The following is a 115,343-nucleotide window of genomic DNA, read 5'->3' on the forward strand; positions in this document are numbered from 1 at the left end:
GCTCACCAGGACGGTGGAGCGGTCGGGGCCGGGGCCGTTCAGCTCGTCCTGGCGGAACGGCTTGAGAAAGCCCGTTTTCAGACCGATGGTATCCAGCGCCTGCATCAGGCCCAGGCAGGCGGAGGTCAGCCCGACTCCCACCGAGGTGGGTACCATCAGCAGCACCTTGGTGTGTGGACGTACGTCGTGTGGCGTCATGCGGAAATCTCTTCCAGTCGCTGGCGGGTCTCGGTGGCGATCTGCCCTTCTTCGTCGGTGGGAATGACCCACAGCTGTCGGCCGCCGGCGTCGATGCGGCCCTCCTGGCCGCGGATCGTCTCACTATTGACGGTACGGTTGAGCTGCAGCCCGAAGTGGGGCAGCAGGGCGACGACCCGCTCGCGTACCAGCGACGAGTTCTCGCCGATCCCGCCGGTAAAGACGAGACCGTCCAGGCGGGGTAGGGCGCAGGAAAGTGCGGCCAGCGACTTGGCGATGCGGTAGCAGAACACCTCGAGGGCAAGGGTTGCGCCGGGATGGCCTTCTGCCTCGGCGGCCTCCAGCTCGCGCATGTCGTTGGTCAGGCCCGAGAGTCCCAGTAAGCCGCTGCCGCGGTTGAGGACCTCATAGATGCGCTCGATGGTCCAGCCGAGCTGGCGCGACAGGTGAGCGTGCAGGCCCGGATCGATGTCGCCGCTACGAGTACCCATTACCAGCCCTTCCAGAGGCGTTAGCCCCATACTGGTGTCCAGACTCTTGCCCTTCCATACGGCGCAGGTCGAGCAGCCGTTACCCAGATGGGCGGTGAGCCAACCGCCACCCTCGAGCCCGCTCAGGGCATCGGCACGCCGACTGACATAGGCATGACTGGTGCCATGGAAGCCGTAACGGCGTATGCCGTGGTCGCGGTAGAGCGCCTCGGGCAAGGCATAGCGATAGGCCCGCTCTGGCAGCGTCTGGTGAAAGGCGGTATCGAACACCGCTACCTGGGGCAGGCCGGGAAACAGACGGCGAGTCGCGGCAAGCCCTGCCAAATTGGCGGGGTTGTGCAGCGGGGCTAGGGCGGCAGTCTGCTCAATGGCAGAGACCACCTCGTCATCGATCAACGCGGCGCGCGTGAAGCGCTCGCCACCGTGCACGATGCGATGGCCGACTGCCACCGGCAGACGCCCCTCCAGCCGCCCGAGGATGGCTTCCAGTGCCTCGGTAGGGTCGGCGGCACCCAGCGACTGTTCGAACGTCTCGCCTTGGCTGTCGGTTCCCTTCAGGCGTGCATCGCTGCTACCCAGACGTTCCGCCAGCCCGGTTAGGCGTGGCTGGTCCGGCGCGGATGGCACCAGGGCATATTTGATCGACGACGAACCACAGTTAATGACCAGTACCGAGGCGTTCATCGGAGCTCCGCATGATGAGAGTATAGTGGCAGGATAGGCGCAAGACTTTAGTCTATCATCCCGATGCCGCCATCGGTCCTGCCCCAAGTCAAGTGCATACTTTAATTAGCCGTCTATCGAAAATGCTGGCATGCTGATGAGCTTCTATTCCGCTGGAAAACGCCATGACGACTGATACCGCAGTGCTTGGTAGTGCATCGCTGCTGCCGCGCCACTTCGCCGTATTGCTGTTGGCCTCCGTTGCCACCCTGTTCGCCGGCAACCATGTTGCGGCCCGCCTGGCGTTCGACGAGGGCACCGGGCTGCTGCTCGCCGTGCTGGTGCGCTCCGCCGTGGCTCTCAGCGTGCTGGTAGCGCTGTTTTTCCTGCAGCGCAAACGTTTCTCCTTTCCGGCCGGCGCCGGGCGCTGGCAACTGCTGGCCGGTCTGATGGTGGCCATCCAGAGCCTGTGCCTTTATGCGGCGGTGGCGCGTATCCCCGTGGTCGTGGCACTGCTGTTGATGAATACTTTCCCCATCCAGTTGGCACTGCTGACCTGGGCGCTGGGTGGGCCGCGACCGACGCTGCGCGCGGCGCTGATCATGGCGGCGATTCTGGTCGGTCTGATGGTCGTGCTCGACATTCCCGCCTGGCTGGCTACGCCCGAAGCGCTTGGCCCGGGGTGGCTGCCGGGCATCGGTTTCGGCCTGGGGGCCGCCGCCGCCTTTTCCGTGGCGCTGTGGACCACCGAGCACCATCTGGGGGAGGTGGGGAGTACCCTGCGTAGCCTCCTGACCATGCTGACGGTGCTGGTACTGATGATCGTAGCCGGCGTGCTGCAACTGGTGCCGGGCGGTATGGCCCTGCCGGCTAGCGGTACGGGTTGGGGCGCGCTCGCTGCCCTGGCGCTGCTCTATAGCGTGGCTTTCTCGGTACTGTTCATCAGCGTGCCGCGGCTGGAAATGGCGCGCAATGCGCCGGTGATGAACGTGGAGCCGGTGGCTTCGCTGCTGCTGGGCTATCTGGTGCTGGGGCAGATTCTGTCTGGCACTCAATTGGTCGGCGGGGCGATCGTGTTGGGCGGCATCGTGGCGCTGAGCCTATCTCCACGCTGAGGGCTGACTTCTCGTTACGAATCGAAACTATCTTCTGTCTATTCGGCTTGCATGGTCGAAAACCCTGTACCACACTGGAATCGGTGTATGGAAACACCGTTTCTTAATGGAGGTGAAGACATGAAACTGCTAGCCGTTCCCGCTGCAGCATTGATGGCAGGTACGTTCATTTCCTCGGCCCAGGCTCAGCAGACTCAGACTCAGCCTCAGGCCCAACCCCAAGCTCCGACCCAGCAGCATACACAGACTCAGGGTCAGGCTCAGCCGCGCACACAGCAGCAGGTCCATATGCCAATGTACCCGCAAGGCTATATTGGCGCAGATGCCATGTTCTGGGATCTCAGCAACGACGTCGGGCCTTCGGGCGATTCCGCTGGCTTGCGCCTGCGCGGTGGTGCCCAGTTCAACGAATTTTTCGGTCTCGAAGCGCACCTGGGCACCGGTGGCTCGGATGGTCCGGTCGAGCTGGATCACCTCGTCGGGGCCTACGGCAAGGGCATTCTGCCGCTCTCCGATGAATTCCGCCTCTACGGTTTGGCCGGTATCACCGAGGTCGACTTCGATGTGGGGCGTGAAGATGGATTCTCCTACGGTGCCGGTGCCGAATTCGACATCGCGCCTAACTTCTCCGTCGGTGCCGACTACATGCGCTACCTGGATCGCTCCGACCATACCTTCGATGCGGCAAGCGTCGGTTTGCGTTTCCGCTTCTAAGCCGACACCTGAGTCATGTCGCGATAGTGAAACGCCTCCGGTCTCGCGACCGGAGGCGTTTTCCGTTGCTTGTCATGACTGGCCGCAGGGTTCAGCCGCCGGGCCACCTGCCATGTTCCTTCCACTTGGACAGCAATGCGGGCAGGTGCCTCAGCTCTGCGCTTTCCACGACCTCGACTCGTAAGCTCTGTCGGCGCTGCAGTTCGGTAAGGCGCGGCTTGGCCTTGTCGAACTCACCGCAGGCGAGCAGGACGCGGGTCGCCGAAAGCCCGGCGGAGTGATCGAGGGTTTCGTGCAACCGCTGCAGGCCCTGCTCGAGGCAAACTTCGGTGCCGGGGCGGGCGATCAGGCATTCGATGAACAGCAGTTGGTTGCGCTCGACCGCCAGGCAACTGGGCACCACCGGCCTGTCGTTGCGATCGACGTTCAGATCGAGGAGATGGGCACCACTACACACTTGAGAGAGCCGGGCTGCCTGAGCGCTGAGCCAGGCATATTCCGTCAGCCAGCCGCCGCCCAGGTAATGAGCGCCTTCCAGCGAGGTAATGGAAAGGCTGCAGGGCGCCTGATTGTCCCATTCGAGCAGGCCGGCCTCGCTCAGAGCCGTCAAGGCATCGGTGGCGGGAAAACGGGGGGCGACATGGAGTCGCTGATGTTCGGCGCCGGTCCGTAACCGGGGAGACGCATGCGGGTCGGGAGTTTCCAGCACGCCGCCATCACCATGCACCATATCGTGCAGCTCGCCGAGGAGGGAGGCAAGCCGGTCGGCGCGCTGGGCCAAGTGGCGCGTCAGGGATTGGCGCTGCATGCAAGCCGAACGCCACTCCATGCTGTCGGACAAGGCCCTGACACGTTTGCGGCCGTTGGCCTGCAGGTAACGATCGATGTCGAGTACCGGTTCGATGGCCATGATCTCGGGAGCGGAGCCGGGATCGTCATGTGACAGACGGTAGATAGCCCCGGCCTTGACGTCGGCATACAGTAGATCGGCGGCGCAGCGTTGCAGTGCCTGCTGGAACAGCAGGGCAATGAGCGTACGGCAATCGCCTACGTCCAGGGTGACCGAGAGGGAAGGAGTGTCGAACTGCTGGCGATAGAGGGTATCGGCCAACGCATCGGCGTATTCGGCGCAACGTCGCGGTTCGTCCGAGGGAAGGCTGGGATATGTCTCGATCCTGGTATCCCTGGGCAGTTCATGGCGCAACAGGATCGCCAGCCGTTCGGCCGCCTGTGGCGATGAGTGGCACGGAATCAGCACGATTCGCTGCGGACGCAATTGCAGTATCGGGATCAGGCTTGCCTCGGGGCGCTCTGTTACCAGCGCGACGTGCAGGTGTGACATGGGCTCGCTCCCTCCGCACTTCTCCTTACAGATTCCTACAGGCTACATCCGAGCGCTCCGTGCTGTCGCCTGCGGTGGCAAAAAACACGCCGGCCACTTGGGCCGGCGTGTGTCAAGCGAAGAACAATCACACCTCCTTGTAGAGTTCCGCGCCTTGCTGGCGGAACTTCTCCGCCTGCTCCTCCATACCCTTCATCACCGCGTCCGCGTCGCCTTCGAGACCGTTCTCCTTCGCGTAGTCCCGTACCTCCTGGGTGATCTTCATGGAGCAGAACTTGGGTCCGCACATGGAACAGAAGTGGGCCACCTTGGCGGAGTCCTTGGGCAGGGTCTCGTCGTGGTACTCGCGGGCGGTATCCGGGTCCAGGCCGAGATTGAACTGATCCTCCCAGCGAAACTCGAAGCGCGCTTTGGAGAGGGCATTGTCGCGACGCTGGGCGGCGGGATGGCCCTTGGCCAGGTCGGCGGCGTGGGCGGCGATCTTGTAGGTGATGATGCCGGTCTTGACGTCGTCCTTGTTGGGCAGGCCGAGGTGCTCCTTGGGCGTGACGTAGCAGAGCATGGCGCAGCCGTACCAGCCGATCATCGCCGCGCCGATGCCCGAGGTGATGTGGTCGTAGCCCGGCGCGATGTCGGTGACTAGCGGACCGAGGGTATAGAAGGGCGCTTCGTCGCAGTACTCGAGCTGCTTGTCCATGTTCTCCTTGACCAGGTGCATGGGCACGTGGCCGGGACCTTCGATCATCACCTGCACGTCGTGCTTCCAGGCGATCTTGGTCAGCTCGCCGAGGGTCTTGAGCTCGGCCATCTGCGCTTCGTCGTTGGCGTCGGCGATGGAGCCGGGGCGCAGGCCGTCGCCCAGGGAGAAGGCCACGTCATAGGCCTTCATGATCTCGCAGATCTCCTCGAAGTGGGTGTAGAGGAAGCTCTCCTGGTGATGGTAGAGGCACCACTTGGCCATGATCGAGCCGCCGCGGGAGACGATGCCGGTGACACGCTTGGCGGTGAGCGGCACGTAGCGCAGCAGCACGCCGGCGTGGATGGTGAAGTAGTCCACGCCCTGCTCGGCCTGTTCGATGAGGGTGTCGCGGAACACCTCCCAGGTAAGGTCCTCGGCCACGCCGTTGACCTTCTCCAGCGCCTGGTAGATGGGCACGGTGCCGATGGGCACTGGCGAGTTGCGGATGATCCACTCGCGGGTCTCGTGGATGTTCTGCCCGGTGGACAGGTCCATGATGGTATCCGCCCCCCAACGGATGCCCCAGGTCATCTTGTCGACCTCCTCCTCGATGGAGGAGGTGACCGCCGAATTGCCCAGGTTGCCGTTGATCTTCACCAGGAAGTTGCGGCCGATGATCATCGGCTCCGATTCCGGGTGGTTGATGTTGGCGGGAATGATGGCGCGGCCCGCAGCCACCTCCTGGCGCACGAACTCCGGGGTGATCTCCTCCGGCAGCCGGGCGCCGAAGCCCTGGCCGGCGTGCTGGTGGCCGAGGATGCGCTCGACCTCTGCCGTTCCCAGAGCCTGGCGGCGCTGGTTCTCGCGAATGGCGATGAATTCCATTTCCGGGGTGACGATGCCCTGGCGAGCGTAGTGGAGCTGGGTGACGTTCTTTCCGGGTTTGGCGCGGCGTGGCGTGCGGGTCAGGTCGAAGCGTAACTGGGCCAGGGTCGGGTCGTTGGCGCGGCGCTTGCCGTACTCGCTGGTGGGGCCGTCGAGGAACTCGGTGTCACCGCGCTCCTCGATCCAGGCGCGGCGCAGCTCGGGCAGGCCGCGGCGCAGGTCGATCTCGGCCTGGGGGTCGGTGTAGGGGCCGGAGGTATCGTAGACCAGCAGCGGCGGATTCTCTTCGTTCGCGCCGGAGGTTCTGGTGGGCGAAAGCGAGATTTCACGAAAGGGCACGCGGATGTCGGGGCGCGAGCCCTCGACGTAGAGCTTGCGCGAGCCGGGCAGCGGCTGGATGGCGGCGTCGTCGACCTTGGCGGTCTCGGCGAGGAAGTGGGCGGTCTTGCTCATGGTCGGGAATCCTTGGTGCGTTGTTGTCGGTGAGTCAGAGGCTGTGGTCGAGCCCCATCTGCCAGAAATCGATCTCGAGCCGGGTGGCATCGCGGAACACCTCGACGAGCTCGTCGAAGCGTGCCGGGGTGATGTCGGCGAGGCGGGCGTCGAGCCATCCCAGTTCCGCCTGCATGGCGGCCTGGAACTCCTCGCCTTCGTACATGGCGATCCAAGCGTCATAGGGGTTGGCGTTGCCGCGTACCGTGGAGTCTTGAGCGTTGAGCCAATTGGCGATCTCGCCGTAGCCCACTAGGCAGGGAGCCAGCGCCACGTGGAGGTCGAGCAGGTCGCCGCGGTTGCCGGTATCGAGCACGTAGCGGGTGTAAGCCATGGTGGCCCGGGCCTCGGGCAGCGCGGCCAGCTCCGCCTCAGTGATGCCCCACTCGCGGCAGTAGCCCACGTGCAGGCCGAGCTCCACGTCGACGATGGCCTTGAGCCCCTCGTGGGCCTGGCGCAGGTCGGCCAGGGTGCGGCTCTTGTAGGCGGCCAGCGCATAGGCGCGGGCGAAATGGATCAGGAACAGGTAGTCCTGCTGCAAGTAGTGGCGAAAGGCACCTTCGTCCAGGGTGCCGGTGCCCAGGCCGCAGACGAAATCATGCTCGATATAGGCGCGCCAGTCGTCGTGGCAGGCGCGGGTCAGGTCGGTGAAGCGATAGCCCATCTTGCCTCCGGGTGCGAACGGATCCGGAGCGCGGGCGAAGGGGAAGAGTGGGTCAGGGCTGAGGAGGGGTGTACTGGCGCCCTGGCCACCGCTTGATTCCTACGCCGGTACGAGCCGGATCAGGTTCAACGGGCCCCGCCGTGACGACGTGTCTGCAGCAGACATGTCGTATGGCGATCTCAGCCGGTTCCACCGGCACCCCGTCAAGCGTTGTGGCCAGTCTAGCAGGTCGGCGGCCGCTTTCCAGCCATCCGGGCCATTTGGTTCATTCCACCTGATTCATTCCACCTGGACGTCCAGCCGTTCGAACCAGGCCTCGCTCACGGGCAGCACCAGCTCGCTGGCAGGCAGCCCGCTGGCGTACCACGAGCGGGCGTTGCGCAGCTGCCAGCGACGCCTGCCCTCGTCGATCTCGATGCCCAGCCGCAGCGGCCCATAGCGGGCGAAGGCGCGTCCGGCAAGTTGGGAGTCACGCAGGGCGAGGTTGGCCAGCAGTTCCAGGCGCTCGCCGCCCTGCACGGCGAGATTCTCCAGCCGTACGGTGTCGTCGCTCAGCATCACCCGCGCCTCGCCGTGCACCTCACCGAGCGTGAGGCGCTCACGCAGCCAGCGTCGTTCGCGGGTGGCATCGATGAGCAGATTTACCAGCAGGCCGCTGTCGCGCATGGCCAGCTCCAGTTGGGCGTCGAGTTCCAGCGGTCGTTCCCAGCGCATGCGCCCCTTGGGCAACTCGAGCCGCGCCCACCAGCCGTGGCTGAGGCTGCCGCCGGCATCCGCCAGGCGCACGCCGTCGAGGCTGAGCCGTGAGCCGGAGACGTCGAAGTCAAGATTCTCCAGGTCACCGTCCGTGAGCCGGGCCTCCAGGTGCAGAGCACCCTCTAGCGTCTGCTCGTGCAGGGCGAGCCGGGCGTCCGGTGCATGCAGTTCCAGCCGGCCGCTGGCGTGCATGCCTTCGAGCTGCAGTTGGGTGGCGATGCGGGCTTGGCCGGCGAGCAGCTCGATGGCGCCACCCTGGGGCAGGTAGTCGTTGAGCGCGGCCAGATCCGCCACCACCAGGTAGGGAAGATCGATGCGCGTGCTTAGCTCGCGCAGTCCCTCGGGCAGATCGAAATGGCGTGCGCGGCTATGAATGCTCAGCAGCCGACCCTCGATCAGCGCACCTTCGTCCGCCTGACGGCGTAGGCCGAAGCGGGGCAGCGACAGGCTGAACTCGGCACCGGGATCGTCGACCGTCACGCTCAGCGAGCCGTCGCCGAAGGCCTCGTAGTGCATGAAGCGGGCGCCGAGCCGCTCGGAATGAACGCGCAACTGGCTGCCGGGGGTGGCTTGGCCGTTGCTGAAGCGCAGGTCGGCGCTCAGGCGTCCGCCACCCTGAATGGCTAGACCGTGCTCGTCGGGCAGAAAGGCGTTGAGAAAGCCGAGCCGGTCGAGTAGTCCGTCCAACTGCAGCGTGCCGGAAAGCGGTCGGCGCGACGCCTTGCTGCCGGGCCAGTCGAAGCCGCCCTGGAGTCTTGCCTGCCGGGCCACCAACTGGGTACGCAGGGGCTCGGCGCCGTTCGTCGAAGCATCAAGGGTCAGGCGGCTGCCGGAGAGGTCCAGACGTTGGCCGGCGGGGTTGAGATCGTGCAGCTCGAGGATCAGCTCCAGTTTCCCTTCGAACGCTTCCTGCAGCAGGCGGCCACGAATGGCATCGCCCGACAGGGTGGCCTGCCCCCGGGCGCGTTCCTCGTCGATGAACAGTTGCCCACTGCTCCCAGCCTGGCCGCCGTGCAGCTGTAACGGGGCCGTTGGCGGCAGGTAGGCATCGAGCACGCTGACGTCGGGGATGCGTGCGCCATGCCACTCGATCTCTGCGGTGGCGGAGCGTGTGGCCTGTGGATCCGCCTGAGCGGCGGCGGCAAGCACGAGATGCTCGGCCTGGAATAGCCGGCGGCCATCGCTGAGACGGGTGAGGTCCACCTCACCGAAGACGAGCTCCACGCTTGCCTGGGAGTGAAGCTCGCCAGCCGTCAGCGTCAGATGGACGCGGCCGTCGCCGCGAGCGTGAAAGTCGAGAAAGCGGGCGCCCAGTGCTTCGGACCGAACGTCGAGTCGGCTGCCGGGCAGCGGCTGGCCGTCGCGAACCTGAAGCGAGCCATCGAGCCGGCCGCCGCCTTGCAGGGCAAGGCCGCGTCCATCGAACAGTCCGCTGAGAAAAGGGTCGAGCACGGCGAGATTGGCAACATGGCCACGCAGGTCCAGCCCCGCTTGCCATGGAGTTTCGCTATCGCGCAGGGTGGTGTCGTCCAGTTCGCGCCATGCCAGCGGCGAGTGAAAGCGGGCGATGGGCAGCGCAAGCGATGTGGTGAGCGGTTGTGCCTCGCCAGGGGCGGCGGCTTCCAGGTCGAAGCGGGTACCGGAAACGTCCACCGTGCCACCTTCGACGTCGAGTTCGGCGATGGGCAGGTGCAGGCCCAGCCGGCCGATCAGCGGCTGCTCCCCGAGGCGCACCGAGATGGCTTCTCCGGCGAGATCGAAGCCGCCAGTGAGGTGCTCTGCGTCGTAGCTGAGTCCGCCTTGCAATCTGGCTGTACCCCCTTCCAGCATCAGCGGTACGAGGGGCGGTAGATAGCGCTGGAAGGCGGCGATGTCGTATGCCTCGGCGTTGCGCCAGTTCAGTTCGGCGCGCAGCAGTTCGTCCGGCGGGGCGTGCAGGCGCAGCTTAGGGGTCTCCAGCGCTAGCCGGAACCCCTCCCCGCCGAGCAGCGGCTGGGCCGAGGTGTCGGGTGTCGCCTGGACCATCTCGATGTCATCGAGTTCGAGGGCCAGGCGTGCGCTTTGCGCCACCTCGACCTCGATGGCGCCGGAGCCGTCGATGCGATAGAGCGCCCCCGCTTCCAGCCAGTGGCGCTCGTCGAGTTGCACGCTCAGGCGAGGGGAGTCGAGGCGAAGGCGGCTGCCCGGCTGGACTTCGCCGCGCTCAATGGCGATGTCGCCGGTAAGGTCGCCACGCCCATCGACCTCGAGCCAGCCCAGCGCAGCGAGGTAGGGGTTGAAAACCTCGTAGGCGTCGCTGCGTCCGGCCAGGACGATGCTGCCGGAAACGAAGCGGGCCGCTTCAGCGCTGGGATGCTCGGCCAGCGTCAGTGGGGCGAGGCGCAGGTCGGCGTCCAGCGTCACGTCTTCCACCAGTGCGGTGTCGCCATGCAGGACGGCGCCGCTGGAGAGGGCCAGCGCCGCACGCTTGGCGGCCAGTTCTCCCGCGCGCCAATGGATACCGGCCAAGTGCAGCGTGCCGTCGCCCCGCAGGCGGTAGTCGTCCAGGCTTGCGTGGCGGATGCCCTCGGCATCGAGGGCGCGAATCTCCACATCGCGAGCGAGCAGCGGAGCGAGAGCGATGCGCAGGGTGGCGTGCCGCGCCTCCAGGGCATAGCGGCGCTCGGCGGCGCTGCCGCCAAGACGGAGCCCCGTGACCTGCAGGTGGCCGGGGTAGGTTGTCCAGGCCCGCTCCCACTCCAGCGTTAGCTGCGGCACGCGTTCGAGCTGGCCGCGAGCCCAGTCGCTGTTGATCAGCAAGTTGGCGACCGCGAGATACAAAAAATAGAGTGCCGCCGGGAGCGCTATGAGCCATGCCAGCGTCCTGCGTGGCGTGGGTAGGATCATGTCATGCTCCTTCGTCCTTGAGACATTTGGCCTCCTTGGGAGCGGCGAGGCCGATCAATAGAGCCGAAACTCCTGGTGGTTCGGCACGCCTTGCTGCTCCTCGATGACCTTGCGGTAGCGCTTGTATTCCCATTGGTACTGGGCGGGATCCAGCGTGATCGCAGCCTCCACGCAGGCGTTGACGCCGGTGGCCGATTCGGTCTCGTCGACAGAGTAGACGCGCTCGTCGGCGGCGAGGAAGTGGATGGCGAAGCCGCGGCCGGGAAGACGTCGCGCCACGCCGGTGACAACCCGGGCATCGGTGCGCGCGACTAGCTTGGGCAGCAGGGTCGCGGTGTAGGCCAGGCGACGATAGAAGGGGGCAAATACGCCGCTGCCCCAGTCGGGTTCCTGGTCCGGTAGGATGCCGACGGCCTCGCTGCGCTTGAGTGCCTTGAGCAGGGCCGCGACGCCGCGTGGGTTGGTCGGTACCAGGCTCGCGCCCATGCGCTCGCGCCCCTGCCGGATCACCGGGTCGAGTTCGGCGATCTTGGGGGGCTCGTACATGGCGGTGAAGGGGAAGTGGCTCGAGAGCCAGAAGTTGAGTATCTCCCAATTGCCGAAGTGCGGGGCCAGTACGATCACGCCGCGCCCTTCGGCCCTGGCTTCGTCGAGCAGCTCGCGACCATGGATCTCGATGATCGAATCCTCGACCCGCTGCGGTGCAGCCATCCAGGCGAAGCCCAGCTCGAGCATGGTGGCGGTGGAGTGGGTCAGGCTTTCACGGGCCAACTGGCGACGCCCCGAGGCAGCTTGCTCGGGGTAGACCTCGGCCAGATTGATCTCGGTGACCTCGCGCTCGCGACGGCTCAAGCGATGCACCATGGGGCCGGCGATGCGGGCCAGACGCCAGAGCGTGGCGGGGCGACGGCCGGCCAGGGTGCGCCACAGTGTGGCAATGGCGCGTCCCCGCAGGGTGGTGGTGGAGGTGGGCTGCGACTCGCTCATGGACTCAGACTCAGATCAGCCAGGCGTCCACATTCTCGGGCTCGCGGTGCTCCTGCAAGCGCTTGATGCCCTTGACGCAACGCACCACCAGCCAGACGATCACCACCAGCCAGGTCACGAAGCCGATCAGTACCAGCATCAGCAGGCCGGAAATGGCGAAGTAGAGCACCGCAAGCCAGAAGGTGCGGATCTGATAACGGTAGTGCTCATCGAACCAGTGTGGATTCTGGCCGCGATAGACATAGGCGATCACCACACCGACCAGCATGGTCAGGCCGCCAGTGACGATGCCTGCCAGGAACAGGGCGTAGACGACGATGGGCAGGGTGGTGTCGGGCGTGCCGCCCGAATCGATGACGTTACGGCTCTCGGGACTATCGTTCATGAGTCATCCAGTCGGTCATGGTTTGCGTCAATGATACCGGCCGCGGGCGACATTGCCAGGGAGGCGGCTATTCGAGTACCTCCTTGATCGGGCGGCTGATCTCCAGCAGGTTGCCATCCGGGTCGCGCAGGTAGATCGATTCGATAGGACCGTTGGCTCCCTGCCGCGGGACCGGGCCAAGTTCGACTTCGATATCCAGCGCTTCCAGATGGCGCTGCACCTCGTCCAATGGCAGTAGGCTGCGCAGGCACAGGTCGAGACTGCCCGGCGTGGGGGTGGCGGCGCGCGGTTCGATGTCGGTCGCCGTCCAGTGCAGGCACAGGGCGATATCGCCGAGTATCAGGTCGACGTGCTCACGATCCCGATAGCGCACCTCGAGGCCAAGCACTCGTGAATAGAAGTCCACGGCGCGGGAAATGTCGGTCACGGTGATGACCAGATGGTCTAGACCTGACAGCATTGCGGCCTCCTCGTAATGTTGTGTTTCACCACTTTGTTTCGTCAGGCCCAAAAGGATACGCCGATGCCGACCTGCCCGCTATGCACTGGCACTCGTTCGCGCCATTTTCATCGCGATGCGAGACGCGACTACTACCGTTGCGAGAACTGCCGGCTGGCGTTCGTACCACCGGAGCAGCGCCTGTCGCCCGAGCAAGAGAAAGCGGTCTACGACCAGCACGAGAACCTCCCCGACGACCCTGGCTATCGCCGTTTCCTGTCGCGCCTGTTCGATCCGCTCGAACGTCGGCTGGCACCGGGTGCTCGCGGGCTCGACTTCGGTGCCGGTCCTGGGCCGACGCTGTCGCTGATGTTCGAGGAGGCGGGCTATCCGATGGCCATCTACGATCCTTTCTACGCGCCGGATCCCGCCGTCCTCAAGCGCCGCTACGATTTCATTACCGCCACCGAAGTAGTGGAGCATTTGTTCGCACCGGGACGTGAGCTCGAGCGCCTTGCGACTCTGCTGCCCGAAGGGGGCTGGCTGGGCCTGATGACCAAACGTGTTACCAGCGAGGAGGCCTTCGCCCGCTGGCACTACATACTCGATCCGACCCATGTGTGTTTCTTCAGCGAAGCGAGCTTCGAGTGGCTGGCGGAGCGGCTCGGCATGAACGTCGAGTTTCCCGCCGCAGATATTGCGCTGTTCCAGAAACGTTCTGTTCGCTGACGTTCTTGATGTCCATCAATTTTCCCTTGCCGCGACTGACCTAGAGTCATAGGGCAGACAAGCGCGTCGATGCCTTCCTGCGATTGGCGGGTGTGTCCCGCGCAGCATGGCGATGCCAGGGGAGGGAATATGGGTAACGCGGAGGTGGTAGCCAGCAAGAGCGAGAAGCGATTTCGTTTTCCGACTGCCTTTACCATTCTGTTTGGCTTGACGATCCTGGCGGCGGTACTGACCTGGGTCGTGCCGGCAGGTCAGTACGAGAGGGCATACGACGAGTCGCTGGGGCGCGAGGTCACCGTAGTGGGCAGCTACCAGCAGGTCGAGGCCAACCCACAGAATGCTTGGGACGTGCTGATGGCGCCCGTGGCCGGCTTGTACGACCCCGGCAGCTACGAGGCCAATGCGATCGACGTTGCCCTGTTCGTTCTGATCATTGGGGGCTTCATTGGCGTAGTCACGGCCACCGGTGCCATCGATGCCGGTGTCGGGCGTGCCATGAAACGCATGGCAGGACACGAAAAGTGGATGATTCCGCTGCTAATGGGGCTCTTCGCCCTGGGCGGCACGACGTATGGAATGGCCGAGGAGACGCTGGCCTTCTACATGCTGTTGATCCCCATCATCATTGCTGCGGGATACGACTCGGTGACGGCAGTGGCGATCATTCTGTTGGGTGCGGGGGTCGGGGTGCTGGGCTCGACGGTCAACGCCTTCGCCACGGTCATCGCTTCCGATGCTGCCGGCATACCCTTCACCGACGGCCTGACCCTCAGGCTTGTGATCCTGGTGCTGTGCTTCGTCGCCACCGTACTCTATGTGATGCGCTACGCGGCCAAGGTCAAACGAAACCCCGAGGTTTCCATCGTCGGCGACCGGCGCGAAGCGGACCGAGAATATTTCCTGAGCCAGCGGAGCGCGGAAGAACTTCCTTTCACTCGTACTCGCAAGCTGGTGCTCGCCCTGTTTGCCGCCACTTTCCTGATCATGGTGTGGGGAGTGCTGATGGCCGGCTGGTGGATGGGCGAGATGACGGCGCTCTTCCTGGCGGCCAGTCTGGTCATCGGCGTGACGGCCCGCCTGGGAGAGGTGCGTTTCGTGGAATCCTTCGTCGGCGGTGCCAAGGAACTGCTGGGCGTGGCGCTGATCATCGGTCTGGCGCGGGGCATCGTGGTCATCATGGATGCTGGTCTCATCACCGATACCATTCTGCATTGGTCCGAGGAGCGGGTGAGCGGCCTCTCCAACGTTGCCTTCATCAACGTCATGTACTGGCTTCAAATCATGATGTCGTTCTTCGTCCCCTCCTCCTCGGGGCTGGCCGTAATGAGCATGCCGGTGCTGGCACCGATGGCCGACTTTGCGGGAGTAGGGCGAGACCTGGTGGTAACGGCCTACCAATCCGCGAATGGCCTGGTCAATCTGATCAATCCGACCTTTGCCGTGGTCATGGGGGCGTTGGCGATAGGGCGTGTGCCTTATGAACGCTGGCTGCGCTTCATGTGGCCGCTGCTGGTGATTCTTACTCTGGTCATCCTCGGCTGTCTGAGTCTGGCGGCAATGCTGGGGTGAGTCACTGCAAGGTATCGAATAATGCGTGCACGGCCACCTGCCGGTTCGAGGCGTAACTAGGCAGTTAGCCACTAACGCAACCGTTGGCGAGACATGCAAAAGGAGGCGTCCCATGTCGATGCTGCTAGGCGTACATTCCGAAGTCGGCACATTGCACAAGGTGCTGGTTTGCTCGCCGGGGCTTGCCCACCAGCGTCTGACGCCGGGCAATTGCCACGAGCTATTGTTCGACGACGTGCTGTGGGTCAGCCAGGCCAAGCGCGACCACTTCGATTTCGTGACCAAGATGCGTGAGCGTGGGGTGGAAGTGCTGGAGATGCACAACCTGCTGGCCGATATTTTGAAAAGCGCTGACGCAAGAAAGTGGGTGTTGGATCGCAAGATTACTCCCGATCTCGTCGGGGTCGGGCTGGCAGACGAAGTTCGCGCGTGGCTGGACGAAATGGAAGCAAGGCAACTGGCGACCTATCTCATCGGCGGCATCTCGGGTGCCGACCTTCCCGAGACGCAAGGGGCGGAAGTGCTGAAGATGTTTCGTGATTACCTGGGGCATTCGAGCTTCCTCCTACCGCCTCTACCAAATACCGTCTTTACCCGGGATACGACCTGCTGGATCTATGGCGGGGTCACGCTGAACCCGATGTACTGGGAGGCCAGACGGCAGGAAACGCTGCTGACCACGGCCATCTATCGCTTCCATCCCTCCTTTACCGACGCGGAGTTCCGAACTTGGTATGGCGACCCTGAGCGCTATCATGGGCTGGCCACGCTGGAGGGGGGCGACGTGATGCCGCTTGGCAAGGGCATCGTCCTGATCGGTATGGGGGAGCGCACGTCGCGACAAGCCATCGGTCAACTGGCCCAGTCTCTCTTCGATGCCGAGGCCGCGGAGCGAATCATCGTCGCCGGGCTGCCAAGATCCCGTGCCGCCATGCATCTGGATACCGTATTCAGCTTCTGCGATCGTGACCTGGTTACGGTATTTCCTGAGGTGGTGCAGGGAATCGTGACATTCAGCTTGCGTCCCGACGAGAGTAAGCCCGGCGGCATCGACCTGCGTCGCGAAACCTTGCCGTTCCTGGACGTCGTTGCCGAAGCGCTTGGCCTGAAGGCACTGCGTGTCGTCGAGACTGGAGGCGACTGGTTCGAATCGGAGCGTGAGCAGTGGGACGACGGCAACAACGTCGTGGCGATCGAGCCCGGCGTAGTGATCGGCTATGACCGCAATACCTACACCAATACCCTGCTGCGCAAGGCCGGGGTGGAGGTGATCACCATCGACGCGAGCGAACTGGGCCGTGGGCGCGGCGGCGGTCATTGCATGACCTGCCCCATTGTGCGTGATCCGATCGACTACTGACCGAAGGTCAAGGAGAACAATGGCATGCGTATCGTGATTGCCCTCGGGGGCAATGCGCTGCTGCGCCGAGGCGAACCCATGACGGCTGAAGCCCAGCGTGCCAATATCGGTGTCGCCTGCGAGCAGATCGCCAAGGTGGCTGCGGGCAATGAGCTGGTCATCGCCCATGGGAACGGGCCACAGGTAGGACTGCTGGCATTGCAAGGAGCGGCCTATACCGCTGTCACCCCCTATCCACTGGATGTGTTGGGTGCGGAAACGGAGGGCATGATCGGCTACCTGATCGAGCAGGAGCTCGGGAACCGCCTGCCCGCCGAGGTACCTTTCGCCACTCTGTTGACGCAAGTGGAGGTCGAGCCCGACGATCCTGCCTTTCAGCATCCCAGCAAACCGATTGGCCCGGTCTACTCGGCGGACGAAGCCGAACGCTTGGCTAGGGAAAAAGGGTGGAGCATCGCGCCGGATGGCGATAGGTTCCGTCGGGTCGTGCCGAGCCCACGCCCCAAGCGGATCTTTGAACTCAGGCCGATAAGGTGGCTGCTGGAGAAGGGCTCTATCGTCATCTGCGCTGGCGGGGGAGGTATTCCTGTCGTCTACGATGAGAACCACAAGCTGCACGGAGTCGAGGCGGTGATCGATAAGGACCTTTGTTCTGCGCTGCTGGCTGAGCAATTGCAAGCCGACCTGCTGGTCATTGCCACCGATGTCGACGCGGCATACGTCAATTGGAGCGATCCGAGCCGCAAGGCCATCGCCAATGCACATCCGGATGCCTTGGAGGCGATTGAGTTCGCTGCCGGTTCGATGGGGCCCAAAGTCGAAGCGGCTTGTGGCTTTGCCAGGCGTACCGGCAACGAGGCGGTGATCGGCACATTAGCCGACATCGAGGCAATCGTACGTGGTCATGGGGGCACCCGGATCAGCGATGCGGCTGCCGGGCTCACCTATCGCTAGCCGGGCTGGGTATTCGAAAGAAAAAATTTGTCGAATTGTAGTCGATCGTCGAGATAATACTCGGGTTGTCTTTGCTGGCTCCAACAAAGCAATTGACTTGGTGCGTGATAGTCGTATGATTCGCGCCGCCCCGATCGAGAGTTGGCTATTTTTCGATGCCGTGCAGGGGCTATGGGCAGCGTTCCACGACGCTTTCTGTCATCTTTCCATACTTCCACATGCTGTCGAGAGGCACGCTCATGTCGCGGCAACTGCTGGCCATGGCTCTGGCTCCCCTGCTGGGGCTCTTCATCCTGGGGATCGGCAACGGCTTCCTGGCCACGCTGATTACCCTGCGGCTGGATGCGGCCGGCGAATCGCCGGTGGTCATTGGCTGGGTCTCCTCGGCGTACTTCATCGGCCTGGCACTGGGGGCGATGTTCAACGACCGATTGTTGCTGCGTATCGGCCACATCCGTGCCTATGGCAGCTTCGCTTCACTGGTGGCGGTCACGGTGTTGCTGCAGGCCCTGATCTTCGATCCCTGGGCCTGGTTCGGCTTACGCCTGATCGGCGGCTGGGCCACCGTGGGGGTCTATCTGGTCATCGAAAGCTGGCTGCTCACCTCCGGTGACCAGAAAGTACGCGGTAGGCTGCTCGCGCTCTACATGATCTCGTTGTATGCGGCTGGGGTGATCGGTCAATTGTTGCTCGGTGTCACCGATGCCATGGGCGAGGCCGCGCCGTTCATGGTGATCGGCATGTTGGCGTCGCTGTCGGTGTTGCCGATGGCGATGATCCCCCGAGTGTCGCCGCTCATCGATCATGCCGAGCCGCTGTCGCCGATGCGCCTGATCACGCTCACGCCCACCGGGGTGATGGGCAGTTTCGGCTCCGGTCTGGCAGTCGCCGCCGTCTATACGCTGCTGCCGCTCTATCTCCAGCGCATCGGTCTTACGGTGGCGCAGGTCGGTCAGATGATGGCGGTGGTCGTGCTCGGCGCCATGCTGCTGCAGTATCCCATCGGGCGCTGGTCCGACCGCCACGATCGCCAGATCGTGCTGATCATGATCGGGGCCTTCTGCACCCTGATCTCTGCCGGCATGCTGCTGCTGCCGCTCAACCCCTGGGTGCTGGCCGCGCTGCTGTTCCTGCTGGGTGGCGGTGTCTTTGCCCTTTATCCGGTGGCGGTCAGCCATGCCGCCGACCGCGCGCCGGCGGGGGCGCTGGTGCGCATGAGCCAGGGCCTGCTGCTGATCAATGCTATCGGCTCGACGGTCAGCCCTCCGTTGATTTCGCCGGCCATGGCCTGGATTGGCGACGCCGGGTTGTTCTGGGCCTTCGGTGGGCTGGGGCTGTTCCTGGTTGGCTTCTTCGCCTGGCGGCGTAACGTGCGTCCCGCACCGGTGCCGGTGGCGCCCTTTGCTCCTACGACGCCAATGTCTTCGGTGGGTGCCGAGCTGGCCGTGACCGAGGAACTGGTGCAGGGTGCCATCGAGCACGAGCACGTGGAGGATCTCTCCAACCTCGTGCCTGAAGTAGAGGTGGCCGAGCCCGTGGTTGGCCCGCCGCCGCCGGACGAGCCGCGTATCGCTTTCTATCACGACGAAGACGCTCTCCCTCAGGTGGACGAAGACGAGCGAACGGAGGTGCCGCTGGACGGCGATAGCCGTCGCTGATTCCACGAGCGAACTCGGAAGCGCCCGGTGCCACGATGGCCCCGGGCGTTTCGCTATGGGGGAACGACGACAGGGCATAGCCGCAGGGGGGCGACCTAGGGATAATGGTTAACGAAAAGTAGTGAATCTACTATCACTGTTATCATTTTCCTGAGGTGGTGCCATGTCTCCCTTTGCCGCTCCCGTTCGTGATCTTCGCTTCGTGCTCGAGGAACTGCTCGAGTATCGCTCACTCGAGCTACCTGGCTTCGACGAGACCAGCCCCGACCTGGTCGAGGCGGTGCTGGAGGAAGCCGCCAAGCTGGCCGGCGAGGTGTGGGCTCCGCTCAATGCCAGCGGTGACCGCCAGGGCTGCGTGCGTCGTGAAGATGGCGGCGTGACCCTGCCGGATGGTTTCGCCGAGGCCTACCAAGCTTATGTGGAAGGCGGCTGGAACGGCATCGGCGTGTCCCAGGCGCTGGGTGGCCAGGGGCTTCCCGAGGTGGTGGCGAGTAGCGTGCAGGAGATGCTGCATGGCGCCAACATGGCGCTGGGGCTGTGCCCGATGCTCACCGCCGGGGCTATCGAGGCGCTGGCCCACCACGGCAGCGATGCGCTCAAGGAGACCTACCTGCCCAGGCTGGTCGAGGGCAGTTGGACCGGCACCATGAACCTCACCGAGCCCCAGGCCGGCTCCGACCTTTCCAGGGTGCGTACTCGAGCCGTGCCTGAAGACAATCATTACCGCTTGTTCGGGCAGAAGATTTTCATCACTTGGGGCGAGCACGACGCCAGCGAGAACATCATCCACCTGGTGCTGGCGCGCAAGCCCGATGCTCCCGAGGGCAACAAGGGCATCTCGCTGTTCCTGGTGCCGAAATTCCTGGTCAACGAGGACGGCAGCCTGGGCGAGCGCAACGACGTCACCTGTGCTTCCATCGAGCACAAGCTGGGCATTCACGGCTCGCCCACCTGTACCCTGAGCTTCGGTGAAAACGATGGCGCCATCGGCTACCTGATAGGCGAGGAGGGGCGCGGCCTCAATCATATGTTCACCATGATGAACGAGGCGCGCCACAAGGTCGGCGTGCAGGGCATCGGCGTAGCCGAGCGTGCCTGTCAGCACGCCTTCGCCTACGCCCTGGACCGCGTGCAGGGCAAGGCGCGCGGTTCCGAGGCCACCATCAGCGAGCACCTCGATGTACGCCGCATGCTGCTCTCCATGCGTGCCCGCACCGATGCCCTGCGGGCACTGGCGCTCTACTGCGCCGCTCAACTGGACGTGGCGCGCCATGCGGCCGACGCCGTCGAGCGCGAGGCCGCCCAGGCACGGGTCGACGTGCTGATCCCGGTGGTCAAGGCATTCTCCACCGACCAGGCCGTGGAAATCGCTTCGCTGGGCGTGCAGGTGCATGGCGGCATGGGTTATATCGAAGAGACCGGCGCCGCCCAACTGCTGCGCGACGCTCGTATTGCTCCGATCTATGAGGGCACCAACGGCATCCAGGCCCTCGACCTGACCGGGCGCAAGCTCTCCCGCGACGGCGGTGCGGCGCTGAGCGGGCTGATCGAGGAGGTTGAGGTTACCGCCGGTGAGCTGCGCTACAACGACGAGCTTGCCGCATTGGGCGAGAGCCTGGCTGCCGGTGCCGCCGACCTGCGTGCCGCCATGGCCTTGATACTCGAGGCGAGCCGCGATCCGCAGAGTGGAGCCGACGCCATTCAGGCCTACGCCACGCCGTTCCTGGCGCTGGCCGGCCACGTATTATGCGCCTGGCAGATGGGGCGCGCGGCGCTCAAGGCCAGTCATGCCCTGGCAGGAGGAAGCAGCGACCCGTTCTATCGGACCAAGCTGGCCACCGCTGACTTTGCCCTGCGCCAGTGGCTGCCGGCCGGCCGCGCCAACCGCAGCGTGATCGAAGCCGGCATGCAGAGCCTGATCGACTTCCCGGTCACCGCCTCCTGAGGCAGCGGGCACCGATCGGTCGACTCGCCGATCGGTGCCCTTGCGTCCAGCGCTGCACAATAACGAGACCACACTCGGAGCCCACCATGAACGACAGCATCTTCGAACAGGACCTGCCCAAGACGCAGGCCAACTTCGTCCCGCTATCCCCGCTGACCTTCATCGAGCGGAGCGCGTCCATCTATCCCGATTATCCGGCGGTGGTGCATGGCGATATCCGCCGCAACTGGAGCGAGACCTGGGCGCGTTGTCGCCGGCTTGCCTCGGCGCTCGAGAAGCGCGGCATCAAGCCCGGCGAGACGGTGGCCGTGATGCTGCCCAACGTACCGGCCATGTTCGAGGCACATTTCGGCGTGCCGCTGGCTGGTTGCGTGCTCAACACGCTCAACATTCGCCTCGACGCTGAGGCCATTGCCTACATGCTCGAGCATGGCGAGGCCCAGGCCGTGCTGGTCGACCCGGAATTCGCCGGGGTGATCGAGGATGCCGTCTCGCGGCTGGCCATCAAGCCGCTGGTGATCGACGTGGACGATGTCCTGTACGAGGGTGAGTCGCGCCATATTGGTGAGCTGGAATACGAGGCGCTGCTGGCCGAGGGCGATCCGGACTACGCTTACCAGCTCCCCGAGGACGAATGGCAGGCGATCTCGCTCAACTACACCTCCGGCACCACCGGCAAGCCCAAGGGCGTGGTCTACCACCACCGCGGCGCCTACCTCAACGCGGTGAGCAACATCCTCGAGTGGGCCATGCCGCACCATCCGGTCTACCTCTGGACCCTGCCGATGTTTCACTGCAACGGCTGGTGCTTCCCCTGGACCATCGCCGCCAACGCCGGTACCAGCGTGTGCCTGCGCAAGGTCGATCCGAAGCGGATCATGGACCTGATCGCCGATGAAAAGGTGACCCACTTCAGCGGTGCGCCCATCGTGCTCAACGGCCTGGTCAACCTACCGGCGGAGCAGAAACGCGAGTTCGATCACCCGGTGAAGGTCACCACCGCCGGGGCCGCGCCTCCCGCCTCGGTGATCGCCGGGGTCGAGACGCTCGGCATCGAGGTGACCCATGTCTACGGTCTCACCGAAGTCTACGGTCCGGTGACCGTGTGCGCCTGGCGCGAGGCATGGGACGAGCTCTCGCTGGAGCAGCGGGCCAGGATCAAGGCGCGCCAGGGCGTGCGCTACCACATGCTGGAAGCACTCTGTGTGGCCGATCCCAACACCCTGGAGCCGGTACCCAAGGATGGCGAGACCATAGGCGAGATCCTGATGCGCGGCAACAACGTGATGAAGGGCTACCTGAAGAACGAGGCGGCTACCGAGCAGGCGTTGGAGGGCGGCTGGTATCACACCGGCGATCTCGCCGTATGGCATCCGGACGGCTACATGGAAATCAAGGATCGTTCCAAGGACATCATCATCTCCGGCGGCGAGAACATCTCCACCATCGAGGTGGAGGATGTCATCTACTCGTATCCCGCAGTGGAGGAGGTTGCAGTAGTGGCCAAGCCCGACGAGAAGTGGGGCGAAACGCCCTGTGCCTTCGTCAAGCTCAAGGTGGACTGCGCGGAGGTGACCGAAGCCGATATCATCGAGCACTGCCGCCAACATCTGGCGCGCTTCAAGGTACCCAAGACAGTGATCTTCACCGAGCTGCCCAAGACCTCCACCGGCAAGATCCAGAAATTCGTCCTGCGCGAAGAAGCGCGCAAGCACTGAAGGGAGAGACACGATGAGCCAACGAACCATCGGCGTGGTCGGTGCCGGCACCATGGGGCAGGGCATCGCCCAGGTCCTGATCACCAACGGTTTCCCCGTGCAGCTCTACGACGTGGCCGACGAGCAGCTCGGCCGGGCGCAGGCCGCCATCGACAAGGGGCTGGGCAAGCTCGTCGCCAAGGAGAAGCTCGGCGACGCGGAGAAGGGCGAGGCCATGGCGCGTCTCGAGCTGACCACCTCGCTCGAGGCCCTGCGCGGCTGTGAAGTGATCGTCGAGGCCGCTCCCGAGCAGCCGGCGCTGAAGGAGAAACTGTTCCGCGATCTGAGCCGCCTGACCCATGATGCGATCCTCGCCTCCAATACCTCTTCGCTGTCGCTGACCCGGCTCGCCGCGGTGTGCGAACGCCCGGAGCGCGTCGTGGGCATGCACTTCTTCAACCCGGTGCCGGTGCTCAAGCTGGTCGAGGTGATCCGCGCCGAGCAGACCTCTGATGCCACCGTGGCCCGCATCGAGGAACTGACCCGGCAGCTCGGCAAGACGCCGGTGGCCATTGCCGACTCGCCCGGATTCGCCGTCAACCGCCTGCTGATCCCGATGATCAACGAGGCAGCCTTCTTGCTGCAGGAGGGCGCCGCCAGTGCCGAGGACATCGACCAATCGATGAAACTCGGTGCCGCCCACCCCATGGGCCCGCTACAGCTTGCCGACCTGATCGGCCTGGACGTCTGTCTGGCGATCATGGAAGTGCTGCAGGAGGGCTTCGGCGATCCCAAGTATCGCCCCTGCCCGCTGCTCAGGCGCATGGTCGCGGCCGGTTATCTGGGGCGGAAAACGGGTCGCGGCTTTCACGTCTACCAGTAAGCGACGATTCACTACTGCGCTCGACCAAGAAAGGATTGCCGACCAACCAAGCGTTCGCTAGGGTTGGTCGGTATCGTTCTGACAACAAGCAAGGAGCCCCACATGAGCGAGAAGCTGATCGAGGTGGTCGACAACGCTGGCGTCGTGCGCCTGACCATCAACCGCCCCAAGGCATTGAATGCCCTCAACAGTGCCGTACTCACCGAGCTGGAAGCGGTACTCACCGAACTCGAACAGCGCAATGACCTGCGCGCGGTGCTGATCACCGGGGCGGGCGAAAAATCCTTCGTGGCCGGCGCCGACATCACCGAGATGCGTGAGAAGACCCCGGAAGAAGCGCGTACCTTCGCCAGCCAGGCCCTGCGTGCCATCAAGCGACTGGAAGCCCTTCCGGTGCCGGTGGTCGCCCTGGTGAACGGGTTTTGTCTTGGCGGCGGCTGCGAACTGGCGCTGGCCTGCGACTGGGCCGTAGCCAGTGACAACGCCATCTTTGGCCAGCCCGAGGTGCTGCTTGGGGTGATCCCCGGCTTCGGCGGCACCCAGCGCCTGCCTCGTCGAGTAGGACCGGCCATGGCGATCGACCTGGTCACCACCGGGCGCAAGATCGATGCTCAGGAAGCCCTGCGCATCGGCCTGGTCAACCGTGTGATGCCTCAGGCCGAACTCGAGGCCTACGCCGAAGAACTGACCCAGCAACTGGCCGGCAACGGCCCCCTGGCGGTGCGTGCCGCCAAGCAGGCCGTGCATGACGGCATGGACCAGGACCTCGACAGCGCCCTGGCGCTGGAGACCGCGTTGTTCGCCTTCTGCTTCGCCGGCGAGGAGCAGAAGGAGGGCATGAGCGCCTTCGTCGAGAAGCGCAAGCCGAACTTCTGATTCGTTAGCGGTGCGGTATAAGGCAGGGCGGCAGCGTGAATACGCTGCCGCCCTTGTGTGCCGACACTCTTGCCTGGCTCAGGCGATCTCACGCCGCCGCCAGCGAATCATCCCGGTGGCGATGGCGGTGCCCGCCAGGGTGATGGCCATGCCGACCAGCACCTGCAGGCTGAGCCGTTCGCCCAGCAACAGATAACCCCACAGTAGGGCGCTGACCGGCACCAGGAAGGTGACCGTCGAGGTAGCAGTGGCGCCGGCACTCGAGATCAGGCCGAAGTAGAGCAGGAAGGCCAGCGCGGTGCTGAAGATGGCCAACCCCAGGCCGTTGGCCCAGGCCAGGCCGCTGATCGGCTCGCTGGGCCACAGCCATAGGCCGGGGATCAGCAGGATCAGTGCCGACATGGCGGTGCTGCCTGCCGCTAGCACCCGCACCGGCAGGTGCGACAGGTAGGTCTTGGAGTAGTTGGTCGCCACGCCGTAGCAGAAGGTGGCGCCAACGGCGGCCAGAATGAACCAGCCGTCGCCGCCCAGGGCGAAGTCCAGTCGGTTTGCCGAGAGCACGTAGACTCCGAAGAAAGCCAGCGCCAGCCCCAGATACTGTTGGCGCTGAACCGGGGTGGTGAAGAATAGTGCCCCGAGCAGGGCGGTGAAGATTGGCGTGGTGGCGTTGATCAGCGAGGTGAAGCCCGCCTCGAGCCGCACCGTGGCCAGCGCCAGGAGGCTGAAGGGCAGCACGTGGTTGACCAGCCCCAGCAGCAGCAGGCCACCCTTGTTCTCCCATACCAGCGTGAGATAGCGCAGGCTGAACAGCAGCGGCAACAACAGCAATGAGCCGATACCCATGCGCACCAGAATCAGCGGTACCGGGCCGAACTCGGGAACCGCCACGCGCATGAAGATGAACGACATGCCCCATAGGGTCGAAAGCAGGATCAGGCGTAGGGAATCGGCCGGCGACATGCGACGTCCTTGGCAGGCAGGTGGAGAAAAAAGCCTAAACCATGCCGCCGGGCCATGGATAGCCTGTTGTTTATCAATATTGCTGATGTGAAATATCAGTGATCGTGCTGGTCAGGAAGACATGCCAACGACGATCCAGCCTTCGTGATCGATGCTTACCGGCACCGGATCGAGCGTGCAGCCGAGGCCCAGGCCGCCGGTACCCTCACCGCTGCGGGCCGAGAAAGTGGCGTCGTGGTTGGTACAACGGAGTTGTTCGCCATCCTGGCTGAGTACTCGCTTGCCGCGTTGGTCGAGAGGCAGGTACTGATGGGGGCAGGCGTTGACATAACCGTGCAGGGCATCGTCCAGACGCACCAGCAGCAGGGGAAAACTGCCTTGCTCTTTCTGCAGTGTCAGGCTGAGGGTTGCGCCGGGAGCAATGTCATCGAAACGGACAAGGCGCGTGCCAAGCGCCGGTGCGCTACGATATTGCTGCCATGCCTGGGTCATGCCGTCTGTCCTGTCACCGATTGCGGGCCGCCATTGTCGCTAATGTCGGCCCGCTTGTCAGCGCTGGTAAACCAAGGTACGAGCTGGTCAGTCGTCCAGCTCGATCTCGGTGGCCAGGTGGCGTTCGCCGTCGTAGTCGAAGTCGATCTCGACTCGCTGACCGACCTCCAGGTCGGCGAAGCTTCTCAGACCGTCGTCGTAATCTGTATTGTTATCGGTATGAAAGGTGATGCCCTGTACGGTCAGAGTCTGGTTGTCTCCATCAACCGCTTCGATCTCACCTTCGATGTCGTCGGCATGGGCAGCCGCGGCAAAGGTCAGCGTGAGAGCGGAAGCGACGCAGGCGATACGTTTCAGCATGGTGCCATCTCCTTGGTGAGCTGAATGAGCAAGATTCATCTTAGGAAGCCTGGCTCGCAAAAGCGAGTCCGAAACTGTGACGAAATGCAGAGGAAGCATTGGTGAGAATAGCCGAACTCAATATCTACCCGGTCAAGTCGCTGAGTGGAATTACGCTAGAGCGCGCGACCCTGGGGGTACGTGGCCTGGCGTATGACCGCCACTGGATGGTGGTCGATCAGGTCGGACGCTTCATCACCCAGCGGCAGATGCCGGGCATGGCCAGGGTCACGGTTCGGCTCGAGCGTGACGCCCTGATACTCGAGCACCCCGAGGCGCAGCCTCTCGTCATCGCGCTGGAACGTCGCGACCAACCCCGGCTGACCGCCTATGTGTGGGACGATACCTGCCAGGCGCTGGATGAAGGGGAGGAGGCGAGCCGTTGGCTGACCACCGTGCTCGGCGACCTGCGCGGCAGCACGCTACGCCTGGTGCGCTTCGATGACGAACATCGGCGTCTCGTGGATTCGCGTTATCTCAAGGGAGAAAAGGCGCATACCGCCTTTGCCGACGGCTTTCCCTTCCTGGTTGCGTCCATCGCCTCGCTGGAAGCCCTCAACCGTGAACTGCAGCAGAAGGGGCTCGTACCGCTGCCCATGAACCGCTTTCGGCCCAATATCGTCATCGAGGGAAGCTCGGCCTTCGCCGAGGATGGCTGGAGCGAGGTAGGGGCGCGGGAGGGGCACTACCGCTTCGGTCTGCGCAAACCGTGCCAGCGTTGCAAGATCACCACTATCGATCAGTCCAGCGGTGCCATTGACGTGCCCGGCGAACCGCTACAGACACTGATCCAGATGAAGACACAGCCGCTGCGTCCAGGCGCCTATTTTGGGCAGAACGCCACGCTGCTGGAGGGGGCGGCTCAGACCATTGGAGTGGGGGATGAACTCCTGGTGGGTTGACGGGCTGGCGAAAAAAGAAGCCCGCCTGGCGACGGGCATAAGCAAGGGACTCACGACTGCTGTGCAAGAACCGGCGTGAGTAAGTTCAAGGTAGTCCCTTTCCTGCATGAAGATTGTCATCATTTTCCCTTCTTTCTTGTAGGAAATTGACCATAGCGTATGTAAGCCAGTGCGTGGAGCTGCCGTGGCAGACCGGGATGCACTAGATGTACGTGCTTGATGATGAACGATACGGCCGGAGGTAGCCTCAAGGGGGCTGGGATGTTGGGGGGAGCAGTGCTTGCGGCTTCTCGATGGGCATGGAAGACTAGTCACGACCCTGACATGGATTCGGTTGATTCATTTCGATGCGTTCTCGCCCTTTCGCCTGGTGGCTCTGTCTACTCTTCGGCATCGTGCTTACGCTGCCGCAGATGGCCATGGGCGCCTGGCACTATGCTGACGTTGATTGCCAGGCGAACACCTCTTCGGTTTTAGCTGCTTCTGGGGGACCCGAGGCCGACAACGGCCAAACGCAAGGGGGCGAACAACCTGCCTGTACGAGTGCGATGCCTGTCTGCTCCAGTGCCGGCCTCGCGCTTACCTCAGTGGCCCCTCGCTCGATCGAGCCTCGTCAGCCTGTCGACATGGCACTTCTCCACGCCCCTCGTGACCGGCCGGAGCGCCCGCCGCGGGTATAGCGCCTACACCTTTCTGAATGATGCTTGCCAGCACAGTAGTGTCGCTGCGCAAGGCATTGGATTCAAAATGTCGATATTCAGCGGCATTGTGATTTGCCGCAGGTGAGGTGGCTCCAGCCATGCACCTGCAAGGAGCCAAATTCGAGATGAACTACCCCGACATTGACCCGGTGGCCATCGCCATCGGACCTCTGCAAGTCCACTGGTATGGCCTGATGCACGTGGTGGGTTTCGCCGCCGCCTGGTGGCTGGGGCGCCTGGGCTATGTGATGATCGCCGCCGGGGCTGCTCTGATTCTGTGGTCGCGCCGCCAGGCCCGGGATGTGCCTGCCGCAGCGGCTCCTGCACAGGGAGTCGGCTAATGTTAGCGTGGTTTGCGCGCAAACCCGCCAAGGGCCGTCGGCGTGCTTGGGGCAAGCTGGCTATCTTCGTGACCCTGGCACATGTCGTGGGGCTGGTGTCATCGGTAGAGGCATTGATGTCGAGTCGGACGTCTCAGGCGGCGGTTGCCTGGATCGTCTCGCTCAACACGATTCCCTACGTAGCGGTCCCGGCTTACTGGGTCTTCGGACGCAACAAGTTCGAAGGCTATGTACTCTCGCGGCGCGATGAAGATACCGAGCTGACCCGAGCCTTGTCGTCGAAGCTCGACGAGTTGCGTGCCCATCGGGTGGAATGGACCAACGACGATCGCCAACTGGCAGGTGTGGAGCAGCTTGCCAAGCTGCCCTATCTGGGTGGGAACGCGGCCACACTGCTGGTGGATGGCGAGGAGACCTTCGCCAGCCTGTTCGCAGGAATCGATGCCGCCGAGCGCTACCTGCTCGTGCAGTTCTATATCGTGCGCGACGACGATCTCGGCCAAGCGTTCCAGCAACGGCTCATCGCGAAGGCCAACGAGGGCGTCGACGTCTACTTCCTGTATGACGAGATTGGCAGCTACAAGCTGCCGAGTGCCTACCTGCAGGAACTGCGTGACGCCGGGGTGAACGTTCACCGGTTCCACTCCACGCGCGGGCCGGGCAACCGCTTCCAGCTCAACTTCCGCAATCACCGCAAAATCATGGTGGTCGATGGCGCGCAGGCGTGGATCGGGGGCTTCAACATTGGCGACGAATACCTGGAGGGCCACGAGAGCCTCGGCCCCTGGCGGGATACGCATCTCAAGCTCGAAGGGCCTGCCGCGCTGGCCCTGCAGCTGGTCTTCCTCGAGGATTGGCACTGGGCCACCGAGGAAGTTCCCGAACTCCCCTGGGAGCCGTCGGTGCCTTCCGCCAATGGCGTACCTGCGCTCATCCTGCCTTCGGGGCCTGCCGATCGTTTCGAAACGGCAAGCCTGATGGTCCAGCAGGCAATTCATGCGGCGCGCGAGCGTATCTGGATCTCGAGCCCCTACTTCGTTCCCGATGAGGGCGTGCAGTCGATGCTCAAGCTGGCGGCCTTGAATGGTGTGGATGTCAGGATTCTGATCCCCGAGCGACCGGACAATCTCCTGACCTTCTACGCCGCCTACGCGTTCCTCGGCCCGTTGCTCGATGCGGGCGTCGAGATTCACCGCTATCAGGAGGGTTTTCTGCATGGCAAGGCATTTCTGGTCGACGACGTGGGGGCCGCGGTGGGCACGGTGAACCTCGATAACCGCTCCTTCCGGCTCAACTTCGAGGTAACGGCGCTGGTGATGGATCCGGACTTCGCTGGCGATGTCGAAGTGATGTTCGAGCAGGACTTTGCCCGGTCGCGTCGGATGACACGAGAAGAGATTTACGATAACCCGCTGTGGCATCGGGTCGCTGCACGAGGCGCCTACCTGTTTGCCCCGGTGCTGTAATGTCGCCAAGGAGTGAAACCAGGGTTCTGCTGCTGTCGAATCTCTGGAGGATCGTTAGTATGGTGGCTTCGTTCATTAGCTCCCTAAAGATGGGAAGAGTAGAGGCAATCGCTATGAAGCATCACGGCACGGTACATGAATACTGTTGGCCGTTGCAGCGCCTGACATGGCTATCGCTGATCGTCGGCATGCTGGTCACCGTTCTGTCGGCTGGTACGGCCTGGGCCGAAGAAGAGACGCAAGCCGGGGAGAACGATGAGGCCGCCAGTGAGTGGCCCAAGGGGCACTATCCGCTACCCGAACATGGCGATGTCATTGGCGAGGACTATATCGTCAAGGCTCGCGACGAGGAGACCCTGCTCGACATTGCCCGCGAACACAACGTGGGCTACGAGGAGATCCGCCGGGCCAATCCCGATGTCAGCGTCTGGCTGCCGGGTGAGGGCACCGAGGTCGTCATTCCCGGGCGTTTCATCCTGCCGCCGGTGGAACGTGAGGGCATCGTCATCAATGTGGCCGAGCTAAGGCTCTATTACTACCCGCCTGCGGGAGAAGGTGAGACGCCACGCGTGGAGACCTATCCGATCGGCATTGGGCGGGAAGGCTTCGATACGCCGCTGGGCAAGACCAAGACCACCATGCGGCTCAAGGACCCGGCCTGGTATCCACCACGCTCGGTGCGCGAGGAGGCCGCCGCGCGTGGCGAGACGGCGCCAGCCGTAGTGCCGCCGGGGCCGGACAACCCGCTTGGGCGGCATGCCATCTTGCTCGACATACCCGGCTACCTCATCCATGGCACCAATCTACCCGACGGTATCGGCATGCGCGCCAGTCGGGGCTGCATTCGCATGTATCCGGAGGATATCGAGTCGATCTTCGATCGCGTAACGGTCGGCATGCAGGTTCACCTCATCAACCAGCCGATCAAGGCCGGCTGGGATGGCGATATGCCCTATGTGCAAGTCTACGAGGCGTTGGAGGAGCAGGAGGCCGGCATGGCCGCGCTGATGGAAACCTTGGCCATGCTCGAACGCAGTGGGGACGAGTCCGCCACGCCGCTCAACTACGAGCTGCTGCGTGAACTGCTCGAAAACCCCAACGGGGAGGTCATTGCGCTGACACCCGCTCCGGCGCCCGAGCCGGCACCCGAGGAGGACGCTGGCGAAGAGGAAAGTCTGCTCTGGGAGGAGCTGGCGGTCTAGTTCCTGCAGCCGAGCCAGAAGCGAGTCGGGCGTCCATCTGGGCGCCCGGTTGCGTTAATGGTCAGGCAGCGGTTCGACCAGGCCCAGTGCCACGCAAATGCGTACCAGCGCGGCCAGGTTACCGGCGCCCAGCGCCTTCATGCCTCTCAAGCGGTAGACCTCCACCGTCTTGGCGCTGACATTGAGATGCTCGGCGATCTCGCGGCTGGTCATGCCCTCGGCCACATGCACGAGAATCTGTCGCTCCTTGGGGCGCAGGGCGTCGAAGCGTTGCTGCAGGGCGTCGAGACGCTGGCGCAGCGAGTGCAGCCGCTGGTACTCGGCAAGAGCCTGCTGTACGGCATCGATCAGTTGCTGGTGGTTGAACGGCTTCTCGATGAAGTCGAAAGCACCAGACTTGAGCGCGGCGACGGCCATGGGCACGTCGCCGTGACCGGTCATGAAGATCACCGGTACGGTATCGCCGCGCTCGTTGAGCCGCTGCTGTACCTGCAGGCCGGAGAGCCCCGGCATGCGTACGTCCAGCAGTACGGCATCGAAACTCTCGGGCGCAGCGGCAAGAAATGCCTCGCCGTCGGCGAAGGCGAGGGTAGCCAGCCCCACGGAGTCGAGCAGCCAGGCCAGCGAATCGCGCAGCGCTTCGTCGTCGTCGACCACGGCGATACGGGGGGCGCGGGTAGGCTCGGTCACGGCTGGCTCCGGGGTGATACGCTGCGATGGATGGTGTTCGCTTCGCTCAGCAGTGTACCGGTAAAGGTGGCGCCCTCGGAACTGTTGGCCAGTTCCAGGCTGCCGCCCATGGCCTCCATCAGCGAGCGACTGATGGCGAGCCCCATGCCGAGCCCCTCCGGGCGGCTGGAATGGAAAGGAGCGAAAATCACCTGTGCCTCGCCGTGCGTGATGCCGGGACCCTGGTCGCTGACGCTGAAGGTGACTTCGCGGGGGCCGCTCTGGTGTGCGTGGATCTCCACCCGTGTCGCTCCGGGTTGCTCGCGGCTCGCCTCCAGTGCGTTGAGCAGCAAATTGACCAGTACCTGCTCCAGGGCGATAGGGTCGGCCTGAACGCGCGGTAGCGCTTCCTCCAGCTCATGCTCGAGGACTACGCCGGCCTGCTGATACTGCCATTCGCACAGGCGACAGGCGGCGTCGACCACGTCGAGCAGCACGACCGGGCGTGGCCGGGTCTGGCCCTTGCGCACGAAAGCGCGAATATGGCGCAGGCGCCGCGCCAGACGTTGCACCTGTTCGTCGATGCGCGTGAGCGGCAGGGTTAGGTCGCTGGCCGGGCGTCCAGGGTCGGCACGCAGCTGGATCAATGCTCCGCTGGCATAGTTGGCGATGGCGCCCAGCGGCTGGTTGAGTTCATGGGCGATGTTGGAGGCCAGCTCGCCGGTGGTGGCCAGGCGGTTGGCGTGGGCGATCTGCTCCTGGTGACGCCGCGCCTGGGCCTCGGCGGCCTTGCGTAGGCCGATGTCGCGGTTGAGCAGGGAGAGGTGGTCGGGTTCGGCGCCCGGGCCGCGGTGGGCCAGCACCACGCTGAGTACCGGTACCGCTCCCTGGGGCCCAGGCATCTCCAGCTCGCCGCTCCAGGAGCCGTAGCGGGCCACGGCGGGCAACACGATCTCACGCAGAATGGAAAGCGAACTCGCCGTATAGGCCTGCTCGAGCCGGGCGTCGAGCCCTTCGCGCGGCAGGCCCAGCAGCCTCCTGGCCGCCTCGTTGGAATAGAACAGCCGCTCGTCGCCGTCGCAGAACAGCACGTAGTCGGTGGTCGATTCCACCACTCGTGCCAGGCGCTCGCGGTTGGCCTCGGCGTGAATGCGCCGCCCCACGTCGCGGGAAACGCAGAGCACGTCGATCAGCTCGCCGGTGACCGGATCGCGACGGGTGCGGCTGGTGGTCTCGAACCACACGTAGTGCCCGTCCTTGGCGCGAAAACGATAGGTCTGCTGATAGAAGCCGTCGTGGTAGTAAACCCGCGGCGACTTGTTGAGCAGGTCGGCCAGGTCCGACGGGTGGAACAGATCGTAGGCCGACACGCCGATCAACGCTTCGGGCTCGTAGCCGAGCAGGTCGCGGGCGGCCTGAGAGGCGTAGAGAAAGGTGCCGTCGCGGGCGTGGCGCGAGATCAGGTCGGTGGTGCTCTCCGCCAGCCATTGGTAGTGGCGTTTCTCCTCGTCGAGTTCGAGGACCTTGGCTTCGAGCTCGGCCTTGCGGGCTTCGAGTTCGGCCAGCCGTGCGCGCAGCGTCTCGCTATCGCTTGCCATCAGCGTGCCGGGTCCACCAGGCCACCCAGCGAGGCATTGCGCCGGAACCAACCGGCGATGCTGGCCCGCGGCAGGCGGGTCGGCAGCACCTCATGGGGCACGTTTTCGGAGAGAAAGCAGGCGAAGTTGCCGGCCTCGGGACGTACCCGGGCCACTTCCCGCTCGGGGTCGTCGGCGGCGAAGATCGCCATCTCGCCGCCGCCGTCCGCCGGCCAGTCGGGGTTGAGGTAGCCCACCGTGGAAATCACCCGGTTGGCGCGACCGCGGAAGCTGTCCAGGTGTTTCTTGTAGAAAGCGCCGGTCGGGTAGTGGGCGAAGTGGGCCTCGTATTCGAACAGCCCCAGGTATAGCGCCTGGTTCAGTTCGCGCTGCAGCTCGCTCATGGCCTCGAGATAGCGGCGCTGGGCCAGGCTCTCGCGGTCGAGCCAGCGGATGGCGTCGCCGCGAATGTCGCGGCGCAGCTGATGTTCGTCGCCGCGGCCGATGCCGGCTGCGGCCAGTGCCTCGCGCTCGGCCATCTCCATCAGCTCCCGGTGCAGGTCATGGCACAGCTCCGCATCGAGAAAGCCTTCGCCGATGAACCAGCCCTGCTCCACCAGGGCGTCGACCAACTGAGGCAGGGCACTGGCCGCGAAGGCCGGTCGGGTGAGCAGCGACATGGACGAGGCAGGAGCTCCGGAGCAGGCATTCAGGAAAGGCGCGTCTCGGTTTTCGAGCTGCGCAGCAGGCGTTCGGGAAAATAGCATAGCCGACCGCTGGGTGGCTCATCGAACAGACTGATGGGGCGCTCGAACCCTTCCGCCAGCAGTTCCACCAGCATCATCGCCGAGAGGCCCCAGATCACCTGGCCCTGGGTATGGTAGCTGGGCACGTAATGAGGGCGGCCGTTCACCGGAATCACGTCGGTGTGGTGACGCTGGTCCTCGAGGAACAGCTCGAGCGGCACCTCGAAGATGGCGTCGAGTTCACCGGGGTCGGGCACGAGCGGCAGGTCGGGAGGGATCAGGCCCACGTAGGGCGTGACCAGAATGCCGTGCAGCGAGATCACGTCCGACAGTTGGCCGAGCAGCTCGACCTGATCCGGCGGCAGGGCGATCTCCTCGTGGGATTCGCGCAGGGCGGTGAACAGCAGGTCGTGGTCGGTCTCTTCGCGCTTGCCGCCGGGGAACGCCACTTGTCCGCTGTGGGTATTGAGGTGGCCCGCCCGCCGGGTGAATAGCAGCGTCGGTGCGGGGCGGTCGACGATCGGCATCAAGACCGCGGCCTGGGGCATGTCGAGGCGCATGCGGCGCGGAGCGTGCGCTTGCAGGCGCTGGCGAAGTTTCTCTAACATGGAGTTTCCATCGGCTTTGGTTCCTTCTACCCGGGGGGCTTCGCCGACGTCAAGCCTGCCAGGGAGACCCATGAACTTCTGCAGCCACTGTGGCCAACTCGTGCGCTTCGCGATCCCGGCAGGGGACGACCGGCCCAGGTACCTATGCGATGCCTGCGGCTCGATCCATTACCAGAACCCACGCATCGTGGCAGGTACGCTGCCGGCGAGCGGGTCGCGTATCCTGCTGTGCCGCCGGGCGATCTCCCCGCGCAAGGGGTTTTGGACCCTGCCGGCGGGATTCATGGAGAACGCCGAGACCACCGTCGAGGCCGCCGCCCGCGAAACCCGCGAGGAAGCCTGTGCCGAGGTAGACATTCACGGACTCTATACCCTGATCAACCTACCGCACATCAACCAGGTCTACATGATCTTCCGGGCCGAACTCATGAGCAGTTTCTCGGCCGGACCGGAAAGCCTGGAGGTAGCGCTGTTCGAGGAGCACGAGATCCCCTGGGACGAGCTGGCCTTTCCCACCATCGAGCGCACCCTGCGCCATTTTTACGCCGATCGTGACAACGATCACTACCCGCTGCACATCAGCGACATCACCGCCGAGGATCGCGAGCGTTACTTCGGTTCTGCGTGATGGAAGGGTTCGGCCTGATGAGCAAGCGAGAAGGAGCGGGTAACGTGGACAAGTTCGAGCTGAAGCTGGACCAGGCGGCGCGCGCGGCCTGGCTCTCCTACGTAGGAGGGCGGACCCAGGACGAGATTGCCAGTCAGCTCGGGGTGTCTCGCCCCGGCGTGCAGCGGCTGCTGGCCCTGGCGCGCCAGGAGGGGCTGGTCAAGGTTCATATCGACCATCCGCTGACCAACTGCATGGTGATGTCGGATGCCATTCTCAAGCGCTTCGGACTTGAATTCTGCGATGTGGTACCGGCCGACCCGGAAGCCGCCGAGAGCAGCGCCCACTACCTGGCCGTGGCGGGAGCGGAGCGCCTGGCCCGGCTGATCGAACGCTCCGAACCCTTGACCCTATCATTGGGCACCGGGCGCTCGATACGCGCTACGGTGGAGGCGCTCAGCCGTATCGAGCGTCCCCAGCACCGCTTCGTCTCGCTGGTGGGCAACGTCGCCCGCGACGGTTCCGCCAACCGCTACGATGGGGTGATGGTGCTGGCCGACAAGACCGGCGGCGAGCGCTTCCTGCTGCCGGCGCCAGTGGTGGCCGGCTCGGTGGAGGAGAAGGAGGCGATGCTCGGCCAGCGCCTGTTCCAGGCCATCGTCGAGGTTGCCAAGGACGCCGAGGCGGCTTATATCGGCGTGGGGCGCATCGACCGTCAGGCGACCCTGTTCCAGGACCACTTCATCAGTGAGGCCGAACTCGATGAGTTACTCTGGCGTCAGGCCGTAGGTGAGCTGCTCGGTTGGCCGCTCGACCGCAACGGCACTGTCATCGAGTGCTCTATCACCCGGCGTGTGACCAGCCTGCCGCTGACGATGTTCCGCGATCAAACCCTGGTGGCATTGGCGGGCGGACGCGACAAAGGCCCGGCCATTCTTGCCGCGCTGCGTGGCGGCTGGCTCAAGGGGCTCATCACCGACGAGAGTGCTGCCGGCTATATCCTCGAGAACGAAATCTAGATCAAAGCTTGATCCTCGAGAGCGAAAGCTGGCCAGGCATTTACCCTATGTAGCCTAAAGTCTAAGAGCATCATCTTTGCCTTTTCGCGCCTCGTGTTCGATCATTTGATCGATGAATGATTAATTGTTCAAAACAATAACCCAGCTTCCAACAACAACGCCCCCAGCGGGCAAGCCCAAGCACACAGGAGCACGACATGAAGCTCGCTCACGCCTTTCCCCTAGCCGGCCTGGCCGTTGCCAGCGCGGCCCAGGCCGAGACCATTACCGTGGCCACGGTCAACAATAACGACATGGTCATCATGCAGAGCCTGAGCGGAGCCTTCGAGGAGGCCCACCCGGGTATCGAGGTCAACTGGGTGGTGCTCGAGGAGAACGTGCTGCGCCAACGCCTGACCACCGACATCGCCACTGGTGGCGGTCAGTTCGACGTCCTGACCATCGGTACCTATGAGGCGCCGATCTGGGCCGAACGTGGCTGGCTGGTCGCTCTCGACGATTTGCCCGAGGCCTATCGGGAGGATGACTTGCTCAGGCCGGTACGCGACGGCCTGAGTCACGATGGCTCGCTCTACGCGCTGCCGTTCTACGCCGAGAGTTCAATGCTCTACTACCGCACCGATCTGTTCGAGGAGGCCGGCATCGAGGTGCCCGAGCAGCCGAGCTGGGAGCAGGTGCGCGAATGGGCCGCTGAGCTGCACGATCCCAGCAACCAGCTGGCCGGTATCTGCCTGCGCGGCAAGCCGGGGTGGGGCGAGAACATGGCCTTCGTTTCCACCTTGGTGAATACCTTCGGCGGGCGCTGGTTCGACGAGGAGTGGAACCCCGAGCTCGATTCGCCGGCCTGGCAGGAGGCGATCGGTTTCTACGTCGACCTGCTCGGCAACTACGGTCCGCCGGGCGCCAGCTCCAACGGCTTCAACGAGAACCTGGCGCTGTTCTCGCGCGGCAACTGTGCCATGTGGGTCGATGCCACCTCGGCGGCGGGCAAGCTCTACAACCCGGACGAGTCGCAGGTAGCCGATCGACTCGGCTTCGCTCAGGCGCCGGTAGCCGAGACACCCAAGGGGGCGCACTGGCTGTGGTCGTGGGCACTGGCCATCCCCGCCTCCTCGGAGAAGCAGGAAGCCGCCCAGACCTTCCTGACCTGGGCCACCTCGCAGGAGTACATCGAGCTGGTCGGCGAGACCCAGGGCTGGACCAGCGTGCCGCCCGGCACCCGTGAGTCCACCTACGAGAACGAGAACTACCAGCAGGAGGCGCCCTTCGCCGGCTTCGTGCTCGACGCCATCAACAGCGCCGATCCCACCGACTCGACGCTGGAACCGAGCCCCTATGTCGGCGTGCAGTTCGTCGGTATTCCTGAGTTCCAGTCCATCGGTACCCAGGTGGGCCAGACCATCGCCTCGGCGCTGACCGGCGATACCAGCGTCGAGCAGGCGCTGCAGAATGCCCAACGCGCCACCGCGCGTACCATGCAGCGCGCCGGCTACTGAGCCGACGTCCGACTCGCCGCCGGGGAGGACCCCGGCGGTCAATCCAACGTACGTGGTGATGCTATGAGCAAGACACGCGCCTCCGGGCGTACCGTCGGTGGCCTGCGTTCGCTGTCGCTGCAGGCCCCTGCGGTCACGCTGCTGCTGCTGTGGATGCTGATTCCGCTGGGCATGACCGTATGGTTCTCGCTGCAGCGCTACAACCTGCTGATGCCCGGCATGGAAGGTTTCGCCGGCCTGGAAAACTATGAGTTCCTGTTCACCGACCCGGCGCTGTGGCGGGCGATGGGCAATACCCTGCTGCTGGTGGGCTCGGTGTTGGCGATCACCGTGGTCGGCGGCGTGCTGCTCGCGGTGCTGTTCCAGCAGGAATTTCCCGGCCGCGGTATCGCCCGGGTGCTGGCCATCTCGCCGTTCTTCGTCATGCCGACGGTCAGCGCGCTGGTGTGGAAGAATATGATGATGCACCCCTCCAATGGAGTGCTGGCGTGGCTTGCCGGAGTGTTCGGCCTGCCGGCGGTGGACTGGTTCTCGTCGCTGCCGCTGACCTCGATCATCATCATCGTGGCCTGGCAGTGGCTGCCGTTCGCACTGCTGATCCTGCTCACGGCCATGCAGTCGCTCGACGAGGACCAGGTCGAGGCGGCGCGCATGGATGGGGCGGGGCCGCTGGCCATCTTCTTCTACATCACGCTGCCGCACCTCAAGCGGGCCATCAGCGTGGTGATCATGATCGAGATGATCTTCTTGCTGACGATCTTCGCCGAAATCTATGTCACCACCTCCGGTGGGCCGGGGCTCGCCACCACCAACCTGGCCTTCCTGATCTACATCCAGGCACTGCTCGACTTCGACGTCGGCCTGGCCTCCGCCGGTGGGGTGGTCGCCATCATCCTGGCCAACATCGTCGCCATCTTCCTGGTCCGGCTGGTGGCCAGGAACCTGGAAAGCTGAGGCGAGGAGCCGCTCATGACCACACTCAAGACCAAGCAGGCGATACCGGCCGAGGGACACCTGGCCACTACGCCAGCCAGCGAAGCGCGGGCCCGGCACACGCCGCTGGTGCCCAGCGCTGGAGCACGGCGGGTCTGGCTCACGCTGCTGGGCTGGGGGATCGCACTGCTCATCTTCTTCCCCATCCTGTGGATGGTGCTGACCGGCTTCAAGAGCGAGGCCGAGGCGATCGCCGACCCCAGCCTGATCTTCACGCCGACGCTGGAGAGCTACGTCGCCGTGCAGGCCCGGGCCGACTACTTCAAGTTCGCCCTCAACAGCGTGGTGGTGGCCTTCGGCTCGACCCTGCTGGCGCTGGCCATCGCCATTCCCTCGGCCTATGCCATGGCCTTCCTGCCTACTCGGCGCACCAAGGGCACGCTGCTGTGGATGCTCTCCACCAAGATGCTGCCGCCAGTGGGCGTGCTGGTACCGATCTACCTGATCTTTCGCGACTTCGGACTGCTCGATACGCGCACCGGGCTGATCATCGTCTACACCCTGATGAACCTGCCGATCGTGGTGTGGATGCTCTACACCTTCTTCAAGGACCTGCCACGGGACATCCTCGAGGCGGGGCGTATGGACGGGGCCAGCACCTTCCAGGAGGTGGTCTACCTGCTGCTGCCGCTGACCCTGCCGGGCATCGCCTCCACCGGGTTGCTGTCGGTGATCCTGAGCTGGAACGAGGCGTTCTGGAGTCTCAACCTGACCTCCTCTAACGCCGCGCCGCTCACCGCCTACATTGCGTCGTTCTCAAGCCCTGAGGGGTTGTTCTGGGCCAAGCTTTCCGCCGCCTCCACCATGGCCATCGCCCCGATCCTGGTGTTCGGCTGGCTCACCCAGAAACAGATGGTACGCGGCCTCACCTTCGGCGCCGTCAAGTAACGAGGTATTTCCATGGCAACGCTACAACTTCACAACATCGTCAAGCGCTTCGAAGGCACCGAGGTGATCAAGGGCGTCGACCTGGAGGTCAATGATCGCGAGTTCGTGGTCTTCGTCGGCCCTTCGGGCTGCGGCAAGTCGACCCTGCTGCGCATGATCGCCGGCCTCGAGAACGCCACCAGCGGCGACATCATGATCGACGGCAAGCGCATCAACGAGGTCGGTCCCGCCGAGCGCGGCCTGGCGATGGTGTTCCAGAGCTACGCGCTCTACCCGCACATGACCGTCGAGGACAACATGGGCTTCAGCCTGAAGCTCGGCGGGGTGTCCAAGGAGGAGCGCCAGCGCAAGGTGCGCGAGGCGGCCGCGATCCTGCAGCTCGAGCCGCTGCTCGAACGCAAGCCCAAGGCGCTCTCCGGCGGGCAGCGCCAGCGCGTGGCCATCGGTCGCGCCATCGTGCGCAACCCTAGCATCTTTCTGTTCGACGAGCCGCTCTCCAACCTCGACGCGGCGCTGCGGGTGCAGATGCGCATCGAGCTGGCGCGCCTGCACGAGGAGCTCGACGCCACCATGATCTACGTCACTCACGACCAGATCGAGGCCATGACCATGGCCGACAAGATCGTCGTGCTGCAAGGCGGTGTGGTCGAGCAGGTAGGATCGCCGATGGAGCTCTACCACCATCCGCGTAACCGCTTCGTGGCCGGTTTCATCGGTTCGCCGAAGATGAACTTCCTGGCGGTGGAGCGGGTGAGCGCCAGCCCCACGGGCGTCGAGGTGCGCCTGCCCGGCGGGGAGACCTGCACGGTGCCGGTCGACGGCAGCAGCCTTCGTGACGACGCCTTGACCCTGGGCATTCGCCCCGAACACCTGCAGCTCGAGCCCGAAGGACCACTCTCGGGACGCATCGAGGTGATCGAGCGCCTCGGCGGGGTGACCTCGCTCTACGTGCGCATGCAGGACACCCTGGTCACCGTGAGCGCCGACGGCAACGTCGAGAACCGGGTCGGCGACACCCTGCGCTTTGGCTTCGACCGCGCCTGCGCCCATCTCTTCGATGCCGAGGACCTGGCCCTGCCCAGCCTGGCGCGCCATCCTCTGGCCGGACTCAACCGCCAGGACAATCGCGCCCCGTCAGTGGCGGGCGGCCAATGAGCGGGGCGGGCATGGAAACACTGATCTTCGACTGCGACGGCGTGCTGGTGGACAGCGAGATCGTCGCCGAGGCCACGCTGGTACAGCAGCTTGGCCAGCTGCTGCCGGACATCCCCGAGGACGTCGCCCTGCGCCAGGCGCTGGGCATGACCACCGCGGCGATCCTCGCGCAGCTGGAGCGGCAGAGCATGCATCGGCTGCCGGCGGATGCGCTGGAGCGCATCGACGGCGCCATCGAGGCGCGCCTGGCCGAGGAGCTGCGTGCCGTCGAAGGGGTGGCGGAAACGCTGGCGCGGATCGAGCTGCCGCTGGCCATCGTCTCCAACAGCCGCCGTCGGCGTGTACTGGCCTCGCTGGCCGTCACCGGGCTCGACGCCCGGCTGGGCGAGGTGCCGTTGTTCACCGCCGATGAGGTCGAGCGGCCCAAGCCGGCCCCCGACCTCTACCTGCTGGCGGCGCGCCGGATGGGCCGGGCGCCGGGCGACTGCCTGGTGGTCGAGGACAGCGTTTCCGGCGTGACGGCGGCCCATGCCGCCGGCATGACGGTGATCGGCTTCACCGGCGCCAGCCATATCGAGGCGGGGCACGCCGAGCGGTTGCATCAGGCCGGCGCGTGGCGGGTCCTGCCGGCCATGCACGGTCTGGAGGCATTGATCCAACAGTGGCGCGAGCAACGGCGCACCGGCGCGAAGGTGGTCACCAGCGAAACCAACGAGGAAAACCCGAGATGAAACTGCAGGACAAGGTGGCGGTAATCACCGGCGGCGCGCGCGGCATTGGCCTGGCCATCGCCGAGCGCTATCTCGCCGAAGGCGCTCGGGTCGCCGTGGCCGATATCGACGTGGCAGCGGTGGAGGAAGCGGTGGCCGGCCTGCGTCCGCTGGGTGCCGAACGCGTGATGGGCGTACGCCTGGATGTCTGCGACGTCGATTCCATCCAGGCGATGGTTCAGGCGGTCACCCAGCACCTCGGTGCTATCGATATCCTGGTCAACAACGCTGCAGTATTCGACATGGCTCCGGTGCTCGAGGTCAGTGAAGCCAGCTTCGACCGCCAGTTCGCCGTCAACACCAAGGGCCTGTTCTTCACCCTTCAGGCGGTGGCCCGGCACATGGTGGCCCGCGGCGAGGGCGGGGCGATCATCAACATGGCCTCCCAGGCGGGGCGTCGCGGCGAGGCACTGGTGAGCACTTACTGCGCCACCAAGGCCGCGGTGATCAGCCTGACCCAGTCGTGCGCGCTGGACCTGATTCGCTATGGCATTCGGGTCAACGGCATCGCCCCGGGCGTGGTCGACACGCCGATGTGGGACGAAGTCGATGCACTGTTCGCCCGCTACGAGAACCGTCCGCTGGGCGAGAAGAAGCGCCTGGTCGGCGAGGCGGTGCCCTACGGGCGCATGGGAAAGCCGGAGGATCACGCTGGAGCGGCGGTGTTCTTGGCCAGCGACGATAGTCACTATGTCGTTGCCCAGACATTAAACGTAGACGGTGGCAACTGGATGAGCTGAAACAATGAACCCCAATATCCATGACATGGCGGTGCGTTTATTGGAGGCCACCGAGAACCGGCAGCGCTTCATTGTCGCCCTGGCCGGGCCGCCGGGGGCGGGCAAGTCGTTCCTCTCCGAGTGGCTGTGCCGCGAGCTCAACGAGCGGGTGCCCGGCATTGCCGCGGTGGTGCCGATGGACGGCTACCACCTCGACAATGCCATTCTCGAGCCGCTGGGCCAACTGCCGATCAAGGGCGCGCCGGAGACCTTCGACCCCGACGGCCTCAAGCACGACCTGGAGCGTATTCGCCGTGCCGACAGGTGCGTGGCGGTGCCGGTGTTCGACCGTCCGCTGGACCTGGCCCGGGCCGGCGGACGCCTGATCACCCTTGAGCATCGCATCGTCATCGTCGAAGGCAACTATCTGCTGCTCGACTGCGACCCCTGGCGCGACCTGCGTCCGTTGTTCGACATGACCCTGTTCCTCGAGGTGGCCGACGAAGTTCTCGAAGCGCGCCTGATCCAGCGCTGGCTGGGGATGGGCCAGGACCAGCAGGGCGCCATCGACAAGGCGCGCCACAAGGACATGCTCAATGCCCGACTGATCAAGCGCGAATCCATCGCGCCGGATCTCTACTGGCGCTGACCCACGACTCACTCGGGCCGCCATCCATTTTTCGTTCATTGCCGCCTGCGGCAAGGAGTGCCCCTATGCCTGCTCTCAGCAACACCACGCTCGCTCGCCTCGATCCACGTGTGGCCGTGCCGCACTACGACCGCCGTGAGGTGACGCCGGGCATCGTCCATATCGGCGTCGGCGGTTTTCATCGCGCCCACCAGGCCATGTATCTCGACGAACTGATGAACCGCGGCGAGGCGCTTGACTGGGGTATCGTCGGCGTTGGCTTGCTGCCGGGCGACCGGCGCATGCAACAGGCACTTTCCGCCCAGGACCACCTTTATACGTTGGTGGTGAAACACCCCAGCGGTGAACGTGAGCCACGGGTGATCGGTGCCATGCTCGACTACCTGTTCGCCCCGGACGATCCCGAGGCGGCCATCGAGTGCATGGCCGATCCCGCCATTCGCATCGTCTCGCTGACCGTCACCGAAGGGGGCTACAATTTCCATCCCGTCAGTGGCGAGTTCGACATCGACAACCGCGACGTCCATCACGACCTGGATAACCCCGCGGCCTCGCGTACCGTATTCGGCCTGGTGGTCGAGGCCCTGGTGCGGCGGCGCGAGCGTGGCCTGGCGCCGTTCACGATCATGTCCTGCGACAACATCCAGGGCAATGGTGAGGTGGCCAGGGGCATGTTTGCCGCCTTCGCCCGAGCCCGCGACCCGGCGCTGGGCGAGTGGATGGAGACGGAGGTGGCTTTCCCCAATGCCATGGTCGATCGCATCACGCCGGTTACCCAGGCGGACGACATCGCCGAGCTGGCCAGCGAGTTCGGGGTCGAGGATGCCTGGCCTGTAGTGTGCGAGCCCTTTACTCAATGGGTACTGGAGGATCATTTCGCCTGCGGCCGGCCCGCCCTCGAGCAGGTCGGCGTGCAACTGGTCGAGGACGTGGTGCCCTATGAGCTGATGAAGCTGCGCTTGCTCAACGCCAGCCACCAGGCGCTGTGTTATTTCGGCACCCTGGTGGGTTATCGCTATGCTCACGAGGTGTGCCGCGATCCGCTGTTCGTCGACTTCCTGCTCGGCTACATGCGCCACGAGGGCAGCCCGACGCTGGCACCGGTGCCGGGGGTGGATCTCGAGCATTATCGCCTCACCCTGATCGAGCGCTTCGCCAACCCCGAGATCAAGGACACCCTGGCGCGGTTGTGCGCCGAGAGCTCCGATCGGATTCCCAAATGGCTGGTGCCGGTGATTCGCGAGCAGCTCGAGGCAGGCGGCGAGATCCGCCGCAGCGCCGCGGTGTTGGCGAGCTGGGCGCGCTACGTCGAGGGCATCGACGAGCAGGGCGAACCGATTGCGGTGGTCGACCGCCTCAAGGACGAACTGATGGCCCTGGCTGCCGAGAATCGCACGCGGCCCACTGCTTTCATCGACAACCGCGAATTGTTCGGCGACCTGATCGAGCACGAACGCTTCCGCGACGCTTACCTGACGACGCTTGGGAGCCTGCAAGAACGCGGCGCCCGCGCTACCCTTGAAACCCTAATCGGGGAGTGAGGAGCGGCGGCATGTACATCGGGGTGGATTGCGGTACCCAGAGCACCAAGGTGGTGGTGGTTGACGTCGAGGGCAAGACGATCCTCGCCGAGGCGAGTCGTCCCCATCGCCTGGTGGAGGGGGCGAACGGGCGTCGCGAGCAGGCGCCGGAGGAGTGGCTCGAGGCCTTCCGCGGCGCCTTCGAGGAGGCCATGGGCCGGGCCGGCATTGCGCGAGAGGCGATCCGTGCCATCGGCGTCTCCGGTCAGCAGCACGGCATGGTAGCGCTGGATGCCGAGGGCTTGCCGGTGCATCCGGCCAAGCTGTGGTGCGACACCGAGACGGCAGCGCACAACGCGGCACTGGTCCAACGCCTGGGCGGGGCGGCAGGCTGTCTCGAAAAGCTCGGTCTGGTGCTGCAGACCGGCTACACGGCTTCCAAGCTCGCCTGGCTGCGCGATACGAACCCTGCCGCCTACCAACGTATCGACACCATTCTGCTGCCCCACGATTACCTCAACTACTGGCTCACCGGCGAAAAGGTGGCGGAGGCGGGCGATGCTTCCGGCACCGGCTACTTCGATACCCGCTCGCGGCGCTGGCGCCATGACGTCTTCACTGCGATCGCCCCGGAACTCGATCCCTCGCACGTGCTGCCGCGGTTGATCGACTCGCACGAGCCGGCCGGCACACTGCGTCCGGAGGTGGCCCGCCAGTTGGGGCTGGGTGAGGGCGTGCTGGTCGCGAGCGGGGGAGGCGACAATATGCTCGGCGCCATCGGCACCGGCAACATTTCACCCGGCATCGTCACCCTGAGCCTTGGCACTTCTGGCACGGTGTGTGCCTATTCGCCCGAACCGGTACGTGCCGAGAGCGATATGGTGGCTAACTTCTGCGCCAGTCATGGTGGTTGGCTGCCGCTGGTCTGCACCATGAACGTGACCTCCGCCAGTACCCTGGTGCGCGAGCTTTTCGACCTCGACCTGGCCGCCTTTGGCGAGCGCCTGGCCGCGGCCCCGATCGGCGCCGAGGGGGTGACGGTGCTGCCATTCTTCAACGGCGAGCGGGTACCGGCGCTGCCGCACGCCTCGGCCAGCTTCCTGGGGCTCGACAGCCGCAACTTGACCCAGGCCAACCTGTGCCGGGCGGTGGTGGAGAGCGCCACCTTCGGCCTGCGCTATGGCCTCGAACTGCTTGGTCCGCTGGCCGCTGGGGCGAGCCAGATCCGCCTGATCGGCGGCGGCGCCAAGAGTCCGTTATGGCGCCAGATGGTGGCCGACGTGACGGCGACCCAGGTGATCTGCCCGCAAGTGACCGATGCCGCCGCGCTGGGGGCGGCGCTCCAGGCGGCCTGGTGCGAGCGCCGGGACGCATCGCTGGCAGCGCTGTGCGAGCGCCTGGTGCACCTCGACGAGGCCTCGCTGGCCGAACCGAAGGCAACCAGCGTACTCGCCTACGAGACGGTCTACGCCCGCTATCGCGAGGCGCTGTCTGCCCAGCACGGCATTCCGGCCTGACCCCACTCCATCTTCAACTGCAGCCCACGGAGAAGCCCCATGACGACTCGACTCGACAACCTTCGGCGCCATTCGCTGGTCGTTGCCGACACCGGCGATCTCGACGCCATCCGCCGCTACCGGCCGCAGGATGCCACCACCAATCCCTCGCTACTGCTCAAGGCCTTTGATCTGCCGGGCTACCAGGCGCTGATCGATGAGGAACTCGCCGCGATCAAGGCCGAAATCGGCGACCCGCAGGCCCGGGTCGAGCGCGCCGTGGATCGCCTGGCCGTGGCCAAGGGGGCGGAAATCACCCGGCTAGTGCCGGGACGGGTCTCCACCGAAGTGGCCGCCAAGCTCTCCTTCGATACCGAGGCCTGCGTGCGCAAGGCCCATGAGTTGATCGAGCTGTACGACAAGCGCGGTGTCGGTCGCGAGCGGGTGCTGATCAAGCTGGCTTCCACCTGGGAGGGCATTCGGGCCGCCGAACGACTCGAGCGGGAGGGCATCAACTGCAACCTCACGCTGCTGTTTAGCGAGGCCCAGGCTCAGGCCTGCTTCGATGCCGGTGTGTTCCTGATCTCGCCGTTCGTTGGCCGGGTCACCGACTGGTACAAGAAGGAGACCGGCAAGGAGTACGTGCCGGATGAGGATCCCGGTGTGCAGTTCGTGCGTGGCGTGTGCGAGCGCGCCGGTCGTGGTGGCTATGACACAGTGGTGATGGGGGCGAGCTTTCGCACCAGCGGCCAGGTACTGGCGCTGGCCGGCTGCCATCGCCTGACGATCTCCCCGGCGTTGCTGGAAGAGCTGGCCGCGCAGGAGGGTGACGTCGACAAGCGAGTGGTGTTCCCATCTCCCAGCGAGTGCCCCACGCCGCTTACCGAGCCCGCGTTCCGCTGGCGGCACAATCAGGACGCCATGGCCAACGACAAGCTGGCCGAAGGCATTCGCCGCTTCGCCGAGGATCAGGAGCAGCTCGAGCGGCGCATCGTGGAGCGGCTGGGTTGAGGTCTAAAGCCTAGAAGGCTTCCAGCTTCCACACGTCGAAGGCTGGCTCCTCATAGGGGTGCGCGGCCCGCAGGGCCTCGATTGCGTCACGGATGAGGTGATCCTCGCAGACCAGTTCCACCTTCAGTTCCTCCACCTTCTCTAGGTCACCGACCTGGCCGATGTGGGGGCTCGCGCCATCCAGCGGGCGAAACTGACCGGTGCCACGGGTTTCGAAGCAGCAGGCTTCGTAGTCGCCGATGCGTCCGGCGCCGGTGACGAATACCGCATCCTTGACCGCTTCGGCATCTGCTAGCGGAACGAAGAAGGCAAGCTTGTACACGATTTTCTCCTCATGTCAGTAAGGTTTTGGCGATTCAGGTGCGTCGCCGAGGGCCTTCGCCACAGTGACGCAGTATGTGGTCATAGGTGGCATTCTTCAGCCGCAGCGCTGCGTTCCAGTCGTCACCGTCGGGTGTCAATGGTGAGCCTACATGCAGTGAGACCTTGCCGGGATGCGGACGCCACTCCTGGCCGCGCAACAGCCGGCGCGTACCGCGTATGGCGACGGGCACCACCTGTACGCCGACATGGGCGGCGGTGAGAAAGGCACCCATGTGGAAGTCGTCGAGGCCGGGGTCGGCATGGAAGGTCCCTTCGGGAAAGATGGCGAGCGTGTCGCCGGCTGTCACGGCCTGTTCCACCTCCTGCATGTCGCGTTCCGCTTGGCGTGGGTCGAAGCGCTCGACGAACAGCGCGCCCATGCGGCTCAGCGGCAGGCGAATAAGGAGACGGCGCTCGAGTTCCTCCTTGGCCAGGTAGCGCAGGCTGCATGGCAGGGCGGCGGTGAGTACCAGCACGTCCAGGTAGCTGGCGTGGTTGGCGACCAGCACGAAAGGGCGCTCGCGGGGCAGCTGCTCCAGACCTTGCACCGCCAGGCGTATGCCGCCCAGGGCGGCCATGCCGCGAGTGAGGTAATGGGCCAGCCGCCAGCGCCAGGTCAGCCGCGGCAGGAGTAGGCCGACCAGCGTGAACAGGCCGAGGCCCAGGCCGAAGATTGACCATGCATAGGCGTAATAAGCCCAATCGCCAACCCTGCCGAGAGCTAGCTGCAGCCGCTTGAAGCCGGCACGCAGCGCCAAGCGGGTCAATTGCCGCCAGAGTGGGGGAGCGCGCTCGCCGAGGCGACCTTGGCGGTAGTGATCACGAGTCGCGGCACGGCGGATCTTGCCACTGGAGGTCTTGAGCACGGCGTGAGGTGGCACCAGGCAGATCTCGTCGGCCGGTACGTTGACGATATCGACCACGGTATCGGCAATGGCACGTTGCAGCTCGCGACGCCGGGCGGGGTCTTGCTCCTGGGTTTCGGCCACCACGACCAGCGACTCGACGCCAGTCTCGGGGTCGGGATCGCCGAATACTGCCACGCACCCCTTGCGAATACCTTCCAGGCGGCCGACGGCGGATTCGATGTCGTAGGGGTAGATGTTGCGGCCGCCGCGTACCAGCACGTCCTTGCGACGCCCACTGATGTGCAGGTCGCCGTCGGCGAGATAACCGCGGTCGCCGGTGCGCAGCCAATCGCCGTGGCGCAGCTTCTCGCTCTCCTCGGGATTGTCGAAGTAGCCGTCGGTGGTCGAGGGGCCCCTGAATTCGATGTCGCCTTCTCGGCGCTCGCCGAGCTCGCGACCCTGGTCCTCGACGATGCGCAGCGCATAGCCGGGTAGCGGGGGGCCGCAGTTGACGAAGCACTGTGCGGCCGCGGCGTCCTGTTCGGGCGAGGCCTCGCCGTGTTGGGAGAAACGCTCGCGATTGACGCGGTCGACGATCACGCCGCGTCCGGGCCGGGCCACGCACAGCCCGACTGCCGTCTCGGCCAGTCCATAGACCGGCATCAGCGCGTTGCGTCGTAGGCCGCAGGGTGCCAGGCACTCAGTGAACTGCTCCATGGTCTGAGCACTGACCGGCTCCGCGCCGTTGAAGGCGACCCGCCAACTACTCAGGTCGAGATGCTGGGTCCGCTCCGACGTCATGGCGCGCAGGCACAGCTCGTAACCGAAATTGGGCGCCCCGGAGATGGTGCCACGGTGGCGGTCGATCAACTCCAGCCAGCGCAGCGGGTGCGAGAGGAAGGTCAGTGGCGACATCACCACCAGCGGAATGGCGTAGTAGAGGCTGGCGAGCCAGGCGGCGATCAATCCCATGTCGTGGTAGAGCGGTAGCCAGCTAACGAAGACATCGTCTGGGGTGGCTTCGAGGTGTTCCCCCATGGCGCGAATGTTGGCCAGCAACTGGGCATGGGTGAGTCGTACCCCTTTGGGGTCACCGGTGCTGCCGGAGGTGTACTGCAGCAGGGCCAGGTCGTCGGGTTCAGGGCGCCGTGGCTTGCGGTGGGACTGCCATTCGCCGAGGTCGGCGAGCGTCACGATATGGCGAAGGTGGGGGGCTTCGGCATGCAGCAGGCGAGCCACCGAGCGCGCTTCGGTGGCGGTGATCAGCAGGCCAGCCCCGGCATTGTTCAGAATGCGTCCGTGGCGCCGTAGATGTTCCTCGAGCTGGGCGGGGCGGGCAGGAGGGTAGATGGGCACCGGTACGGCGCCGGCCCTGAGTACACCGAAGAAGGCGATGAAATAATCGCGAGACGTCGGCAGCATCAGTGCGACGCGGTCGCCTTGACTGACGCCCCGTGATGCCAAGGCCGCGGCAACTCCTTGGGCTTCCCGGTCCAGGTCGGCATAGCTCATCACCTGTGGCTGATCGTCGCCGCCATAGAGATAGAGATGAGGACGCTGCGGGTGCTGCTGCAGGTGCCAGTCCATCGCCTCGTTCAGCGTGGTGGCGGCATGAGGCTGGCCTTCTGTGGAATCGCTGACGGAGGGAGTGGGAGGAGCCGGAGCAGGTTTTTCCCGCGATTCAGACGAGGCGTGGGTCGGCTGCGGCTGGGCCTGCAGCAGTTCGAGCAGTGCTTTCGGCGTTTCGGCCAGCAGTGCAGACTCAGGCAGGCGAATGCCAAAGGCTTGTTCCACGCGCAGCAACAATTCCGAACGAGCGAGGCTGTCCAGTCCCAAGTCGCGGTCCAGACGCGAGTCCAGGCCGATGGGAGCGGCATTGTCGCGGTCGGGTCGCGTTTCGCGCACCAGTGTCTCGAGCAGTGCCAGCAAGCGTTCTTGGACATCGCGTGAACCGTGGCGATTTGCCATACGTCACCTCCAATGGGTGCCTCTTGGGCAATTGACTCCTACATGGCATGGTTTCTCCATCGCTGTCGTCATCGAGCCCTGGTGATCAAGGAGAGAATCATGGAACAGGCGCTTGAAACACTACTGAAGACACGCGGTCTTTCGCCCCGGGGAACGCTGCGCGCGCTCGGAGGCGAGGCGGATAGCCTGTTGGTCGGTGGCGGCTATCGGGATGCAGTCGAGCGGGCCGTGGCGCGAATCGAGCAGGAGTAAATTAAAAAGACCGTTTGATGAGGCTTGCCCGGCTTGCCATTGGCTACATACACTCAAGCATGTTTGTTAGCTTGCTCAAGGATGAGACACATGTATCGAGGCATTGGCGGTTTTCTCTGCGCGCTGGCGCTGGGATGGCTGGTGGCGACACCGGCCATGGCGGGGTCAGGGGTGTTGACCCTGCAGATAGACAACGATGGCATGGTCAGCAGCGACGACGACAATTACACCTCAGGCGTGGCGCTCATGTGGACGCGGGCGACACGCGAACAGGACTGGACGCAGCGCGTTGCTGGTGGGCTTCCGCGGGGCTGGCTTGACCGCATCGATGCGTTGAGCTATCACCTGAGCTATCGCATGTATACACCGGTGGAGGTGGAGCGGCGCGATCTCATCGAGGACGACCGGCCCTACGCCGGCCTGGTATTGGGTGGCTTGAGCCTGTATGGCCGGCAGTCATTGAGCGATGCCTGGCAGCGCGAGGAAGCGCTGCAGTTCGATATCGGTGTGATCGGCCCCGTTACCTCCGCCGACCGCGTTCAGCGTGAAGTGCATCGTTTTACCAGGAGTCAGCGTCCCCGAGGCTGGTCGCACCAGTTGGGCAACGAACCCATCCTCAATGCTTCCTACCGGCGCCACTGGTGGCATCGTCAGTCGCTGGGCAGGCTGGAACTGCAACATGGCCCGGAGCTGTCGGCCTCACTTGGCAATCTGCTGGTTCAGGCCGGAACGGGCTACGGCCTGCGTCTTGGCCAGGGGCTGGACAACGCCATGGGGTGGCCCTCGCTCGGTGTGGAACGGGGCGGCTACCGGCAGGTGCCGGTGTCGTCGGGCATCGGCTGGCATCTTTTCGCTTCCCTGCACGGGCGCTATGTGGCGCATAACCTGCTGCTCGACGGCAATACCGTACGCGACAGCCACTCGGTCGAGCGTTGCGAACTGGTCGGCGACGCCGTGCTGGGCGTGGCGCTGAGCTGGGAGCAGTGGGAGGTGAGCCTGGCGCACGTGTGGCGCAGCAAAGAGTTCGAGGAGCAGCAGAACAGCACCGTTCACGGTGCGCTCTCCCTGAGCTATCGGTTCTGACCTTTGAGCTGCCGGTGTTGATACTGCTTCGCCTCGATCACGAGCCGGCCTATACTGGAAGCCTGACCGGCCGTGGGCGAGCGTGCAATCAGCGTTGGGGAGCACCATGAACGAGCAAAGTCCATTACGGCGAGTGATCTGGCTGGCGCCGATACTAGCGGCATGGCTTGCCGTGAGTGCTGCCGCTGCGCTGGGCTCCGACGAGCGGGCCCATGCTCCTGGCTTCCAGCCAGTGCTCTCTCCACTGGCCTGGCATCGTGAACACTGGCGTCGGCGTAGCCAGAATCCTGCCTTCACCCTTGAGCTGCCCTGGGCGCTTTTCGATCCCTATTTTTCCTGGGGCCATGCTCCGCGGCCGGGCGAGCCTCCACGCCCCGAAACCATGCACCAGCGCGAACGTAGCACCATGTGGCGTGACGATGTGGTGGGCTCCGGCAGCCGTGGGCGCATTGAAGTTCATCCCGAAGGACGCATCCTGCGCAGCCGGCCACGCAGCGAGTGAGCCGCTTCCTTGGATTTACATCCATACATGCATGAATGTAAAATTCGCCGACCTTCGACGAATCAACGGAAACGACGCATATCATGAAAAGAATATCTCGACTTGGCCGGGCCGCTCTGATGGGTCTGGCCGCTGGTCTGTTGCTGGCCGCTTGCGGTCAGGAGGAGAATGCGCAGGCGCAACAGCAGCAGGCGGCTCCGCAGCGTCAACCGCAACCCGTCGAAGTCGTGGCCATTCAGCGCCAGGACATCGCGCTGGAAAAGTCCTATCCCTCGTTATTGCGTAGCGACGACGAAGTCACCCTCGTGGCCCGTATCACTGGCACGCTCGAGGAGCGCCATTTCGAACCCGGCGAGCAGGTCGAAAGAGGGCAGCGGCTCTTCTCCATCGAGCCGGATGTCTACCAGGCGGCGGTGAATCAGCATGAGGCCAACCTGCAGAGCGCCCAGGCCGAGCTTTCCCGCGCCCAGCGCGACGCCGAGCGCTTCGAGCGCCTGCTGAGCCAGAACTCGGTGAGCCAGCAGCAGGTCGATCAGGCCCGGGCCGAGCTGGGGGTGGCGCGTGCCGCGGTGGCCCAGGCCGAGGCCGCACTGGCCAGTTCCCGCATTGACCTGGAGTATGCCGAGGTCACCGCGCCGGTATCGGGCGTGATCGGCCTGGCGCAGATCAACGTCGGCAACCTGGTGAGTCCCGGAACCGTCCTGGCCACCATCACCCCGCTCGATCCTCTGGAAGTGCGCTTCCAACTGCCTCAGCGCGACGCCCTCGAGCTGCGCCAGCAGCTCAGCGAGCAAGGTGATGAGTCGATTCGCGCCATTCTCAACGTGCCGGGTGGCAGCGGTGCGGCTGCCAGGACCCTGGAAGGGCGGCTCGATTTCCTTGGTTCGCGGGTCGATGAGCGCACCAGTACGGTCCAGGCCAGCGCCACCTTCGCCAACCCCGACGCGCAGGTACTGCCTGGCCAGTTTGCCCGGGTCAGCCTCGATGGACTCAAGCGCTTCGACGTGCTGGCGGTGCCCGAGATCGCCATTACCCAAGGCCTGATGGGACCGCAGGTGTTCGTCCTCGACGAGGAGAATGTGGCCCGAGCCCGCACCGTGGAACTGGGTGAAGTGGCAGGCCCATGGCAAATCATTCGCGGTGGTCTGGAGCCTGGCGAGCAGGTGATAGTCGGCGACCCGGCCGGCATCGAGCCTGGCACGCCCATCGACCCGCAGCCCTTTGATGGCGACGCGGAAGAGCTGGTGGAAGCGGTGGAGCAGGCCGAAGCCGAGGCCGAGCAGGAAGCTGCCGAGGCCATGCAGGAGCAGCAGGCCGCCGAGGCCGTGCCGGGGGAGGAAGCCGCTGAGGGCGGCGAGGACGACGCATGAATTTCTCCAACTTCTTCATCAAGCGCCCGATCTTCGCCACGGTACTGGCGATCATCCTCACCGTGATGGGGGTGGTGAGCATGCGGGTACTGCCCATCGAGCAGTATCCCAGCGTGGTGCCGCCCACGGTGTCGGTGCAGGCCCAGTTCCCCGGTGCCGATGCCGAAACCGTGGCGCAAACGGTGGCCGCGCCGCTGGCCGAAGCGATCAACGGCGTCGAGGACATGCTCTACATGACCTCGACCAGCGCCGACAATGGCGTGATGAGCCTCGACGTGGCGTTCAACATCGGCACCGACGGCGACATCAATACCATCAACGTCAACAACCGGGTGCAGGGGGCGTTGTCGCGCCTGCCCGAGGCGGTCCAGGCCCAGGGAGTGACCGTGGAATTGCGCTCCAGCTCGATCCTGATGCTGGTGGCGCTGATTTCGCCGCAGGGCGACTACAACAACGTCTTCATGCAGAACTACGCCACGCTGAATATTCTCGATGAGCTACGCCAGGTACCCGGCGTGGGCGAGGCGGAAGTGCTCGGCGGTGGCGAGTTTGCCATGCGGGTGTGGATGGACCCCGACAAGCTGGCCCAATACGACCTGACCCCTACCGAAGTGGCGCGGGCCATTCGTGCCCAGAACACCGAGGTGCCGGCAGGTAGCCTGGCCGCCACGCCCCAGCGCGATCCGCGGGCGTTCACCTATACCATCACCGCTGGCGGGCGCCTCAACGATGTCGAAGATTTCCGCAACATCTTCCTGCGCACCAACCCGGACGGTTCGGCGCTGCGCCTCGACGACGTGGCACGCATCGAGCTAGGCGCCTCCTTCTACGGCGTGGAGGCGCGGCTGAACGGTGCCACCATGACGCCGATCATCATCAACCAGCAGCCTGGTGCCAATGCGCTGGAGACGGCCCAGGCGGTTCACGACACCATGGCCGAGCTGGAGTCGCGCTTCCCGCCCGGCCTCGAGTACGTCGTGCCCTACGACACCACGCTGTTCATCGGCGCCTCGGTGGATACCGTGACCCACGTCTTCATCGAGGCCTTCCTCATCGTCGGCGTGATCCTGTTCATCTTCCTGCAGAACTGGCGCTTCACAGTGATCGCCATGTCGGTGGTGCCGGTGTCGGTACTGGCCACCTTCGCCGGATTCTTCCTGTTCGGCTTCTCGATCAACCTGCTGACGCTGTTCGCTCTGGTGCTCTCCATCGGCATCGTGGTCGACGATGCCATCCTGGTGGTGGAAAACGTCGAACGCGTGCTCAGCGAGGACGACGAGATCACGGTGACCCAGGCCACCATCCGCGCCATGCGGGAGGTGGGCGGCCCGGTCATCGCCACCTCACTGATCATGGCGGCGGTGTTCGTGCCGGTGGCTTTCCTGGGTGGCTTCACTGGGCAGATTTATCAGCAGTTCGCCCTCACGGTAGCGATCTCGGTGGCCTTCTCGGCGCTCATGGCGCTGACCTTCACTCCGGCGCTGTCGGCGATCTTCATCAAGCACAAGCCAAAGGGAGTGGGGCAATCCAAGCTGAAGCGGGCGCTCAACACGCCACTGCGGCTGTTCGACCGGCTGTTTGCCGGCATCACCGCCGTGTATATGTGGCTGGTCAAGGCGCTGGTGCGCTTCTGGGGGCTGGCGCTGCTGCTGACCGGGCTGGTTATCGGCGGCTCCTGGTGGCTCTACCAGATCACGCCTTCGACGCTGGTGCCCGAGACCGACCAGGGCATCGTGTTGGCCAGCGTCCAGTTGCCCGATTCCGCCTCCCTGGCGCGTACCCAGCGCTACATGGACGAGCTGAGTTCGCGCATCGAGGAGATCCCCGGGGTGCAGTACTCCACCGCGGTGGCCGGCTACGACATCCTCTCCAGCGCGGTCAATACCGCACGTGGGATCATGTTCATCAACATGGAGCCCTGGGATGAGCGTGAACTGACCGCCACCGAGCTGGTCGGGAGGATCATGCAACTGGGAGCCGAGATACCCGGCGGCTCGGCGATGGCGTTCAACGTGCCGCCGATCATGGGGCTCTCGACCACCGGTGGCTTCACCGGCTATCTGCAGTCTTTCGGTGGCGCCTCGCCCCAGGAGCTGTTCCAGGCCTCGGTGCAGGTGATGCAGGCCGCCAACCAGCACCCTGCCCTGCAACAGGTGTTCACCACCTTCAACGTCAACGTGCCGGGCTATCGGGCGGTGATCGACCAGCAGAAGGCGCTGAGTTATGGCGTGGCGCTGGAGGATCTGAACGCGACCCTGTCGAATACCTTCGGCAACGGCTTCGTCAACTTCTTCAGCTACCAGAACCGCAATTTCCAGGTCTACCTGCAGAACGAGGACGCCTTCCGCAAGACGCCGGACGACGTCAGCAACGTCTATGTGCGGGGGGGCGACGGAGAGCGCATCCCGCTCTCGGAGTTCGTCACCCTGGAGCGTCAGGCCAAGCCGGCGGTGGTGTCGCGCTTCGGCGTCTACCTGGGGGCGCAGTTCCAGGGCGGCCCCGCGCCCGGCTACAGCTCCGGCCAGGCGATCGCCGCCATGGAGGAAATCGTCGAGGAGACCTTGGGCGGCGGCTGGGGCATGGGCTGGACCGGTACCGCCTACCAGGAGAGCCAGCTCGGCAATACCGCCACGCTGGCCATCGTGTTCGGCATCCTGATGGTGTTCCTGATCCTGGCGGCGCAGTACGAGAGCTGGTCGTTGCCGCTGGCGGTGCTCACGGCGACGCCCTTCGCCTTCCTCGGCGGCATCGGCGGCATCGTGCTGCGAGGGCTCGATACCAGCGTCTACGTGGAGATCGGCATGCTGGTAGTGGTGGGGCTGGCGGCCAAGAACGCCATCCTGATCGTCGAATTCGCCGAGCTGCAGCGCAAGGAGCAGGGCAAGTCGATCCGCGAGGCGGCCATTACGGCGGCAGAGCTACGCTTCCGGCCGATCGTGATGACTTCGCTGGCGTTCATCTTCGGCACCTTGCCGCTGGCGCTTGCCAGTGGGGCGAGCGATGTCAGTAGCCACCACATCGGTACCACCGTGGCGGTGGGCATGGCCTCTGTGGCGGTGCTTGGTAGCCTGTTCGTGCCTAGCTTCTACGCCGTGATCGCCCATGTCTCCGACTGGCTGCGCTACCAACTGCGCGAGCGCGGGCACGGACACCAAGAGACGACGGTCGAGCGCTCCTGAGCGGCAAGAGTATGACACGAGGCGGGGCGCCACCGGGAGGTGGCGCCCTTTTTCATGACCTGGCGCATGCCCGGGCCAGCACACCATGGACTATGCTGAAGCTGAGTGGAGCGAAAACATAAGGAGACCGTCATGGAAGTGCTGCGTCAGATCGTCCTGAGTTTTCCCGTCGTCGTCTTCAGCGCACTGCTGCCATTGGTGCTGCTCTATTGGCTGCTGGTATTGCTGGGCCTGGCGCCGCTGGAGCTATTCGCTCGCGACAGCCTGAAGGGTGATCACTTGGCGAGTACCATGGTGGCACTTGGCTTCGCCGGGGTGCCGGTCTCCTTTGCCCTCAGCATGCTGCTGGGGCTGGCTGGGGCTATCACCCTGGCGGTAGAGCTACTGGTGCTGCGCTGGCTGCCGCTGGGGCTGTTTCGCATCCCGGTCGGGGTGGCGGTGCTATGGGTGGCATTCGTGCTTGCCTCTCCTATGGCGGCGATGGTCTGCCACGGGTTGCAGCGGCGCTTCCATCGGGCGAAGCATACCCAGCCGCGTTGCCTGTTGGGAGAAACCGTGCAGGTAGGCAGCGCAACCGGTGCCGAGGGCTGGGCCACGGCTACCCTGATCGAGGACCCTGAATGCGAAGTGCGCTTGCATGCTAAGCCCGGCGACCTGCTGTGTCCGGGCGAGCGACGGGTACTGGTCAAGTACGTGGCCGGGGAGGGCGCCTACCGCAGCGTGGCAGAGAGCCGCTACTGCGAGGCGCGTGTGCACCTGCGGCGGCTGCGCTTGGCGCAAAACAGCAGAGCCGGCGTGAGCCATAAAGGCGCCGAGGCGCCCTTGTAATCTCGTTCCTAGGAGGAGCGCAGTAGCTGTAGTTGCGTTTCGATGAGCTGCGCGCCCCGCTCGTGCAGGCTGAAGGTCTCGTAGTTGCGCAGCCAGTCGTGGAATAGGCCGCCGAGCATGGCCTGGAACAGATGCGCGGCGATTTCCGGAGGCACATCGTCGCGCAGATGACCGAGCCGGGCGGCACACTCGAAGTAATCGAGCAGGGCGCCGCACGCTTCCTCGGCTATCTCGTTCTGTATGGCCAGTGGATCGATCTCGGCGAATGTCTCGCAGTGGTGAATCAGGATGGCGTGTACGCACCGGTAGCGGGGCTGCTCCAGCCGTTCGAAACCGCTCAGGCAGGCCAGTCGGATGGCTTCCAATGGCTGCTGGGCGAGCCCCGGGTCGCCGATCTCCTCGACGAGCTCCTGAAAAGGCATGCGTACGCGTTGTAGCATGGCCCGAAACAGATCGGCCTTGTTCTTGAAGTGCCAGTAAACGGCGCCGCGGGTCATGCCGGCATGACGGGCTATCTGTTCCAGCGAGGTGCGGGCGACACCACGCTCGAGAAAAACCGCTTCGGCGGCATCGAGCAGGGCTTCGCGCGTGGCGGCGGCTTCCGCCTTGGTACGTCGGGCCATGTGGGGGTCGTTTCTCCTCGAACCTGCCGTTTCCCGTTATTCTACCGCAGTGTAATCCAACTTACATACACAGCTGTATGGAATTATCCTAATCTCGCTCGCTGGGGTGGGAATGTTTTCCCCTCGTATTCCACGAGGTGGCAGGGTATAACGAATCGAACACTGTTCCTTTTGCAGGGAGAGCCGATGCCCCAAGCCGCTTTCGAACTCGCCGGCGCCAGGATCAAGCCTGGTAGCCGTCTACAGGTCGACGTGCCGGTCGCCAAGCTCTACACCCATGCCCCGCTGCACATTCCTGTGGAAGTCGTGCATGGGCGCCGCCAGGGGCCGGTTCTGTTGGTCTGCGGGGGCATTCACGGCGATGAGATCAACAGCGTGGAGATCGTGCGTCGACTGATGCGCTCGAAGCAGATCCAGGGGCTGCACGGCACCCTGATCGCCGTACCTATCGTCAACGTGTTCGGGTTCATGCAACACAGCCGCTACCTGCCGGACCGGCGCGACCTCAACCGATGCTTCCCCGGCAGCGAGACCGGCTCGCTGGGAGCCAGGGTAGCGGCGCTGTTCCGCGAGCAAATCGTCGACTATGCCACCCACATCATCGACCTGCATACCGGTGCCATCCACCGCACCAACCTGCCTCAGATCCGCGCCCAGCTCAGCCCTGGCAGCGAGACCGAGCGCATGGCCAACGCCTTCGGTGCGCCGGTGATTCTCAATGCCGAATTGCGGGAGGGTAGCTTGCGCCACTACGCCCAGGGGCGGGGCATTCCGGTACTGACCTACGAGGCGGGCGAGGCGCTGCGCTTCGACGAGTGGGCGATTGCCCCTGGGGTACGCGGTGTGCTGCGGGTCATGCGTCGGCTGGGCATGCTGGGGGGCGCGCACCGCCGTCGCCCACCGCCGGCGGCCGAGGTAGCCAACGGCTCAAGCTGGGCACGGGCTCCCATCGACGGCATCCTGCGCCCCAAGGTGCGTCTCGGTGCGCGAGTGGCCAGGGGCGATGTGCTGGGCAAGGTGGCTGACCCCTTCGGCAATGCCGAAGCGTCCATCAAAGCCATGGCCGATGGTATCGTGATCGGGATGAGCCGCCTGCCGTTGGCCAATGAAGGCGAGGCGCTGTTCCATATTGCCCGCTTCGAGGCGATCGAGGAGGCCGAGAGCGCCATCGAGACCTTTCATTCCAGCCTCGAGCCACCCCTGGATCCACTTTACTGAAGCAGGCCGCCTCAGGCGGTTTCGACCTGGCGTGCGTAGCTCTCCGGCACCAGGCTCAGGGCATCGTCATATACCCGCAGGCAGGCGCCGTCGAGATGACCGTTCTCCGACAGATGGCGGCGGAAGCGACGCCCGCCCGGCTGACCCTGGAACAGGCCCAGCAGGTGGCGGGTCACATGGTTGAGCTTAGCGCCTTCCTCGAGCCGGCGGGCGATGTAGGGACGGAAAGCGCGGGCAGCGGCGTGGCGGCTCACGGCGGGCCCGGGCTCGCCGTAGAGCGTCTCGTCCACCCTGGCGAGCAGCCAGGGGTTCTGGTAGGCCTCGCGACCGACCATCACGCTGTCTACATGATTCAATTGTTCGCGGCATTCGTCGAGCGTCTTGATGCCTCCGTTGATGCCGATGTGCAGCTCCGGGCGGTTGGTCTTCAGCCGGTGCACGCGGGGGTAGTTGAGCGGCGGGATGTCGCGGTTTTCCTTCGGCGAGAGCCCCTGCAGCCATGCCTTGCGTGCATGCACGATGAACACCTCGCAGCCGGCATCCGCCACCTGGGCGATGAAGCGCTCCAGATCGGCATCTTCGTCCTGATCGTCGATACCGATGCGGCACTTCACCGTGACTGGGATCTTTACCGCCTCGCGCATGGCGCGCACCGCCGCGGCCACCTTCTCGGGGTAGCCCATCAGACAGGCGCCGATCATGTTGTTCTGCACCCGGTCGCTGGGGCAGCCGACGTTGAGGTTCACCTCGTCATAGCCCCATTCCTCGGCAATCACCGCGCACTCCGCCAGCTCGCCTGGGTGGCTACCACCCAACTGCAGTGCAACGGGATGCTCCACTTCGTCATAACCGAGGAAGCGCTCGCGGGGGATGCCGTGCAGGATGGCGCCTGTCGTCACCATCTCGGTGTAGAGCAGCGCCTGGCGGGTCAGGGTGCGGGCAAAGGCTCTTTGGTCCCTCGTCGTCCAGTCCATCATGGGGGCCACCGAAAACCGGCGCGCCCGTGCCAGCGGGTCGTTTCCAGTCGTGTTGCTCATCGATGGCCTCCAAGGTCCTGCCGTTATTACCGTTTGATCCGGCTCATTTCACCTGCCCGCGTTCAGTACTCTGGAGACAACGACCGCCGAGACAACGACCGCAAGGTACCAATACGTAACCGGCTCGCTGGACGCTGCATGATGCACGACGTGACGAGAAGCAGGGAGCGGAAATGAGATGGCCGGTTATTGTACGCAAGAAGAAGAGACGCGCCCAGAGTGGAGGTACGCATAGCGTCTGGCCGGGGGCGGCGCACTGTACCTGATCAGCGATAACGAGCACTACCAGCCTAAGATGACACACCACCGCTCATCCAAATGCCCGCTGGCGAGCGCGTGGTGGTGCTGAGCGAGCAGGACTACGCCACGCTGCTCGAGCAGGCCGAAACCATCATGACATTCAGGCGTCGAATGAGGCCTGCGTCCGTCACCCCAGCAGTGCTACTTCCTCTTCCGCATGAACGGAAGCACTTTGGCCATGGCATCCGCGAGCACTTGGTCAAGCGGTTTGTGCTCCAGGCTGATAGCGGCTCTCGCAGCAGTGTAGGTTCCTTTGTACTCCCGGGCGATTTCGCTGTCGCTCATGCTGTCGGGTAGCTGCTCCTTTTTGCGGATGACGTCGATGACGGCCTTGTCCATGTTGCCCTCCATTGAAGCCATTCCCTTCGAGCGTAGTGCATATCGCCAAGCCGTGGCATCCCCATGGGTAAGATAGGCTGCGCTGCCGCTTGGCGTCGATCAGTATTACACCGCCTTGCTGATGGGCAATCTTGTAGTAGATCCGCTTAGGGCATGGGCGGAGGAACTGACCCAGCCGGCAGAGGCTCACGTAAGCTATCTCGTACAAACGCGAAGCGAATCTCCTACGGCGTTTGATATCCTGGGTTAAACCGCTTTTCTACAGAAGCGACTATCTTGGGTGGTGACGGACGAGGGAGAGTCCGACAGGGAAGGTGAGCGACGGAGCGCTCAGAACCAGGGATGCTTGGACAGGAAGTCCGAGGTAGTTGAAAGGATGCGTTGATTGGAAGCCCGGCCCCAGTGGCCGGGCTTTTTTCTGCGTGCGCCAAGCATGGCGCGGGCTACCAGAGGGTGGTCGCCAAACAAGGGCGCACCGGATGCCGATGGAGCAGTTGGCTGGCCACCTGAAAGTGTACAACCGCTTAGGCAAGTTAGAAAGGTCATGATATGAACCAGCGACGGGCGTTGTGATAGCAGATATCCGCGATCATGCCGTCCAGCAGCTCCTGATCCTGGGGAGCCAGGCCATCGGCCACCCAGCGACCAACGATGCGGCAGACCAGACGGCGGAAGTATTCGTGACGTGGGAAGGAGAGGAATGAGCGGCTATCCGTCAACATGCCGGTAAAGGTAGACAAGAGTCCCATCTGCGCGAGCTGGTTCATCTGGTCTTCCATGCCGTCTAACTGGTCGTTGAACCACCAGGCAGTACCGGCTTGCACCTTGCCGGCAACCCCGCCACCCTGGAAATTACCGGCGGTCGTCACAATAACCGGGTTCTTGCTGGGATCAAGTGCATACAGGATGGTGCGCGGTAGCTCATCGGTACGGTCCATGCGATCCAGGATGTGATTCAGAGGCGCTGCCAGCGGCAGGTCTTGCATGGAGTCGGCACCAGAGTCACGTCCTACATGGGTGAGTATGCGGCTGCTGTTATTCCGCAGAGGGCCGATGTGCAATTGCATCACGATGTCGGCGCGGGCATAGGCACGCCCCAATTCCAGTAACAGCGCCATGCGGAAGCTCTCGGCATCTGTACTCGTCAGGGCCTTGCCTTGGCGACCTGCTTGCAGGATCTTGTCCAGCTGTGCGCTGCTGAGCTCTTCGGCCTGTGTGAGCTGGCCGATACCGTGGTCGGCGGCCCGACAGCCATGGGCAGTGAAGTGTTCCAAGCGCTGAAGAAGGGCCTTGATTAGATCATCAAAGGTAACAATGGGCTGGCTGGTCAGTGCTTCCAGTTGTTCCAGGTAGCTATGGAAACCTTCCGCTTCTATCGCCATAGCACGGTCTGGGCGAAAGGTCGGCACCATCTTAAGGTCGGCTGACTGTGCTGAGGCCGAAAACGTTTGATGGTGTTCAAGACTATCCAGTGGGTCATCCGTGGTGCCAATCAGCTCAACCTTCATGCGCTTCAAGAGCCCCTGGGCGCGGAATTCAGGGCTGGCCAGCTTCTCCTGGGTGGCTTGCCAGATGTCCTCTGCGCTGTCGGCATTCAGTAGTTGGCCGTCCAGTCCAAAGTAGCGCCACAGTTCCAGGTGGCTCCAATGGTACATGGGGTTGCCGAGCGTCTTGGGTAGAATGCGGGCAAAGGCATCAAACTTTTTCCTGTGTGTGGCGTTGCCCGTGATGTGAGACTCAGGCACGCCGGCCCAGCGCATGACCCGCCATTTATAGTGATCATGGCTCAACCAGAGGTCTCCCAGATTATCCCAGGCATGGTCTTGAGCGACTTCTGCTGGTGGCAAATGGTTGTGGTAGTCCACGATCGGTAGGTCTGCCGCGACGTCATGATAGAGTCGACGTGCTTCTTCGGTGTCCAGCAGAAAATCCTGATGGAGAAACTGAGTCATGGGGAAACCCTTTTCAGCAGAGAGTCATTTACTAAGGATGCTTCACACCGAGGCATGCAGCCTATCGGCAATGGCGGCACGGGCCCCAAGCGTGCGGATGCTGGTATAGGAGGCCTTTACCGCATCGCGAAAATCGGGGTTGTTGGCCAGTGCCGGAGGAAATACGGCCTTCACATTCAGCAGGGCATCCATGAGGTCCGCTTTATCCGTATTCGTTACCAGTGAGGCTAACTCATCGGCCAGAGGGTCGGATAACGCTAGTGGCTCTTGCTGGTCATCGAGTCCCACCAGGTAAATGCCCCAGGCAGCAATGGCTAGTGCGGACATCGCCCAGGGACGTCCGGCTTCGATGTTGATGGCAATGGATTCCAGCAAGCGTTGGGGAAGCTTCTGGCTGGTGTCCTTGGCGATTTGTTCCGTACGGTGCTTGAGTTCTGAGTTGCTGAATCGCTTGATCAGGCTCTGTGCGTAACCCGGCAAGTTCGCCCCAGGTAATGTGGGCAGGGTCGGGGCCGACTCATGCAGCATCAAATGCAGTACGGCCTCGTGAAATACCGCATCGGCCATGCAGGCATCGATGGTGCGATGGCCGGCGATACGACCCAGCAGGGCGAGAAAGGTATGGCTGCCGTTCAGCATTCGGAGCTTCATGGACTCCCAGGGCAGAATGTCATCCACCCATTGGACACCAGCTAGTTCCAGAGGTGGTCTTTCGCCCAGGAAGTTATCCTCAATGACCCACTGAAAGAAAGGCTCGCAGATAATACCATTGGGATCGGGTTTGCCGAGTAGCTCCTCCAGCTTGGTATGGCTTGCCTCTGTCATCTCGGGGACGATCCGGTCAACCATGGAGGAGGGGAAGCGACATTCGGATGCGATCCAGTCGGCGAGTGCCGTGTCAAGACGAATGGCTTCGGCGAGCAGGGCCTGACGGGTGAGGACGCCATTCTCTGACAGGTTGTCGCACGAGAGAATCGTCAAGCCGCCGTTGCCTGCTTGGCGGCGCTGCAGGAGTCCTTGGCACAAGGTACCCATGGTGGGGCCGTTGCGATACCCCTTTTCGGTGATGGTCAGGGTGATCAAGGAAAGGGCTGGTGAGGCGATCAGATCATGCAAGGCATCAATACCATCACGGATCGGATGACAGGTACCGATGATGGATTGCACTGTTTGCAGGGTGGCCCCGGAATCGTCGATTTCTGCTACATAGTATTGGTGCCCTGTCTGTACCAGCGCATTGAGCTGTGCCACACCCGATCTCAGGCGAGACACGACGACTCCCCAATCGGCTGGCGTTGCTCCGCCCGCCAGGCGTTGCTTGGCCATGCTTCTATCCAGTGCTGCCACTGTGTGAGCACGGGCAAAAGCGCCGAAACCAATGTGCAGCCAGCGGGGCTGTAATGCCTGTTTGGTAGCATGGTGGGCGCCAGTCATTGGCTACCTCCCAAGGAGATGAACTCGCCGCTTGCAATGCGCTGATCGTGATAGTGTAACGGGCGACTCTCTCCCACTGGCAATATCACCTCGAGTTGCGAGAAGGGAAAGCTCATCTCTCCTTCATGGGTAATCGTCAGTTCCAGTGCTTCATCAGTGCCTGTCAGCTCCAGGTGGGTGATGCAGTGGGGACCATCCTTGGTGACACCATCATCATCAAACAGCATGGAAGTACTGGTGAAGGTGCCTGGCGTCGGGAACAGAGCGAGTGTGCGGCCCTGTTGCGCGTCGGCGGTAGCCTTGTTGGCATTTGCAGTCAGTGGCAGGACAGCGCCTGCACGCACGAAGAGAGGTATGTCCTGTAAGGTAACGGTTTTCTCCACCCAACTGCCGGCCGTGTGGAATTGACCGCTCCAGAAGTCCCACCAACCGGCGCCGTTGTCAGGCAGATAAACAGCTCTGGTAGTAGCGCCTTCCTCCACCACAGAGGCGACCAGAAGATCCCGCCCCAGCAGGAAATCATCGGTGTCGGCATAGGTGGTAACGTCATGCTCGTGGTCAAGAAAGGTGGGCCTGAGCATAGGTTCATTGTCGTTGGCTGCCTGCCATAGGCAGGTGTACAGGTAGGGCAGCAAACGATAGCGGAACTGGATGGCAGCGCGTATATCGTCCGTGACTGCGGGGTGTGTCCAGGGCTCGGTGACGGAGCTATCGTTGTTCCAGCTATGGATGGAGAATCGAGGATGGAAAATGCCGTTCTGTACCCAGCGCAGCAGCAGTTCAGGGCCTGGCTGCGGGCCGGCAAATCCGCCTACGTCATGGCCGATGTTGTAGATGCCGGATAGAGACATGCCGAGCCCCATGCGGATATTCCAACGCAGAGTATCCCAACTGGTGCGGTTGTCACCGCTCCAGGTCTGGGCATAGCGTTGGTGACCTGCACAGCCTGAGCGTGTCACCAGGTAGGGGCGCGTTTCAGGAGCATGCTGGACTTGGGCTTCCCAGGAGGCATGCACCATCAGCAGTGAATGCAGCGGACGTATCAGGCCAATATCGATTTCCTCGCCGAATCCGCAGCAGCGTGCGCCATGGTCCCATACTTCGTATTCGTTATTATCATTCCAGGTAGAGGCAATGCCCTTCTCCAGCAAGGTCTGGGTAACATTCTGCTTCCACCAGCTGATGGTTTCCGGATTGGTGAAATCGAGGTGGGAGCCTTCATCATCCCAGAAGCTGGAAATCTCCGGGCTGTCGGTCTCGCTGTCCTTGATGAATAGCTCTCGAGCGGCGACATCAGCGTAAAAGGGATGGTTTTTCAGCAAGCAGGGTTTGATATTGGCGATAAACCTCACTCCGGCACTGTTAAATGCTCCTGTCAGTGCAGTCGGCTCCGGAATCTTATCGGTATTCCAGGTGAACACATAGCGTTTGTCGTCTATGGAGGTGTAGCCGGATGACAGGTGGAAGCTGTCACAAGGGATAGCTTCCTTGTCCAGCTTATTCAGAAATCCCAGCAACTGATCTTGGGCATCGGGAGCATCGGTGTAGGCCATGGTGGAGCCGGAGTAGCCGAGCGACCAGCGCGGAGGAAGGGCCATGCCGCCAGTTAGTGTCAGCTGGCTTTTTACCAGCTCCAGCATTTTCGGCGCCCAGCGGAAGTAGTAATCGAGATCGCCATCCTGGGCGGAGAAGTACCGATAGTGGGGGTGATAGTTATCCAGCTCTCTGCCGATATCCAGCACACAGGTGTTCAGGGTATCGTAAAAGATACTGAAGCTACCGGTAGACTCGGTTTGTGTGATGGTGAAGGGCAAGTGCTTGTAGAGAGGGTCGGTGTTCTCGGCATCATAGCCCATGGCATCCAGGCTGCGCATTTCGAAACGCCGTTGCGAGCGTTCCAGCTTGCCGGCCTTTTCACCCAGGCCGTATACGCGCTCATTGGGTAGCCGGCGCAGGAAATGTGAATGCGCATGAGTACGTACACCCAGCATATAAGCCCCTGTTGGCCGATCTTCGGCCAGGTACTGCCAGGTGTCGTTGAGTTTGGCCTCCCAAGTAAGGTGCAGTGGCTGTGCGATGGTCAGGCGTAGCGTCTCGGTGGAGAGCTGTAGTGCCTCACCTGCCCAGGCGAGGGTGTAGCCTGGGTTGGTGAAGCCATCGAGTGAGTCACGCTCCCGGCCCCGTGGTAGGGTATTGCCATCCGGGTTGACCGTCCAGGAGCGACCCAGGCGCCAAGTACCATCTTTCAACAGGCGCACGCGGAATAAGTCATGTTCCAGTACGTTGATGCAGAGTAGGTGTTTGCCATCCACCTTCAAGCGAACGGTGCTGTTGTCCTGATGTTCTAGGCTCCAGTGTTTTAACGTCTTCATGCTAGTCATGTTCCTTGGGGCTGACGGCGTGGCGATAGGGCTGCATCATGAATTAGTAACCCAGAATAAGCTGAGGTAAAAATAGGCTGATTTGTGGCGCGAAAGTGACTAGTAAAACAATGCCGATAAGCACGAGATAAAACGGCAAAATAGGTTTCATGACCTGCATGATGCTGACGCCACTAATTGAGCTGCCTACGAATAGTGCCGACCCCACCGGGGGTGTACAGATTCCCACGCACAGGTTCACTGTCATGATAATACCGAAGTGTACGGGATCGATTCCCAGGCTGTTGACGACCGGGAGAAGGATGGGGGTGAAGATCAGCAGGGCGGGGGTCATGTCCATGAAAGTGCCGATCAAAAGCAGCACTGCTGTGATGGACAGCAAGATGATGATGGGGTTATCAGAAAGGCCGATCATATAATCCGAGATCGTTATCGGAATATCGCCGAAAGCCATGGCGCGAGACATGGCAATGGAGCAGCCAATCAGAAACAGCACGATGGATGTTGTGACCGCTGATTCGATAAAGATACGTGGCAGGTCGGTAACCTTGATTTCTCGGTACCAGACTAAGGCCAGAAACAGGGAGTATGCAACGGCAACGGCTGAGGCTTCGGTGGCGGTGAAGGCTCCGCTAATGATGCCGCCAATGACAATGACGATCAGACCAAGGGGCAGGATTGCTCGGACGATAGCAGTTTTGATCTCAGACCAGGTCGATCTTGGCGAGACCGGATAGCCCCTGCGCTTGGCAATGATACCGGCGACCATCATCAGCGACAGCCCCATGAGGATGCCGGGTATATAACCTGCAACAAAAAGTGCTGCGATGGACGTACCACCGGTGATAAGGGAGTAGACAATAAGAGTAGTGCTGGGAGGAATCAGTAAGCCAGTCGGGCACGAGGCGACATTAACCGCGGTGGAGAAGGCCGGATCATAGCCTTCGCGCTTTTGAATGGGAGACATGACGCCACCCACGGCGGCGGCGGAAGCAACGGCTGATCCTGACAGTGCGCCAAACAACATATTGGAGATGATGTTGACGTGGGCAAGTGACCCCGGCAAACGACCCGCCAGAACCTTGGCGAGATCAATGAGGCGCAGGGCGATACCACCGCGATTCATGATATTTCCCGCAAGGATAAAAAACGGAATGGCGATCAGGGTAAAGCTATCCAGGCCTGAGGCCATCTGCTGTGCCACGATACTAAACGACTGATCTGGGGACATGAATAACAAGAAGGTCAGCGTCGAGGATACACCGATAGCGAAGGCGATCGGGATACCGAGCATCATCAAGAGTGCGAAGGAGCCGAAGAGGACAAGGATAGTCATATTAGTGGACTCGCTCTTGTGATTCGGGGGCTGTGCCGGTGTCGTTTGTTGCCGATTCCTGCTCTTCGCTTGTGACGAGAGAGAAGCCTCCCTGCATGGCCGGGTTCAGCCAGACTCTGCCAAGGAAGATGACACAGTAGGCGATAACGAGGACCCCAGAGGCGGGAATGGCGCCGTAGACATACCCCATGGGCATGCGCAAGGACGGTGTGATTTGTCCAGACATGAGAGTCCTGGAGACCATTGCCCAGCCCCCGCGTACCATGACGAAGTACGCAAAGGACGCAATGGTCAGCAATATGATGGTGTTAAGGAATCGGCGTGACACACCTTTCAGTGTTTGTGGAAGCAGATCGATGGCGAGATGTCGTGCCTGGCCAAAGGTATAGGCACCGCCCAGTAGTGCCAGCCACATAAACAGCAGGCGGGCTATCTCACTGGTGCTGGTGCTGGGGGTTCCCAGCAGGTAGCGGGAAACGACCTGCCAAGTCACGCTGGCGACGATGACCGCCAGGATGACGAAAACAACCGTCCCCAGTATGTAGTCAAGTACTCGTTTCATATGGAAGACCTCTTGCCCTGCTCTCTGTCGAGATGATGGGGACAGCAGTGCCCGCCATGGGCGTTGTTCAAAAGCTGACTGGCGTTGAAGACTGGCTCAGTGGCTTCCGCCGCCGTGCGTGAGGCTTACGTTCTCTGGCTCTGGTACGCCAGCGTGCCGTATAGAACTCAGTCATCATGGGGCGTGAGCGTCGCCCCTGTGCCACAAGATGTCAACCAATTTGTAGTATTGGTTGACAGGAGTGGGGTGGTGGGCCACTCTGAGCGCGTTCAACCCCGGAAGTTAGTGAAACGCTGAACAAATCGACGAGCGGAGTAAAGCGCAGCAGCCGGCGCCTATGGGGTACAGGTGAGGATTGCGAGCAGCGCGTAATGTAGCGATTTACCCGCGCAGGCATTTGTGCAGTGTTTCCTTGGTGAACCTCATAGCACGCCCCGGTTTGCATGGTAAGTCATTCAGGAGATTCATAAATGACAACAAAGGTACTCAAGAGCACTGCCTTGGTAGGAGCTGCGCTGCTCTCGGTCAGTAGCTTGACACAGGCTCAGACGCTGCGCTTGAATCACAATAATCCGGAAGACCATCCGACCCATGTCAGCATGGAGTTCATGGGACAACGGCTTTCCGAGTTGACCGATGGTGAGATGAACATTCGGGTGTATGCGAATGCCCAGCTTGGTACTCAGCGTGAGTCCATGGAGCTGGTCCAGAATTGCACCCTGGATATGGCACGCAGCAATACTTCCGAGCTGGAGGCGTTTGAGCCCATATACAGTGCCGTGAACTTGCCGTTTATCTTTGAAAGCGAAGAGCATTTCGAGCAGGTCATCAATAGCGAAGTGGGCCAGGACATTCTCAATGCCTCTCAAGACAAGGGCTTTATCGGAATTGCCTTCCTGACAGAAGGAGCGCGCTCCTTCTATGGTGATCGTGCGATCAATACACCGGCCGACCTAGAAGGCCTCAATGTCCGGGTACAACCCAGCCCTTCAGCTATCCGCATGGTCGAATTATTGGGTGGCAATGCGACGCCTATCGACTGGGGAGAGCTGTATAGCGCGCTACAGCAGGGCGTGGTGGAAATGACGGAAAACAACCCGACGGCGTTGACCAATGCCCGTCATGGGGAAATCGTTAGCAACTTCTCGTTGAGCGAACACACCATCATTCCTTCCGTGGTCGTCATATCCACTTGTGCTTGGAATAGCATGAGCGAAGAGCAGCAAGCTGCCATGCGTCAGGCGGCATCTGAGGCACAGGCGTTCCACTCCGAGTCCTGGAGCGCGATTTCCAACGAGGCACTGGAAGTTGGACAAGCCGAGATGGGAGTGGAAATCAACGAGGTGGATAAGGCTCCGTTCATCGAGGCGGTTATGCCAATGCATGAAGAAGTGGCTGCTGAGTCCGCGGAGCTAGCGGAACTGATCGAGCGCATCAAGGCAGAGGCTAACTAAGACGGCGGCCGGGGAGGGAACAGCATGCTGGAACGCTCAACCATGGCGGAGAATGCTCTGACTGCATTGCATGATGAGCAGTATGATGTGCCGCTGAATTCACAGAACCTGAACCACCATACCATGGTATTCACCAAGGGACGTGAGTCGGTGTCACTCAATGGCAGTTGGAATTTTTGTGTAGACCTTCTGGATACGGGGCTACGCCAGAAATGGTATGAGCTGCAACCTGCCTCCCCGGCAGATCGTACCGAGCCCTGGGATTATGACCCCTTCATGGGGGAAACCGTCCCGGTGCCCTCCAACTGGGCCATGCTGAAAGAGAAGTGGTACTTCTTTGAGGGCAGTGCCTGGTACACCAGAAGGCTGGATGTGGCCATACAGCCCGAAGAACGTTACGTTCTGCGCGTGGGCGCTGCCCAGTATGATTGCAAGGTCTTTATGAACGGCAAATTCCTGGGCAATCACTACGGTGGCTCGACACCCTTTTATGTGGAATTGACCGAACATCTGGCTGATGGTGAAAATTGGTTGATGCTGTGTGTCAACAACACACGCACGCTGGACCGGGTGCCAATGCGCAACACGGACTGGTTCAATTATGGCGGTGTCTATCGGGACGTCGAGCTATTCACTCTGCCTGGCATTTTTATCAAGGACATGTTCGTTCGCCTGTCCGAGGATGGCTGCTCGATCGAAGTGGATGTCGCACTGGATGGCCTTGAGGGAGGCAAGAGCACGACAGCGCTACTGGAAGTCCCGGAGCTAGGAATCGCGCAGCACATCACTGTTACACAGGAGGCAGCGACACGGGTAGGGATAGGAGTCGGCAGAGGCCGCTGCTGCATCGCGGCGGATCCCGAACGTTGGTCGCCTGCCAATCCTAGATTATACGACGTGGTGCTGACGGCTGGAGATGATCGCATCACGGATAGAGTCGGCTTTCGCACCATCGTGCGTGATGGTGTTGACATTCTACTCAATGGTGAACCTGTCTGGCTGCGTGGTATTTCGGTCCATGAAGATGATGAAGCCATGGGCAAGGTCACCTCAGAAGAGGATATTCGGCGCAGGCTGGCGCATGCCAAGGAGCTGGGTTGTAACTACCTTCGTTTGGCGCATTATCCTCACCATGAGCGGGTTGCCGAACTCGCTGATGAAATGGGGTTCATGCTGTGGCAGGAAATTCCCGTTTATTGGGCCATCGACTTTGAAAGTGAAAGTACCTTCAAGGATGCCAAGAACCAGCTTGCTGAAGTGATTTTCCGTGATCGTAACCGAGCCAGTGTGATTATCTGGTCAGTGGGCAATGAGAATCCGGATACCGATAGCCGGCTGAGATTCATGCGGAAGTTGACAGAAACTGCCCGCCTGCATGACCCGACGCGGCTGGTAGCTGCAGCCTGCTTGATCAACCACGCCAAATTGAAAATAGAAGACCGCCTGGCGGAGCATCTAGACGTCATCGGTATCAATGAATATTATGGCTGGTATGACGAAAATATAGAAGACTTACGTACTATTGGTGAAAATTCGAATCCTGATCGCCCTGTAGTGATTTCAGAAACCGGGGCCGATGGTGACAATACATGCCACGGGCCAGTGACGGGCTGGTTCAGTGAATCCTATATGGCAGAAGTGTATCGACAGCAGATAGGGATGCTGCGCGAGCTGGAGTATATAAAAGGTATGTCGCCCTGGATTCTTTATGACTTCAGAGTAGAGCGGCGCCAGAATATTTATCAGAGAGGGTTCAATCGTAAGGGGCTGATATCGGCTGATAAACGGACCAAGAAAGAAGCATTTGATGTCTTGGCTGCGTTTTATCATGAAATGAAAGATAAGTGAATGGAAAGTTTCTCGATGTATAAAGGCTTGCGGCGCTATCAGGAGTTGGCGGAAGAGCTGAAGCTGATCATTCGGAAGAAAGGATATCAAGTAGGTGATAGGATCCTGACCGAGAGACAGATTTCAGAGACCCTGAATGTTGGTAGGTCTGCTGCGCGTGAAGCGATTCTCATGCTTGAGATAGAAGGCCTGGTCGAAGTCAAGAAAGGTTCTGGTACCTATTTGATATCAGATGAGCTCTCTGCGCCAAAACCCTTGGAGACGGCGGATGATGTGGGGCCTTTTGAGCTCTTGCAGGCCCGGCAGGTAGTGGAAAGCAATGTCGCTGGACTGGCTGCTTTATCTGTTACCAAGAGCGATATATTGCGTATGCGTCAAGCGCTTGAAATGGAGCGTAAGGGTATAGAGGAACAGAATAATGACTACTCCAGCGATGAACTATTCCATCGCTTGATCGCCGAGGCTACCCAAAACAGTGTGTTGGTAGATACGGTGTCCGAGCTGTGGAAGACGAGAGACCGGAGTCTGATGTGGGCTCGGCTCCATGAGCGTATCTTTGATACCGATTATAGAAAGCAGTGGTTGAGAGATCATCAGGAAATATTATCCGCGCTTCAGTTAAAGGATTCGGAAGGCGCTCGTCGGGCGATGTGGCAGCATCTAGAGAATGTTCGTGATACGCTGATGGAGCTTTCTGACGTGGATGACCCAAATTTTGATGGCTATCTGTTTAATAGCAGTGCGGGCTAGGATGACGGGTGCTGTAAAAATGCTGGCAGAATGAATCAGCATAAGCAATGTAGTGGAGAATATCATGAAATATACATGGCGTTGGTTTGGGCCAGATGACCTAATTAGCTTATCCGATGTGCGGCAAGCGGGCTCAACTGGCGTCGTAACTGCACTGCATCATGTGCCGAATGGTACGCTGTGGTCAAAAGAAGATGTGGTCGAGAGAAAGAATGTCATTGAGGCTGCAGGGCTTGAATGGTCTGTAGTGGAAAGTATTCCGGTGCATGAAGATATCAAAACCCAGACCCCTGGTTGGGAAAAGCTTGCCGATATTTGGGCAGAAAGCGCGATCAACGTTGCCGGGGTTGGGGTCAAGACGATTTGTTACAACTTCATGCCGGTACTGGATTGGACCCGTACCTCCTTGCATCACCAGCTATCTGATGGTGCTTTATGTCTGCGCTATGACGCGCTCGATGCTGCTGCCTTTGATCTGTTTGTATTAAAGCGCCCTGGTGCGGAAGCTGACTATGAAGAGTCGGTCATCAATGCTGCGCGTCGCCGGCTGGATGAAATGAGCGTGGCAGACATCGATGAGTTGATCAGTAACATCATTGCCGGCCTTCCCGGCTCTGAGGAGAGCTATAGTCTCGAGAGTTTCAGGACTCGGCTCGAAGCGTATACAGGGATTACTTCTGCCACATTGAAGGACAACCTGGCGGCCTTTTTGTCCAGGGTGATCCCTCAGCTGGAGCCGCATGGAATCAGGCTGGCCATTCATCCTGATGATCCGCCCTATTCGTTGTTCGGTTTGCCGAGGGTTGTATCAACGGCTCAGGATTTACGCGATATAGCCGATATGAACGCCTCCATGGTCAATGGCTTCACCCTCTGTGCGGGGTCCTTGAGTGTGCGCAGGGACAATGATGTCTGTGCCATATTGGAGGAGCAGGCCGAGCGTGTGCATTTTCTCCATTTACGCAATACCACGGTGGAGTCAGACGGTACCAGCTTCTATGAGAATGCCCACCTGGATGGCGATGTCGATATGGTGAAACTGGTGGACATCGTGCTCGATATTGAAGAACGCCGGGGCGAGCAACTGCCTTTCCGCCCCGATCATGGACATGCCATGCTGAGTGACCTGCGCAGTGGCTTCAAGCCTGGTTACCCGGCCATCGGGCGGTTAAGGGGCATGGCAGAAATTCGTGGGGTCGAGCGAGCCCTGCGTGCTCAACGCCGTAAACCATGAACTGAGATCAAACCTGGCGATAATAGTGGATATCCGCACCGGTAGCGAGAAAAGCATGGATAAGCCATACATCCTGTCGTTCGATCAGGGTACCACCAGTTGTCGTGCCATCCTGTTTGATCACGATGCCCGTATCCTGGGAGTGGCCCAGAAGGAGTTCGCCCAGCATTATCCGGCGCCGGGCTGGGTAGAGCATGATGCCATGGAGATCTGGGGCAGCCAGATGGGGGTGGCCCGAGAGGTGCTGGAGACCCAGGGTGTCAAGCCTTCTCAGGTGGCTGCCATTGGCATTACTAACCAGCGTGAGACCACCGTGGTCTGGGATCGCCATACCGGTAAGCCGGTCTATCATGCCATCGTCTGGCAGGATCGCCGCACTGCCCCCTTGTGCGATGAACTCAAGGGGCGTGGGCTCGAGCCCTATATCCGCGAGACTACCGGCCTGGTTGTCGATGCCTATTTCTCTGGAACCAAGATCCGCTGGATTCTCGATAATGTCGAGGGTGCCCGTGAGCGAGCGGAGCGTGGTGACTTGTTGTTCGGGACCATGGATACCTGGCTGGTCTGGAACCTGACCAGGGGAGCGCGCCATGTCACTGATTACAGCAACGCCTCGCGGACTCAGCTCTACAATATCCGCAATCTGGAATGGGACCAGCGCATGCTTGAGGAGCTGGATATTCCCGCCGCCATGCTGCCGGAGGTTCGTTCTTCCAGCGAAGTTTATGGTACGACAGCAGTCGAAATGTTCGGTGGAGCCCAGATTCCCATTGCTGGTATTGCTGGAGATCAGCAGGCGGCGCTCTTCGGCCAATCCTGCTTCGAGAAGGGGATGGTGAAGAATACCTATGGCACTGGCTGCTTCATGCTGATGAATACTGGTGAGACGCCAGTGCCCTCGAAGTCGGGGTTGCTGACTACTATTGCTTGGGGTCTGAACGGGCGGGTCGAGTATGCCCTGGAGGGCTCGATCTTCATCGCCGGTGCTGCGGTACAGTGGCTGCGCGATGAGCTCAAGATGATCGATTCCGCTGCAGACTCCGAATATTACGCCGGCAAGGTGGAGGACGCCGATGGTGTCTATGTGGTGCCGGCTTTCGCTGGGCTAGGGGCTCCCTATTGGGACATGTATGCCCGTGGGGCGATCTTCGGTTTGACGCGTGGCACCCGCAAGGAGCATGTGACGCGGGCTACGCTGGACTCGCTGGCCTACCAGACCAAGGACGTGATCGATGCCATGCAGGCCGACTCCGGGATCGAGCTCATGTCCTTGCGCGTCGACGGCGGGGCCGTGGCCAACAATGTGATGATGCAGTTCCAGGCCGATATGCTCGGGGTTGAAGTGCAGCGTCCTGAGGTCACTGAAACCACCGCCTTGGGGGCCGCCTACCTGGCAGGCATTGCCGTGGGAGTCTGGAACAAGGAAGAGGTTGCTGACAAGGGGAGAGTTGAGCGTGCCTTCACCCCGTCGATGGATGACGAACGGCGTGACACGCTCTACCGTGGCTGGCGGAAGGCCGTGCAGCGCACCATGGGGTGGGAGCGTGAAGAAGGTGAGTGATCCCGAGTGGAACAACGAGCTTCACTAACTCGAGTCAAGGGTCTTGGTATCTTGCCGGCCATGGCCAGCATTTCATTGAGGGGAAACTCGCTATGCAATTGCGCAACAGTAATATTGGACGATTGCGTCACCAGTCCTTCGATGTCTTGATTGTCGGCTGGCAAGGGCGTCAAAGTGGATCTGGTTGATCGCTGTGCTGACCGTAACCGGTAGCGCCTGACGATACTGCTATTCGCTCTCATGTCGCATCCGTATTACAACTCTTGTCGGCGATTTCTTACAAACCAAAGCGTCAAAGACAGCTTTTTTTTCGCTCCCGATCTGTCAAGATTTGCGTGGTCGAGCCAGGGAGGCTCCTAAGGAAGAAGGCGCCAGGAAGGCTTTATACTCAGGGAGTTATGGAAGGGATGCCAAGCGGTGTGGAGGGAATCAAAAAGAGCCCGGTGTATAGCCGGGCTTGCCTCTTTATGGATGTAACCATCATGAAACGATGTGGCAATGCTCTGCAGGTGGAAAGACCTAGGAGTATTGATAAAAGCTTTTGCCTAGCGGAAACTCATGAATTTTGAACATTAGCCATGCTGCTTATCTGGCACTAGGGTGATTAATATCTCGCAAGGATGCGGGGAAGATGGAACGCCGAGCAGAGGAGGCTCGATGACGCCAAGGATGCATGACAGGATGTCATGGTGAGCTGGAAAGGAACCAAGGATTGAGGCCCGGCTGTGTGCCGGGCTTCTTTTGTGATTTTCCTGCGAATTTTCCTTCGCGCTATGTAACCTCGCAAGCAGATTGTCTCAGCATGGTGACATCTTGGTCACTGCAATAACGTTGAGGAAAAATTCCCACACGAAAATTTAACTCAGGTTAATTCGCTTGTCGTCTCCCAGTGGCACTGTAGAGCTGCCATTGGAACAGGCATTGGAAAGTACGGCAGGAGAGAAGGCCAGGATGGCTGGTGGCCCGAGAAACATGGCTAGCCAAGCACCCGCAGGAGATCGAAGCAGTCGGGCAGCGCCTGGCCGGTTATGGCTAGGCTTTCGCCGTCTGCTGCCACAAGCTCTTACAAGCCGATGACCAAGGGAAGCGTATGCTAGGCCTTGGCTGCATCTCGTGCACGCGGTGGTCCAGCCGCATTGCCAATGAATATGAACAGGTACGAAAGGAGTTTGAACCAGGCTGAACGTAAGCCTCAATAGGGGCTAGTGACGCAGGAGAAAAAGAATGATCAGGCTAACCTGGAAGGCAGGATCAAAGTTCCTGGATGATAAAGGCCCTGGTTTCGCCATCATGCTGTTTGTGGCCTTCATGTCATGGATACTGTTCTGGCCCCATGGACTCAGCATGAACATGGCTGCTGGCATGGGGCCGGAGGCAATTCGATACGAAAAGGTCAGTACCTCCTACTCCCAGAACGCGGCAGAACTCATGCGCTCCAACGAAGAGGTCTTTTCTCGCTCGCTGAGTATTCTCGATACCAAGAAATATCATTGCTTGCTAACGGAGTTTTTGAGCAGAGGAGAGCAGGAGGGGAGCCAATCAGCCTCCCTGGCGCGCTACGAGACCTTGTGCGGCATCTTTACCGATGCGGCAGCCATGGTCGACACTTATGCCGAACGGCTTGGTGGCGGGGGTGGATACTATCCGGAACTGCATGAGTTCACCTTGCATACGCAGGGAAGAGAGCGGGCCATAGGGCCTTTCCTGACCCAGGGGGAGTGCATCAAGATAGCCAACCGGCTGGCTCGTGCGGGTGAGCATACCTCGCACTGCCTGCCTTATGGGCAGGCTCGGCACCCCACTCCCGGGTTAGGCCGAGGCTGACGCCAACCTCAATGAATATGATCGAGAGCACGGCCGCTTCCGTAAGCGGCCGTCGCCTCTTGCTTGTTCGCTCCTGGCTCAGCCGGGAGCGACTCTTCAGTCTCGAATATGAGAGGCCTGTCAGGCAAGCCATCGAACTCGAGAACGAAGACGTAATCGATGCCTTGGAGGAGGAGGCGGAAGGGGAGTTGCGTCAGGTCATGCATGCGCTCGAGCGTATCGAGGAGGGCGAAGGTGAGCTATGCGAGCCCTAGCTGCCCGAACAGGACTTGTCGCCAGCCTGAATGTTAGGCTAGGAGAGTTCTGTTTAGTCAGGAGAAGGGCATGAAGGCGTGGCGTCGATCCTGCATGGGGCTGATGGCAGTGCTGTGGCTGTCGGGCTGCGGTGGCGATGGCAATGACACGACAGTAGAGGAGGAGGTGCAGCCCGAGCCGGCGACCGATGTTGCAAGCGAGCCTGTTCCGGAACCGGTCGAGGTGGACCCGCTACAGGTCGAGATCAATGCTTCGGCCTCCTTGCGCAGCGACCGTCGGCTCATGGTGCAGGGTGAAACCAATTTGCCGGAGGAAACCCGGCTCCTGCTAGTGGTGGAGCGTGAGTTGAGCGGGGTACGCTGGCAATCGCGTACTTCAGTGGCGGACGGCCAATTTGCCGCCGGTCCCTTCGGGCCGGGCAGCGGTCTACCCGATGGGGGCTATACCATCACGGTCAATCTGGTGGAAGCGAGCGTGCAACCCGCGTCCGTGCGGGAGCGAGTCGGTGAGCAGGGGGAATATCTCGAGGGGGAGTTGGTGCGTAGCTCGCGGCATGGCCTGGGCCAGGTGGCAAGCTATTCGCGGCGCTACCTTATCGGCAGTGAGCCGCGCCGGGCTACCGACCAGGTAGAGGTGTTGGAGGTCGAATGAAACATGAATGATGGGCGTCGCTCAGACGCCATCCTTGCGCCAACGAGCCAGCAGCCTGCCTACGACCTTCTCGGTTGCCTCCAACGGAACCAGCGAGGCCATGGAATCGCTCCCATTGTAGCATAATAGCTCGCCTCGGCTACCGTACTGGAGTTGGCCGATATAAAGCCCTCCTGAACCCTCGATCAGATAATGCCCGGGTAGCTCGCAATTTTCCGTCGGGCCGAAAGCAGCCAGATCCCCACTTTCCAGAAAAGCGAATTGCTCTCCTGGCGCGGGCGTGACGAGATAACACTCACCCTGCCAATCGAGGCCTGCTAATATCCCCCCTGAAAGGCTGAAGCGGTTGGCATTGGGAGCCTGCCAGGGCACCGGGGAGTTGCCACGTAGATACAGCGGCGCCGAGGTCGTTTGTGTGTCACCTTCGAGTAGTTGACCCAGCGTACAACCTAGGGCATCCGCCAGCGCTACCAGCCTTTCATGACCGATCTGCTTGATCGCTCCCGACTCCCAGTATGAGATAGTGACATCGGAAACACCTACCTTCCTTGCCAGTGCAGCCTTGTTAAGGTTTGCCTGCAAGCGTAAGCGCTTGATTTTCTGGCCCAATGAATCCATTTCATCAACCTGGCGACTGTGGCTACAAAAGGAAGTCGATAGTCAGTGATCTGTGTTAACTGTGCAAATTCAACATGTCAACGGTAAATCGACTCTGAGCGCAGGCTATTACTCGTGGAAGGGAATGAGAAGCATTATTAAAAATTCTTCAATTCTTCTGGTGTGTCTCAAGGTGAGTGGCCGGCTGTGCGGCTGTCTGTGCCGAGGCAGGTGCGTATAATGCCGCCATACAATCCCGTTTGGATAAGGACGACATGACTGTACGTACTCGCATTGCTCCGTCTCCCACCGGCGACCCCCACGTAGGCACGGCTTATATCGCGCTGTTCAATCTCTGCTTTGCGAGGCAGCGCGGTGGCCAGTTCATTCTACGCATCGAGGATACGGATCGGGCGCGCTCGACCTTGGAGTCCGAGCAGATGATCCTCGACTCGCTGCGCTGGCTTGGGCTGGAGTGGGACGAAGGGCCCGACGTAGGTGGCCCTCATGGCCCTTACCGTCAGAGTGAGCGTGGCGACATCTATGCCGAATACGCCCGCCAATTGATCGAAGCGGGGCATGCCTTCAAGTGTTACCGCACCAGTGAAGAGCTGGACGAGTTGAGAGAGGCGCGCAAGGCGAGCGGGATGCATCTCGCACTCAAGCCTGCCGACCTGGCACTGCCCGAGGAGGAGGCTGCTCGGCGCGAGCGCGAGGGTTGGCCCTACGTGATAAGGATGAAGGTGCCGGCCAGCGGTACTTGCCGGATCGACGACATGCTGCGGGGCACTATCGAAGTCGACTGGGCGCAGGTGGATGCGCAGATTCTGCTCAAATCCGACGGCATGCCCACCTATCACTTGGCCAATGTGGTGGATGACTATCTGATGGGCATTACCCACGTGCTGCGTGGCGAGGAGTGGATCAACTCGGCCCCCAAGCACCAGTTGCTGTACGAGTACTTCGGCTGGCAGATGCCGGTGCTGTGCCATATGCCGCTACTTCGCAACCCCGACAAATCGAAGCTCTCCAAGCGTAAGAACCCTACCTCGATCAACTATTATCGTCGCATGGGTTTCTTGCCCCAGGCGGTGATTAACTACCTGGGCCGCATGGGCTGGTCGATGCCCGACGAACGAGAGAAGTTCAGCCTCGACGAGATGATGTCGCACTTCGACATTCAGCGTGTGTCGCTGGGCGGGCCTGTCTTCGACCTGGAGAAGCTGACCTGGCTCAACGGGCTTTATATTCGTGAGGACCTGGACGATAGGGCGTTTCTCAAGGCGCTGATGGAGTGGGCCTTCAATGAGGAATACGTCGGACAGATCCTGCCGCAGGTGCGGCCCCGGGTAGAGACTCTCTCGCAGGTAGCGCCATTGGTGGGCCACTTCTTCGGTGGTGTGCCCTCGCTGCGTGAGGACGACTTCGATACCGTCAAACTGGAGCGCGAGGAGTTGGTCAGGTTGCTGCAGTTCCTGACTTGGCGCTTCGAGGCGGTATCGGCCTGGCACAAGGAGGCGCTGCTCGCCGAGGTCAAGTCGCTGGCCGGGCATTTCGAGCTCAAGATGAAGGAGTTCCTGGCGCCGGTCTTCATCGCCATCACCGGTTCCACGGCCAGCACCTCGGTCATGGATGCCATGGCAATTCTCGGTTCAGACATGACTAGAGCGAGGCTGCGTCACGCCATCGAAGTGCTCGGCGGAGTTTCCAAGAAGCAGGCCAAGCGCTTCGAGAAGGAGTACAAGGCGCTGTAAGATGCGGCTGCGCCGCTTGAAGAAGGAAGAGCGGCGCTTGAGGAGGAGGCCGGTCTTATCTCTTCACTCTTCCTTCTAGAAACTGTTGACGAAGATGGGGTGAATCAGTAACATACGCCCCGTCTTCACGGCGCATTTGGGGCCTTAGCTCAGCTGGGAGAGCGCGACACTGGCAGTGTCGAGGTCAGCGGTTCGATCCCGCTAGGCTCCACCAATCTTGCGTGCCGAAACGTGATGGCGTTGCGTCCCATTCGTCTAGTGGTCTAGGACACCGCCCTTTCACGGCGGGAACAGGGGTTCGAACCCCCTATGGGACGCCACTTCTTCCGATTACTCTCCCTGCATGGTTCTCCGTGTCGCTCGTGATCTCAGCACTCCGTGTATGAGTGTGTTACGACATGTTTCCTTGCGTAAAAATCCCATTAAAGAGGCCGCTTTTTCAGCCTCTTAGGCTTGACTTGTCCACTTGCTCAGTATCTGGGCTCTCCTCCTGTGTGTAATTGCCCGAAATGGTGCTGGATGAGTGTGCAGCTGCAAAAACCTATAAATATCAGTAGTTTAAAATTGATCAAAAAGTAACCAATCTAAGTGGAAGCCCCTTCTCATGCCGATCCGATGATGTTTTCTTGAGGTTGTGAACAGGGTTATCCACAAAATGTGTGGAAAACGTTCGGGCCGTTGGGGAGTCGTGATTCGCTCCGTGTAAAGCGGGTCATGTCAAGATCGGTTGGCCACTTTTCTGGTACTTTCTCATGAGAGGCGTCGCGGATAGGCGACGCTTCTCAGCGTGTTTCGTATGGAGTGGGTCAGCTTCGTCCGAACTCCCGCAGTCGGCGCAGCAGTGAGGAGGTGTCCCAGCGGCCGCCGCCCATGACCTGCACGTCAGCATAGAACTGGTCGACGAGGGCGGTAACCGGCAGGCGAGCCTGAAGGCGGCGTGCCTGCTCGAGACAAATCCCCAGGTCCTTGCGCATCCAGTCGACGGCGAAGCCGTGTTCGTACTCGTCGGCAATCATGGTCTTGTGGCGATTCTCCATCTGCCAGGAGCCGGCGGCTCCCTTGGAGATCACTTCAATGACGCGCTGCTGGTCGAGTCCGGCCTGTTCGGCGAAATGCAGGCCTTCGGCCAAGCCCTGTACCAAGCCTGCAATGCAGATCTGATTGACCATTTTGGTCAGCTGCCCGCTACCGGCTGGCCCCATCAGGGTCACTGCCCTGGCATAGTGGCCGAGTGTCGCCTTGACGCGGGTGAAATTCGCTTCCGTGCCGCCGCACATGATCGTCAGCGCGCCGTTCTCTGCGCCTTGTTGCCCACCCGATACCGGCGCGTCGATGAAGCCGATGCCCTTTGCGCGGCAAGCGCCATCGAGTTCTTCTGCGAGATCGGCCGAGGCGGTGGTGTGGTCGACCAGCAGGCTGCCCGCGTCCATGCCTGAGAGGGCGCCTTGCTCGCCTACGGTAACTTGACGCACATCGTCGTCATTGCCCACGCAGACCAGTACCAGATCGGCCCCCTGGGCGGCTTCCCTGGGGGTGGCGTGGTGGCTGCCGTCATATTCCTCGACCCAGGCCCTGGCTTTGGCTTCGCTGCGGTTGTAAACGCGCACGGTGAGCCCAGCTCGGGCCAAGTGGCCAGCCATGGGGTAGCCCATCACGCCCAGGCCAATGAAGGCGACAGTGGAAATCTGCTGTTGCATAGGGGGTTCCCTCTCGTTGATGGCAGCGCCGGGAGTCCGTCATGGCTCGCTTGGCCTGCATGCGAAGTTTGAGATGCAGAAAGCCGCCCGAAGGCGGCTTTCCGGTACGTTGAGTACGTGCGGCCAGGCCGCTGCTGCCGACTTACTTGGCAGGATAGTCGCGTTGCGGATGACCGGTGTAGAGCTGGCGCGGACGGCCGATCTTGTAATCGCTGGAGAGCATCTCGTGCCAGTGGGAGATCCAGCCGATGGTGCGCGACACGGCGAAGATCACCGTGAACATGTTGGTCGGGATGCCCATGGCCTTGAGAATGATGCCGGAATAGAAGTCAACGTTGGGGTAGAGTTTGCGCTCCACGAAGTACTCGTCCTCAAGAGCGATCTGCTCCAGGCGTTTGGCGATCTTGAGCTGCGGGTCGTCGATGCCGAGTTCGGCCAGCACCTCGTCGCAGGTCTCCTTCATTACCTTGGCGCGCGGATCGAAGTTGCGATACACGCGATGGCCGAAGCCCATCAGCTTGAACGGGTCGTCCTTGTCCTTGGCCTTGTCGATGAAGCGTTGGATGTTCTCTTCGGAATCGTCGCCGATTTCGTCGAGCATCTTCAGTACCGCTTCGTTGGCACCACCGTGAGCCGGGCCCCACAGTGCGGCAATGCCGGCGCTGATGCAGGCGAAGGGGTTGGCACCGGTGGAGCCGGCCAGGCGCACCGTGGAGGTGGAGGCGTTCTGCTCGTGGTCGGCGTGGAGCATGAAGATGCGATCCATGGCCTTGGCGTAAACCGGATTGACCTTGTACTCCTCGCACGGATGGCTGAACATCATGTAGAGGAAATTCTCTGCATAGCTCAGGTCGTTGCGCGGGTAGTTGAACGGCTGGCCGACGTTGTACTTGTAGGACATGGCCGCCAGGGTCGGCATCTTGGCGATCAGGCGAATGGCGCTGATCACGCGGTCCTCTTTCTGGGTGATATCCATGTGGTCGTGGTAGAAGGCCGCTAGGCCGCCAACCACGCCGCACAGGATCGACATCGGGTGGGCATCGCGACGGAAGCCCTTGAAAAAGTTGTTGATCTGGTCGTGCACCATGGTGTGGTTGCGGACCCGCGATTCGAAGTCGGCGTATTGCTCGTCGGTGGGTAGCTCGCCAAACAGCAGTGTGTAGCACACCTCGACGAAGTTGGACTCCTTGGCCAACTGGTCGATCGGGTAGCCGCGGTGCAGCAGTACGCCCTTGGCGCCATCGATGTAGGTAATGGCCGACTGGCACGAGGAGGTAGCCATGAAGCCGGGGTCGTAGGTGAATAGGCCGTCGGCGCCGAGACTGCGGACATCGACCACGTCAGGGCCCAGGGTGCCTGAGTAGACGGGCAGCTCAATGGTCTTGTCCAGGCCGTCTACCGTCAGTGTCGCTTTCCTGTCAGCCATTCTGGCCTCCTCTCGAAGTCGAAGTGATCGTTAACTCATTCTTTCGCAAACCCTGTTGAAGCGCTGGCCCGCGAAAAAGGTCCGCCCACTATAGAAGCGTTCCCGGGATTGTCAATTAGGCTAAAGCGACCGGCTAGTTGTACGCAGGCAGGGTTAGTTTTCAGTATTTGTATAAAAAATGGTGCTTTGCACTACACGAGGCCACGAATCAGGCCGGCTTCGGAATTTCGCCCAAAAGCGTTGTGCCTCGCCTGGGGTGGGGCGGGCTTGAACCATGGTCGAGTCGGGCCAGCGCGAATTTGTCACTGGGAGTCCATGTCCCTATAATCCACACCGCGCGACTGGCAGGTACTCGTTGTCATGCCCGTCCCGGCAGCGGCGAGCCCCCTACCTCAAACCACCGCCCGCTCGAGCCTGGTCCCATCGATTGGTTGAAGAGCGAGCCAAGAGAGTGTGTATAGAGCCGTGAATAGCAAACGACCCGTCAACCTCGACCTCACCACGATACAGTTTCCGCTACCCGCCCTGACGTCGATCGCCCATCGCATCACCGGCGTGATTCTGTTCGTCGGCCTCATTTTCGCCTTCTGGGCGCTCGACAAGTCGTTGTCATCCTCCGAAGGCTTTGCGGCCGTCAGGGATGCTCTGGCCAACAATGTCCTGGCGAAGCTGATCGCCTGGGGGTTGTTGTCGGCGCTGGCGTTCCATTTCGTGGCCGGCATCAAGCATCTGCTGATGGATGCCGGTTACGGCGTGACCTTGGAAGGTGGCGTCAAAAAGGCACAGGCCACCGTGGTCATCAGTGCCGTCCTGATCATTCTGGCGGGAGTCTGGGTATGGTAACCAACATCACCAATCTGGGTCGCAGCGGCCTTTCCGACTGGCTGATCCAGCGTGTCTCGGCCATTATTCTGGCACTCTACACCGTATTCATCGTCGCGTACCTGCTGTTCAATCCCGGGCTCGACTACGCCACCTGGAGCCAGCTCTTCGCCCAGACCTGGATGCGTATCTTCTCGCTGCTGGCCTTTATCTCTCTCGCCGCGCACGCCTGGATCGGCTTGTGGACCGTGACCACCGACTATCTCAAGTCCACGCCCGTGCGCCTCGGCGCCCAAGTCGTCATCATCCTGGCCGTGTTCGTGTTCCTGGTCTGGGGCATCCAAGTTCTGTGGGGAGCCTGATTCATGTCTAACATGCGTACCTTGTCCTACGACGCCATCATCATCGGCGGTGGCGGTTCCGGCCTGCGCGCCGCGCTCGAGCTGGCCAAGTCCGGCAAGAAGACCGCCGTGCTGTCCAAGGTCTTCCCGACCCGTTCGCACACCGTTTCCGCCCAGGGCGGCATTACCTGCGCCATCGCTTCGGCCGACCCCAACGACGACTGGCGCTGGCACATGTACGATACTGTCAAGGGCGGCGACTACATCACCGACCAGGATGCAGCTGAATACATGTGCTCCGAAGGCCCCAAGGCGGTCTTCGAGCTGGAGCACATGGGCCTGCCCTTCTCGCGCTTCGACAACGGCCGTATCTACCAGCGCCCGTTCGGCGGCCAATCCAAGAACTTCGGCGAGGGCGGCCAGGCGGCACGTACCTGTGCCGCGGCCGATCGTACCGGCCATGCGCTGCTGCACACCCTTTACCAGAACAACCTGAAGAACAATACCACCTTCCTCAACGAGTGGTTCGCGGTCGATCTGGTCAAGAACGCCAACGGTGACGTGGTGGGTTGCATCGCCATGTGCATCGAGACCGGTGAAGTGGTGCACGTCAAGTCCAAGGCCACCGTCATGGCTACTGGTGGCGCGGGCCGTATCTACGCCTCCACTACCAACGCCCTGATCAATACCGGCGATGGTATCGGCATGGCACTGCGTGCCGGCTTCCCGATGCAGGACATGGAGATGTGGCAGTTTCACCCCACCGGTATCTACGGTGCGGGCGTGTTGGTCACCGAAGGCTGTCGCGGCGAAGGCGGTTACCTGGTCAACAAGGACGGCGAACGCTTCATGGAGCGCTACGCGCCCAATGCCAAGGATCTCGCTGGCCGTGACGTGGTGGCGCGCTCCATGGTCATGGAAATTCTCGAGGGCCGTGGCTGCGGCGAGAAGGGCGATCACGTCTTCCTCAAGCTCGACCACCTGGGCGAGGAGGTGCTCAACAAGCGCCTACCGGGTATCAGCGAGCTGTCCAAGATCTTCGCCCACGTCGATCCGGTCAATGCACCGATTCCTGTGGTGCCGACCTGTCACTACATGATGGGCGGTATTCCGACCAACGTGCACGGCCAGGCGATCATGCAGGATGCCGATGGCAACGACCGCATCGTCAATGGCCTGTTCGCCTGCGGCGAGGCGGCCTGTGTCTCCGTTCATGGCGCCAACCGCCTGGGCGGCAACTCGTTGCTCGACCTGGTGGTGTTCGGCCGTGCGGCCGGCATGTTCATCGAGGGTGCACTCAACGAGGGCATCGAGTACCTCGACGCTTCCGAATCCGACATCGAAGCGGCGATGAAGCGCATGACCCGCTGGAACGAGTCCACCGGCGGCGAATCCGTGGCCGAGCTCAAGACCGAGCTGCAGAGCATCATGCAGAACGCCTTCGGCGTGTTCCGCCAGGAGGAGCACATGCAGGAAGGGGTCAAGAAGCTGGCCGACCTGCGCGGCCGCATCGGCGAGGCGCACTTGGCCGACAAGTCCGGCGCCTTCAACACCGCCCGCGTCGAAGCGCTCGAACTCGACAACCTGATGGAAGTGGCCGAGGCTACCGCCATTGCGGCACTGGAGCGCAAGGAGAGCCGCGGCGCGCACTCCCGCTACGACTATCCGGACCGTGATGACACCAACTGGCTGAAGCACTCAATGTACTTCCCGGCCGAGAAGCGGGTCGGCAAGCGCGACGTCAACTTCAAGCCGAAGACCGTCGACACCTTCGAGCCGAAAATCCGTACTTACTAAGGGGGAGTCACGAGATGCTTCAGGTATCCATTTACCGCTACAACCCGGAAACCGACTCCGCACCCTACATGCAGGAGTACCAGCTCGACACCCAGGGCCGCGACCTGATGGTGCTGAACGTGCTGGAGATGCTCAAGGCCGAGGACACCACCCTGGCCTTCCGCCGCAGTTGCCGCGAGGGCGTGTGCGGCTCCGACGGCATGAACATGAACGGCAAGAACGGCCTGGCCTGCATCACCTCGCTGTCCGACGTGGTCAAGGACAACAAGCTGGTGCTGCGTCCGCTGCCGGGCCTGCCGGTGGTGCGCGACCTGGTGGTCGACATGGGACTGTTCTACAAGCAGTACGAGCGCATCCAGCCGTACCTGCAGAACGACGAGCCGGCGCCGGCCATCGAGCGCCTGCAGTCGCCGGAGGACCGCGACAAGCTCGACGGCCTCTACGAGTGCATCCTGTGCGCCTGCTGTTCCACCTCCTGCCCGTCGTTCTGGTGGAACCCCGACAAGTTCGTCGGACCGGCCGGCCTACTGCAGTCTTACCGATTCCTGGCGGATTCGCGCGACACGGCCACACGCGAGCGCTTGGCCGAGCTGGAGGATCCGTTCAGCGTGTTCCGCTGCCGCGGCATCATGAACTGCGTCGCGGTATGTCCGAAGGGGCTCAACCCCACGCGGGCGATCGGCAAGATCCGTGACATGCTGCTTGCGAATGCCACTTAAATCGTGGCGCGTAGCTTGTTATCATACTCACCGCAGTTCGATCGCGACGACATGTCGCGGTCGGCTCGCAGACAGCAGCAAGAGAGCCGGTGCCCGAGGTACCGGCTCTTGAGCATGGATTGCAAGGATTCCAGCCTAGCGGCTGGAGCCGCCGGGAAGTAAAGACGCCCTACCGGCAGGGCACCAGCCAAGCCGTCGCGGCTGGCCCGCGACGGCGCCGACAACACCCCATCAGTGTAGGGTGACCGAGAGATGCAACAAGGCATAATGGAGTTGATGTGGAACAGCTCCCACGTGAGCGGCAGCAACGTTCACTATGTGGAAGCGCTCTACGAGCAATACCTCGCCGACCCAGGTTCCGTGCCCGACGAGTGGCGGACCTACTTCGACCAACTGCCCAGCGTCGATGGCGCCTCCTCCCACGATGTTCCCCTCAGTCCCGTCCGTGATCAGTTCCAGCAACTGGCACGTGCGCGCCGGGCCACCGCCGTTGCAGCCGACAGCGGTGAGAGCAAGAAGCAGGTCAAGGTGTTGCAGCTGATCAACGCCTACCGCTTCAGGGGCCATCAGAAGGCCGACATCGATCCGCTCAAGCTGCGCAGCCAGACTCCCGTTCCCGACCTCGACCTCTCCTTCCACCAGCTTACCTCGGCCGATCTGGATACCGAATTCCAGACCGGCTCTTTCTTCCTGGGGATGGACAAGGCTCCGCTACGCGAGATCGTCGACGCTCTGGAGCAGACCTACTGTCGCTCCATCGGCTGCGAGATCATGCACATCGTCGATACCGAGGAGAAACGCTGGCTACAGCAGCGCTTCGAGTCGGTTCGCTCGGCACCGAAGTACAGCGACGACGTACGCAAGCACCTACTGGAGCGCCTGACTGCCGCAGAGGGCCTGGAGAATTACCTGGCCTCCAAGTATCCGGGCACCAAGCGTTTCGGCCTCGAGGGCGGCGAGTCGTTCATCCCCATGATGGATGAACTGATTCAGCGTGCCGGCGGCTATGGGGTCAAGGAAGTCGTCATCGGCATGGCCCACCGCGGCCGTCTCAACCTGCTGGTCAACATCCTCGGCAAGAACCCTTCCGAACTGATCGACGAGTTCGACGGCAAGAAGCTGATCGAGCGCGGCTCGGGCGACGTCAAGTATCACCAGGGCTTCAGCTCCAACGTGATGACGCCGGGCGGCGAGGTTCATCTGGCGCTGGCCTTCAACCCCTCCCACCTGGAGATCGTTTCGCCGGTGGTCGAGGGTTCGGTGCGTGCCCGCCAGGATCGCCGCGACGACTACGACGGCGTCAAGGTGTTGCCGATCAACGTGCATGGCGACGCCGCTTTCGCTGGGCAGGGCGTGGTGATGGAGACCTTCCAGATGTCCCAGACCCGTGCCTACAAGACTGGCGGCACGCTGCACATCGTCATCAACAACCAGGTCGGCTTCACCACCTCGCACCCGCAGGACACACGCTCCACCGAGTACTGCACCGATATCGCCAAGATGGTCCAGGCGCCGATTTTCCACGTCAACGGCGACGACCCGGATGCCGTGCTGCATGCCACCCAGGTGGCGCTGGACTACCGTCAGCAGTTCCGCAAGGACGTGGTCATCGATCTGGTCTGCTACCGTCGCCGCGGCCACAACGAGGCCGACGAGCCGTCCGGCACCCAGCCGCTGATGTATCGCAAGATCAAAGATCATCCCTCCTCACGTTCCCTCTATGCCCAGCGTCTGGTCGAGCAGGGGGTGGTGACCGAGGAGGAGGCCCTGGCGATGACCGAGACCTATCGCGAGGATCTGTTGGCCGGCAACCACGTGGCCAACGCCCTGGTGCAGGAGCCCAACACCTCGCTGTTCGTCGACTGGAAGCCTTACCTCGGCCACGAGTGGAGCGGCTACGCCGATACCGGGGTCGAGATGAAGCGCCTGCAGCGGCTTGCCGCCAGGATGTGCAAGGTGCCCGACGGCGTAGAGATGCAGCGCCAGGTGGCCAAGATCTACGAGGACCGTCGCAAGATGCAGGCTGGCGGCCTGGCCCTGAATTGGGGCTTTGCCGAGACCCTGGCTTACGCCACCTTGCTCGACGAGGGCCATCCGGTGCGCATCACCGGGCAGGACGTGGGCCGTGGCACCTTCTCCCACCGCCATGCCGTGGTGCACAACCAGAAGGATGGCAGCACCTACGTACCGCTGCAGCATCTGGCCGACGGCCAGCCGCGCTTCACTATCCACGATTCCTTCCTCTCCGAGGAGGCGGTGCTGGCGTTCGAGTACGGCTACGCCACCACGGCTCCCAACGACCTGGTAATCTGGGAGGCGCAGTTCGGCGACTTCTTCAACGGTGCCCAGGTGGTGGTCGACCAGTTCATCTCTTCCGGTGAGACCAAGTGGGGCCGGTTGTGTGGCCTGACCATGCTGTTGCCCCACGGCTACGAAGGGCAGGGGCCTGAGCACTCCTCCGCGCGCCTCGAGCGCTTCTTGCAGCTGTGCGCCGAGCACAACATGCAGGTGTGTGTGCCGACGACTCCGGCGCAGATTTTCCATCTGCTGCGTCGCCAGGTGATCCGCCCGCTGCGCAAGCCGCTGATCGTGATGTCGCCCAAGAGCCTGCTGCGCCACAAGGAGGCCATCTCCAGCCTCGACGATCTGGCCAACGGCCACTTCCACATGGTGTTGCCGGATCAGGGCAACCTCGACGCCCAGCGCGTCAAGCGCGTCGTCATGTGTGCCGGCAAGGTCTACTACGATTTGGCGGCATGGCGCGCCGAGAACGAGCGTGACGACACGGCCATCGTGCGCATCGAGCAGCTCTATCCCTTCCCCAAGGAGGAACTGCTCGAGACGCTCAAGGACTACGCCAACCTCGAGAGCGTGGTGTGGTGTCAGGAGGAGCCGCTCAACCAAGGCGCCTGGTATTCGAGCCAGCACCACATGCGGGCGGTGGTCGACATGCTCAAGAACGGCTTGGGCGGCGAGCTCAAGTTCGCCGGTCGCCCGGCATCGGCAGCACCCGCGGCGGGCTACATGTCCGTGCATACCGAACAGCAGCGCCAGCTGGTGGAAGACGCCTTCAATCTTTGAGGCGACCCACCGGGACGAGAGAGAACATACAAGGGAAACGACATGGCTACCGAGATCAAAGCGCCCACCTTTCCGGAATCCGTTGCCGAAGGCAGCGTGGCCGCCTGGCACAAGAAGCCGGGGGATAGCGTCGAGCGCGATGAGCTGATCGTCGAGATCGAAACGGACAAGGTGGTGCTCGAGGTGGTGGCGCCGGAAGCCGGCACGCTGTCCGAGGTGCTGGTCGAAGAGGGCGACATCGTGCAATCCGAGCAGGTACTGGGCCGGATCGGTGCGGGCAGCGCCAAGGGCGGCGAGCAGCAAAGCGAGAAAGCCAGCGAGAAGGCTGACGCCAAGGCCAAGAGCGAAGCCAAGGCTGCGCCTGCCGCTGGTGGCCAGAAGCACGAGGTGAAGGCGCCGACCTTCCCCGAGTCGATCCAGGAAGGCACCGTGGCGACCTGGCACAAGAAGGTCGGCGAGACGGTCAAGCGCGACGAGGTGCTGGCCGATATCGAAACCGACAAGGTGGTGCTCGAAGTCGTGGCACCAGCCGATGGCGCCATCGCCGAGATCAAGGCGGAAGAGGGCAGCCAAGTCGCATCCGAGGCAGTGCTGGCGATCTTCACCGAAGGCGCGAGCGGTGCCGCTACGGCTGCAGACGAAACCCCAGCGGCATCCGCCGACGATGGCTCCGGTGATGAGAAGATCGGCGACAAGATCCTGGCTCCGGCGGCGCGCAAGCTGGTTGCCGAGCACGATCTCGACGTCAACAAGATCGAAGGCACCGGTAAGGGCGGCCGCATCCTCAAGGAGGACGTGCAGCGTGCCGTGCAGGCCGGTACGGCCAAGAAGAACGCGGCTCCGGCCGCCGCGCCGAAGCAGGCTGCCGCGGCACCGGCCTTCGAGGGCGAGCGTCCCGAGAAGCGCGTGCCGATGAGCCGCCTGCGTCAGACCATCGCCAAGCGTCTGGTCCAGGCTCAGCAGACTGCTGCCATGCTCACCACTTACAACGAGGTGGACATGGGCGCGGTGATGGATCTGCGCGCGCAGTACAAGGACACCTTCCAGAAGGCCCACGACGTCAAGCTCGGTTTCATGGGCTTCTTCGTCAAGGCTGCCTCCGAGGCGCTCAAGCGCTTCCCCGACGTCAATGCTTCCATCGACGGCACCGACATCGTCTATCACGGCTACCAGGACATCGGTGTGGCGGTGTCCACCGACCGCGGCCTGGTAGTGCCGGTGCTGCGTGATACCGACAGCATGAAGATCGCCGACGTCGAGAAGGGTATCGTCGACTTCGGCAAGCGTGCGCGTGACGGCAAGCTCGGCATCGAGGAGATGCAGGGCGGTACCTTTACCATCACCAATGGTGGCATCTTCGGCTCGCTGATGTCCACGCCAATCCTCAATCCGCCGCAGACCGCCATCCTGGGCATGCACAAGATCCAGGAGCGCCCGATGGCCGTCAACGGCAAGGTCGAGATCCGTCCGATGATGTACCTGGCCCTGTCATACGACCACCGTATGATCGACGGCAAGGATGCGGTGCAGTTCCTGGTGACCATCAAGGAGCTGCTCGAGGATCCGGCGCGCCTGCTGCTGGATATCTGATGGCGCTCGAAGCAACGGACTCAAACGCGAACCGATCAACAGGAAGAAGCAAATGGCCGACAAATTTGATGTGATCGTCATCGGCGCGGGCCCCGGGGGCTACGTGGCCGCCATCCGTGCCGCCCAACTGGGACTGAAGACCGCCTGCGTCGAGAAGTGGGTCAACAAGGAAGGCAAGACCGTTCACGGCGGCACCTGCCTGAACGTGGGCTGCATCCCGTCCAAGGCGTTGCTCGAGACATCCCACAAGTTCGTCGAGGCGCGGGATCACTTCGCCGAGATCGGCATCGATCTGGAAGCCCCCAAGGCCAACGTGGCCAAGATGCTGGAGTTCAAGAACTCCGTCATCGCCAAGAACGTGGGCGGCATCAGCGCGCTGTTCAAGGCCAATGGTGTGACGGCCATCGACGGTACCGGCAAGGTGACCGGCGCCAAGCAGGTCGAAGTGACCGACCACGATGGTGGCAAGACCACCTATGAAGCCGACAACATCGTCATCGCCGCAGGCTCGGTACCGGTGGAGATTCCGCCGACCCCGCTGCACGAGGACATCGTCGTCACTTCCACCGGCGCGTTGGAGTTCACCGAAGTGCCCAAGCGCCTGGGTGTGATCGGTGCCGGCGTCATCGGCCTGGAGCTGGGCAGCGTGTGGAGCCGCCTGGGCTCGGAGGTGGTCGTGCTCGAGGCCATGGACACCTTCCTGCCGATGGTCGACACCGCCATCGCCAAGGAGACCCAGAAGCTGCTCAAGAAGCAAGGTCTAGACATCCGTCTGGGCGCCCGTGTCACCGGCTCCGAGGTCAAGGGTAATGAAGTCGCGGTCAAGTACAGCGACAACGACGGCGAGCAGGAACTCACCTTCGACAAGCTGATCGTCTGCGTCGGTCGCCGCCCGTATACCAAGGGTGTGGTCGATGAGAGCGTCGGCGTAGGCCTCGACGAGCGTGGCTTCATTCATGTCGACGACCAGTGCCGTACCAGCGTGCCAGGCATTTACGCCATTGGCGACTGCGTGCGCGGCCCGATGTTGGCCCACAAGGCCTCCGAAGAGGGCGTGATGGTGGCCGACATCATTGCCGGTCACAAGGCGGAGATGAACTACGACGCTATTCCCAGCGTGATCTACACCTCGCCTGAAGTGGCTTGGGTGGGCATGACAGAGCAGGACGCCAAGGCCAAGGGCATCGAGGTCAAGACCGGGTCCTTCCCGTTTTCGGCCAACGGCCGGGCACTGGCCAACAATGCACCGGAAGGCATGGCCAAGATCATCGCCGATGCCGAGACCGACCGTATCCTGGGCATGCATATCGTCAGCCAGCATGCTGGCGAGCTGATCGCCCAAGGCGTGATAGCGATGGAGTTCGGCTCCAGTGCCGAAGACCTGGCCCTGACCTGCTACGCGCACCCGAGCACCTCCGAAGCGATCCACGAGGCAGCGCTGGCGGTGGACGGCCATGCCATTCACATGGCCAACCGCAAGAAGCGCAAGTAAGCGGTTCGCGTCAACGCAACAACAAGCGCCATCCAGGGGGATGGCGCGTCGTGCCCGGCCATGTACCGGGGGCGAACGGGGGTAACCCGGCATCGACCGTCGCAGGCGGTGTTTCGCGGTTGCCATTCGAGTCACATGCAACCAATGGCATGAATCGATGAACCTTCACGAGTATCAAGGCAAGCAGCTGTTTGCTGATTATGGTCTGCCGGTATCCAAGGGCTTCGCAGTCGATACCCCCGAGGAAGCGGCGGAAGCCTGCAAGAAGATCGGCGGTGACATGTGGGTGGTCAAGGCCCAGGTTCACGCCGGTGGCCGCGGCAAGGCCGGCGGTGTCAAGCTGATCAAGAGCCCGGAAGAAGCCAAGGCCTTCGCCGAGCAGTGGCTGGGCAAGAATCTGGTGACCTATCAGACCGATGCCAACGGTCAGCCGGTCGCCAAGATCCTGGTCGAGAACTGCACCGACATCGCCAGCGAGCTCTACCTGGGCGCCGTGGTCGACCGCACCACTCGTCGCGTTGTGTTCATGGCCTCCACCGAGGGCGGCGTCGAGATCGAGAAGGTCGCCGAGGAAACCCCCGAGAAGATCCTCAAGGCCCAGATCGACCCGCTGGTCGGCGCTCAGCCGTACCAGGCGCGTGAGCTGGCCTTCGCCCTGGGCCTGAAAGACGATCAGGTCAAGCAGTTCACCAAGATCTTCCTGGGTCTGTCGCGTCTGTTCCATGAGAAGGACCTGGCGCTGCTCGAGATCAACCCGCTGGTGATCACCGACGAAGGCAACCTGCACTGCCTCGACGCCAAGATCAACCTGGACAGCAACGCGCTGTATCGCCACCCGGACCTGCAGGCGATGCGCGATCCGTCCCAGGAAGACGAGCGCGAAGCCGAAGCCGCCGAATGGGACCTCAACTACGTCGCCCTCGACGGCAACATCGGCTGCATGGTCAATGGCGCCGGTCTGGCGATGGGCACCATGGACATCGTCAACCTCAATGGCGGCAAGCCGGCCAACTTCCTTGACGTCGGCGGCGGCGCCACCAAGGAGCGCGTGGCAGAGGCGTTCAAGCTGATCCTCTCCGACACCAACGTCAAGGCGGTGCTGGTCAACATCTTCGGCGGTATCGTGCGTTGCGACATGATCGCCGAAGGCATCATCGGTGCCGTCGAGCAGGTTGGCGTCAACGTGCCGGTGGTGGTGCGTCTCGAGGGTAACAACGCCGAGCTGGGTGCCGAGAAGCTGGCTTCCAGCGGTCTGAACATCATCGCTGCCACGAGCCTCACCGATGCGGCTCAGCAGGTCGTCAAGGCAGCGGAGGGCAAGTAATGAGCATCCTGATCGACAAGAACACCAAGGTCATCTGCCAGGGCTTCACCGGCGGGCAGGGGACCTTCCACTCCGAGCAGGCGATCGCCTACGGCACCCAGATGGTCGGCGGCGTCACCCCGGGCAAGGGCGGCCAGACCCACCTTGGCCTGCCGGTGTTCAACACCGTCAAGGAAGCCGTGGAGCAGACCGGCGCCGAGGCCTCGGTGATCTATGTGCCGGCACCGTTCTGCAAGGACTCGATCCTCGAGGCCGCCAATGCCGGTATCAAGCTGATCGTGTGCATCACCGAAGGTATTCCGACCCTGGACATGCTCGACGTCAAGGTCAAGTGCGACGAGCTGGGCGTGCGCCTGATCGGCCCGAACTGCCCCGGCGTGATCACTCCGGGCGAGTGCAAGATCGGTATCATGCCGGGCCATATCCACAAGCCGGGCCGTGTCGGAATCGTGTCGCGCTCCGGCACCCTGACTTACGAAGCGGTCAAGCAGACTACCGACCACGGCTTCGGCCAGTCCACCTGCGTGGGCATCGGCGGCGACCCGATCCCGGGCTCCAACTTCATCGACATTCTCGAGATGTTCGAGAAGGACCCCGCCACCGAGGCGATCGTCATGATCGGCGAGATCGGCGGTACCGCCGAAGAAGAGGCGGCGGCCTACATCAAGGCCAACGTGACCAAGCCGGTGGTGTCCTACATCGCCGGTGTCACCGCCCCTCCGGGTAAGCGCATGGGCCATGCCGGTGCGATCATATCCGGCGGCAAGGGCACTGCTGACGAGAAGTTCGCCGCGCTGGAAGATGCCGGCGTGCGTACCGTTCGCTCCCTGGCCGAGATCGGCGATGCATTGAAGGACGTGACCGGCTGGTAAGCACCGCTTCCGGTGCAATGACAAGAGGGCGCCTCATCGAGGCGCCCTCTTTTAGTTTGCTCGCTCCTGCCTTGCGCTTCGCCTGGGCCTTCCATGTCCTGAGTCACTGGCTCGGACTCGGAGGGAGGCGTCGGTGGTGGGAGACGCCCGGGCGTAAAGCGAGAGTGCGGGAAAGATAAAAAATGCCCGGCTCTGTTGGCCGGGCATCGTAGTCACGCAGCGACTGGCATTCACTCTAGGATGCCGGGCGCGCCACCAGCGAGCGGGTCTCCTCGCGTGCTTCTATCAGCTCGACGCGAATCACGTCGCCCAACTTGTAGCGTTCCTCGCCTTCGACCTGGACGCGTCCCTCCTTGTCGTCGACGACGACCTTGTCGCGGTCGCTGTGCAGCAGCGGAGCCGGCACGAAGGCCGTGGCGCCGTTGGCGACGAGGCGTACACGTAGGCCGCCGCGGCTGATACCGAAGATCTCCGCTTCGAAGGCCTGCTGCTCCTTGGCCGCTGGCGTCAGGTAGCGTACGTAGAGCCAATCCTTGACGTCGCGTTCGGCCAGACGGTTGAGCCGGCGCCGCTCGGTGAGCTGCTCGGTCAGTGCCTGGGTCGCCTCCGCCGGAGCCTGTTCACCCTTGAGCACGCGCTTGATCAGGCGATGGTTGACCATGTCGCCGTACTTGCGGATCGGCGAGGTCCAGGTAGCGTAGGCGGTCAGGCCCAGGCCGAAGTGCGGGCCGGGCCGGGCCGACATGCTGGTGAAGCCCTGGAAGCGGCGCAGGCGGGCGTCGAGCCAGGCATCGTCGCGGTTCTCGAGGGCTCGCTTGAGTTCCTTGTAGCGCGGCAGTTCCGAAAGCGCCTCCAGTTCGACCTCGATCTCCTGAGCGGTAAGGAACTCGTGGGCGGCCTGGGCCTTTTCGGGATCGAAGGCGCGGTGTACGTTGAAGATGCCGTGGCCGACATGTTCGGCAAGATAGTGGGCGCAGCAGGCGTTGGCCGCGATCATCGACTCTTCGATCATGCGGTTGGCGATGCGCCGCTCCTCGATGCGGATGTCGAGTACGTTGCCCGCCGGGTCAAGATCGAACACGTAATCGGGACGATCCTTGAACACCAGCGCATGCTCGGCGCGCCAGGCGGCGCGTGCTTCGGTCATCTCGCGCAGGGCGCGGAGCTGCTCGGCGATTTTTGCATCAGGCGTCCATTCGCCCTGGCCCTCCAGCCAGTCCGAGACCTGGTCATAGACTAGCTTGGCCTGGGAGCGTACACGGGCAGCGAAGAAGCGACAGTCGCCCAGGCTGCCGTCGGCCTCCACCCCCAGACTACAGGCCAGCACCGGGCGCTCTTCGCCCTCGCGTAGCGAGCAAAGATCGTCAGCGAGCTGCTCGGGCAGCATGGTGACGTTCTGCCCCGGCAGGTAGACGGTGAAGGCGCGGGTGCGTGCCTCCAGGTCGGCGGCATGCCCTTCCTCGACATAGGCGGTGGGATCGGCAATGGCCACTGTCAGGTGCCAGCCGCCGCCTTCACGCGGTGCGATGCGCAGGGCATCGTCCATGTCGCGGGTCTTCTCGCTGTCGATGGTGAAGAAAGGCTCTGCGGTGAGATCCTCGCGCTCGAGCCCCTCGTCGCGCAGCGGCCAGTCGTCGCCGGCGTCCGGGCACTCCTGCTCGAGGGCATGACGGGCCAGGGTGACCCGCCACGGCACGGCGGGATCGTCGGTCTTGGCTACCAGTTCGTCGATCTGGGTAAAGAAGGCGCGGTCGTTGGGCTTGAGCGGGTGGCGCACCAGCCTGGCCACGACCCAGTCGCCATCGCCGATGCTCGCTTCGTCCAGGCTGTTCTTGATTCGTGCCTTGAGCGCATTGTTGATCGACGGGTGATCGGGCATCACCGCCAGACGCCCGTCGCGCTTCTGTACCCGGGCAATGAAGCGATCAAGACCCGCTTCGAGGAGAGTGTCGGGCTCGACGGAGGTCTTGTCGCCATTCTCGTGAATGACGGCCTGGACGCGGTCGCCGTGCAGCACCTGCTTCATGGCGGGGGGCGGGACGAAATAGGACTGGCCATCATCGGTTTCGAGAAAACCGAAGCCCTTGTCGGTGGCCTTGATCACGCCCTCGGCACGGGGCGTGGTCTCACGAATCTGTTGCTTGAGCTGGGCGAGCAGCGGGTTATTCTGCAGCATGGTCACGAACGTGTGGCGGTGTAGGAGGGCCACTATACGGATTCCCGCGGCCGGCGCCAAACGCAGACGTAGCCGCTGACGGTAAATCATAGGCTTGGATTAGGTGATTCGTGATGAGCGCGCGCCGTGCTGGGCAAGCCGTGCGGGCTGCGTTAGCCTCTAGCGGTGACTCGTTGCAATGGACAGCCATGACACCTCACCTGATCGTCTCCGACCTCGATGGCACCCTGCTGGATGCCAACCACGACCTGCACTCCGAGACCATCGACACCCTGCGCCAGTTGGCCGAGCGGGGGCACCACTTGGCCTTCGCCTCCGGGCGTCACTTCCGCGACATGCTGGCCTTTCGTGAACGGCTGGGCGTGCCGATCCACGTGATCAGCACCAACGGTGCCTACCTGCACGGCCCCGACGACGAGCTGTTGGCATCACGTCATCTCGAGGCCGAGCTGGCGCGTGAGCTGATCGTGCTCGAGCGCCACGGCAGCGTGCGCCTCAATCTCTACCTCGAGCACGAGTGGTTGATCGATGCTCCCGAGCCACGGCTACTGGCCTACCATGCCCATACCGGATTCGGCTATCGTGTGGTCGAACCGACGAGCCTCGACGGAGAGGGAGTCGGCAAGGTGCTCTACATTGGCGAGCCCGAGCGGCTGGCCGGGCTCGAGGCCGAAGTGCGCGCGAGCTATGGTGAACGTTTGCATGTCACTTACTCCACGGTCAATTCACTTGAGATCATGGCTGGTGGCGTCAACAAGGGCACGGCGCTGGAAGCGCTGCTCGTTATTCTCGGGATCGACAGCGAACGCTGCCTGGCCTTCGGCGACAACCTCAACGATACCGAGATGCTGAGTCTGGCCGGCGAGGCCCACGTGATGGCCAATGCGCACCCCGAGCTGGCCCAGCGGGTACCCGTGGCACGGCGAATTGGCCACCATGCCGAGACGGCCGTGGCCAGGCACCTGCAGGAACGGTTCTCCCTCTGAGTCGAATCGAACGCTGCGACGACGGTCTAGGGTTCCTTGCCGCACCGATCCGGCCCGGTCGCGCCTGGTAGTCCTCGGGCCTTGGCGGCTCGACCGCATGACCCTCGAGCTGATCGACGAACGGGAGGGTGGAGGGCGCCCTGGGTAGCGGTCGGCTGGAGGAAAATCAGCGTACGGTGATCACCGTGCACTCGGCGACATGGCTGACCTTGTGCGAGACGCTGCCCACCATCAGCCCGCGCAGGTCGCTCAGGCCGCGGCTGCCCAGGACAATGGCCTCGACGCCGCGACGGCGTGCCTCGCTGACGATGGTGCGGGCCGGATCGCCCTGGCCGATCACCGTCTCGACCTGGGTAATGCCCTGGGCGCGCGCCGCCTCGGCTGCCTTGTCGACGACCTGCCTGCCGATGTCCTCACGTTCCTGGCGTGACGCCTCGATGGCGATGGCGCCGATGCCCCACACCAGCGTCGTCTCGTGGGCAAGTTCCTCGGGAACGTGCAGGATGTGCAGGGTGGCGTCGGCCTGGCTGGCCAGCTGGCAGGCGACATCGAGCGCCTTCTTCGCCCCTTCGGAACCGTCGATGGGCACCAGGATGGACTTGAACATGATGATTTCCTTCTGCGCGTGTTGAGCCAACGTCTTCCTTGAGCGTAATGCCTCCTGCCGAGAGTGTCATGACCAAGGTCAAGAGCGCGTTCGGCAATGGCGTCATTCCTGCTTTTCCAGCCGCCTCAACTGTTGCCAGAGTTCGCTGCGCAGATCCGCCATGCGCGGCGCCTCGTCCTCGCCGAACACCAGCGGGCGGGTCAGGCGCTGGGTGCGCAAGCCGAGGCGGGCACTGAGCAGGCCTACCCCCATGCCCTGTCCGGCGCGTGCCGAGAGGCGTCCGGCCAGGTTGAGCGAGAGCAGCTCGACGCCGGCCTCGCTGGCCATCTCGGTGGCGCCGGCAAAAGCCATGTTGTAGAGCACGTTGCGCAGCAGGCGCAGGCGGCTGGCGTAGCCCAGCTCCAGCCCGTAGAGACGACAGATGCGGTCGATCATCGCCAGGTTGCGCCACGCCATCAGGAACATGTCGACCAGCGTCAGCGGGCTCACCGCCACCATTACCGCCGTTTCGCCGGCCATGCGCGAGATCAGCCGTCGGGCCTGGCGGTCGCGCGGGGCGAGCAGATGATGCGCCAGCAACTGCTGTACTTCCGCCCCGCCGTGATGTGGCTCCCGGGCAGCGAGGAAGGCTTGCCAATGGGGATGGTCGTCGTCGAGGCCGAGCTGGTGCTTGAGCACACGGGCCAGGTCGAGCGCCTCCCCGGCATCGGCTTCGGGTAGCCGAGCCAGCCGGCTGCGCAGGCTGTCGTGGCGCTTCAAGCGGCGCAACCGCCAGGCCTCGCGCAGCAGCGCTCCGGCACCCAAGGCGATGGCGCCCAGACCCAGCAGGTGCCAGCCGCCGCTGAGCCAATCGCCCCCGAGCAGGGCCTCGGGCAGACGCATGGCCATTTCGGCCGAGCCCAGCGCGATGCCGCCGCCGAGCAGGCCGAGCAGCCCCCAACGGCGCTTGCGCGGCTTGCCGAGGCTGGTCTCCAGGTCGCGCTCGGCGCGACTCGTTGGCGCTTCGTCCATGGGGCGGGTGGGCAACTGGCTGTCGAAATTCAGGCGTGGACGCGGCGCTCCCTGTGGCGTCGATTCGGGCTCGTCGAAGGTGAAGCGGCGAGCCGGACGCGGGTCGTCGCCCCGCGGCTCGTGGCGGCGGTCGTTCATTGCAGCTTGTCTCCGATCAGCCAGTCCAGGGCGGCATCGAGCCGGATGTGGGGCAGAGCGCCGCCCTCCCGTAGGGCAGGGCGAAAGGCGCGGAAGTCGAACCCTTGTCGAGCCCAGAAATCGGTTTCCGGCAGCCTGGCGGGCACCTCGCCGGGAAATACCAGAACTTCTTCACCCTCCAGGGTCGTGCCGCGTAGTGCTGGACTGCGCTCGTTCTTGTGGTTCACCTCGTGGGCTTCGGTGGCACGTATCGCCGCCAGCGACAGTGCTTTCACTGGCACGTTGGCGTAGCGTAGGTCCTGCAGCGGCTCGGCCAGCAGGGCCTCGAGCAGCGCGGTCAGGTTGACGTGCTGCTCCGGGGTGACGTGGTCGGCCTTGGTCGCTGCGATTGCCAGCTTGTCGATGCGCGGTGAAAACAACCGCGAGAGCAGGCTGCGCTTGCCGTAATCGAAGCTCTGCATCAGCGTGGCCAGTGCCTGGGAGAGATCCTCGAAGCGCTCCGGGCCGGCATTGAGAGCGCCGAGCACATCGACCAGCACGATCTGACGGTCGAAGCGGCGGAAGTGGTCGCGGTAGAAAGGCCGCACGATGTGTTGCTGATAGTGGCGAAAGCGGGCCGCCAGGGTGGCATAGACGCTCTCCGGCGGCAGTTTGGCCAGGGCCGCTTCGTCGGTCTCCGCCAGCGCCGGCAGCGGGAAAAACTGCAGTACCGGGGCGCCTTCCAGATCTCCGGGTAGCAGGAAGCGACCCGGTTGCAGGTTGGCGAAGCCCGCCTCGCGGGCAGCTTGCAGACTCCTGGCATAGAGCGCGGCGACGTCGGCAAGTTCGGCCTCATTGGCCTCGGCGGCCGGGTCGAGCTTGGCGGCGACACCTTCCCATTCGGCCAGCAGGGCACGCCGTTGCTCACCGGCGCCGGCCAGCATGGCGCGACTCCAGCTCAGGTAGTCGTGGCCCAGCAATGGCAGGTCGAGCAGCCACTCGCCGGGGTAGTCGAACAGGTCGAGGCTTAGCTCGGCGGTCTCGCCGCGCAGCAATGCGCGCTTGGCCGGGCGGTAGCGGATCGACAGGCGCAGTTCGCTGATGCCGCGGGTGGGCTCCGGCCAGCGTGGCGGTTCGCTATCGAGCGACGCCATTGCCTGGTCGTAGGGAAATCGCGGTACACCCAGGTCGGGTTGGCTGACCCGGCGGGCGCCTAGCAGACGGCCCTGTCGGGCCGCCGGCATCAGGTCGAGCCGGGCCTCGAGGCCAGCATGGCGCAGCTGGTTGACCAGCGAGGTGAGAAAGGCGGTCTTGCCCGAACGAGAGAGCCCGGTGACCGCCAGGCGCAATTGGCGGTCGCGGCCGCGTTCGATCAGGTTGGTCAGCTCCCGGGTGAGCGACTGGCGCATCGGCGAGGAATCCCTTCACAGCAGTGTCAGCCGCTAATGTGAGGGTCTTGGCGGCGTCTGGCAAGACGCTGCCAAGCCAATAGCGCAATGGGCACCAACGACAGCGGCACCAGCAGAGCGTTGAGCAGCATCCAGCCGAGCAGGTTGACCAGCGGGCCGGCCAGCAGGGCGGTGATGGCGACGGTGGAGAAAACCAGGAACTCGTTGGCGGCCTGGGTGCGGGCCTTCTCCGCCGGACGGTAGGCCTCGGTGAGCAGTCCAGTGGCGGGCAGGAAGGTGAAGTTCCAGCCCAGCCCGAGCAGAATCAGAGCGAAATGAAAGCCCGCCACGCCAGCCTCTATCTGGGCGGCCAGGCCGCTGGCCGCCAGCAGCACGCAGCCTGCGGCGATCATGCGTGGTGCGCCGAAACGCGCTGTCAGGTGGCCGGTGGCGAACGAGGGCAGGAACATGGCTAGCACGTGCCACTGGATCGTGGTGGCGACATGGTCGAAGTGGTGGCCGGCGTTGGACATCGCCAGTGGGGTAGCGGTCATCGCCAGGTTCATCACGCCATAGCCGATCAGTGCCGAGAGCACTGCCACCACGAACACCGGCTGGCGCACGATCTCACCGAGCGGTCGCGGCTGGCCGTCGCCATGGGTCTTCCCGGGTGGCGGCAGCCGGGTGGCCAGCAGCACCAGCAGGGCCACCAGGTAGAGCGCTCCCAGGCCGAGGAAGCTGCCGAGAAAGGGTGTGACGGCCGCTTCGCGACTGATGCGGGCCAGCCAAGGGCCGAAGAAGGCGGCCAGCACGCCGCCGCCCATGACCAGACCGATGGCGCGGTCACGCAGCGCCAGCGGCGCTGCTTCCACCGCGGCGAAGCGATACAGCTGGCCGAACCCGATGCCGATGCCGATCAGCCAGGTGCCCAGCATGAACAGCGAGAAGGCCTCGCTGGCCAGTGCCTGGGCAGCCACGACCACGCCGGCGAGCCCCAGCAGGTTGCCCAGCAGGAAGCCGCGCTTGCGCCCCAGGCGCGCCATGATCAGTGAAGCGGGAATGGTGGCGCACATCAGCCCCAGCCACTGGGTGGCGACCGGTGCCGTGGACCAGGCCGGATCGGGAGCGAGGCGCGCGCCGATCAGCGGCGAGACCGCGATCAGCAGGATGTTGCCGCTCACCAGCAGCGCCTGGCACAGCGACAGCAGCATGACGTTGAAAGGCATGGCGACCTCCGGGGTATCGGCCTCTAACGGTCAAGGTGAGAGGGAGTGGAAACCTGGCCCTTGGGGCCGAAGCGCTGGTAGTACAGTGTGGGGGAAACGCCGTAATGGCGCTGGAACAGACGCCTCAGCTGCTCGGCGCCGCCCAGTTGCCACTGCCGTGCCAGGCGCTCCAGCGGCGGCGGGCGCTCGCTGGCCAGCAGTGCCTGGCGGGCCTGCTCCAGGCGCAGGCGGGTCAGGTAGGCACTGGGAGTCGTCGCAAGCTGCTGGCGAAACAGTCGCGAAAGGTGGCGCGGCGTGACGCCGAGCGAATCGGCCAGCGTTTCCACCCGGTGCGGCGCGGCAGGGTCGGCGTGGATCCGGTCGAGCAGTTTTCGCAGCGCACCCTGGGCGCGGTTCTGGCTGCGCAGCACTTCACTGAACTGGGATTGTCCCCCGGGACGACGCAGGAACAGCACCAGCTCGCGGGCGACCTGGCCGGCCAGGGCACTGCCGTGGTCTGCTTCGAGTAGCGACAGGGCCAGGTCGATGCCAGCAGTGACCCCGGCACTGGTGAAATGCCCGCCTGACTCGACGTAGAGCGCATCCGGCACCACGCGAACCCTGGGATAGTCGCTGGCCAACTGGGCGCAGTGTCGCCAGTGGGTGGTGGCTTGGCGTTCATCCAGCAGGCCGGCCGCGGCGAGCAGGAAAGCGCCGGTGCAGATCGAGCCCAAGCGACGAACCTGGCCGGCCTGGTCGTGCAGGGCTGCGAGAAGCTCCGCACGCTGGCGCTGGAACGTGACACCACGTCCTCCAGCGACGAGCAGCGTATCCACCGGGCCAAGCGCCGATATGTCACGCCAAGCCGTGTCGGCCAGCAGCGGCAGGCCGCTATTGGTCGCTACGCTGCCCCGCGCATCGGCGGCTAGGTGCAAGCGATAGAGGCAACTGCCGCTGAGATCGTTGGCCGAGGCGAAGACCTGCCATGGACCGCTGACATCCAGCAACTGGCAGTCCGGATAGGCGAGGATGACGACGGTGCGTGACATGACGCCCCCTGCAATGAGCTGTCATGTCAGTCTCCACCGAACACGAGATGTCCGCAATGACCGATACCCCACCGATCAGGACATTTCTTCGGTCGCTTCATCCAGCCAACAGCCATTGGGCCCAGATCGGCGTGGTGGCAACGAGGAAACCGAACCCGGCCAGGGCATAGCCCGGCCAGCGCTCTTGCTGGTGCTTCGCCCGGCGTTGGGCAAGCGTCAGGCCGGCCAGGCAGATGACCAGCCCGACGAGGTTGAAGACGAAGGTGAACATGCCGAGCATGGGCGTCATGGCGTCTCCCGTGGCAACCAAGAGTGAAAAATTCGCAACCCAAGTCCATGCTATCAGGAGCGTAAACGACGAGGACATGACATGAACGGGAAGTTGCCCGAACGAGATGAGGTGGTTGCCTTCTGGTTTGACGAACTTGAGCCCGCCCAGTGGTTTCGCAAGGATATCGAACTTGATGGGGTGATCCGCGAACGCTTCGGTGCGCTGCACGATGCAGCTGCGGCGGGGGAGCTGTGGCAATGGCGCGCTACGCCACAGGGGCGGCTGGCCGAGATTCTGGTGCTCGACCAGTTCTCGCGCAATCTCTACCGCGACGATCCACGGGCCTTTGCTCAGGACGCCATGGCGCTGGTGCTGGCCCAGGAAGCCGTGGCGCAGGGCTATGACCGCGAGTTGGAGATCGGCTGGTGCCGCTTCCTCTACATGCCCTACATGCACAGTGAGTCGCTCGCGATTCACGACGAGGCGCTGCGCCTGTTCGACCAGCCCGGGCTCGAGGACAACCTGCGCTACGAGCACCTTCATCGCGACATCCTGTTGCGCTTCGGGCGCTATCCTCACCGCAACGCTATCCTTGGCCGTGAGTCGAGCCGCGAGGAGCGGGAGTTTCTCGCGCAGCCCGGCTCGTCATTCTGAGCTACGCTTTCTTGCATGGGCGCCATGAGGCACCATGAAGCAACTTCCTGGTGACAGGATCGAGCCAAAAGGAGAGGAGAAACGCTATGGGAGGACTCATTGCCTGGCTGATCATTGGCGGGCTGGCAGGCTGGATTGCCGGTAACATCATGCGCGGCGGCGGCTTCGGCATTCTGCCAAACATCGGCGTGGGCATCGTGGGGGCAGTGATCGGCGGTTTCCTGTTCCGCCTGCTGGGGCTCCAGGCCGGCGGATTCATCGGCTCGCTGGTCACGGCTACTGTCGGTGCGGTGGTGCTACTGTGGATCATCTCCAAGATTCGACAGGCGTAGCCTCGTTGGCGTGAGACGAATCGGCCCGGGCAGTTGCCCGGGCCGATTCGTTCGTGCCGTATGGAGCGGTGAAGCTCTCCGAACGTAACCTAGAAGGTGTAGCTCACCTACTGTCGATAAATGTTTCCTTTTGTATTGATAGTCTGCGCTGATTGGCGGCCGGGTGGGGCAGGACTACCTTGTGAAGCGTGACCGCAAAAAAAGCATCCGTCGGGCTGCAAGGCCGGAGGCGGAGTTCGTCTACGCAGGGTAAGGATGGAACGACACCGCACAGAAGGAGCCGAGCATGGCGAACAACCCCCACACCACGCCCAACAGCGGCAAACCCAACGATACCGATTTCAAGACCACCGAGCACAGCAAGGCGGAACATCTGGAGAAGTACCGCAGCGATGCCACGGGGCACGATCTGCGCACCAACCACGGCGCGCGCATCGCCGACAATCATAATTCATTGAAGGCGGGCGAGCGGGGGCCGACACTGCTCGAAGACTTCATCTTTCGCGAGAAGCTCAACCACTTCGACAACGAACGCATCCCCGAGCGCATCGTGCATGCGCGCGGCGCGGCAGCGCACGGCTACTTCCAGCCCTACGACAACGCCGCCCAGTACTCCAAGGCCGGACTGTTCCAGGACTCCGGCAAGAAGACGCCGGTATTCGTGCGTTTCTCCACCGTCCAAGGGGCGCGCGGCTCCAACGACACCGTGCGCGACGTGCGCGGCTTCGCCACCAAGTTCTATACCGACGAAGGAAACTGGGACCTAGTGGCCAACAATATGCCGGTGTTCTTCATTCAAGATGCGATCAAGTTCCCCGACTTCGTCCATGCGGTGAAGCCCGAGCCGCACAACGAGATCCCCCAAGGGCAATCGGCCCACGACACCTTCTGGGATTTCGTCTCGCTGATGCCGGAGTCGACCCACATGGTGCTGTGGACCATGTCCGACCGCGCCTTCCCGCGCCATTACCGCAACATGGAAGGCTTCGGCGTGCATACCTTCCGCCTGATCGACAGGCAGGGCAAGGCGCGCTTCGTGAAGTTTCACTGGAAGCCGTTGGCCGGTACCTGCTCGCTGATCTGGGACGAGGCACAGAAGCTATGGGGCCGCGATCCGGACTTCAACCGGCGCATGATGTGGGAAGACATCGAGAACGGCGACTTCCTGGAGTACGAGTTCGGCATCCAGGTGGTCGAGGAGGAGGACGAGCACAAGTTCGATTTCGACCTGCTCGACCCGACCAAGCTCATCCCCGAAGAGCTGGTGCCGGTCATACCGATCGGCAAGATGGTGCTCAACCGCAATCCCGACAACTACTTCGCCGAGACCGAGCAGGTCGCTTTCAACCCCGCGCATATCGTGCCGGGCATCGACTTCAGCAACGATCCATTGCTGCAGGGGCGGCTGTTCTCCTACCTCGATACCCAGATGTTGCGCCTGGGCGGGCCCAACTTCCACGAGATCCCGATCAACCAGCCGGTGTGCCCATTCCACAACAACCAGCGCGACTCGATGCACCGCCAGACCATCAACAAGGGGCAGGCCTCCTACGAGCCCAACTCCATCGACGGCGGCTGGCCCAGCGAGACTCCGCCAGGGCCGGAGCACGGTGGCTTCGAGTCTTATCAGGAGCGTATCGATGCGCGCAAGATTCGCGCCCGCAGCCCTTCGTTCGGCGACCACTACTCCCAGGCCACGCTGTTCTGGAACAGCCAGACCGAGGTCGAGAAGGAGCACATCATCGCCGCCTACACCTTCGAACTCTCGAAGGTGCAGCGCCCCTGGATCCGCGAGCGAGTGATCAAGGAGATTCTGCCCAACATTGATCTCGAGCTGGCACGCCGGGTCGGCGAGAATCACGGCATCGAGGCGCCGAGCCAGAAGCCTGCGCCCGCCGAGGAGCTGGGCACGAGTTCGCAACTGGAGTCTCCCGCCTTGAGCCTGATGGCGCGGCTGCCAGGCAACATCCAGTATCGCAAGGTAGCGATCCTGGTGGCTGACGGGGTCGATGGCGATCAGGTCGAGGCGCTCAAGAAGAAGCTCGAGGCCGAAGGCGCCCAAGGAATGGTGATCGCGCCGAGCATGGCACCGGTAACGGCGGCTGGCGGCAAGAGCGTGACGCCCGATGCCATGCTCAACGGCATGCCCTCGGTGGCGGTGGATGCGGTGGTCGTGCCCGGCGGCAGCGACAGCGTGACCGCGTTGGCCCAGTCGGGGCAGGGACGTTACTACGTGCAGGAGGCCTACAAGCACCTCAAGGCGATCGCAGCCGTGGGTGAGGGCAAGATGCTGCTGGATGCAGCGGACGTGCCCACCGGGGAGGAAGGCGTGTTGACCGGTGCCAAGGTGGATGACGTCTTCACGCCGCTGCGCGATGCCATGGCGCAGCATCGGGTTTGGGCTCGCGATAGCAAGGCAAACGATATGCCCGCATAATCAAATGCCTGCGCGAGCGAATCACTGCGCTATAGCCGCCATCCCTGGCGGCTACCCTGCGGGCCAGCCTAAAGGCTGTTCAAATTCGTTCCCGACGAATTTGTGCGCGGTGCCGAAGCGTCGGACCGTCGGATCCTCACATATACCCCATATGCTCCGGTTGACTCGAAACCTTCGGTTTCTCGCTCCTCCGGAGCCATCCTGCGGATGTTTGTCGCTTCGCTCGGTTCTGTGCTCCGTGCGCCTTGCGACCTACAGGGATGTGGGAAGTGCGTTGGTTCGTCGGGAACGAACCTAGCCGCTTCATCTCGCTCGGCGATTTGTTTAGCACTTCCAGCGCTCGACGATATGGCGCCAACGCAAAAGCCCGCCGGCACTGTCTGCCGGCGGGCGTTTCGCTACGTGATCACGATCAGGCGGTGGCTTTGCTGCCGACCAGTTCCGTGAGCGCGGCTTCGACGATGTCCAAGCCTTCCTCGAGGATCTCGTCTTCGATGGTCACCGGCATCAAGAAGCGGATGGTGTTGCCGTAGAGGCCGCAGGAGAGCAGGATCAGCCCCTTCTCGCGAGCCTTCTTGCACAGCGCGGCAGCCAGGTCGGCGTCGGGCGTGTGCTTGCTCTTGTCCGATACTAGGTCGATTGCCGCCATGGCACCCATGTTGCGGGCGTTGTCGACGCAATCGAAGTCGCTCTGCCACTGGCTGAAGTGCTTGGCCAGCTTGTCGCCCAGGGCCTGGCTCTTCTCGAGGATATTTTCTTCCTCGAATACGTCGAGCACTGCCAGGGTGGCCGCGCAGGAGAGCGGGTTGCCGGCATAGGTGCCGCCCAGCGAGTTGGAACCGGAGGCATCCATGACCTTGTCGGTACCCACCACGGCGGAGATCGGCATGCCGCCGGCCATGCTCTTGGCCATGGTAATGATGTCCGGCTCGACGCCGCTGTGCTCGATGGCGAACAGCTTGCCGGTACGGCCGAAGCCCGACTGCACCTCGTCGATGATCATCAGCATGCCGTGCTCATCGCAGATCTCGCGGATCGCCTTGAGGAAGCTGGCCGGGGCCGGGTAGAAACCGCCTTCGCCGAGGACCGGCTCGAGCACGATGGCGGCAGTATCGCGGGGGTTGGCGTCGGTCTTGATGGCCATCTTCAGGCCGCGAATCGCCTCATCCTCGCTGACGCCGTGGTAGGGCACCGGGTAGGGGGCACGGAAGACGTTGCCTGGCATGGTGCCGAAGTCAGCGGCGTAGGGCGCGACCTTGCCGTTCATGGCCATAGTCATGAAGGTACGGCCGTGATAGCCGCCATCGAAGCAGATCACGTTATTCTTGCCGGTGGCGGCGCGGGCGATCTTCACCGCGTTTTCCAGCGCCTCGGCGCCAGAGTTGACCAGCATCACCTTGGCATGGCCACGCACGGGCGTGACCTGGCTCAGACGCTCGGCTACCTTCACGTAACCCTCGTAGGGCATCACGGTTTGGCAGGTGTGCATTACGCGATCGAGCTGGGCCTTGACCGCCTCGACCACCTTGGGGTGACGGTGACCGATGTTGAGCACGCCGATGCCGCCGGCGAAGTCGATGATGCGGTTGCCGTCGGCGTCCCAGATCAGCGCGTTCTCAGCGCGGTCGGCGAACTGTGTGGCGGGGCTGGCGGCGCCGTTGGCCACGTAGCGTTGCTTGAGTTCGTTGAGCTGTGCGTTGTTCATCTTGCCTCCCTTCTGCTTGGACGTTGCGGGCGATCAAAGGCCGCCGACACAGACGTATTTTAGTTCAGTGAATTCATCCAGGCCGTGATGCGAGCCCTCGCGACCCAGGCCGGATTCCTTGACGCCGCCGAAGGGCGCCAGCTCGGTGGATAGAATTCCCTCGTTGACGGCCACCATGCCATATTCCAGCCCCTCCATGACATGCCAGATACGGCGGTAGTCGTGGGCGTAGAAATAGGCCGCCAGGCCGAATTCGGTGGCATTGGCCATGGCGATGGCCTGGTCGTCGGTATCGAAGCGGAATACCGGCGCCAGTGGACCGAAGGTCTCCTCGCGGGCCACGCGCATTGCATCGGTGACATCGGCGATCACCGTGGGCTGGAAAAAGGTGCCGCCGAGCGCATGGGGTTCGCCGCCGCAGACCAGGCGGGCGCCCTTGGCCAGGGCGTCGGCGATGTGGGACTGGACCTTGTCCACCGCGGCCGGGTTGATCAGTGGCCCCTGAGCCACGCCGTCGTCAAGGCCGTTGCCCACCTTGAGTTGAGCCACACGGGTGGCAAGCTTGTCGACGAAGGCGTCGTAGACGCTGGACTGAACCAGCAGACGGTTGGTACACACACAGGTCTGGCCGGAGTTGCGGTACTTCGATGCCACCGCCCCCTCGACCGCGGCGTCCAGGTCGGCATCGTCGAAGACGATGAAGGGCGCGTTGCCGCCGAGCTCCATGGAGGCTTTCTTGACCGTACCGGCACACTGCGCGAGCAGTTTCTTGCCCACCGGGGTGGAGCCGGTGAAGGAGACCTTGCGAACCCGCGGATCGGTGGTCAATACCTCGCCGATCTCGGCGGGACGGCTTGCCGTGACCACATTGAGCACTCCGGCCGGGAAGCCGACTTCCTCGGCCAGCCTGGCCAGGGCCAGGGCGGTCAGAGGCGTGGCCTCGGCGGGCTTGATCACCACCGGGCAACCGGCGGCCAGGGCCGGGGCGCACTTGCGCGTGATCATTGCCAGCGGGAAGTTCCACGGGGTGATGGCCGCCACCACGCCGATCGGCTCGCGAAAGACCAGGATGCGCTTGTCGGCGCCATGGCTGGGCAGGGTCTCGCCGGCCATACGCTTGGCCTCTTCGGCATAGAACTCCACGAACGACGCACCGTAGGCCACCTCACCGCGAGACTCGGCCAGCGGTTTGCCCTGCTCGAGAGTCATCAACCGGGCCAGCGACTCCTGATGCGCCATGATGGCGTCGAACCAGGCACGCAGCAGGACGGCGCGCTGCTTGACCGGCTGGCGGCGCCAAGCCGGCCAGGCGGCTTCGGCCGCTGCCACGGCAGCGCGGGCATCGTCCGCGGTGAGGTCCGGCACGCTGGCCAGTGTCTCGCCGGTGGCGGGATTGGTTACGCTGAAGCGGCGATCGGCGTCGCGCCATTGGCCGTCGATATAGGCCTTGTCGATGAATATTTCGGCGGGGAGGGGCATGAAGGGCTCCGGGATGTTGATTATCTTGTTTTCTGAGTGTGCATTATTTAAAACATTTCGCCAAGGCCCTCCCGAAGGGGGCGGCCACTTTTTTACCGCCCTGAACCATCGGCGTGCGCGGTACTTTCCGCTACACTAGGCGCCGATTTCCCGGTGTCGCAGTAGCGCGCCTCTTTTTGCTGGTTGAATGTCGAGGTGAGACTTGGTCGACCCCCTATACGCCTGGTGGGCTCAACAACTGGTCCTGTGCGACTGGGCCTTCGAGCCCGAACCCAACACGATCGAAGCTGATGCGGCCCAGGCCCGGCTGCGAGCATTGGGCGTTGCCGATCGCGGCGAGTTGGGCTGGCGGCTGGTCGAGGCGTTCGGCACTGGTACGACCGATCCGGCACGCCTGTTGGCCGCCCTCGAGCTGGTCGCTCTGGCGGGCTCGGCCAACTGGCTCGCCGAGCCGCGCTTGCGCAGCTGGGTGGTACGCCTGACTGATGAGATCACCCGTCATTACACCAGTCTGGACGAGTGGCTCGAGGCCTTGCAGCGTGCCAAGAGCGCCGAAGGCTGGGTGCGTGGCGACGACGATTTCTGGGAGGCCTGCGAGGCGCTGGCGACGCTGGAGCGTGACGGAGACGGGATCACCTGGGATAGCTTGACGGGCTGGATTGCCGTGCAGCGCAAGGATCAGGCTCAAGCGCTCTGGCCCGATGCTCCTCATGCGCGCGCCTGGCGCCTGCGTGCAGCCTTTGCCCCGGTAGTGGAGCCCACGCCTGACGCAATGGACTGGCCCGATGCCAAGGCGTGGCTGTGGCAATACTGGCAGATCGAAGGTCGTAACGGCCTGATTCAGAGCCTGTTGTGGCTGGCCGGCTATGGTCATCGCCAAGGTTGGGACCTCGATGCCGCTCGTCTGCTGGCGGCGCGCAGCGAAGAGCGTCAGGCCTGGCTCGAGGAGCTGTCCGGCGGCGAACGGGAATATGGCCGGGTGCTGCTCGATTTCGTCGAACGGGGAGAGCCGCTCGAATGGGCCGCCTGGGATTGGCTGCGGCTAGTCGATCTGGCCTGGGCCGGTGCCTGCGCAGGCTGGCTGGATGTTGCCGAGGCCCAGGATTTCGCCACCCACGGCGCCGATCTGGTCCTGCGTCGCTACAGCGACTGGTCGGCCTTGGTGCGGGCTTACCAGCGCGGTTGCAGCTTGTTCGAAGGGCGCGACAGGCTGGCGGACATGCAGCGTGACTGGAATCTGCTGCTCAGCTCTCCTGTCAGCCCTTGGCGCACGCCGTTACAGCAACTGCTGGGTGAGACGGAGCGGGCGGCCTCGCGCCGCGCCATCATGACCTGGCGACGTTCGCCACGGCACTGGGTGTTGGCGCTGGCGTCGGTGCGCGAGCCTGAATTCGGCATGCGCCAGGGAGTGGCCGCGCCGGTCGCCGTCGAGCGGCGTGCCGATGCCTTGCGCTACCTCGACGAGACCCTGGGACTGCACCCCGACGAAGGTGTGGAGGCCCTGTCGCGATACTGGTTGCCGGCCCAGGCGCATCATCTCAACCAGTTGGCTGCCGATGCCGCCCATGGCGCCCTGCCTCGGACCGACACGCCCTTTGGGCGCCCGGCGGCCGACGATATGGCCGGTCTCATCGCGCTGAAACAGGGTGGCCGCCATGCGGCGACCATCCACATGGCCGAAAAGTACGCCTTCTATCTACAGATGGCGATGGACAGCGCGGCGTTTGACTCCCAGGTGCTGGAGGCCTTGACCGAGGCGTTGCGTGGCACGTTGTGTCGCTTCTACTCCGATGCCCAGCGCCTGTTGGAGGCCTGGGCGCAGTGGGAGGCTCTCCTACCGGAGGGGGAGCATCCTCCGCTGGTCAATGAGATCCGCTGGCACCTGGACGATCCCGGCAGTCCTTTCCACTGGCTCGATTGGCAGGCAAGCCAATGGCAGGAGCCGGGGCCGCGGCCCACGCTGTCCCGCTTCACCGCCATGGCGCTGGTGGGGCCGCTGAACAACGCCATCTGGAGCGAGCCGCCGGTGGAGAGCGAGCGCGAGGCGGTCTCGATCCGCGAGTGGATCGATGGGCATTACGGCCTGCACGGTCGGGACGAACTCAACGAGTTTCTCGATTTCCTGCTCGAGGCGGGAGATCGTCAGGAGTACCAGATCAATTACGCCCCCTATACGCTGAATGCCCAGCGGCTGGCCTCGGAGATCGCCATGTTGGAAAGCGGCGACTGCAGCGAGGAGGACCGCAACCATTTACTGCGCCTGCAGCGGGTGCGTGACAACACCGATGGCTGCAATGAGCTGGACATGACCGCCTGGGACCTGGCCCAAGCGGTGGACCTGGCGATCGCTGGGCGTCAACTGGGCTGGCTGGAAGATGCCGCCTTCGCCGGTGTGCTGGAGCGAGCCCATGTGCTGGCGGCAGAGCACTATGGCAGTTGGGAGGCCTATGCGCGGGGCCTCTATGCGGGTTTCTCGTTTTTCATGGGTGAGACGCCTGAGCGTGAAGGCTTCCTGAGTGGCTTTCGTCAGGCTCTGGTCGCGTGGCTTTCGGGGGCGCCGCCACTGGCCGGCTCCTGGGCCAGCCTGGATTTCCCCGGGGCCAGGCCACGACACTGGGCCCCCATGCATATCGACACATTGCCGGGCGATGTCAAGACGCTACATTAGGGCTCGCTTTGGTTAGGAAATGTGGTTTATAGTCAGTTGGTTTATGAAACCGCTCCGTATGTGGCGGAGCTTTCACCCATGTCATCGTGAGCCGCCACAAGGCCGCTCTGGCAGTGGTACCGGGCGCGGGGCGCCAAGCACCACTGCCACAGCGATCCTCCCGGGTTCATCAGGTAGGGCAATTGCCTGATCCGTGGACGCGTGCGGCTCAGGGAATGAGGACTTTGCAAGTATGGTTGCCACGGGATCGAGTCGTATCGTTGTGCTCGGTGTGTCGCTGGCGTTGTTGGCTGGGTGTGCAGGCTCGTCGAAATCGTCGTTGCAAGCCCCCGACGACTACTTCGCGCGACAGTTGCCTGGTATGTCGTCTTCCTTCAATCCCATGATGTCCCCAGTGGACAACCCCATCCTCCGGTTGGATAGCCTGCACAATCCATCCCCTGAGTTGATTCGAACTGCTTTGCTGGCGCAGCACGAGCGCTGGGCCGGCACGCCCTACCGGATCGGTGGCACGGGGCGCAACGGTATCGACTGCTCGGCGCTGGTGCAGAACGTGTTCAGCGAAACCTTCCGCCTGCAGTTGCCTCGCTCCACCAGCGAACAGGTGCGGGAGGGCACCCAGGTGTCCCGCGATGAGCTCCAGGTTGGCGATCTGGTCTTCTTCCGTCCTCCCGGCCGCTACGATCACGTGGGCATCTATGTCGGCGATGGTTACTTCCTGCATGCCTCCACGTCTCAGGGCGTGATGCTCTCCGAGCTCGACAGCAACTACTGGAGGCGCTACTACTGGCAGGCACGCCGGACCCTGGAGCCTACCACCCTGGCGCAGCGCGTCACCGAACCAGGCGAGAGCTGAGAGGAAGGCCGAGTGCTGGCGTTTCACTGTCATAAGACTTCGCGGTGGGCGATGACATACTCCACGAAGGCGCTCTCCGCTCGCGACAGGTAGGCATCCCGCGCCCAGGCCAGCGACAGCTCCAGCCAGGCCGGGCTGGCGAAGGAGACCGCCGCGAGGCCGGGTTCGTCCACCACCCGCCGTAGGAAAGTGGTAATGCCGAAGCCCTGGCGCACGATAGCCTTGGTCAGCGGTATCAGGTTCGACTGGAAGGCGATGTTGGCGTCCAGCCCGGTCTGTCGAGACAGGGCATCGACGAATTCGCGGTGAAAATAGCCATCCTGGAACAGCACCAGCGGTTCCTGAAAGAATTCTTCGGCGGTTACGCTGCGGCGATCCGCAAAGGCATGAGCACGTGGTACGCATACCACCATCTCTTCGCGAATCAGTCGCTGCCGCTCCATATGGCGGCTCTGCTCATCGTCAATGACCACGCCGAGATCCAGCTCGCCGTCGGCGATCATGCGCTGCAGCCGGCGCGCGCCGGCTTCCACTACGGTCAGGCGAATACCGGGATGCTGCGCCTTGAACCCCATCAGTAATGGCGGCAAGTAATATGAGCCGAGCATCGAGGGAATGCCGATACGAACTTCACCCTTGACCAGGTCATGCAGCTCACGCATGGCCAGATGAGTGGCCTCGGCCCGCTCCAGCAACTCCCGGGCATGCGCGTAGAGGGTCTCGCCCTCAGGTGTCAAGGTGATGCGTCGCTCATGACGGTGAAACAGCGTCAGCTCCAGTTGGCGTTCGAGGTTGGCGATGGTCTGGCTGACGGCGGACTGGGCTACGTGAAGCTCGCGGGCTGCGGCACTGAAGCCGGTTCGATCGGCTACCATGACGAAGACTCGCAGGGTGCGTAGGTCGAAAGGTAATGCCATGAGCGCTCCGTGCCTGGGTGATAAGCTGATCAGATGGTTACGATCTTTTTATTCTGTTTGGCTTATCA

General features: G+C 62.9%; 95 protein-coding genes, 2 tRNA genes, 2 pseudogenes and 1 riboswitch (1 of these 100 cut by a window edge). Of the genes and pseudogenes, 60 read left to right on the plus strand and 39 right to left on the minus strand.

The genetic code is table 11. From position 1 onward, the window contains the following. Window positions 1-198: the 5' end (the start) of a phosphate acetyltransferase gene (gene pta, locus HOP51_RS04770; RefSeq protein ID WP_234272819.1), read on the minus strand. The gene continues 1,977 nt to the left of window position 1, outside the view; 198 of the gene's 2,175 nt are visible here — the first part of the coding sequence; the start codon lies at window positions 196-198; the stop codon falls past the left edge of the window. After that, window positions 195-1,373: an acetate/propionate family kinase gene (locus tag HOP51_RS04775; RefSeq protein ID WP_234272820.1), complete on the minus strand. Its 1,179-nt coding sequence runs from the start codon at window positions 1,371-1,373 to the stop codon at window positions 195-197. The genes pta and HOP51_RS04775 overlap by 4 nt, the downstream gene beginning before the upstream one ends. 164 nt (window positions 1,374-1,537) lie before the next feature. On the opposite strand from HOP51_RS04775, the gene HOP51_RS04780 reads away from it, so the two are divergent. After that, window positions 1,538-2,467: an EamA family transporter gene (locus HOP51_RS04780; protein WP_234272821.1), complete on the plus strand. Its 930-nt coding sequence runs from the start codon at window positions 1,538-1,540 to the stop codon at window positions 2,465-2,467. Between the two features lie 120 nt (window positions 2,468-2,587). After that, window positions 2,588-3,181, plus strand: a complete 594-nt coding sequence (locus HOP51_RS04785) for a porin family protein (protein WP_234272822.1) — start codon at window positions 2,588-2,590, stop codon at window positions 3,179-3,181. A gap of 91 nt (window positions 3,182-3,272) precedes the next feature. Here HOP51_RS04785 and HOP51_RS04790 read toward each other — a convergent pair whose 3' ends face one another. The 7 genes from HOP51_RS04790 to HOP51_RS04820 all read right to left on the minus strand — a co-directional run bounded on the left by HOP51_RS04790 (window position 3,273) and on the right by HOP51_RS04820 (window position 12,717). Next, a complete protein-coding gene (locus HOP51_RS04790) occupies window positions 3,273-4,523 on the minus strand; it encodes a PDDEXK family nuclease (RefSeq protein WP_234272823.1) in 1,251 nt (416 codons plus the stop codon). 127 nt (window positions 4,524-4,650) lie between these two features. Next, a complete protein-coding gene (gene thiC, locus HOP51_RS04795; protein ID WP_234272824.1) occupies window positions 4,651-6,540 on the minus strand; it encodes a phosphomethylpyrimidine synthase ThiC in 1,890 nt (629 codons plus the stop codon). Between the two features lie 34 nt (window positions 6,541-6,574). Further along, window positions 6,575-7,243, minus strand: a complete 669-nt coding sequence (gene tenA, locus HOP51_RS04800) for a thiaminase II (protein WP_234272825.1) — start codon at window positions 7,241-7,243, stop codon at window positions 6,575-6,577. A 79-nt stretch (window positions 7,244-7,322) separates the two neighbouring features. Then, window positions 7,323-7,456, minus strand: a riboswitch (TPP riboswitch). A 66-nt stretch (window positions 7,457-7,522) separates the two neighbouring features. Then, entirely contained in the window at window positions 7,523-10,885 is a 3,363-nt protein-coding gene (locus HOP51_RS04805; protein ID WP_234272826.1) for a hypothetical protein, read from the minus strand. A gap of 54 nt (window positions 10,886-10,939) precedes the next feature. Continuing rightward, the gene (locus HOP51_RS04810) at window positions 10,940-11,872 is read right to left on the minus strand and encodes a lysophospholipid acyltransferase family protein (RefSeq protein WP_234272827.1); all 933 of its coding nucleotides are present in this window, start codon (window positions 11,870-11,872) and stop codon (window positions 10,940-10,942) included. A gap of 10 nt (window positions 11,873-11,882) precedes the next feature. Further along, window positions 11,883-12,257 (minus strand): DUF4870 family protein, encoded by a 375-nt coding sequence (locus HOP51_RS04815; protein WP_234272828.1) that lies wholly within the window; start codon window positions 12,255-12,257, stop codon window positions 11,883-11,885. Between the two features lie 67 nt (window positions 12,258-12,324). Further along, the gene (locus tag HOP51_RS04820; RefSeq protein WP_234272829.1) at window positions 12,325-12,717 is read right to left on the minus strand and encodes a VOC family protein; all 393 of its coding nucleotides are present in this window, start codon (window positions 12,715-12,717) and stop codon (window positions 12,325-12,327) included. A 63-nt stretch (window positions 12,718-12,780) separates the two neighbouring features. Between HOP51_RS04820 and HOP51_RS04825 the strand changes: the two genes are divergently transcribed. The 9 genes from HOP51_RS04825 to HOP51_RS04865 all read left to right on the plus strand — a co-directional run bounded on the left by HOP51_RS04825 (window position 12,781) and on the right by HOP51_RS04865 (window position 24,367). Continuing rightward, window positions 12,781-13,425, plus strand: coding sequence for a class I SAM-dependent methyltransferase (locus tag HOP51_RS04825; protein ID WP_234272830.1), 645 nt, complete (start codon window positions 12,781-12,783; stop codon window positions 13,423-13,425). A gap of 129 nt (window positions 13,426-13,554) precedes the next feature. Continuing rightward, complete coding sequence (locus tag HOP51_RS04830) at window positions 13,555-14,994, plus strand: YfcC family protein (protein WP_234272831.1); 1,440 nt, start codon at window positions 13,555-13,557, stop codon at window positions 14,992-14,994. Between the two features lie 112 nt (window positions 14,995-15,106). Continuing rightward, on the plus strand, window positions 15,107-16,354 hold the full coding sequence (gene arcA / locus HOP51_RS04835; RefSeq protein WP_234272832.1) for an arginine deiminase: 1,248 nt from the start codon (window positions 15,107-15,109) through the stop codon (window positions 16,352-16,354). 24 nt (window positions 16,355-16,378) lie between these two features. Further along, window positions 16,379-17,308: a carbamate kinase gene (gene arcC, locus HOP51_RS04840; RefSeq protein WP_234272833.1), complete on the plus strand. Its 930-nt coding sequence runs from the start codon at window positions 16,379-16,381 to the stop codon at window positions 17,306-17,308. 239 nt (window positions 17,309-17,547) lie between these two features. Continuing rightward, window positions 17,548-18,966 carry an MFS transporter gene (locus HOP51_RS04845; protein WP_234272834.1) on the plus strand — a complete coding sequence of 473 codons (1,419 nt, stop codon included), beginning with the start codon at window positions 17,548-17,550 and terminating at the stop codon, window positions 18,964-18,966. A 163-nt stretch (window positions 18,967-19,129) separates the two neighbouring features. Beyond that, window positions 19,130-20,911, plus strand: a complete 1,782-nt coding sequence (locus HOP51_RS04850; RefSeq protein ID WP_234272835.1) for an acyl-CoA dehydrogenase — start codon at window positions 19,130-19,132, stop codon at window positions 20,909-20,911. 86 nt (window positions 20,912-20,997) lie between these two features. Then, the gene (locus HOP51_RS04855; protein WP_234272836.1) at window positions 20,998-22,629 is read left to right on the plus strand and encodes an acyl-CoA synthetase; all 1,632 of its coding nucleotides are present in this window, start codon (window positions 20,998-21,000) and stop codon (window positions 22,627-22,629) included. Between the two features lie 13 nt (window positions 22,630-22,642). Then, window positions 22,643-23,491 carry a 3-hydroxybutyryl-CoA dehydrogenase gene (locus tag HOP51_RS04860; RefSeq protein WP_234272837.1) on the plus strand — a complete coding sequence of 283 codons (849 nt, stop codon included), beginning with the start codon at window positions 22,643-22,645 and terminating at the stop codon, window positions 23,489-23,491. Between the two features lie 102 nt (window positions 23,492-23,593). Continuing rightward, window positions 23,594-24,367 (plus strand): enoyl-CoA hydratase-related protein, encoded by a 774-nt coding sequence (locus tag HOP51_RS04865; protein WP_234272838.1) that lies wholly within the window; start codon window positions 23,594-23,596, stop codon window positions 24,365-24,367. Window positions 24,368-24,445: 78 nt separating this feature from the next. Here the strand turns inward: HOP51_RS04865 and HOP51_RS04870 are convergent, their stop codons facing one another. From HOP51_RS04870 to HOP51_RS04880, 3 genes are all read right to left on the minus strand, one after another. Continuing rightward, window positions 24,446-25,327, minus strand: a complete 882-nt coding sequence (locus tag HOP51_RS04870) for a DMT family transporter (RefSeq protein ID WP_234272839.1) — start codon at window positions 25,325-25,327, stop codon at window positions 24,446-24,448. Window positions 25,328-25,438: 111 nt separating this feature from the next. After that, the gene (locus HOP51_RS04875; RefSeq protein ID WP_234272840.1) at window positions 25,439-25,819 is read right to left on the minus strand and encodes a Rieske (2Fe-2S) protein; all 381 of its coding nucleotides are present in this window, start codon (window positions 25,817-25,819) and stop codon (window positions 25,439-25,441) included. An 87-nt stretch (window positions 25,820-25,906) separates the two neighbouring features. Continuing rightward, complete coding sequence (locus HOP51_RS04880; RefSeq protein ID WP_234272841.1) at window positions 25,907-26,179, minus strand: DUF5666 domain-containing protein; 273 nt, start codon at window positions 26,177-26,179, stop codon at window positions 25,907-25,909. Window positions 26,180-26,280: 101 nt separating this feature from the next. Here HOP51_RS04880 and HOP51_RS04885 point away from each other — a divergent pair, with 101 nt between their 5' ends. The 4 genes and pseudogenes from HOP51_RS04885 to HOP51_RS04900 all read left to right on the plus strand — a co-directional run bounded on the left by HOP51_RS04885 (window position 26,281) and on the right by HOP51_RS04900 (window position 30,830). After that, window positions 26,281-27,120 (plus strand): MOSC domain-containing protein, encoded by an 840-nt coding sequence (locus tag HOP51_RS04885; RefSeq protein ID WP_234272842.1) that lies wholly within the window; start codon window positions 26,281-26,283, stop codon window positions 27,118-27,120. Window positions 27,121-27,946: 826 nt separating this feature from the next. Next, window positions 27,947-28,054: pseudogene (locus tag HOP51_RS04890) on the plus strand (prolipoprotein diacylglyceryl transferase family protein); the annotation flags it as partial. Between the two features lie 107 nt (window positions 28,055-28,161). Continuing rightward, window positions 28,162-29,628: a cardiolipin synthase gene (gene cls / locus HOP51_RS04895; RefSeq protein ID WP_234272843.1), complete on the plus strand. Its 1,467-nt coding sequence runs from the start codon at window positions 28,162-28,164 to the stop codon at window positions 29,626-29,628. 113 nt (window positions 29,629-29,741) lie between these two features. Next, the gene (locus tag HOP51_RS04900) at window positions 29,742-30,830 is read left to right on the plus strand and encodes a L,D-transpeptidase family protein (protein WP_234272844.1); all 1,089 of its coding nucleotides are present in this window, start codon (window positions 29,742-29,744) and stop codon (window positions 30,828-30,830) included. Window positions 30,831-30,884: 54 nt separating this feature from the next. Here the strand turns inward: HOP51_RS04900 and HOP51_RS20980 are convergent, their stop codons facing one another. From HOP51_RS20980 to HOP51_RS04920, 4 genes are read right to left on the minus strand one after another with little or no spacing between them, the layout of a single operon-like run. After that, window positions 30,885-31,520, minus strand: a complete 636-nt coding sequence (locus tag HOP51_RS20980; protein ID WP_234272845.1) for a response regulator transcription factor — start codon at window positions 31,518-31,520, stop codon at window positions 30,885-30,887. After that, window positions 31,517-33,097, minus strand: a complete 1,581-nt coding sequence (locus tag HOP51_RS04910; protein ID WP_234272846.1) for a PAS domain-containing sensor histidine kinase — start codon at window positions 33,095-33,097, stop codon at window positions 31,517-31,519. The genes HOP51_RS20980 and HOP51_RS04910 overlap by 4 nt, the downstream gene beginning before the upstream one ends. After that, on the minus strand, window positions 33,097-33,756 hold the full coding sequence (locus HOP51_RS04915) for a 2OG-Fe(II) oxygenase (RefSeq protein ID WP_234272847.1): 660 nt from the start codon (window positions 33,754-33,756) through the stop codon (window positions 33,097-33,099). The genes HOP51_RS04910 and HOP51_RS04915 overlap by 1 nt, the downstream gene beginning before the upstream one ends. Window positions 33,757-33,785: 29 nt before the next feature. Next, a complete protein-coding gene (locus tag HOP51_RS04920; protein ID WP_234272848.1) occupies window positions 33,786-34,430 on the minus strand; it encodes a CoA pyrophosphatase in 645 nt (214 codons plus the stop codon). Window positions 34,431-34,500: 70 nt separating this feature from the next. Here HOP51_RS04920 and HOP51_RS04925 point away from each other — a divergent pair, with 70 nt between their 5' ends. From HOP51_RS04925 to tal, 12 genes are all read left to right on the plus strand, one after another. After that, the gene (locus HOP51_RS04925) at window positions 34,501-35,058 is read left to right on the plus strand and encodes an NUDIX hydrolase (protein WP_234272849.1); all 558 of its coding nucleotides are present in this window, start codon (window positions 34,501-34,503) and stop codon (window positions 35,056-35,058) included. Between the two features lie 44 nt (window positions 35,059-35,102). After that, window positions 35,103-36,056 carry a sugar-binding transcriptional regulator gene (locus HOP51_RS04930; protein WP_234272941.1) on the plus strand — a complete coding sequence of 318 codons (954 nt, stop codon included), beginning with the start codon at window positions 35,103-35,105 and terminating at the stop codon, window positions 36,054-36,056. A gap of 197 nt (window positions 36,057-36,253) precedes the next feature. Continuing rightward, on the plus strand, window positions 36,254-37,552 hold the full coding sequence (locus HOP51_RS04935) for an ABC transporter substrate-binding protein (RefSeq protein ID WP_234272850.1): 1,299 nt from the start codon (window positions 36,254-36,256) through the stop codon (window positions 37,550-37,552). Window positions 37,553-37,615: 63 nt separating this feature from the next. Further along, a complete protein-coding gene (locus HOP51_RS04940) occupies window positions 37,616-38,506 on the plus strand; it encodes a carbohydrate ABC transporter permease (RefSeq protein ID WP_234272851.1) in 891 nt (296 codons plus the stop codon). Between the two features lie 15 nt (window positions 38,507-38,521). Then, on the plus strand, window positions 38,522-39,433 hold the full coding sequence (locus HOP51_RS04945; protein ID WP_234272852.1) for a carbohydrate ABC transporter permease: 912 nt from the start codon (window positions 38,522-38,524) through the stop codon (window positions 39,431-39,433). 12 nt (window positions 39,434-39,445) lie between these two features. Continuing rightward, window positions 39,446-40,588 (plus strand): ABC transporter ATP-binding protein, encoded by a 1,143-nt coding sequence (locus tag HOP51_RS04950; protein WP_234272853.1) that lies wholly within the window; start codon window positions 39,446-39,448, stop codon window positions 40,586-40,588. A gap of 11 nt (window positions 40,589-40,599) precedes the next feature. Then, complete coding sequence (locus tag HOP51_RS04955; protein WP_234272854.1) at window positions 40,600-41,319, plus strand: HAD family hydrolase; 720 nt, start codon at window positions 40,600-40,602, stop codon at window positions 41,317-41,319. Then, the gene (locus tag HOP51_RS04960) at window positions 41,316-42,098 is read left to right on the plus strand and encodes an L-iditol 2-dehydrogenase (RefSeq protein WP_234272855.1); all 783 of its coding nucleotides are present in this window, start codon (window positions 41,316-41,318) and stop codon (window positions 42,096-42,098) included. The genes HOP51_RS04955 and HOP51_RS04960 overlap by 4 nt, the downstream gene beginning before the upstream one ends. Window positions 42,099-42,102: 4 nt before the next feature. Next, window positions 42,103-42,726 carry a nucleoside triphosphate hydrolase gene (locus HOP51_RS04965; RefSeq protein WP_234272856.1) on the plus strand — a complete coding sequence of 208 codons (624 nt, stop codon included), beginning with the start codon at window positions 42,103-42,105 and terminating at the stop codon, window positions 42,724-42,726. A 65-nt stretch (window positions 42,727-42,791) separates the two neighbouring features. Continuing rightward, complete coding sequence (locus HOP51_RS04970; protein WP_234272857.1) at window positions 42,792-44,267, plus strand: mannitol dehydrogenase family protein; 1,476 nt, start codon at window positions 42,792-42,794, stop codon at window positions 44,265-44,267. Between the two features lie 11 nt (window positions 44,268-44,278). Beyond that, complete coding sequence (gene xylB, locus HOP51_RS04975; RefSeq protein WP_234272858.1) at window positions 44,279-45,763, plus strand: xylulokinase; 1,485 nt, start codon at window positions 44,279-44,281, stop codon at window positions 45,761-45,763. A gap of 39 nt (window positions 45,764-45,802) precedes the next feature. Further along, window positions 45,803-46,753, plus strand: a complete 951-nt coding sequence (gene tal, locus HOP51_RS04980; RefSeq protein ID WP_234272859.1) for a transaldolase — start codon at window positions 45,803-45,805, stop codon at window positions 46,751-46,753. A 10-nt stretch (window positions 46,754-46,763) separates the two neighbouring features. On the opposite strand, the gene HOP51_RS04985 is transcribed toward tal, so the two are convergent. Further along, window positions 46,764-47,075: a YqfO family protein gene (locus tag HOP51_RS04985; RefSeq protein ID WP_234272860.1), complete on the minus strand. Its 312-nt coding sequence runs from the start codon at window positions 47,073-47,075 to the stop codon at window positions 46,764-46,766. A 34-nt stretch (window positions 47,076-47,109) separates the two neighbouring features. Next, entirely contained in the window at window positions 47,110-49,932 is a 2,823-nt protein-coding gene (locus HOP51_RS04990) for an AMP-binding protein (RefSeq protein WP_234272861.1), read from the minus strand. A 99-nt stretch (window positions 49,933-50,031) separates the two neighbouring features. Here HOP51_RS04990 and HOP51_RS04995 point away from each other — a divergent pair, with 99 nt between their 5' ends. The 6 genes from HOP51_RS04995 to HOP51_RS05020 all read left to right on the plus strand — a co-directional run bounded on the left by HOP51_RS04995 (window position 50,032) and on the right by HOP51_RS05020 (window position 57,146). Beyond that, entirely contained in the window at window positions 50,032-50,184 is a 153-nt protein-coding gene (locus tag HOP51_RS04995) for a hypothetical protein (protein WP_234272862.1), read from the plus strand. Window positions 50,185-50,274: 90 nt separating this feature from the next. Then, the gene (locus tag HOP51_RS05000; RefSeq protein WP_234272863.1) at window positions 50,275-51,267 is read left to right on the plus strand and encodes a lipid A deacylase LpxR family protein; all 993 of its coding nucleotides are present in this window, start codon (window positions 50,275-50,277) and stop codon (window positions 51,265-51,267) included. 106 nt (window positions 51,268-51,373) lie between these two features. After that, window positions 51,374-51,769, plus strand: a complete 396-nt coding sequence (locus HOP51_RS05005; RefSeq protein WP_234272864.1) for a hypothetical protein — start codon at window positions 51,374-51,376, stop codon at window positions 51,767-51,769. A gap of 83 nt (window positions 51,770-51,852) precedes the next feature. Then, on the plus strand, window positions 51,853-53,139 hold the full coding sequence (locus HOP51_RS05010) for an efflux RND transporter periplasmic adaptor subunit (protein WP_234272865.1): 1,287 nt from the start codon (window positions 51,853-51,855) through the stop codon (window positions 53,137-53,139). Beyond that, window positions 53,136-56,318 carry an efflux RND transporter permease subunit gene (locus tag HOP51_RS05015; RefSeq protein ID WP_234272866.1) on the plus strand — a complete coding sequence of 1,061 codons (3,183 nt, stop codon included), beginning with the start codon at window positions 53,136-53,138 and terminating at the stop codon, window positions 56,316-56,318. Before HOP51_RS05010 ends, HOP51_RS05015 begins: the two co-directional genes overlap by 4 nt. 132 nt (window positions 56,319-56,450) lie before the next feature. Next, window positions 56,451-57,146 (plus strand): hypothetical protein, encoded by a 696-nt coding sequence (locus HOP51_RS05020; RefSeq protein WP_234272867.1) that lies wholly within the window; start codon window positions 56,451-56,453, stop codon window positions 57,144-57,146. Between the two features lie 8 nt (window positions 57,147-57,154). Here HOP51_RS05020 and HOP51_RS05025 read toward each other — a convergent pair whose 3' ends face one another. Beyond that, window positions 57,155-57,769, minus strand: a complete 615-nt coding sequence (locus HOP51_RS05025; RefSeq protein ID WP_234272868.1) for a TetR family transcriptional regulator — start codon at window positions 57,767-57,769, stop codon at window positions 57,155-57,157. A 186-nt stretch (window positions 57,770-57,955) separates the two neighbouring features. Between HOP51_RS05025 and HOP51_RS05030 the strand changes: the two genes are divergently transcribed. Beyond that, on the plus strand, window positions 57,956-58,987 hold the full coding sequence (locus tag HOP51_RS05030) for a succinylglutamate desuccinylase/aspartoacylase family protein (protein ID WP_234272869.1): 1,032 nt from the start codon (window positions 57,956-57,958) through the stop codon (window positions 58,985-58,987). 11 nt (window positions 58,988-58,998) lie between these two features. Here the strand turns inward: HOP51_RS05030 and dusA are convergent, their stop codons facing one another. The 7 genes from dusA to HOP51_RS05065 all read right to left on the minus strand — a co-directional run bounded on the left by dusA (window position 58,999) and on the right by HOP51_RS05065 (window position 68,328). After that, a complete protein-coding gene (dusA, locus tag HOP51_RS05035; RefSeq protein WP_234272870.1) occupies window positions 58,999-60,024 on the minus strand; it encodes a tRNA dihydrouridine(20/20a) synthase DusA in 1,026 nt (341 codons plus the stop codon). Window positions 60,025-60,465: 441 nt separating this feature from the next. Next, window positions 60,466-60,663 carry a hypothetical protein gene (locus tag HOP51_RS05040; RefSeq protein ID WP_234272871.1) on the minus strand — a complete coding sequence of 66 codons (198 nt, stop codon included), beginning with the start codon at window positions 60,661-60,663 and terminating at the stop codon, window positions 60,466-60,468. Between the two features lie 542 nt (window positions 60,664-61,205). Continuing rightward, on the minus strand, window positions 61,206-62,615 hold the full coding sequence (gene uxaC / locus HOP51_RS05045) for a glucuronate isomerase (RefSeq protein ID WP_234272872.1): 1,410 nt from the start codon (window positions 62,613-62,615) through the stop codon (window positions 61,206-61,208). A 42-nt stretch (window positions 62,616-62,657) separates the two neighbouring features. Continuing rightward, window positions 62,658-64,049 carry a mannitol dehydrogenase family protein gene (locus tag HOP51_RS05050; protein WP_234272873.1) on the minus strand — a complete coding sequence of 464 codons (1,392 nt, stop codon included), beginning with the start codon at window positions 64,047-64,049 and terminating at the stop codon, window positions 62,658-62,660. Next, the gene (locus HOP51_RS05055) at window positions 64,046-66,421 is read right to left on the minus strand and encodes a glycoside hydrolase family 31 protein (protein ID WP_234272874.1); all 2,376 of its coding nucleotides are present in this window, start codon (window positions 66,419-66,421) and stop codon (window positions 64,046-64,048) included. The genes HOP51_RS05050 and HOP51_RS05055 overlap by 4 nt, the downstream gene beginning before the upstream one ends. Window positions 66,422-66,473: 52 nt before the next feature. Beyond that, window positions 66,474-67,766 (minus strand): TRAP transporter large permease, encoded by a 1,293-nt coding sequence (locus tag HOP51_RS05060; protein ID WP_234272875.1) that lies wholly within the window; start codon window positions 67,764-67,766, stop codon window positions 66,474-66,476. Window position 67,767: 1 nt separating this feature from the next. After that, entirely contained in the window at window positions 67,768-68,328 is a 561-nt protein-coding gene (locus HOP51_RS05065; protein ID WP_234272876.1) for a TRAP transporter small permease, read from the minus strand. Window positions 68,329-68,798: 470 nt separating this feature from the next. On the opposite strand from HOP51_RS05065, the gene HOP51_RS05070 reads away from it, so the two are divergent. The 8 genes from HOP51_RS05070 (at window position 68,799) to HOP51_RS05105 (ending at window position 77,905) form a co-directional block, all read left to right on the plus strand. Then, window positions 68,799-69,782 (plus strand): TRAP transporter substrate-binding protein, encoded by a 984-nt coding sequence (locus tag HOP51_RS05070; protein WP_234272877.1) that lies wholly within the window; start codon window positions 68,799-68,801, stop codon window positions 69,780-69,782. 24 nt (window positions 69,783-69,806) lie between these two features. Beyond that, window positions 69,807-71,630 (plus strand): glycoside hydrolase family 2 protein, encoded by a 1,824-nt coding sequence (locus tag HOP51_RS05075; RefSeq protein ID WP_234272878.1) that lies wholly within the window; start codon window positions 69,807-69,809, stop codon window positions 71,628-71,630. Continuing rightward, on the plus strand, window positions 71,631-72,380 hold the full coding sequence (locus tag HOP51_RS05080; protein ID WP_234272879.1) for an FCD domain-containing protein: 750 nt from the start codon (window positions 71,631-71,633) through the stop codon (window positions 72,378-72,380). A gap of 64 nt (window positions 72,381-72,444) precedes the next feature. Continuing rightward, the gene (gene uxuA / locus HOP51_RS05085; protein WP_234272880.1) at window positions 72,445-73,614 is read left to right on the plus strand and encodes a mannonate dehydratase; all 1,170 of its coding nucleotides are present in this window, start codon (window positions 72,445-72,447) and stop codon (window positions 73,612-73,614) included. A gap of 55 nt (window positions 73,615-73,669) precedes the next feature. Beyond that, window positions 73,670-75,175: a glycerol kinase GlpK gene (gene glpK / locus HOP51_RS05090; RefSeq protein ID WP_234272881.1), complete on the plus strand. Its 1,506-nt coding sequence runs from the start codon at window positions 73,670-73,672 to the stop codon at window positions 75,173-75,175. A gap of 1,224 nt (window positions 75,176-76,399) precedes the next feature. After that, window positions 76,400-76,999 (plus strand): hypothetical protein, encoded by a 600-nt coding sequence (locus HOP51_RS05095; protein ID WP_234272882.1) that lies wholly within the window; start codon window positions 76,400-76,402, stop codon window positions 76,997-76,999. Between the two features lie 59 nt (window positions 77,000-77,058). After that, complete coding sequence (locus HOP51_RS05100) at window positions 77,059-77,253, plus strand: hypothetical protein (protein ID WP_234272883.1); 195 nt, start codon at window positions 77,059-77,061, stop codon at window positions 77,251-77,253. A gap of 70 nt (window positions 77,254-77,323) precedes the next feature. Further along, window positions 77,324-77,905: a hypothetical protein gene (locus HOP51_RS05105; RefSeq protein WP_234272884.1), complete on the plus strand. Its 582-nt coding sequence runs from the start codon at window positions 77,324-77,326 to the stop codon at window positions 77,903-77,905. 21 nt (window positions 77,906-77,926) lie between these two features. Here the strand turns inward: HOP51_RS05105 and HOP51_RS05110 are convergent, their stop codons facing one another. Beyond that, entirely contained in the window at window positions 77,927-78,523 is a 597-nt protein-coding gene (locus tag HOP51_RS05110) for a helix-turn-helix domain-containing protein (protein ID WP_234272885.1), read from the minus strand. A gap of 254 nt (window positions 78,524-78,777) precedes the next feature. Here HOP51_RS05110 and gltX point away from each other — a divergent pair, with 254 nt between their 5' ends. The 3 genes from gltX (at window position 78,778) to HOP51_RS05125 (ending at window position 80,576) form a co-directional block, all read left to right on the plus strand. Next, window positions 78,778-80,256, plus strand: coding sequence for a glutamate--tRNA ligase (gltX, locus tag HOP51_RS05115; RefSeq protein WP_234272886.1), 1,479 nt, complete (start codon window positions 78,778-78,780; stop codon window positions 80,254-80,256). 138 nt (window positions 80,257-80,394) lie between these two features. Continuing rightward, window positions 80,395-80,470: transfer RNA gene (locus HOP51_RS05120), tRNA-Ala, on the plus strand. A 30-nt stretch (window positions 80,471-80,500) separates the two neighbouring features. Further along, window positions 80,501-80,576 (plus strand) — tRNA-Glu (locus tag HOP51_RS05125). Between the two features lie 486 nt (window positions 80,577-81,062). On the opposite strand, the gene HOP51_RS05130 is transcribed toward HOP51_RS05125, so the two are convergent. Together HOP51_RS05130 and gltA are read right to left on the minus strand one after the other, a co-directional pair. Continuing rightward, window positions 81,063-81,953 (minus strand): NAD(P)-dependent oxidoreductase, encoded by an 891-nt coding sequence (locus tag HOP51_RS05130; protein ID WP_234272887.1) that lies wholly within the window; start codon window positions 81,951-81,953, stop codon window positions 81,063-81,065. Between the two features lie 142 nt (window positions 81,954-82,095). After that, window positions 82,096-83,379 carry a citrate synthase gene (gene gltA / locus HOP51_RS05135; RefSeq protein ID WP_234272888.1) on the minus strand — a complete coding sequence of 428 codons (1,284 nt, stop codon included), beginning with the start codon at window positions 83,377-83,379 and terminating at the stop codon, window positions 82,096-82,098. Window positions 83,380-83,844: 465 nt separating this feature from the next. Between gltA and sdhC the strand changes: the two genes are divergently transcribed. The 9 genes from sdhC to sucD all read left to right on the plus strand — a co-directional run bounded on the left by sdhC (window position 83,845) and on the right by sucD (window position 95,417). Beyond that, window positions 83,845-84,222, plus strand: a complete 378-nt coding sequence (gene sdhC, locus HOP51_RS05140; RefSeq protein WP_234272889.1) for a succinate dehydrogenase, cytochrome b556 subunit — start codon at window positions 83,845-83,847, stop codon at window positions 84,220-84,222. Further along, window positions 84,216-84,563: a succinate dehydrogenase, hydrophobic membrane anchor protein gene (sdhD, locus tag HOP51_RS05145; RefSeq protein ID WP_159550837.1), complete on the plus strand. Its 348-nt coding sequence runs from the start codon at window positions 84,216-84,218 to the stop codon at window positions 84,561-84,563. Before sdhC ends, sdhD begins: the two co-directional genes overlap by 7 nt. A gap of 3 nt (window positions 84,564-84,566) precedes the next feature. Beyond that, window positions 84,567-86,339 (plus strand): succinate dehydrogenase flavoprotein subunit, encoded by a 1,773-nt coding sequence (sdhA, locus tag HOP51_RS05150; RefSeq protein WP_234272890.1) that lies wholly within the window; start codon window positions 84,567-84,569, stop codon window positions 86,337-86,339. A 14-nt stretch (window positions 86,340-86,353) separates the two neighbouring features. Then, a complete protein-coding gene (locus HOP51_RS05155) occupies window positions 86,354-87,058 on the plus strand; it encodes a succinate dehydrogenase iron-sulfur subunit (protein ID WP_209477383.1) in 705 nt (234 codons plus the stop codon). 252 nt (window positions 87,059-87,310) lie between these two features. Further along, complete coding sequence (locus HOP51_RS05160) at window positions 87,311-90,139, plus strand: 2-oxoglutarate dehydrogenase E1 component (RefSeq protein WP_234272891.1); 2,829 nt, start codon at window positions 87,311-87,313, stop codon at window positions 90,137-90,139. 42 nt (window positions 90,140-90,181) lie between these two features. Next, complete coding sequence (gene odhB / locus HOP51_RS05165) at window positions 90,182-91,729, plus strand: 2-oxoglutarate dehydrogenase complex dihydrolipoyllysine-residue succinyltransferase (protein ID WP_234272892.1); 1,548 nt, start codon at window positions 90,182-90,184, stop codon at window positions 91,727-91,729. Between the two features lie 52 nt (window positions 91,730-91,781). Further along, complete coding sequence (gene lpdA, locus HOP51_RS05170) at window positions 91,782-93,221, plus strand: dihydrolipoyl dehydrogenase (protein WP_234272893.1); 1,440 nt, start codon at window positions 91,782-91,784, stop codon at window positions 93,219-93,221. Between the two features lie 157 nt (window positions 93,222-93,378). Further along, window positions 93,379-94,545: an ADP-forming succinate--CoA ligase subunit beta gene (sucC, locus tag HOP51_RS05175; protein ID WP_234272894.1), complete on the plus strand. Its 1,167-nt coding sequence runs from the start codon at window positions 93,379-93,381 to the stop codon at window positions 94,543-94,545. Then, window positions 94,545-95,417, plus strand: coding sequence for a succinate--CoA ligase subunit alpha (sucD, locus tag HOP51_RS05180; protein ID WP_234272895.1), 873 nt, complete (start codon window positions 94,545-94,547; stop codon window positions 95,415-95,417). The genes sucC and sucD overlap by 1 nt, the downstream gene beginning before the upstream one ends. A gap of 235 nt (window positions 95,418-95,652) precedes the next feature. Here sucD and HOP51_RS05185 read toward each other — a convergent pair whose 3' ends face one another. Then, a complete protein-coding gene (locus HOP51_RS05185; RefSeq protein WP_234272896.1) occupies window positions 95,653-97,593 on the minus strand; it encodes an exoribonuclease II in 1,941 nt (646 codons plus the stop codon). A gap of 188 nt (window positions 97,594-97,781) precedes the next feature. Here HOP51_RS05185 and HOP51_RS05190 point away from each other — a divergent pair, with 188 nt between their 5' ends. Beyond that, window positions 97,782-98,579, plus strand: a complete 798-nt coding sequence (locus HOP51_RS05190) for a Cof-type HAD-IIB family hydrolase (RefSeq protein ID WP_234272897.1) — start codon at window positions 97,782-97,784, stop codon at window positions 98,577-98,579. A gap of 166 nt (window positions 98,580-98,745) precedes the next feature. Here the strand turns inward: HOP51_RS05190 and HOP51_RS05195 are convergent, their stop codons facing one another. The 6 genes from HOP51_RS05195 to HOP51_RS05220 form a co-directional block, all read right to left on the minus strand. Next, window positions 98,746-99,186, minus strand: coding sequence for a universal stress protein (locus HOP51_RS05195; RefSeq protein ID WP_234272898.1), 441 nt, complete (start codon window positions 99,184-99,186; stop codon window positions 98,746-98,748). A 102-nt stretch (window positions 99,187-99,288) separates the two neighbouring features. Then, a complete protein-coding gene (locus HOP51_RS05200; protein WP_234272899.1) occupies window positions 99,289-100,335 on the minus strand; it encodes a YcjF family protein in 1,047 nt (348 codons plus the stop codon). Next, on the minus strand, window positions 100,332-101,723 hold the full coding sequence (locus HOP51_RS05205) for a YcjX family GTP-binding protein (RefSeq protein WP_234272900.1): 1,392 nt from the start codon (window positions 101,721-101,723) through the stop codon (window positions 100,332-100,334). The genes HOP51_RS05200 and HOP51_RS05205 overlap by 4 nt, the downstream gene beginning before the upstream one ends. 26 nt (window positions 101,724-101,749) lie before the next feature. Then, complete coding sequence (locus tag HOP51_RS05210; protein WP_234272901.1) at window positions 101,750-102,928, minus strand: MFS transporter; 1,179 nt, start codon at window positions 102,926-102,928, stop codon at window positions 101,750-101,752. Between the two features lie 23 nt (window positions 102,929-102,951). Continuing rightward, complete coding sequence (locus HOP51_RS05215; protein ID WP_234272902.1) at window positions 102,952-103,956, minus strand: GlxA family transcriptional regulator; 1,005 nt, start codon at window positions 103,954-103,956, stop codon at window positions 102,952-102,954. 97 nt (window positions 103,957-104,053) lie between these two features. Further along, a complete protein-coding gene (locus HOP51_RS05220) occupies window positions 104,054-104,245 on the minus strand; it encodes a hypothetical protein (RefSeq protein ID WP_234272903.1) in 192 nt (63 codons plus the stop codon). Between the two features lie 81 nt (window positions 104,246-104,326). Between HOP51_RS05220 and HOP51_RS05225 the strand changes: the two genes are divergently transcribed. The 3 genes and pseudogenes from HOP51_RS05225 to katE form a co-directional block, all read left to right on the plus strand. Then, a complete protein-coding gene (locus HOP51_RS05225) occupies window positions 104,327-104,881 on the plus strand; it encodes a DUF924 family protein (RefSeq protein WP_234272904.1) in 555 nt (184 codons plus the stop codon). An 86-nt stretch (window positions 104,882-104,967) separates the two neighbouring features. Further along, the gene (locus HOP51_RS05230) at window positions 104,968-105,213 is read left to right on the plus strand and encodes a GlsB/YeaQ/YmgE family stress response membrane protein (protein ID WP_234272905.1); all 246 of its coding nucleotides are present in this window, start codon (window positions 104,968-104,970) and stop codon (window positions 105,211-105,213) included. Window positions 105,214-105,493: 280 nt separating this feature from the next. Further along, window positions 105,494-107,650, plus strand: a pseudogene (katE, locus tag HOP51_RS05235) (catalase HPII); the annotation flags it as partial. 412 nt (window positions 107,651-108,062) lie between these two features. On the opposite strand, the gene gabT reads toward katE, so the two are convergent. Together gabT and HOP51_RS05245 are read right to left on the minus strand one after the other, a co-directional pair. Beyond that, window positions 108,063-109,355 carry a 4-aminobutyrate--2-oxoglutarate transaminase gene (gene gabT / locus HOP51_RS05240; RefSeq protein ID WP_234272907.1) on the minus strand — a complete coding sequence of 431 codons (1,293 nt, stop codon included), beginning with the start codon at window positions 109,353-109,355 and terminating at the stop codon, window positions 108,063-108,065. A 33-nt stretch (window positions 109,356-109,388) separates the two neighbouring features. Then, window positions 109,389-110,834, minus strand: a complete 1,446-nt coding sequence (locus tag HOP51_RS05245; protein ID WP_234272908.1) for an NAD-dependent succinate-semialdehyde dehydrogenase — start codon at window positions 110,832-110,834, stop codon at window positions 109,389-109,391. A gap of 202 nt (window positions 110,835-111,036) precedes the next feature. On the opposite strand from HOP51_RS05245, the gene HOP51_RS05250 reads away from it, so the two are divergent. Together HOP51_RS05250 and HOP51_RS05255 are read left to right on the plus strand one after the other, a co-directional pair. Then, window positions 111,037-113,502: a DUF1266 domain-containing protein gene (locus HOP51_RS05250; RefSeq protein WP_234272909.1), complete on the plus strand. Its 2,466-nt coding sequence runs from the start codon at window positions 111,037-111,039 to the stop codon at window positions 113,500-113,502. Window positions 113,503-113,821: 319 nt separating this feature from the next. Continuing rightward, the gene (locus tag HOP51_RS05255; protein WP_234272910.1) at window positions 113,822-114,358 is read left to right on the plus strand and encodes a C40 family peptidase; all 537 of its coding nucleotides are present in this window, start codon (window positions 113,822-113,824) and stop codon (window positions 114,356-114,358) included. Window positions 114,359-114,387: 29 nt separating this feature from the next. Here the strand turns inward: HOP51_RS05255 and HOP51_RS05260 are convergent, their stop codons facing one another. Next, window positions 114,388-115,275, minus strand: coding sequence for a LysR family transcriptional regulator (locus tag HOP51_RS05260; protein ID WP_234272911.1), 888 nt, complete (start codon window positions 115,273-115,275; stop codon window positions 114,388-114,390). Window positions 115,276-115,343 lie beyond the last annotated feature (68 nt).

The organism is Billgrantia zhangzhouensis (assembly GCF_021404465.1).
Classification (GTDB): domain Bacteria; phylum Pseudomonadota; class Gammaproteobacteria; order Pseudomonadales; family Halomonadaceae; genus Halomonas; species Halomonas zhangzhouensis.

Bases quoted from the DNA above. Each gene is read 5' to 3' on its own strand.
- HOP51_RS04775 (WP_234272820.1), bottom strand. From the start codon at position 1,373: ATGAACGCCTCGGTACTGGTCATTAACTGTGGTTCGTCGTCGATCAAA.
- HOP51_RS04780 (WP_234272821.1), top strand. From the start codon at position 1,538: ATGACGACTGATACCGCAGTGCTTGGTAGTGCATCGCTGCTGCCGCGC.
- HOP51_RS04785 (WP_234272822.1), top strand. From the start codon at position 2,588: ATGAAACTGCTAGCCGTTCCCGCTGCAGCATTGATGGCAGGTACGTTC.
- HOP51_RS04790 (WP_234272823.1), bottom strand. From the start codon at position 4,523: ATGTCACACCTGCACGTCGCGCTGGTAACAGAGCGCCCCGAGGCAAGC.
- thiC (WP_234272824.1), bottom strand. From the start codon at position 6,540: ATGAGCAAGACCGCCCACTTCCTCGCCGAGACCGCCAAGGTCGACGAC.
- tenA (WP_234272825.1), bottom strand. From the start codon at position 7,243: ATGGGCTATCGCTTCACCGACCTGACCCGCGCCTGCCACGACGACTGG.
- HOP51_RS04805 (WP_234272826.1), bottom strand. From the start codon at position 10,885: ATGATCCTACCCACGCCACGCAGGACGCTGGCATGGCTCATAGCGCTC.
- HOP51_RS04810 (WP_234272827.1), bottom strand. From the start codon at position 11,872: ATGAGCGAGTCGCAGCCCACCTCCACCACCACCCTGCGGGGACGCGCC.
- HOP51_RS04815 (WP_234272828.1), bottom strand. From the start codon at position 12,257: ATGAACGATAGTCCCGAGAGCCGTAACGTCATCGATTCGGGCGGCACG.
- HOP51_RS04820 (WP_234272829.1), bottom strand. From the start codon at position 12,717: ATGCTGTCAGGTCTAGACCATCTGGTCATCACCGTGACCGACATTTCC.
- HOP51_RS04825 (WP_234272830.1), top strand. From the start codon at position 12,781: ATGCCGACCTGCCCGCTATGCACTGGCACTCGTTCGCGCCATTTTCAT.
- HOP51_RS04830 (WP_234272831.1), top strand. From the start codon at position 13,555: ATGGGTAACGCGGAGGTGGTAGCCAGCAAGAGCGAGAAGCGATTTCGT.
- arcA (WP_234272832.1), top strand. From the start codon at position 15,107: ATGTCGATGCTGCTAGGCGTACATTCCGAAGTCGGCACATTGCACAAG.
- arcC (WP_234272833.1), top strand. From the start codon at position 16,379: ATGCGTATCGTGATTGCCCTCGGGGGCAATGCGCTGCTGCGCCGAGGC.
- HOP51_RS04845 (WP_234272834.1), top strand. From the start codon at position 17,548: ATGTCGCGGCAACTGCTGGCCATGGCTCTGGCTCCCCTGCTGGGGCTC.
- HOP51_RS04850 (WP_234272835.1), top strand. From the start codon at position 19,130: ATGTCTCCCTTTGCCGCTCCCGTTCGTGATCTTCGCTTCGTGCTCGAG.
- HOP51_RS04855 (WP_234272836.1), top strand. From the start codon at position 20,998: ATGAACGACAGCATCTTCGAACAGGACCTGCCCAAGACGCAGGCCAAC.
- HOP51_RS04860 (WP_234272837.1), top strand. From the start codon at position 22,643: ATGAGCCAACGAACCATCGGCGTGGTCGGTGCCGGCACCATGGGGCAG.
- HOP51_RS04865 (WP_234272838.1), top strand. From the start codon at position 23,594: ATGAGCGAGAAGCTGATCGAGGTGGTCGACAACGCTGGCGTCGTGCGC.
- HOP51_RS04870 (WP_234272839.1), bottom strand. From the start codon at position 25,327: ATGTCGCCGGCCGATTCCCTACGCCTGATCCTGCTTTCGACCCTATGG.
- HOP51_RS04875 (WP_234272840.1), bottom strand. From the start codon at position 25,819: ATGACCCAGGCATGGCAGCAATATCGTAGCGCACCGGCGCTTGGCACG.
- HOP51_RS04880 (WP_234272841.1), bottom strand. From the start codon at position 26,179: ATGCTGAAACGTATCGCCTGCGTCGCTTCCGCTCTCACGCTGACCTTT.
- cls (WP_234272843.1), top strand. From the start codon at position 28,162: ATGTTAGCGTGGTTTGCGCGCAAACCCGCCAAGGGCCGTCGGCGTGCT.
- HOP51_RS04900 (WP_234272844.1), top strand. From the start codon at position 29,742: ATGAAGCATCACGGCACGGTACATGAATACTGTTGGCCGTTGCAGCGC.
- HOP51_RS04910 (WP_234272846.1), bottom strand. From the start codon at position 33,097: ATGGCAAGCGATAGCGAGACGCTGCGCGCACGGCTGGCCGAACTCGAA.
- HOP51_RS04915 (WP_234272847.1), bottom strand. From the start codon at position 33,756: ATGTCGCTGCTCACCCGACCGGCCTTCGCGGCCAGTGCCCTGCCTCAG.
- HOP51_RS04920 (WP_234272848.1), bottom strand. From the start codon at position 34,430: ATGTTAGAGAAACTTCGCCAGCGCCTGCAAGCGCACGCTCCGCGCCGC.
- HOP51_RS04925 (WP_234272849.1), top strand. From the start codon at position 34,501: ATGAACTTCTGCAGCCACTGTGGCCAACTCGTGCGCTTCGCGATCCCG.
- HOP51_RS04935 (WP_234272850.1), top strand. From the start codon at position 36,254: ATGAAGCTCGCTCACGCCTTTCCCCTAGCCGGCCTGGCCGTTGCCAGC.
- HOP51_RS04940 (WP_234272851.1), top strand. From the start codon at position 37,616: ATGAGCAAGACACGCGCCTCCGGGCGTACCGTCGGTGGCCTGCGTTCG.
- HOP51_RS04945 (WP_234272852.1), top strand. From the start codon at position 38,522: ATGACCACACTCAAGACCAAGCAGGCGATACCGGCCGAGGGACACCTG.
- HOP51_RS04950 (WP_234272853.1), top strand. From the start codon at position 39,446: ATGGCAACGCTACAACTTCACAACATCGTCAAGCGCTTCGAAGGCACC.
- HOP51_RS04955 (WP_234272854.1), top strand. From the start codon at position 40,600: ATGGAAACACTGATCTTCGACTGCGACGGCGTGCTGGTGGACAGCGAG.
- HOP51_RS04960 (WP_234272855.1), top strand. From the start codon at position 41,316: ATGAAACTGCAGGACAAGGTGGCGGTAATCACCGGCGGCGCGCGCGGC.
- HOP51_RS04965 (WP_234272856.1), top strand. From the start codon at position 42,103: ATGAACCCCAATATCCATGACATGGCGGTGCGTTTATTGGAGGCCACC.
- HOP51_RS04970 (WP_234272857.1), top strand. From the start codon at position 42,792: ATGCCTGCTCTCAGCAACACCACGCTCGCTCGCCTCGATCCACGTGTG.
- xylB (WP_234272858.1), top strand. From the start codon at position 44,279: ATGTACATCGGGGTGGATTGCGGTACCCAGAGCACCAAGGTGGTGGTG.
- tal (WP_234272859.1), top strand. From the start codon at position 45,803: ATGACGACTCGACTCGACAACCTTCGGCGCCATTCGCTGGTCGTTGCC.
- HOP51_RS04990 (WP_234272861.1), bottom strand. From the start codon at position 49,932: ATGGCAAATCGCCACGGTTCACGCGATGTCCAAGAACGCTTGCTGGCA.
- HOP51_RS04995 (WP_234272862.1), top strand. From the start codon at position 50,032: ATGGAACAGGCGCTTGAAACACTACTGAAGACACGCGGTCTTTCGCCC.
- HOP51_RS05000 (WP_234272863.1), top strand. From the start codon at position 50,275: ATGTATCGAGGCATTGGCGGTTTTCTCTGCGCGCTGGCGCTGGGATGG.
- HOP51_RS05005 (WP_234272864.1), top strand. From the start codon at position 51,374: ATGAACGAGCAAAGTCCATTACGGCGAGTGATCTGGCTGGCGCCGATA.
- HOP51_RS05010 (WP_234272865.1), top strand. From the start codon at position 51,853: ATGAAAAGAATATCTCGACTTGGCCGGGCCGCTCTGATGGGTCTGGCC.
- HOP51_RS05015 (WP_234272866.1), top strand. From the start codon at position 53,136: ATGAATTTCTCCAACTTCTTCATCAAGCGCCCGATCTTCGCCACGGTA.
- HOP51_RS05020 (WP_234272867.1), top strand. From the start codon at position 56,451: ATGGAAGTGCTGCGTCAGATCGTCCTGAGTTTTCCCGTCGTCGTCTTC.
- HOP51_RS05025 (WP_234272868.1), bottom strand. From the start codon at position 57,769: ATGGCCCGACGTACCAAGGCGGAAGCCGCCGCCACGCGCGAAGCCCTG.
- HOP51_RS05030 (WP_234272869.1), top strand. From the start codon at position 57,956: ATGCCCCAAGCCGCTTTCGAACTCGCCGGCGCCAGGATCAAGCCTGGT.
- dusA (WP_234272870.1), bottom strand. From the start codon at position 60,024: ATGAGCAACACGACTGGAAACGACCCGCTGGCACGGGCGCGCCGGTTT.
- HOP51_RS05040 (WP_234272871.1), bottom strand. From the start codon at position 60,663: ATGGACAAGGCCGTCATCGACGTCATCCGCAAAAAGGAGCAGCTACCC.
- uxaC (WP_234272872.1), bottom strand. From the start codon at position 62,615: ATGACTCAGTTTCTCCATCAGGATTTTCTGCTGGACACCGAAGAAGCA.
- HOP51_RS05050 (WP_234272873.1), bottom strand. From the start codon at position 64,049: ATGACTGGCGCCCACCATGCTACCAAACAGGCATTACAGCCCCGCTGG.
- HOP51_RS05055 (WP_234272874.1), bottom strand. From the start codon at position 66,421: ATGAAGACGTTAAAACACTGGAGCCTAGAACATCAGGACAACAGCACC.
- HOP51_RS05060 (WP_234272875.1), bottom strand. From the start codon at position 67,766: ATGACTATCCTTGTCCTCTTCGGCTCCTTCGCACTCTTGATGATGCTC.
- HOP51_RS05065 (WP_234272876.1), bottom strand. From the start codon at position 68,328: ATGAAACGAGTACTTGACTACATACTGGGGACGGTTGTTTTCGTCATC.
- HOP51_RS05070 (WP_234272877.1), top strand. From the start codon at position 68,799: ATGACAACAAAGGTACTCAAGAGCACTGCCTTGGTAGGAGCTGCGCTG.
- HOP51_RS05075 (WP_234272878.1), top strand. From the start codon at position 69,807: ATGCTGGAACGCTCAACCATGGCGGAGAATGCTCTGACTGCATTGCAT.
- HOP51_RS05080 (WP_234272879.1), top strand. From the start codon at position 71,631: ATGGAAAGTTTCTCGATGTATAAAGGCTTGCGGCGCTATCAGGAGTTG.
- uxuA (WP_234272880.1), top strand. From the start codon at position 72,445: ATGAAATATACATGGCGTTGGTTTGGGCCAGATGACCTAATTAGCTTA.
- glpK (WP_234272881.1), top strand. From the start codon at position 73,670: ATGGATAAGCCATACATCCTGTCGTTCGATCAGGGTACCACCAGTTGT.
- HOP51_RS05095 (WP_234272882.1), top strand. From the start codon at position 76,400: ATGATCAGGCTAACCTGGAAGGCAGGATCAAAGTTCCTGGATGATAAA.
- HOP51_RS05105 (WP_234272884.1), top strand. From the start codon at position 77,324: ATGAAGGCGTGGCGTCGATCCTGCATGGGGCTGATGGCAGTGCTGTGG.
- HOP51_RS05110 (WP_234272885.1), bottom strand. From the start codon at position 78,523: ATGGATTCATTGGGCCAGAAAATCAAGCGCTTACGCTTGCAGGCAAAC.
- gltX (WP_234272886.1), top strand. From the start codon at position 78,778: ATGACTGTACGTACTCGCATTGCTCCGTCTCCCACCGGCGACCCCCAC.
- HOP51_RS05130 (WP_234272887.1), bottom strand. From the start codon at position 81,953: ATGCAACAGCAGATTTCCACTGTCGCCTTCATTGGCCTGGGCGTGATG.
- gltA (WP_234272888.1), bottom strand. From the start codon at position 83,379: ATGGCTGACAGGAAAGCGACACTGACGGTAGACGGCCTGGACAAGACC.
- sdhD (WP_159550837.1), top strand. From the start codon at position 84,216: ATGGTAACCAACATCACCAATCTGGGTCGCAGCGGCCTTTCCGACTGG.
- sdhA (WP_234272890.1), top strand. From the start codon at position 84,567: ATGTCTAACATGCGTACCTTGTCCTACGACGCCATCATCATCGGCGGT.
- HOP51_RS05155 (WP_209477383.1), top strand. From the start codon at position 86,354: ATGCTTCAGGTATCCATTTACCGCTACAACCCGGAAACCGACTCCGCA.
- HOP51_RS05160 (WP_234272891.1), top strand. From the start codon at position 87,311: ATGCAACAAGGCATAATGGAGTTGATGTGGAACAGCTCCCACGTGAGC.
- odhB (WP_234272892.1), top strand. From the start codon at position 90,182: ATGGCTACCGAGATCAAAGCGCCCACCTTTCCGGAATCCGTTGCCGAA.
- lpdA (WP_234272893.1), top strand. From the start codon at position 91,782: ATGGCCGACAAATTTGATGTGATCGTCATCGGCGCGGGCCCCGGGGGC.
- sucC (WP_234272894.1), top strand. From the start codon at position 93,379: ATGAACCTTCACGAGTATCAAGGCAAGCAGCTGTTTGCTGATTATGGT.
- sucD (WP_234272895.1), top strand. From the start codon at position 94,545: ATGAGCATCCTGATCGACAAGAACACCAAGGTCATCTGCCAGGGCTTC.
- HOP51_RS05185 (WP_234272896.1), bottom strand. From the start codon at position 97,593: ATGCTGCAGAATAACCCGCTGCTCGCCCAGCTCAAGCAACAGATTCGT.
- HOP51_RS05190 (WP_234272897.1), top strand. From the start codon at position 97,782: ATGACACCTCACCTGATCGTCTCCGACCTCGATGGCACCCTGCTGGAT.
- HOP51_RS05195 (WP_234272898.1), bottom strand. From the start codon at position 99,186: ATGTTCAAGTCCATCCTGGTGCCCATCGACGGTTCCGAAGGGGCGAAG.
- HOP51_RS05200 (WP_234272899.1), bottom strand. From the start codon at position 100,335: ATGAACGACCGCCGCCACGAGCCGCGGGGCGACGACCCGCGTCCGGCT.
- HOP51_RS05205 (WP_234272900.1), bottom strand. From the start codon at position 101,723: ATGCGCCAGTCGCTCACCCGGGAGCTGACCAACCTGATCGAACGCGGC.
- HOP51_RS05210 (WP_234272901.1), bottom strand. From the start codon at position 102,928: ATGCCTTTCAACGTCATGCTGCTGTCGCTGTGCCAGGCGCTGCTGGTG.
- HOP51_RS05215 (WP_234272902.1), bottom strand. From the start codon at position 103,956: ATGTCACGCACCGTCGTCATCCTCGCCTATCCGGACTGCCAGTTGCTG.
- HOP51_RS05220 (WP_234272903.1), bottom strand. From the start codon at position 104,245: ATGACGCCCATGCTCGGCATGTTCACCTTCGTCTTCAACCTCGTCGGG.
- HOP51_RS05225 (WP_234272904.1), top strand. From the start codon at position 104,327: ATGAACGGGAAGTTGCCCGAACGAGATGAGGTGGTTGCCTTCTGGTTT.
- HOP51_RS05230 (WP_234272905.1), top strand. From the start codon at position 104,968: ATGGGAGGACTCATTGCCTGGCTGATCATTGGCGGGCTGGCAGGCTGG.
- gabT (WP_234272907.1), bottom strand. From the start codon at position 109,355: ATGAACAACGCACAGCTCAACGAACTCAAGCAACGCTACGTGGCCAAC.
- HOP51_RS05245 (WP_234272908.1), bottom strand. From the start codon at position 110,834: ATGCCCCTCCCCGCCGAAATATTCATCGACAAGGCCTATATCGACGGC.
- HOP51_RS05260 (WP_234272911.1), bottom strand. From the start codon at position 115,275: ATGGCATTACCTTTCGACCTACGCACCCTGCGAGTCTTCGTCATGGTA.